This is a genomic window from Kitasatospora sp. NPDC093679 (assembly GCF_040683455.1).
Classification (GTDB): domain Bacteria; phylum Actinomycetota; class Actinomycetes; order Streptomycetales; family Streptomycetaceae; genus Kitasatospora; species Kitasatospora arboriphila.
In genome coordinates, this window is sequence record NZ_JBFBDW010000031.1 from 1 (window position 1) to 87,821 (window position 87,821).

An 87,821-nucleotide genomic window follows, 5' to 3' on the forward strand; every position below is an offset into this window, starting at 1 on the left:
CGCGCCGGGGCACCCGCCCCGGCGCGCCCGCGCCGACCTGCCGGCTCAGCCCTTGGGCTGGGTGAAGCGGAGGCTGTTGCCGAACGGGTCGCGCAGACCGCAGTCGATGCCGTACGGCCGCTCGGTGGGCTCCTCGGTGAACTCGACGCCGCGGCCGAGCAGCGTCTCGTAGGTCTTGCGGCAGTCGTCGGTGCTGAAGATCAGCGAACCGCCCGTGGCGCCCTTGGCGACGAGTTCGCGGACCTGCTGCGCGGTCTCCTCGGACATCGCCGGCGGGCCCGGCTTCTCCAGCAGGACCTGGCGGTCCGGGTGGCCGGGGACGTTGACCGTCAGCCAGCGCATGAAGCCCAGGTCGACGTCGGCCGCGACCTCCAGGCCGAGCTTGCCGACGTAGAAGTCGAGGGCCTCGTCCTGGTCGAGGACGTAGATCTGCGAGTGCGTGATGGAGGTGAACATGGGGACCACGCTAGGGCCGGACCGGACGGAATACTTATCCGAAACTGCGCTCCTCGCCGCGGGGCGCAGCTTTCCGGATCACGTGTGCGGCCGCGTCCACGCCATCGTGAAGCAGGTCGGCACGTCGGCGGCCACCGCGGCCCTGCGGTACTCCCTCGGCGACCGGCCGACGATGTCGCGGAAGGTGCGGCTGAACGTCCCCGTGCTGCCGAACCCGACCTCGTAGCAGATGTCCGTCACGCTGCGGTCCGTCTCCCTGAGCAGGAACATCGCCCGCTCGACCCGGCGGCGCTGCAGGTAGCGGTGCGGCGTCTCGCCGAACACCGTCCGGAAGGTGCGGGCGAAGTGCGCCGGGGACACGTGCGCGATCCGGGCCAGGGCCGGGACGTCCAGCGGCTGCGCGTACCGGCGGTCCATCGTGTCCCGGGCCCGGAGCATGCGGCGGTTGGTGTCTTCGGCGGCGCGGCTCACAGCGCCATCACACCACGTCCCGGGCCCGCGGCGACAGGGCCGCCGGGCAGCGGTCGGCACCGGCCGCGCCCCGGTGCGCGGACGGACCGGGCTGATGCCGCGTCACCCCGATGGACGCCATGTGCACGCCCACGGCCGCCCTCTCCCGGACACCCCTCGCCACCTGCACGGACACCGGCTCCCGGCGTGCGAGGCGCCGTCACGGACGGCCCCGTCGACCGTCCGTCAGGTTGCCGCACCGACGGTCCGGCCACGTGCCCGTCGGAGGACATCCATGCAGATTGCACGCGTCGCCGTCGGTTCCGCCCTGGCACTCGGCGGCGCCGCGGACACCGACGGCAGCCGGATCGCCCTGGGCGGCCTGCTGGTGGCCGGTACCGCGGTCGGCGGTGCGGTCAAGGCGCGCCGCCCCCTGCGCCTCGGCCGGCGCCGCCCCGCCGGCCCCCGCTCCTTCGGCCGCTCCCGCGGCCGTCCCACCGACCGCTCCGCCGGCCACCTCCGCGTCGCCGACCCCGACGACGTCGCCGACCCCGGCCGCGCCGGACGCCGTCCGTGCGCTGCCGCCCTCGGACCCGGTCCGGCTGCGGATCCCCGCCGTCGGGGTGAACGCCCCGATGACCAGGCTGGGACCTGGACGCGGCGGGAGCACTGCAGCCCCCGCCCGCCGACCGGCCGGACCTCGCCGGCTGGTACGGCGGCGGCGCCACCCCGGCTCGTCCGGCACGGCCGTCCTGGCCGGCCACGTGGACACCCGTACCGGCCCCGCCGTCTTCTTCCGGCTCGGCGCCCTCACCAAGGGCAGGACCGTCGAGGTCGAGCGGGCCGACGGCCGCACCGCGGTGTTCACCGTCGACGCCGTCGAGGTCTACGACAAGAAGCCGTTCCCCGACGCGAAGGTCTACGGCAACACCTCCGGCCTGCCCGAGCTCCGGCTGATCACCTGCGGCGGCTTCACCAAGCGCACCGGCTACCTCGGCAACGTCGTCGTCTACGCGACCCTCACCGCCGTCGAGGGGTGACCCGGACCGGCCGGGAAGCGCTCCCCCTTTCGCCTGCTGAGACGGTCGGGCGGAGCGGGGAGCACCTGTGCCAGAGTCGGCGCCGGGCGGCCTGGGCCCGGGGCCAGGTCATGGTTGGGCCACAGGCCGCCCGCATCCTCGGGTGCCTCCGCGGACACGACGTGCCCTGCCCGCCGTCATCCCGCACGGGGCCGGTCGGCCGCGTGGGGGGCGCGGTGCAGCGCCCGGCCGATCCGGCGGCCCGCCACCAGGTGGAGCAGCACCGCGCCCGCGGTGTTGAGCAGCACGTCGTCGATGTCGAAGGCCCGGCCCGGCACCAGCACGGCCTGCGCGCACTCCACCAGCACCATCGTCACCGCCGTCAGCAGCGTGACCCGCAGCAGTCCGCCGACCCGCCGCGACAGCAACGGCAGCAGGATCCCGAACGGCGCCCCGAGCAGCAGGTTCCCGCCGACCTGCTTGACCGCCTCGCGGACGGCGGGCCGGTCGAGGTACAGCTCCAGGGTGGATCCGGGCCTGAGGTTGGCGTGGACGAGGCCGCGCGACCCCGGTTGCGGGACGAGCGTGGCCCGGGCGAGCACCACCGCGAACAGCACGGTCGCCGCCAGGGCGACCAGGAGCACCAGCAGCCGTACCAGCGCGGGCACCACGCCGGGTCGGTGCAGGAACGGCAGCGGCCGCTGCTTCCCGGTACGGCGCGCTGCCGTGCCCTCCGCCCGTAACCGCACCGCCGCCGCGGCGGCCGGGCCGCCGCCCGGGCTCCCGCCCGAACCGGTCGTGCCGCTGTCCGTCACCGTGCGTCTCAAGGCCATCGCCCCGCCCTCCCCGGATCCCGCGCGCCGGTGTCCCGGCCGGTCTGCGTGTAACCCGTGACGGCGATTCGACACCCCGTCGGTGGACGGCCGCGTCGGTGCACGGCACGACCGCGTCAGTGCACGACGACCGCGGCCGTGCCGTGCAGGACCAGCCCCCGCACCCGGGCGGCCTCCAGGCTGCGGCCGAAGGCCTCCGCCTGCTGCATCGGGTCGAGGCCCATCAGTCCGGGCGGCCAGGTGCCGGGCGGGACGACGAGGACCAGCACCCCGGGCGGTTCCGCCGCCGCGGCCAGCCACACCGGGGACGCCTGCACCGGGGGGTGCGGCTCCCAGACCCCGCGGCCGCCGACCATCACCAGCCGTTCGAACCAGCCCTCGCGGACCTCCACCACGCCGGTGGTGGCCGGCGGGTCGCCGGCGGCGAGGACGAACCCGCTGTCCATCGCGTCCGCGACGAGTTCGCCGTACCAGTCCTGCCCGACCTCGACGATCGCCTCCGCCGCCGACCTGCCGTCCGGCCCCTCGCGCACCGCCAGCGCCCACACCATCGGCGCGGCCCGTCGCCCACCACCACTCGGATCATCCGCCACACCCACCCAACGAGCCAGAACCGGAAAGTGCACACCCCGGCCACCGAACGGCCGCACCCCGCCCGGCCCGCCGGGCGGCTCCGGGCCCGTGCGGCGGGCCGTTAGGCTGCGGCCCATGACGCGCAGTGAGAGGAAGCCGCGGCGGATGGTCGTCGGCGAGGAGGTCTTCCTGTGGTCGGTCGGGCACGACCACGCGTCCGACGACGGCGAGGGGGACGGCCGGCGCTGCCGCAACCTGCTGACGGTGCGTCGGGCGGGGGTCAACGGACGGCTGTTGCTGGTGTTCGCCGAGGGGCCGGGCCGGATGGTGTCGGACGGGTTCCTGCCGTCCGGCGCGGTGACGACCGCGGGCGGCCCGGTGCTCAACCTCCACGAACCGGGCACGGCCCGGGCCTTCCTCGACGCGGCGCTGGCCGCGGGGGCCCAGCTGCCGGACCGCACGACCTGTGCGGTGGACGGCTGGGCGTTCTTCGACGCGGTGGCTGACCTGCGCACGGCGGCCGCCGACGGGGTCGGCGCCTGAACCGCCGGTGGCGCCGCGTCAGCTCCCGGTGTCCGGCTTCCAGTCCCGGGCGAGGAGTCCGAGCAGCACCTCGTCCAGGAACTCGCCCATGACCCAGGCCGAGGAGCGCAGCACGCCCTCGCGGACGAAGCCGTTGCGCTCGGCGGAGCCGATCATCGCGAAGTTGTCCGCCAGCGTCTCGATCTGCAGCCGCTGCAGGCCGCGCACCACGAAGCCGTAGTGGCACAGCACCGCGACCACGTCGGTGCCGTAGCCCTTGCCGCGGGCGGTGGGAAGCAGCCCGAGCCCGATGTGCGCGGACCGGTTGTGGGTGTCGATGCCCCACAGCGTCGCGGTGCCGACCAGCGTGCCGCCGTCGAGTTCCACCACGGAGAACGGGACCCGGCTCGGCTCGGTGTCGTCCACCGCGAGCCGCGGGTCCTTCGAGCCGGGCGGGATCGGCCGCCACGGGCTGCCCTCCGCCCGCGAGCCGTTCACCACGTCGTCGTAGAGGCCGGTCCGCAGGACCGGGATGTCGTCCTCGTGCCGGGCCCTCAGCCCGACCTTGCTGCCTGTAAGCATGCGAGCTTCCTATCCGGCCGGGCCGTACGGCGGCAACCGGTTATGCGGTCGGGGCGGCGGCGCCGGCGGACGAGGACGCGCCGGGAGTTTCCGCGCCCTCCCTCCGGCGGGCACGGGAGCCGCGTAGCGTCGGCGGGAGGAGCGGGCGGGCGACGGGGAGGCACGGTGGACGGGACGCTGGGCGGATGGCGCAGGACGGGCCGGGAGGTGCTGCACACCGGGCCGTTCGTCCGGCTGGTGGCGGACACCGTGCAGGGGCCGTACGCGCCGCCGTTCCGCTACGAGCACGTCGAGGTCGCGGACGCGGTGCGGACGGTGGCGCTCGACGGCGACCGGCGGCTGCTGCTGGTCGAGGACGACTTCTACCTGACCGGTCGCCGGATGCCGCACCTGCCCGGCGGAGGCGTGGAGGCGGGCGAGGCGCCGGAGGCCGCGGCCCGGCGCGAGTTGGAGGAGGAGACGGGGCTGCGGGCCGCCGGGTGGCGGCCGCTGGGGGCGATCCACCCGCTGCCGTCGAGCACGTCCGCGGTCACCCATCTCTTCCTGGCGACGGGCCTGTCGGCGGGGACGACGGCGCGGGACTCGACGGAGGCCGGGATGACGGTGCACCGCTGCACGCTGGAGGAGGCGCTCGCCCGGGTGACCTCCGGGGAGATCACCGAGGCGGGCAGTGTGGCGGCGATCCTGCTGGCCGCCCGTTCGGAGGCCGCCGGCGCCTGACCCCCCGGGCGTCAGGGGGCGGGGTGGTGTGCCAGCAGGACGAGTTCGCGGTCGAGGGCGGCGAGGAGGCGCCGGCCGGGCAGCACGGCGAGCCCGGCCGTCCTGCCGGGGAGCCGCAGGTCGGGAGCGGGCGGAGTGCGGGTCGTCGGGTCGGTGAGCCGTACCGTCCCGTCGTCGCCGCCGGAGGCCAGCACGGGCCGGCCGGCCCACTCCCCCGCGGCGAGTGCCCCGAACATGCCGCGGTGCGGGGCGGGAGCGGGGGCGAGTTCCGCACCCGAGCGGACGTCGTGGAGGCGGAGCGTGCCGCGCCAGTCGCCGGTCGCCACGACGGCCCGGCCGTGGACGGCGGTGAGGGCGAGGGCGTTCACCGCCGAGGTGGTGGCGGCCGGGAGGCCTGCCAGCCGGCGGCCGTCCGTCAGGTCGTGGACGAGGACGTCGCGGTTCCAGCTCTGGTCGACGTCCATGCCGCTGGAGGTCGCGGCGAGGGGCCGCCCGTCGACCACGGCCGCCGCGACGGCGTGCACGGCGTGGTCGTGTCCGGTGAGGACGGGGCCGAGCGCGCACTGCCCGGCCAGGTCCCAGAGCCGGGTGCCGCCGTCCTCGTGGCCGGTGACGGCGACCGGGTTGCCGCCCGGGTGGCAGACCGCCACGGAGACGGCGTCGTCCACCGGGAGGTGCCACAGGCAGTCGCCGGTCTCCGGGTCGCGGACGAAGCGCGGGTCGTAGTCGCCCACGGTCAGCACGACCGGTCGTCCGCCGACCACGGTCGTGGCGATGCCGGTGAACCCGCCGGTCCCGAAGGCGCCGAGCAGCCGCCCGTCCGCCACGTCCCACCACCGGACGCTGCCGTCCCGACCCGAACTCGCCGCCACCGCACGGCCGTCGACGACGGCGGTGGCCACGGCGTTCACCGGTCCCCCGTGCCCGCCGCCGACGGCCCGTCGCACCGCGCCGCCGCCACCGGCCCCCACCGGGCCGGTGGCCCACTCCGCCACCCATGCCATCGCGTCCCCTCCCGTCGCGGTCGGTCCATGATCCCCCGACCGGCCGACGGGACGGCGCGCACCGGCCGGTGCCGGCCCTGACCGGCGGCCCGGCCTCCCGATCGCCGCGTACGGGAGCGGTCACCGGCCCGTGCCGGTGACCGCTCCGCGGGTGGTTCGGTACTGCTGTTGCTCAGTACTCCTGCTGTTGCTCAGCACTGCGGACGACGCCCGTGGTTCGCTCCGCGCCGGGCACGTGCCTTCTTCTTGCGACGCCGTTTCGACGACATGACCGCTCCTCTCACAGCCGGCCCCCGTCCCACCGTTCCACACCGGGCCCGGATCGGCCTGCGGGCGGGCACCGGGCGCGGCACGGGTCAGCGGCGCGGGCTCCGCCCGTACAGGAGGTACGCCACCAGCCCGAAGACGTTCCCGAGCAGGCAGATCACCATCCAGGTCTGCGGCGGCCAGCGGCGGGTGTCGGGGTGGCGGGAGATGTCGACCATGCAGGTCACGGCGGGGACGAGGGCCAGCAGCGGGACGAGCGCGGCGATCGTCCCGGGTGACGGGGACAGGGCGGCGGTGACCATGCGGCGGTGCCCCTTCGGGTGCGGACCGGGGCGGCCGGGCGGCCGCTCACCCGAAGCCTTCGACCCGGGCCGCCGCCCGTCAAGACCCGCCGCGGACCCTCAGGCGTCCGGTGCGGCGGTGAGGTCCTCGGCACCGGGCAGCCAGTCGCGGCCGGGCCGGTACTCCAGCCAGCGGCGGCGGCGTCCGGCCGCGGCGAAGGCGTCGAGCAGGGCCGGGACGCCCGGGTGCGGCCGGTCCCGGTGCCAGACCAGCGACCAGGCGTAGAGCGGGGTCGGGTCGGCGAGGGGCACGACCACGGTGCCGGTCCCGTCGCCGAGCGGGAGTTCCGCGGGCAGCAGGGCGAAGCCGTCTCCGCCGGCCCGGACCCGCTCCAGCAGGTGGTCGAGGCCGAGGTTCGGGCCGCCCGGCTCCACCGGGACGGCGAACCGTGCCGCGAAGGCGCCCAGGAAGTCCAGCCGGCCGGCGGCCGCGGGCAGCAGCAGCCGCAGTCCGGCGAGGTCGGCCGGGCGCAGCCGGCCGGCGGCGGCCAGCGGGTGGCCGGCGGGGAGCACCGCGTCGACCGGCTCGAACCGGACCGGGCGGTGGGCGAGGGCCTGCTCCAGGCCGTCGTCGAGCGGGTGGAAGCGGCCGAGGGCGGCGCCGATCTCGCCGCGTAGCAGGGCGGCGGCGACCCCGGGCAGGTCCCGTCCCGGGCCGATCTCGACGGGCGGGCCCGCTCCGTCGTCGAGCACCGCCCGGACGGTCCGCAGCGGCTCGAACAGGTGCCCCCAGAGGTCGACCCGGATCGGGCTCCCGCCGTGCCGGACGGCGTCCACCGCGGCGGCGCCGGCCGCCAGTGCGGCGCGCGCGGGGTCGAGGAAGCGGAGCCCGGCGGGGGTGAGGCCGACCTGGGTGCGGCTGCGGTCGAACAGCCGGGTGCCGAGGGTGTCCTCCAGCCGGGCGATCCGCTTGGACAGGCCCTGCTGGGTGAGCGAGAGCGAGCGGGCCGCGTGTCCGAAGTGCAGGTGGTCGGCGGCGGCGACGAACGCCCGTACCTGCGCCAGGTCGAGATCCACGGTGATCATTCTCGCCGACGGCCGGCGCCCGGTGGACACCGGCTGCGGGTTCCCCGCCGCGACACGCCCTCCGCATGCGACCCACCCGGTCGAGTGACAATCCCGGCTCCCGTACCGGGGTCTGTTGCAGTCTCGGCGGGAACGCCCGTTCCTCGGGCGCCGAGCCGCGGCCGGGCGGCCGCACCACGGAGGACCTCATGGCGAACGTCCCGAACGACCTGAAGTACACCAAGGACCACGAGTGGGTGCGCGAACTCGGCAACGGCCGGGTCCGGGTCGGCATCACCGACCACGCCCAGAAGCAGCTCGGCGACATCGTGTTCGTCGAACTTCCGGTGGTGGGGCGGACCTTGGACACCGGCGATGCCTTCGGCACCGTCGAGTCGGTGAAGTCCGTCTCCGACGTCTTCGCACCGCTGGCGGGCAAGGTCACCGGTAGGAACGAGGAGCTGGACAGCGACCCCGAACTGGTCAACACCGACCCCTACGACGAGGGCTGGTTGATCGAGATCGAACTCGCCAAGGGCACCGACCTCGAGGGTCTGCTGTCCGCCGCCGCCTACGGCGAGTGGATCACCGAGGGCGCCTGATCCGGACGTACCGCAAGGGGCGGGTGGGGCACCTCCCGCCCCTCGCGGTACGTCCGTGTGCCTTTGAAGCCGCGCTCCATGCCGTTGGGCGCCCTATGCCGTCGGGCGGGCGGCGCGGGCGTGCGCCCGCCGGGGCGTTCCGCGGGCCTGCGGATCGGGGAGGTCGCCGCGCTGCTCGGTGTCCGGACGTCCGCCGTGCGCACCTGGGAGGCGGCCGGCCTGCTGGTGCCGGGGCGGGAGCGCGGCACCGGCTACCGCAGTTTCGGCCCGGCCGACGTCCGGGACGCGCAGGTGACCGCGGTGCTGCGGCGGGCGCACCACGGGCTGCCGCAGATCCGGTCGGTCCTCGACGATCTGCGCCGCACCGGCAGTACCGGCGCCCTGCGGGCCGCGGTGGCGCACCGGCACGGCGTCCTCGACGGGCGGGCGGCGGCACTGCTGGAGGCGGCCGTGCACCTGTCCCGCTGTCCGGGCACACGCCGTCCGGGCACCGGCTGTACGGGCACCCGCTGACCTGCGGGAGCCGCGGCGCAGGTCAGTGCTCGGCGGGCCGGGCCGGGACGCAGTACAGGCCGAGGACGGCGGCGGCCAGGTAGGCGGCGGCGCCCACCGCCATGGCGGTGCGCAGGCCCGCGCCGTAGCCGGCCGCGGTGGCGAGCAGCGTGCCGCCGAGGGCGACGCCCGCCGCACTGCCGATCTGACGGGTGGTGTTGAACAGGGCGGAGGCGGTGCCCGCGTATGCGGCGGGGGCGGCGGTCATCGCGGTGGTGGTCGTGCCGGTGAGGGCGAAGGAGGTGCCGAAGCCGGCGGCCATCATCGGCAGGACGAGCACCGGGTACGCCGGTTCGGACCCGGCGGCGGCCCAGCCGGCCAGGCCCGCCGCCGCCAGGAGGAGGCCGGTGACCACCAGCGGGCGGTGGCCCGTCCGGCGGGCCAGCCGGCCGGAGAGGACGGAGGCGAACATGGTCATCGCGACCGCGGGGAAGAGCGCGGCGCCGGTGCGCAGCGCGCTCCAGCCGCGCTGGTGCTGGAAGTCCAGGCTGGCGGTGAACACCATGCCGTAGAACGCGAAGTTGAAGAGCAGACCGATCACCGCGGCGCCGCTCAGGGCGCGCGACCGCAGCAGGCGCAGCGGCAGGACGGGTGCACGGGCCCGGCGTTCGCGGGCCGCGAAGGCGGCCGCGGAGAGCAGCGCCAGGCCGGCCGCGGCCAGCACGGCCGGGTCGGTCCAGCCGCGTCGGCCGGCCTCGTTGAGGGCGGTGGTGAGCAGGGCGACGGTGGCCACGACGGCGCACTGCGCGGGCCAGTCCACCGGGCGGGCGGGGTTGCGCGGCGAGGCGTCGACGTGCCGCAGGGTCAGGGCGAGGCAGGCGGCGCCGACCGGCAGGTTGATCAGGAAGACCCAGCGCCAGCCGACCGAGCTCACCAGGACGCCGCCCAGCAGCGGTCCGGCGGAGGCGGCGATGCCGGCCATGGAGCCCCAGAGTCCGAAGGCGCGGGAGCGGGCGGCGGCCCCGGGGTAGGACTGCTGGAGCAGGGCGAGCGAGCCGGGCACGATGAGCGCGGCACCGAGGCCCTCGACCAGGCGGGCGGTGACCAGGACGGGGGCGTTCCCGGCGAGTGCGCAGCCGGCCGAGGCGGCGGTGAACACCGTGACGCCGGCGCAGAAGACCCGGCGGTTGCCGAGCCGGTCGCCGAGGGCGCCGCCGGTGAGCAGCAGTCCGGCGAAGACGAGGGTGTACCCGTCGGTGATCCACTGGATGCCGGTGAGCGAGGCGCCGAGCTCCCGGCCGATCACCGGGACGGCGACGTTGATGATCGTCACGTCGAGGATCACCATGAAGTACCCGGCGCACACGGCGAGCAGCGGGGCCCACGAGCGCGGCCCGGCCTTGCCGTTCCGCGCGCCGTCCTCCGTGCGCTGCTGCCGCGGCCGGCCGCCGGGCTTCTCCGTACCCGCCACGCATGCCTTCCGGCCGAGGGCTTGTCCGACGTGCCACCCTACGGGAGGTCGGGGCGGGTGTCCGGGAGGCGGCGCCGGGCCCGTCGTGGAGCGGTGCCGTACGGGGCGTCAGTCCTCCTTGTGGGCCTTGAGCTTGCGCCAGACCGTGCCGAGGGCGGCGAGGTCCTGCTGGTCCAGGACGTCGGTGAAGACCGGTGCCAGGCAGGCGCGCCGGGTGGCGTCGGCCTCGGCGAACAGCTCGCGGCCCTGCGCGGTGAGCGCCACCTCGACGGAGCGGGCGTCCCGGGCGGAGGGGGTGCGGGAGACCAGGCCGCGGGCCTGGAGCGCGTCGAGCACCCGGGAGACCTGGCTGCGGCTGAGCATGGTGCTGTTGCCGAGGACGGAGGCGGCGACCGGCTCCTCGCCGTTGGCGAGCCAGAGCATCACCTCGAACCAGGAGACCGGCAGGTCGTGCGCCTTGGTGAGGGCGCGGTCGACGCGCTCGGTCAGTGTGGTGCCGGCCCAGACCAGGCCGTAGAAGGCGTGGTCGGCCTCGGACATCTCCGCCGGGGTGAGCTTCCTGGTCGCCATGGGCGCGATTCTATCGTGCGTGCGTGCACACGCACCTACTTGCGTGTGTGTGCACGCAATGCTTAAGGTGTGTGTGCACACACCGAAGGGGTGCTGCGGCTGCCAGGCCGTCCCCCGCTCCGGAAGGAACCCTCACCATGTCCTCCTCCAAGGTCGTCCTGATCACCGGCACCTCCTCCGGCATCGGTCTCGCCGCCGCGGTCGCCGCCGCGCGGGCCGGCTGGCGGACGGTCGCCACCCTGCGCGACCCCGACCGCGCCGACGCGCTGCGCAAGGCCGCCGCCGAGGCCGGTGTCGAGCTGGACGTCCGCCGGCTCGACGTGGTCGACGAGGCCTCCGTCGCCACCGTGATCGACGGGGTGGTCGCCGACCACGGCCGCCTCGACGCGGTCGTCAACAACGCGGGCGCCGGGCACCTCGGCACCCTGGAGAACGAGTCCGTCGCGGACGTGCGCGCCGTGATGGAGGTCAACTTCTTCGGCGTCCTCAACGTCTCCAAGGCCGCGCTCCCCCACCTGCGGGCCACCGGCGGCCGGCTGATCACCGTCACCAGCGTCGGCGGCGTCATCGGGCAGCCCTTCAACGAGGCGTACTGCGCCGCCAAGTTCGCGGTCGAGGGCTACATGGAGAGCCTCGCCCCGGTCGCCGCCTCGGTCGGCGTGGCCGTGAGCGTCGTCGAGCCGGGCGCCGTCGCCACCGAGTTCGTCAACAACATCGGCCTCGACCTGGAGGCCGAGATCGCCGCGGCCGGCCCCTACGCCCCCGCCCTCGGCGCCTACCTCGACCGCACCGTCGCACAGTTCCTCAACGGCGCGCAGACCCCGGCCGAGGCCGCCGGGACGGTCATCGAGGCGCTGACCGCCGAGCGCCCGCCGTTCCGCCTGCAGACCTCGGACTGGGCCCGCGGCTTCACCGGCACCAAGCTGACCGACCTGGACGGCTCCGCGGTGCTCGGCATGACCGGCAGCTGGGTGGGCTGACCCGCCCGTCCCCGACGCGCCGCAGCGGCGGACCGCCCCGAGGAGGGGTGGCCCGCCGCTGCGGCGCATCCGCGCTCCGGGCCCGCCGCCGGGCCGCTCAGGCCCAGGGCAGCGCGGCCCTCGTCCGCCAGTAGGCCTCCGCCGGCTCGGCGAGCACCGCGAGCCCGGCCAGGTCCAACGGCGCAACGGCGAGCCCGGCGGCCGAGAGGTTGGAGGCCAGCTGCCCGGCGGTGGCAGCGCCGGAGAGCACCAGGTCGGCCCAGGGCTGCGCGGCGGCGGCCGCCAGCGCCAGGGCGTCGCAGGAGGCACCGGTACGGGCTGCGAGCTCCCGCAGCGCGGCGGTGTCGGGGCCGGTCGCGTTCCGGTCGGCGAGACGGCCGTTGGCCATGCCCTCCTTCACCACCACCAGCCAGCCGGCCGCGTGCGCCTCGGCGAGCGCCGGCGCGGCCGAGGTCTCCAGCAGGTTCCAGGTCGACTGGACGGCCGCGAACAGCGGCCGGCCCTCGAACTCCACCGCCAATGCCGCCCGCACCGCCTCCCCCTGGGCCGGCCCGCTGGTGGACAGCCCGACCCGGACGCCCTCCGCGGCGAGCCCCGCCAGGCGCTCGTGCAGCGCCGGGTCGGTCAGCGCCGGGCTGTCGGGCGTCACCGAGTGGACGAGGTACACGTCCGGCAGCCGGCCGAGGGACGCCCGGGTCTCCTCCACCTGCCGGTCGAAGACCGCGACCGCGTGCTCCTTGACCTCGTGGACGGGCACGCCCGAGGCGCGCCAGTCGGCCGTGTAGGTGTAGCCCCACTTGCTGCCCACCACCGATTCGGCCGCCGCCCGCGGCCGGGCGGCCAGCCACCCGCCGAGGAACTCCTCCGCCCGCCCGTAGGAGCGGGCCGTGTCGAAGTACCGGACGCCGGCCGCGAAGGCGGCGTCGAGCAGCGCGTGCGTCCGCTCCCGCAGCGCCTCGACCGTGCGCCCGGCCGGCAGGTCGAGGTCCCGCCCGAGGGTGATGTAGCCGGGGCGGCCGACCGCCGCCGTGCCCAGGCCGAACCGGGCGATCGACGGGCCTGCGGGTCCGGTGGCTGCTGCGGCCGGCATGGCGGGGTCCTCTCGGCGGTGCGGACGGGCGGACCGGTGCGCCTCGCCCGCACCAGCACCCTACCGACCGCTCCCGCTCCCCGGCCCGCCGGGCGGGGCCGCCCGCGGGTGCGCCCGGCCCGGCGCGCAGCCGGGCGAAAAGACCGTCAGATCGCGTGCGACCCCGGCCCGGGTCGAGGCGTCTTGTCAGGGTGACAGCAGATCGGCCGAGCACGGCGCAGCCCGGGGGAACCACATGCACGAGGCACTCGACTTCGACGAGTTCGCGTCCACACGAGCGCGAAGGCTCTTCCAGGTCGCGTACCTGATGTGCGGTGACTTCCACCAGGCGCAGGACCTCGTCCAGGTCACCTTCGCCAAGCTGTACGCCTCCTGGGGACGGCTCGGGCGCACCGTCCCGGACACCGGCCTCGACGCGTACGCCCGCAAGGTGCTGCTGCGGACCTACCTGTCGCAGCGCCGGCTGCGCCGCTCCGGGGAGATACCCACCGGAGCGGTGCCCGACCTGCCGGACGGCCGCGAGGGCGGGCGGACGGCGGAACTGCGGCTGACGCTGCTGACCGCGCTGCGGCAACTGCCGCCGCGCAACCGGGCGGCCGTGGTGCTGCGCTACCTGGAGGACCAGAGCCTCGAATCGGTGGCGGAGACGCTCGGCTGCAGCGTCGGCGCCGTCAAGGGGCTGAACACGCGCGGCCTGGCCAAGCTGCGCGAACTGCTGGGCGATGACCGCGAACTGCTGTTCCGGCACTGAGGAACGACGAGCGCACGAGGAGTGCTGAGATGGGTCTTGAGGACGACCTGAACGGGATGTTCGCCGAGAGCGTCCACGAACTGAGCCCGCCGATCGGCGAGATGGTGGCCGAGGGCAAGCGCGCCGGGCGGAAGCGGCTGCGGATCCGGCGGACGCTGCAGGCGGCCGGTGCCGCGGCGGCGGTGGCGGCCGTGGTGACGGCGGTCGCCGTCGCCGGTCCCCGGCCCGGCGCCGCACAGGCGGAGGGGCCCGCGTCGGCCGACACGGCGTCGCCGTCCGCCGCGAGCGCCTCCGCGACGGGTTCGTCCGCCGCGAGCCCGTCCGCGGGCAAAGGGCCGGCGGGCGCGGAATCCGGCACGGGCACGGTGTCACCGAGCAAGGGCGCGGTGGCCGAGCCGGGGACGGCGGACCTGACCTGGCAGGCGATGACGGAGATCCTGTCGGACCTGCTGCCGCCGGGCGCCCGGCTGGGCAACCTGAACGCGTTCGGCGTGAAGTTCAACACCAAGCCGAACCAGCGCTACATCGAGCTGGAGTACGACGACGGCCACGGGCCCTCCACGGTCATGCTGACGGTGAGCCGGGGCCGGCCGCCGAGCCCGGTCACCTGCGAGACCTGGCAGGGCGGCTCGGACGAGGGCACCCGGAAGAGCGGCTACGAGGCGCCGCTGTGCAGGACCGAGCAGCTGCCGGACGGCGGCCGGCTGCGGATGTTCGTCACCGGCACCGACGTGGCGGGCCTGTACGACGAGATGATGGACCTCACCCGGCCCGACGGCACCACCGTCCAGGTGGTGGCGGCGAACGGCACGCTCGACCAGTACACGGGCCAGAAGGGGGTGCCGATCACGGTGACCCGTGAGCGGCCGCCGCTCGGCCTGGACGGCTGGAAGGCGCTGGTGCAGAGCCCGCGGTGGCAGCTGAAGGTGCCGCAGTCGGTGGTGGACTCCGGCCGTGCCTTCGCCGAGTCCGTCACCCGCTTCCCCTGTCCGGACGGTGCCAAGAAGGGCGACTGCACGATCGACTGACCCCCGGCCGGTCCGCCGCTCCGGCGCCCGCCGCGGACCCCGCCGACGAACGCACCACCGTGGCGCCCCCACTCGACCGCCCCCCGCCCTCCTCCGCGCACGCTCCCCGTGCCAGCGCGGCACGAGGACGGCGACGTGCGACCCGAACGCCATCGCCAGCCGTCCGTCCGGGACGGCGGCGAGCGCCTGCACGGGCTCGGGCAGCACGCGGTCGGCGCCGGCCCCGCGGCCGGTGAGCGGATCGAGGAACCGCACCGCACATCCCTCGCGAACGGCCGCCACGGGCCGTCCCCCTGCTGCCCCGACCAGCACCGCCGTGGCCGCGGACGGCACCGCGGATATCTCCGCACGGCCGATCTCCGCCATCCCCGTCAGGTCCCACAGCCGCAGCGTTCCGTCGCGCGCCGTGCTCGCGGCGAGCGGTGTCCCGTCGAGCACCGCCGCCGACACCGAGGTCACCCGGTCGGTGTGGCCGGTCGGCGGTCCGCCGATCGGACGGCCGGTGGTCAGGTCCCACACCCGCACCGTCCGGTCCCGGCTGCCGGCGACGGCGACGGCCCGTCCGCCGAGCAGGGTGGTGGCCACGGCCGTGACCCGGCCGGTGTGACCGGTGAAGGGCTCGAACACCGGGTCGCCGGTGGTCAGGTCCCGCACGCCGACGGTGCGGTCGCTGCCTGCGGTGACGAGGACGGGGCGGCCGTCGGGCACCGCCGTGGCCGCGGCCGGCACGCGCCCCTGCGCGCTGTCGTAGGGGCGGTGCACCTCCTCGCCGGTGGCCGGGTCGGCGGTGACGGCCACCGGGCGGCCGTCGACCTCGGCGGTGGCGAGGGCGCGGACGGGGACGGTGTGGTGGCCGTCGTCGGCGCCCTGCGGCGGCGGGCCGGCGAGGCCCCAGGTGCGGAGGGTGCCGTCGTCGCCCGCACTGCCGCCCCGCCCCGTGTCGTTCATCACCGGCACCGTAGCCGCCGCCACCCACAACCCGTGCGGGCGGGACGCCCACGGCCCCGCCGCGAGGACGTCAGCCCCGGGCCACCACGTACTCGTGCTCGAACACGGTGCGGCCGGCCCGGCCGAAGGCGGCCGCCATCGGCGTGTTGCCGACGTCGGTGGAGGTCCGGGCGGTGTCGGCGGCGACTTCGGCCGGCACCCGGATGTCCTCGGCGAGGAGTTCCTCGGCCGGACCCCGGCCGCGGTGGGCGGGCAGCACGCGCGGGTGGCGTAGTGCGCGAACTCCTCGTCTTACTGGAATCGCGCCGCCTCACGGGCCGTCATCCGAGCCGGGTCGTCGCGGCCGTGGGCGTCCAGGGTGCCGGTGAGGATCCCGGTGCAGAGGTCGACCACCTCCGCCTCGCCGTCGGCGGGCCGGAAGCGCAGCCGCCCGTTCGGGCCCCGGCAGGGGGGTGCCGGCGCGCCACTCCAGGCGCAGCGCAGGCTCCGCGGCTGCTATCATGTGCGTGCTGCCTTCGGCGCCCGAACTGGGCCTGTCCGGAGGCTTTTTTCATGCCTTCCGACACGCTCGCACCTCCCTCGCCCGCCGCCCCGACCACCTACCGCACGCTGCTGCGCACCGGGCGGTTCGCCGCCCTGTTCACGAGTTTCACGCTGACCGTGGCCGCGAACGCGCTCGCCGGCCTCGCCCTCGGCACCCTCGTCGGCCGGCAGACCGGCTCGCCGTTCCTGACGGCGGTCAGCATGTACGGCGCCACGTTCGCGACCGTCCTCGGCGCGTTGACCCTGATGTCGGTCGCCGACGGGCGCCGCCCGCGCCGGACCCTGCTGGTGCTGCACGGCGTGTCGTTGGCGGGCACGGCCGCGCAGGCGGTGCCCGGCCTGCCGCTGGTGGGCCGGTTCGGCGTACTCGTGGTGCTGGGCTTCGTCCAGTCGCTGGGGACGGCCACCCGGATGGGGCTGCTCGCCGAGGCGGTGCCCGCCGCCGGGTACGCGCCGGCCCGTTCCCTGATGAACATCGCCTCGGGCGGCCTGACCGTGCTCGGCTGCGCCGCGGGCGCCGCGCTGCTGCAGCAGGTGGACCCGCAGCGGGTGCTCGCCGTGGCGGCCGGGTTGAGCGCGCTGTCGCTGCTCGTGGTGGCGGCCGGTGTCCGGGAGCGCCCGATCGGCCCGGTGCGCAGGCCGGGCCTGCGCAGCACCCGGGCGACCAACGCACTGCTCTTCGCCGACCCGGGCCGACGGGCGCTGCTGCTGAACCTGTGGGTGCCGAACGGGCTGGTGGTCGGCTGCGAGGCGCTGTTCGTGCCGTTCGCCCCGGAGCGTGCCGGTGTCCTGCTGGCCGCCGCCTCGGCGGGCATGATGGCCGGCGACCTGGTGGTGGGGCGGCTCGTCCCGGCCGCGGTGCGCCACCGGCTGGCGTTCCGGCTGCGGTTGCTGCTCGCGGTGCCGTTCCTGCCGTTCGCGCTCCGACCGCCGACGGCCGTGCTGGTGGTGGCCGTGTTCGCGGCGGGCGCCGGGTTCGCCGCGACGCTGCCGCTGCAGGAGCGGCTGTTGGCGCTGACGCCGAACCATGTCCGTGGCCAGGTGCAGGGGATGGAGTCGGCCGGCCGGATGACCTGGCAGGGCATCGGCGCCGCGCTCGCCGGCGGGACGGCCCAGGCCCTCGGCACCGGGACGGCGATCACCCTGCTGGCCGCGGTCTCCGTCGCGGTCACGGTGCTCTCCCGGCCGGCCCTCGCCCGGGCGGGACGCGCGGCGGGCGACGGGGGCGTGTCGTAGCGGCCGCGGGGACACGGTCGGCGGCGAGGATGGGCCGGACCGACGAGGGAGGCTGCGGTGCGGGCGAGGAAGCTGCGGAGGTTCGAGGCACGCGCCGCGGACCGGTTGATCTTCTTCTCGGACGCCGTGGTGGCGATCGCCATCACCCTGCTGGCGCTCGAACTGCCGGTGCCGGCGGGGCCGACGGTCGCCGCGTTGCGCTCCGCCGTCCACGAGGACCTCGGCCACTACACGGCCTTCCTGATCAGCTTCGCCGTGATCGCCGCCGCCTGGGGCCAGCACAACCGGGCCTTCCGCTACACCGAGCGCGCCGACGACCGGTTGCGGACCCTCAACGCCTGCTGGCTGCTCACGATCGTGCTCAACCCCTTCGCGACCAAGCTGCTCACCACCGAGGGGGAGGACACCGACACCGTCGGCCTGCGGTTCGGGTTCTACGCCCTGCTGCAGTGCCTGGCGCACGCCTCGGTGATCGCGATGGAGCGCCGGATGACGGCGCAGCAGCTCCGCGACCGTGACGTCCCGCCCGAGCTGGTCGCCGCCGGGGACCCGGTGCTGTACGGGCTGCTGCTGGGCTTCGGCCTGTCCGTTCCGCTGTTCTTCGCGACTCAGTACGCCTGGATCCTCTGGATCGTCGTCCCCGTCGGGGCCGGGCAGCTCTCCCGGTACCGCGCCCGGACGGCCGCCGCCGACTGACCGGGCGCGGCCGCCCGCTTGCAGCGACGTCCCTGCCGGGAAGGTGCCCGGAGTCGGGAAGGGTGCCCGGTGCCGGGACGGTCCGCCGTACGCCGCGAGGTGGAGGCCGCACGGCTCGGGGATTGGTCTCCGGGCGTATGCGGGCGCGACCTGCGAGCGATGCGGCGGCGGGCCCGGCCCGGCCAGCATGGCCGGGTGATCGAGGACATGACGTGGTTTCGGATGACCGTGCCGGAGCTCCTGGCGGTGCTGGGGGCCGTGGCGTTGGTGCTGGCACGGTGGCTGCCGCCGGCGGCCCGGCGGATGGCGGTGGCGGCCGGCGGCGGCGCCCTCCTGGTGGGCGGCGCCGCAGCGGCGCTGACCGGTGGACTCCGCTGGCAGCTGACGCCGGTGTTCGCCACCGCGGTGCTGGTCGCACCGTTCGCCGTCGCCCCGCTGCTGCCGCGGCCGGGCCGCACGCCGCGCCGGGCTCGCCGGTGGCTCGCGGTGCCGGCCTCGGCGGTCTGCCTGCTGCTGGTCGCGGCGGGCCCGGCGGCGGCCTGGGCCTTCCCGGTGCCGGAGTTCCCGCGGCCGACCGGCCCGTACGCGGTGGGCACCCGGGTGGTGGAGTGGACGGACGGGCAGCGTCCCGAGCCGGCCACCGACGACCCCGACGACCGGCGCACCGTGGTCGTCCAGCTCTGGTACCCGGCCGAGCCGGCCGCCGGGGCGGCTCGCGCCCGCTACCTGGGGCGGACGGCGCAGGAGTCCCGGACGGTCACCGACGCCCTGGCCGGGTACGCCGGACTCCCGGGCCTCCTGCTCGACGGGCCTGCGCGCGCCCGGACCCGGGCGGTGCCCGACGCCGCGGTGGCGGCCCGCGGCGGACGGTTCCCCGTGGTGCTGTTCTCGCCCGGCCTGGGCGGCGTGCGCGGCCAGAACACCGCCTGGGCGGAGGAACTGGCCAGTCACGGCTACGTGGTGGCCGGCCTCGACCACCCCTACGACTCCGCCGCCGTGGTGCTGGCCGACGGCCGGACGGTCCGCACCCGGGTGACGGCCACCGGCGACCGGGCCGAGGACGAGCGGCGGGCGGTCGGCTGGAAGGAGGTCCGGGCCGCCGATCTCGGCTTCGTCCTCGGCCGGCTGCAGCGGATCGGGCGCGGACAGGACGCGGATCCGCTGGCCGGCCGCCTCGACACCGAGCGGGTCGCGGCGGCGGGCCACTCGCTCGGCGGGGCCGCCGCGCTGCTGGCCGCCCGCCGGGACGCGGGCTTCGCCGCCGCGATCGACCTGGACGGCGCCCCGCACGACGCCGACCCGCAGCCCCTCCACCGGCCGGTCCTCGCCCTCACCCAGGAGATCGGGCCGCAGACCGATCCGGACTACCTGCCCGCCCTGGAGGAGGTCCTCGATCGCGACACGGCGGTCTCCTACCGGCTCACCGTGCCCGGCAGCGCGCACCTCACCTTCACCGACGCGCCGCTCTACCTGCCGCCGGTGCCGTCCCTGGTCGGCACCCTCGACCGCACCGACGGGCCCCGGCTGACCGCGGCCGCGTGCCTGGCCTTCCTGGACGCCGTCCTGCGCGACCGGCCGGGCGACCCGGCGGCGGCCCTCGCCCCGCTCGGCGAGCTCACCGTCCACCACGGGCAGGGACCGGGCTGACCGGCGGGGCGAGCGGCGCGCGACCGGCGGGCCCGCTGACACCGGCGGTGCGCCGACCCGGAAACGGGGCGACCGGCGCACCGCCGTCCTGGCATCCTGGGCGTGTGGAGAGAACGGAGATCCGGATCGAGTTCGTCCCCGAGCTGCACGTCTTCGTGAACGCGCGCAGGCGGGCCGGCCGGTCGGCGGTGACGACCGACGGCAGTTCGACCCTCGGGCACGTGGTGGAGTCGCTCGGCGTCCCGCTGACCGAGGTGGGCGGCCTCGTCGTGGACGGTGCGGCCGCGGACGCCTCCCACGTGCCCGCGGCGGGCGAGGAGGTGGCCGTGCTCGCCGTCGCCCGGCCGCAGCGGCTCGCCGGGCCGCCGCGCTTCCTGCTCGACGTCCACCTGGGCACCCTGGCCCGGCGGCTGCGGCTGCTCGGGGTGGACGCCGCCTACGAGAGCACCGACATCGGCGACCCGGCGCTGGCGGCCCGCTCGGCCGCCGAGCGGCGCGTGCTGCTCTCCCGGGACCGCGGGCTGCTGCACCGCCGGGAGCTGTGGGCCGGCGCCTACGTGTACAGCCACCGCCCCGCCGACCAACTGCGGGACGTGCTCTCCCGGTTCGCTCCCCCGCTGGCGCCGTGGACGCGCTGCACCGCCTGCAACGGGACGCTGCGCGAGGCCGACAAGACCTCGGTGCGCGAGCACCTGGAGCACGGCACCGAGCGTTCGTACGACGTCTTCGCCCAGTGCACGGCCTGCGACCAGGTGTACTGGCGCGGCGCCCACCACGAGCAGCTGAGCGGCATCGTCACCGAAGCGGTGGCGGAGTTCGGCGACGGACCGGCGGCGCCGGCCGGGCCGCTGCACACCTCGGTGGCCGCGCAGCGCCGCCGCCCGGACGGGGCAGCGGTGAGCGCCGAACCGGTGGGCGCCGGGCCGGCCTGAGCGGGGTCCGACGGGCAGCGCACCCGGTCGCCGTCCGACCGGTCCTCAGGCCGGCGGCAGGCAGGCGTCCCGGAGGCGGTGGAGGGTGGTGCGCATCCCCGCCCGGTTGCGCTCCGCGCGCTGCGCGGCGGGCGTGCCGGAGAAGACCAGCCCGAGGGTCTCCGCCACGACCGCCCCCGCACCGCCGCGCCGCTGGTCGATCCAGTACTCGGTGACCAGCGTGCCGTCGCCGTGCGGTTCCAGGCGGTAGCCCCAGCGGGCCACCGGCAGGCCGAAGGTGGTGACGTCGAAGGCGAACTCGCGCTCCGGCTCGGCGACGGCGATCCGGCAGGTGGTGAACCAGACCCAGCCGGCCCGCCGGTTGAAGCCGACGAAGTTCCGGCCGCGCCGCCAGACACCCACCACCTCGGGGCTGAACTCCTTCATCCGGCGCACGTCGGCGAGCAGCGCGTACACCGCGTCCGGCGGGACGGCGGGAAACTCCAGCGACTCCTCGACGGTCCAGATCCGCGCGGCACCCATCGGCCGGTCTCCTCCCCCTGCGATGCACGCGAGGCGGCCACCGCCCCCCCCCCGCGGGCAGCACGATACGCCCGGGCGCCGGTCAGCGGCATCCCCCCGTGGCCGGGCCCGGCCACGGGGGCGAACGCGCGGACCCGTCAGGCGGGTTCGACACAGAAGAGCGCCCTGCGGGCGGCCCCGGCCGTCAACCCCGGGCAGCCGGTGACACGGACGACGGCCTGCTCCCCCGGCAGCAGGGTCAGCAGCCCGCGGTCGGCCTCGGCGGCCGGGTCGAGCCGGTCCGCCTGGAGCAGCAGGTCGCGGACGAGGGTGCGGGCGGTGACCACCACCTCCGCCGTGTCGCCGCCGCCCTCGACGGACCGCACCGCGACGTCGAAGTCCGGCCGCGGGTAGCCGAACAGCCGGTCGGTGACGGCGAAGTGCACGGCCCGCAGCCCGTCGGCGTCGACGGCCAGGTACTCCTTAGCCGAGCCCTCGGACGGGGCGAGGGCGGGCGGCACGGTCAGCCGGGTGACCGTGCCGGGTGCGACGGTGGCCTCCGCCGCCGTGTCGGCGGTGAGGGTACCGTCCGCGGTAAGGCGGCGCAGGCGCAGCGCGGGCGTCCACGGTTCGGCGGCCTGGTTGACGAGCACGATCTCGAGGGCGCCGTCCGCGGCGGGCTGCACGGTGAGCAGGCGGTCGGCGTAGAGGCGGCGCAGCTCGTACCAGAGCGGCTTGCGCCGGCCGTCGCCGTCGACGGCGGCCCAGGAGGAGACCGGCCAGCAGTCGTTGAGCTGCCAGACGACGGTGCCCGCGCAGCGCGGCCAGTGGGAGCGCCAGTGCTCGATGCCGGTGGCGATCGCGCGGGCCTGGACGAGCTGGGCGAGGTAGTGCCAGCGGTCGAAGTCGGCGGGCGGTTCGAAGTGCCGGGCGATGCCGCGGTCGAGCTTGCCGTTGCCGTCCTCGGCCTTCTGGTGGTGCAGCATGCCGGGCGAGTCGGGGGCGAGCTCCTCGCCGGTCAGGGCGCGCTGCAGGGTGGCGAGGGCAGGGGGCGCCTGCCAGCCGAATTCGGCGACGAACCGGGGGACGCTGTCGCGGTACTCGCTGTAGTCACGGCGGTTCCACACCTCCCAGGAGTGGTGGGTGCCGTGGTCGGGGTCGTTGGGGTGGTGGTCCCAGGAGCCGGACCAGGGGCTGCCGGCGCTGTACGGGCGCGTGGGGTCGAGTTCGGCGACGATGCGGGGCAGCACGCCGAGGTAGTAGCCCTCGCCCCAGGAGTCGCCGGCGAGTTCGGGCTCCCAGCCCCAGTCGCGGAAGCCCCAGAGGTTCTCGTTGTTGCCGTTCCACAGGACGAGCGAGGGGTGGGGCGACAGTCGGGTGACGTTGTCCCGGGCCTCGGCCTCGATCTCGCCGCGCAGCGGCTGCTCCTCGGGGTAGGCGGCGCAGGCGAAGAGGAAGTCCTGCCAGACCATCAGACCGAGTTCGTCGCAGGTGTCGTAGAAGGCCTCGTCCTCGTAGATGCCGCCGCCCCAGACCCGGATCAGGTCGATGTTGGCCTCGGCGGCCTGGGTGAGGCGGGTGCGGTAGCGCTCGGGGGTGACGCGGGTGACGAGGGTGTCGTCGGGGATCCAGTTGGCGCCGCGGACGAAGAGGCGTTCGCCGTTGACGACGAGGGTGAAGCCGGTGCCGTGTTCGTCGGTGCCGCGGTCGAGTTCGACGGTGCGGAAGCCGATCCGCCGCTGCCAGGTGTCCAGTGTCCCGCTGCCGTCGGCGAGGGTGACGTCCAGGTCGTACAGGGGTTGGTCGCCGCGGCCGCGGGGCCACCACAGGGCGGCGTCGGGGACGTCGAGGACGAGGATGCCGGTGTCGCCGTCGAGGGCGGTCTCCGTGGTGTGTCCGGCGGCGGTGGCGCGGACGGTGAGCGGGCGGCCGGCGCCGGTGGCGGTGCGCTCGACGGCGAGGTGGAGCTCGACCCGGCCGGCGCTGCCGTGCACGGTGACCAGCGGGCGCACCTCGGCCAGGCGGGCGGTGGACCAGTGTTCGAGCCGGGCGGGCCGCCAGATGCCGGAGGTCGGCAGGGTGGGGCCCCAGTCCCAGCCGAAGCTGCTGGCCATCTTGCGGATGTACTGGAACGGCTCCGGATAGACGTTGGGGCGGGCGCCGACGGCGGCGCGGACCTCGTCCGCCTCCTGGTAGGGGCTGGTGAACCGGACGGCGAGGTCGCCGGTGAGGCCGGCGGTGTCGAACCGGTACGTGCGGTGCATGTTGCGGGTACGGCCGAGTTCGGTGCCGGCCAGGGTGATCCGGGCGGCGGTGTCCAGCCCCTCGAAGACCAGGTCGGTGCGCTCGTGGCCGCTGCCGTGGTCGAGCCGGGTGGAGTACGTCCAGTCGCGGCGTCCGATCCAGGCGGCGTCCTTCTCGTTGGTGTGGAGGTACGGGTCGGCGAGCAGCCCGGCGTTCAGCAGGTCGGTGTGGACGCAGCCCGGGACCTGGGCGGGGAGGAGTCCGCCGTCGTGGTGCAGGCTCCAGCCCCGGTCGAGCTGGGTGACGTCCTTCATGTGCGGCTCCTGTTCGCTTGGCCGGGCAGGGGGGCGACTGCCGTGGGTGCGGTGCGGCTGTGGTGCGAGCAACCGTAGCCCGGCCGTTCGGTTCTGTCTATAAACCGGTTCAGTTTGTTCATTGCGACGAAATATCCATCGTGAGCTGCCGTATTGCCGAGCTTGCCCCGGCGATCCCCACAGGATTGCGCAACCGTTCGCCATGTGAACTTTACCGGTTCGGTGCGATCGTCCGCCGACCGCTCACCCGGTCGGCACGCGCTGCGCCGCGGCCCACTTCGCGTTGAGCTCGGCGAAGTAGCCGTCGCGGTCGCCGGGTGCTGCGCCGCGCGCGATGTCGATCAGCCTGCGGCGGTAGTCGGGGGTGTCGAGGCCGATGCCGGCGGCCTTGTCGATCCTGCTGACGTCGGCCGTCCGGTCCTGGGTCTGCGCGACGATCCGTACACCGCGCTCGTCGAAGGGCCTCAGGGCGGCCGGCAGCGACGTCCCCTTGACCGTGGAGATCACCTGCTCGTCCCGCGCGCTGCCCGAGCGGGTGAGGAACCAGTCGATCCAGGCCCGCGCCGCGTCCTGGTGCCGGGAGTGCTTGCTGACGGCGAACTTGTAGTCGGGCTCGACGACCGCGCAGTGGTGGCTGTTCTTCTGCAGCGGGAACGGCATGAAGCCGATCTCGGCGGGATCGCGCCCGGCGGCCCGGGCGGCCGCCTGCATCTGCGGCACGGCCCATGACCCCAGCAGCATCGCACCGATCCGCCCACCGCCCATCAGCGCCTTGGAGGTCTCCCAGTCGGTGGCGGCGGGGTCGTCCTCGGAGAGCTTCTGGTGCACCACGTCGTAGAGCAATCCGTCGATCGCGTTCAGGTCCTGGCCGGCGTTCCACGGCCGGGCGGTGTCGGCCAGTCGGTCCTTGGCGGTGTTGCTGCAGCTCGGGGCGCCGATCAGGTCCGTCCACTGGCGCAGCGGCCAGCCGTCCTTGTAGTTGGTGTAGTACGGGACGGCCCCGGTGCGGGTCTTGATCGCCTTGAGATCGGCGAGGAAGTCCGCGGCGCTCCGCGGCCAGTCGGTGATCCCGGCCTGCTCCCAGACCGCCTTGTTGTAGACGAGCCCGGTGGCCATGCCGATGCCGGCGACGCCGTAGACCCGGCCGCCGACATCGGCGTACTCGGTGAAGTCGAAGCTCTGGGCGAGGTCGGTCGCGGAGCCGAGCGGTGCGAAGTAGGCCGGGAACTGGCTCACCGACAGGCTGTTGGGGATCAGCAGCACATCGCCGTACGTCCCCGCCTTCATCCGGAGGGTCGCCTCGCCCTCGTAATCGGTGAGCCCCTCGAACCTCACGGTGACGCCGGGGTACTCCTTGCGGAAGGCATCGGCGTAGCGCTTGAAGGTGCCGTCCTTGATCCGGTCGGTCCGGTTGGTCAGCACGGTGATCTCGCCGGAGACCGCGGCCGGGTCGGACGGCGCGATCGGGGAGGTCGGGCCGACGGCGCCCTGGCCGCCACAGGCCGTCAGCACCGCAGCGGTCGCAGCCCAGACGGCTGTCCATCGTCTTCGCATGTCGGGTGGTTCCTCTGCACGGGTCGTTCGGAGTACGGAGGGGACGGCGCCGCACGGCGGCCGGCGGACCGGGCGCGGCGCCGTCCCGTGAGGGGTGGACGGATCAGATCGCGGGGACCTGGACCCAGAAGCGGGTGTCGTTGCCGAGGTTGGCGGAGTCCGCGTCGAGCTGAGCCTTGATCCAGTACACGGCGGCCTTGTACGCGGCGATGTCGGCCGTGTTCGGGCTGGAGAGGCCGGAGGCGCCGTTGCGGTGGCCCGCGAACCAGGTGTCCAGGCCGTAGTGGCCCTGACTCTGGTGCAGGCAGGAGACGTCCTGGCCGAGGCTGCTGTTGAGCGCGGCGCCGTTGTTGTACTGCCCGGCCCCCTGCCCGCCGAACTGGGCACAGGCGGACCGCAGCATCAGCCAGTTCTGCTTGAACATGCCGAAGTTGGCGGCGTCACCGCTCTTGTTGTCGCCGTAGGGGTAGGCGGTGTCCATCCGTTCGGTCTCCAGCATGGCCACCGCGAGGTCGAGGCTGCTGCCGCCCGCGTTCCGGACCTGCTGCTTGCGGCTGCCGAGGCCGCCGACGTTGTACGAGCCGCAGGTCGCCCCGGACGGGCAGGCCGAACTGCCGGAGCCGGAACCGGAGCCGGTGCGGACCACGCAGGACTGGTTGTTCTCCCAGCCCCAGCCGTCCCCGTCCGGGTCGCTCGCGCTCCCGTTGACGCAGTACGGGTAGCCGTTCGGCGCCGTCTCGGCGGCGGCGGTCGGGGCGAGCGCGAGGGCGAGCGCGGCGAGGATGCCGACGGCACTGCCGAGCAGCGATGCGGTGCGCCTCATGGGGTGTCCTCTCTCCTGTGTGCACGGGTGGTGGGGCTCCGGCCCGCGGCCGCCGCACGCGGCGGACGGCGGCGGGCCGGAGCACGTCGGAGTCAGAAGGTGCTGCAGACCTGGCCGTTGAGCCGAAAGTCCGCCGGTGCGCCGTTGGTGCCCGGGACGGAGGAGGCGCTGAACCCGAAGTTGACGCTCGCGCCCGGTGCGACGACCGTGTTGTAGCCGGAGGGGTTGGTGGCGACGACCTGCTTGCCGCTCTGCGTCCAGCCGGCGTTCCACATCTGGGCGATCCGCTGGTCGCCGGGGAAGGCGAAGGCCAGCTGCCAGCCGTCGACGGCAGTCGTGCCGGTGTTCTTCACCGTCACGTCGCCGTTGAAGCTGGTGCCCCAGTCCGAGAGGCCGTAGTGGACCGAGCACGGGCCGACCGCCGGAGAGCCGGCGGGACTGGGACTCGCGGAACCGGAGGGCGGGACCGAGGCCGACGCGGACGGCGACGGCGACGAGGAGGGCGTTGCGGACGGCACGGTCAGTCCGCTCTTGGCCGCCATCCGATCGGAGTGGGCACGGAAGACCGCGAGCTCGGCCGCCCCGGCCATGACGCCGAACTTCCCGTCGACGTTGTGGTCCTCGTACCACCAGAAGGCACTGCCGTCACCGCCGGCCGCCTCGAAGTCCGCGTAGATCGCACTCCACCAGGCGGAACGGTCGACGTTGTGCACGTTGAACTCGCCCATGAAGAAGGGCTTTCCGACCAGATCGTGCGAGTCGGAGATCCACGACCGGATCAGCGCCTTGGTCTGGTCGATCGTCAGATTCGCCCAGGACTCCGTCGGGTACGGGTGCGCCGAGGTGTAGTCGATGTACGGCGACTGCTGCACCTGCACGAACGGGTTGCCCTCGTCTCCACCGAAGCCGTACGAGGTGCCGTGTCCCTCGATACCGACGCCGACCATGTGGTTGGTGTCGATCCCCTTCACGAAGGCGCCCATCTCGTCGACCCAGGCGCGCAGCGTGGTGCCGAGGACGTTCTCGGCGGCGCTCTGCCCCTCGTAGCGGGGTTCGTTCATCAGGTCCCAGGCGAAGATCGTGGGATCGTCCTTGTACTTCACGCCGCTGTAGTGGTTGGTGCGGTTCAGGGCGTAACCGACGTAGTTCTTGTACGAGGTGGAGCAGCCGGGGCAGCGGCTCCGGTCGAAGAAGGCCGCGCGGCCGGGCTGGCCGCCGGACAGGCCCTCCCAGCGGAGCCTGGTGTCGATGCCGCCGTACGCCTCCCAGTAGTTCTCGAACACCGGGACCAGCCTGAGGTTGTGCGCCTTGGCGGAGACGAGGATGTAGTCGAAGAGCGCGAACTGCTGCTCGTCGTAGACGCCCTTGCTCGTCTCGAAGCCGTGCCAGCTCTCGTGGTTGAACATCCACAGCCGGACGACGTCCACCTTGTCGGCCTGCAGGTTCGCGAAGTGGGCGTCGATCCGGGCCTTGTCCATGAACTGGCTCTCGGTGTCCCCGGACGCGGCGCCGTAGGCGAACATGTCGTAGGTGTTGGTGCCGGCGAAGTAGTACTCCTTGCCGTTCAGGCAGAAGTGGATGCCGCAGCGGGTGGCGAAGGCCTCGGCCGCGCCGGTGCCGCCGTCGGCGGCGGAGGCGGTCGCCCTGAGGCCGGCGAGGCCGGCCAGGGCGAGGACGCCGGCGAGCAGCAGCGCCAGGGGCCGCAGGCGGCCGGCGCCGGGGTGGGGGTGATGGTGCACGCGCTTCCCTTTCGTCCCGGGGTGGGATGGGTGATGGGGCGTGGACCCGGCGGCGCGGCGCGCCCGGAGGACGCGGGAGCTGCCGGGGCGGTGCGGGCCGCACCGTACGGCGCGGGGGCGCCGGGGTGCGGACGGGGCGGCGGTGCGGACGGGTGTTGGGGCGTCCGTCCGCACCGCGTCAGGGGCCGCGCCGGGCGTGCCGCGGCCGGCCGCGAGGTGCCGGAACGGCTCGGTTCGGCACGGCACGGCCGTTCGACGGCACGGAGTGGGTGCGACGGCGCAGGGGCGGGGCGAGACGGTGCGGAGGGACCCGGGCTAGAGGTGGCCGCCCGCGGTCGCACCGTGCTGCACTTAACCGCTTAACTGAGAGCCACCGTATGGTCCGCATCACAGCCGTGTCAACAGCCGGTTAACCGGTTTCTGAACTTGGCCGAACATTCGGCCCGGGGCGGCAGACACCGCCGGTGCCGGCCGTAGTAGCTTGAGGGAGGTACAGCGGCTTCATCGGTTCAGAAGGGTCTCGTGGATCAGGTGTCCCAGCAGCAGAGTCCTCCGGCACGGCGACCCACCATCAGCGACATCGCCCGGATCGTCGGGGTGTCCAAGGTGTCGGTCTCCAACGCGCTGAACGGGCAGCCCGGCGTCTCCGAGGCGACCCGGCAGCGGATCGTCGCCGTCGCCGAGGAGATCGGCTTCGTCCGCAACAGCGCCGCCCGGGCGCTCAGCGGGGCGAAGGCCGCCGCGGTGGGCCTGGCGCTGTGCCGGCCGGCGCGCATGCTCGGCACCGAGCCCTTCTTCATGGAGCTCATCGGCGGGATCGAGAACGTGCTGTCGGACGCGTCCTATTCGCTGGCGCTCCAGGTCGTGTCTGACCACGAGCGCGGCCTCGAGGCCTACCGCCGCTGGTGGGGCGAACGGCACATCGACGGCGCGATCCTGGTCGACCTGCGCGAGGACGACGACCGGGTCCCCGCCCTGGAGCAGATGGGCCTGCCCACGGTGGTGATCGGCCACCCCTCCGGCTCCGGCTCGCTAACCCCCGTCTGGTCCGACGACGCCGCCGCCGTCCGGGAGACGGTGGAGTACCTGGCTGCCCTCGGCCACCGCCGGATCGGCCGGGTGGCGGGCCTGCCGGGCCTGGTGCACACCTCGATCCGCGACCGGGCCTTCGCCGAGGTCTGCACCGAGCTGGGCGTGGAGGCCGTGCCCACCGTGCACACCGACTACACCGGAGAGGACGGCGCCCGCGCGACCCGGCGCCTGCTGCTCTCCCCCGTGCGCCCCACGGCGGTGCTGTACGACAACGACATCACCGCGGTCGCCGGGCTCTCAGTCGCCCAGGAGATGGGCCTTCAGGTCCCCCGTGACCTGTCGATCGTCGCCTGGGACGACTCGCCGCTGGTCCAGGTGGTACGTCCGGCCCTCACCGCGCTCACCCGCGACATCCACGCCTACGGCGCGCATGCGGCGCGCACCCTGCTCGCACTGATCGCCGGGCAGTCGGACGGCGGGTACGAGGACCTCGCCCCGCGGCTCACCCCGCGCGGCAGCACGGCGGCACCGCCGGCCTGACCGGGGCCGGGGGCCGGTGGCCGGTGTCCGCCCGGCTCGGGCCGGCTCAGACCGGGCGGGGCGGCGGCGCGGTGGTGCCGCGCGGCACCAGGACGGGGGCCCCGAAGACCCGGGACGGCGCGTGCCCGCTGTCCAGCAGTTCGAGCAGGCAGCGGGCGACCTCGGCGCCGAAGGCGAACGGGTCGTGGCTGAGCGCGGAGAGCGCGGGCCAGGTGATCCGGCACAGGTCGGAGTCGTCCCATGCGACCAGGGACACGTCCGCCGGCACGCGGAGTCCCATCTCGGCGGCCACCGCGACACCGGCCACCGCCATGATGTCGTTGTCGTAGAGGATCGCCGTCGGCCGGTCGCCGGCAGCGAGCAGTGCCCGCGTCGCCCGGGCCCCGCCGTGCGCGGACAGGTCGGTGTGCACAGCGGGCGCACCCGCCAGGTCCAGCTCCGCCGCGGTGGCCTCGAAGGCCTGCGCCCGCTGGATGCTGCGGCCGAGCGAGGCGGGTCCGCGGACGTGGGCGATCCGGCGGTGGCCGAGGGCGGCCAGGTAGCGGACGGCCTCGGCCGTCGCCGCGGCATCGTCACCGGAGACCGCCGGGAAGGGCCCGCTGAACTCGGGCGGGGCCACCGCCACCACCGGCATGCCCAGGTGGTGCACCGCCTCGATCCGCGGATCGTCCGCCGAAACCCCGATCAGGACCGAGCCGTTGACCCGCCCGGACTGCCACCACTGGCGGTACAGCGCGACCTCCGCCTCCCGGGAGGCGGCGATGTGCAGCAGCAGGGAGCAGGACCGCTCGGTCAGCACGCTCTCGATGCCGCCGATCAGCGCCATGTGCACGGAGTCCAGGCCGGTGCCGACCGTGTCGCGCGCGATCGCCATCCCGATGGTGTGCACCTGCGCACCGCGGGCGAGCGAGCGGGCCGCGAGATTGGGCGACCACCCGAGCTCCTTCGCCGCCTCGACGATCCGGCTGCGGGTCTCCGCCGAGACACCGGGCCGGTCGTTGAGTGCGAGCGAGACCGCCCCCGCCGACACCCCGGCGCGGGCGGCGACGTCCCGGATCGTCACCCGGCGTCCCATGGTGCATCCCTCTCCGCCGACCCGATGGGCGGCCGCGGGCGCGGCTCGCACCGCCCATCCTGTCAGGTCGGCGGCTCCGATCGGGACACGGCGTCCGCCGCCGGGCGCCGAACCGGGACGGGTCGGGGCGACGGGTCAGTCGGAACCGCTCATCGCCCGGGCGTGCGCGGCGAACAGCCGGGCGGTGGTGACGGTCGGGTTGGCGGGGTCGTTGTTCCACATCACGCGGTGGCCGTCGTAGTCGGGGTAGAAGGAGCCGTCGTCGACGCGGGAGGTGAGCAGCCAGAACTGGTCGCCGGCGCCGCCGCCGCTTCGGACGGCATCGGTCCAGGCGGCGTAGGCGCGGTCACGGGCCGCGGTGTCGGGGATGTCGCGTCCGGCGTCGATCTGCAGCCCGAACTCCTCGACGACGACGGGCTTGCCGATGGCGCGGCCGTCCCGGAGGTGGTCCTCGATCCAGCGGGTGCCCCAGGCCGTGGCGTCGGTGCCCGGCTTGGAGCCGCTGGTCTCGCCCCAGTTCTGCGGGTAGACGTGGACGGTGCCGTAGTCGACGGCGGGCAGTGCGGTGAGCTTCCGCCAGTTTGCGCCCTCGTAGTCGGAGTACGGGTAGTCGGCGTGGCCGGCCTCGCCGTAGAAGCCCTCGTCCCCGACGGCCAGCAGTTGGCGGGGCGCGAGCTTCTTGACGTGCTCGCTCATCTCCGCGGCCCAGGCGAGCAGGGTGCGGCCGCTCTTGTCGCTGCGGCAGCGCGGCTCGTTGGCGAGCTCGAAGGCCATGATCGTCGGGTCCTCGCAGTAGCGCAGCCCGGTGTAGGGGTTGCGGTGCCGGACGAGGTGCTCGGCCCACGCGCGGTAGCAGGCCCGGATGCCGGGGTCGGTGTAGAAGCGGTCGTGGTGGGTGCCGTCCCCGTACGAGTCGTCGGGCAGGCCGAGGAACCACTGGACGTACTGCTGCATGCCGCCGTAGTCGGGCCAGTTGTTGACCAGCGGCAGGACGAGGCGCAGGCCGAGCTGTCCGGCCTTGTGGACGGCGTAGTCGAGGGAGTCGAGCGCGGTGTCGTTGTAGGCGTAGGGCTTGGACTGCAGCGGCCGGTACGAGTGGCCGGCGCCGTCGGCGAAGGCCCAGGCGCGGATGACGCCGAGGCCCATGGCGGCTGCGTCGTTCAGCACCGCGTCGATCATGTAGTGGGACTGCTGGTGCAGGTAGTAGCAGTTGGTGCCGGCGAAGCGGAACGGCTTTCCACCGAGGCGGAGTTCGCCGCGCCGGGCGGTGACGAAACCCCGGTCGGCGCGGCGGGCGGCGGTGTCGGCGGCTGCGGCGGGGGCGGCGAGGGCCGCCGCGGAGGTGGCGGCGAGGCCGGCGGCGGCCGCGGCGCCCAGCAGGGTGCGGCGGCTGGGGCGGGTGGTGCCGGACAGGGTCATGGTGGTCCTCGATGGGCGGGGCGCGGGCTGCGCCGGTCGGATCGGGGGTGGTGCCGGCAGTACGCGGTGGAGCGGAGGGTCAGGCGGGCACGCGGGCGCGGTAGAGCGTGGCGTGCCCGTCGAGCCGGACGGCGGTGGCGGCCGGGAGGTAGGCACTGCTGCCCCGGTGGAGAGCGAGCGCGGGGCCGTCCGGCTGGCCGAGGCGGGCGGTGCCGCCGGTGCAGAGCAGGATCTGCGGGCCGTGGTCGCGGAGGTCGGCGGTACCGGCGAGGTCGAGCCGCGAGAGGGCGAACTCGGCGGCGGGGGCCGGGTAGTGGGTCTCGCCGCGGGTGTCGCTGCGGGGTGACAGCACGTCCGGCTCGGTGGGCCGGAAGTCGACGACGGCGGCGAGCGCGTCGGTGTCGACGTGCTTGGGGGTCAGTCCGCAGCGCAGCACGTTGTCGGAGTTGGCCATGATCTCGACGCCGGTGCCGTGCAGGTAGGCGTGCGGGACGCGGGCGTCCAGGTGGATCGCCTGACCCGGCCGCAGGTGGACGTGGTTGAGCAGCAGGGCGGCGACCAGACCGGGGTCGCCGGGGTAGTCGCGGGCGGCGGCCGCGTAGGCGGCGTAGGTGCGGGTGTGCGGGCCGGGCTGCTCGGCGGCACGGGCCAGCGCGGTGGTGAGTTCGGCGGCGGCACCGGTGGCACGGGCCCGGCCGGGGCCGAGTGCCTCGGTGAGGACGGTGCGCAGCGCGGTGGCCGGCTCACCGGCACGCAGCAGGTCCAGCCAGGGTCGGAGTGCGGGGACGTGCAGCGGGGCGAGCAGTTCGGCGGTGGCGGCGGGGTGCCGGAAGCCGCACAGGGCGTCGAAGTCGTCGAGGGCGCACAGCAGTTCGGGCTTGTGGTGGCGGTCCCGGTAGAGCCGGTGCGGGGCGTCGAGCGGGATTCCGGCGGCCTCCTCGGCGGCGTACCCGGCCTCCGCCTGGGCGGCGGTGGGGTGGACCTGGACGGAGAGGGCGTGCTCGGCGGCGAGGACCTTCAGCAGGAAGGGGAGGCGGGCGCCGAAGCGGCCGGCGGTGGCGGCGCCGAGTTCGCGCCCGGGGTCGCGGGCGATGACGTCGGTCAGGTCTTCGGCGCCGGTGCCGCGGTGCAGCCGCGAGGGGGCCTGGGGGTGGGCGCCGAGCCAGAGTTCGGCCTGCGGCTGCCCGGTGGGCGGGGTGCCGAGGAGTGCGGGAACGGCGGTGGTGGAGCCCCAGGCGTAGGGGCGGATCCGGTTGGTGAGCAGGCCGGCGGCAGGGCGGTGCTCGGTCATGGGTGCTCCGATTCGGGTGGTCCGGTCCGCCCCCGCCGTTCCTGACCCTCAACAGGGGGGCGGGGGCGGACCGGGGTCTGGTGGCGGCGGCTCAGGCGGCGCGGGGCGGCGCGCTGCTGCCGCGCGGGACGAGGACGGGGGTCGGTGCGGGGCCCGGGGTGACGGGCCTGCGGTCGATCAGGTCGTAGAGGCTGCGGACGACCTGGGCTCCGAAGCCGTGCACGTCGTGGCTCATGGCGGAGAGCGGCGGGTGGGTGAGGCGGCACAGCTGGGAGTCGTCCCAGGCGATGAGGCTGAGGTCGCCGGGGATGTGCAGGCCGAGTTCGCGGGCGACGGCGGCGCCGGCGACGGCCATGATGTCGTTGTCGTAGATGATCGCGGTGGGCCGGTGCGCGGCGGATGCGAGCAGGTCGCGGGTGGCGCGGGCACCGGCCCGGCCGGAGAAGTCGGTGGGCAGGCTGCGGGCCGGTTCGAGTCCGAGGTCGGCGGCGGTCCTCTCCAGGGCGCGGGTGCGGATGGCGGTGTGGCCGAGGGCGGGATCACCGCCGACCCGGGCGATCCGGCGGTGGCCGAGCAGGGCGAGGTAGCGGACGGCCTCCTCGACGGCGGCGGCGTCGTCCGTCCAGACGGCGGCGGCGCGTCCGTCGGTGAGGCCGGGGTTGCCGGCGGCGACGGCGGGCATGCCGAGGCGGGCGAGGGCGGGGATCCGAGGGTCGTCCTCGGTGAGGTCGACGAGGACGCAGCCGGCGACACGGCGGTCCTTCCACCAGGCGCGGTGGACGGCGGTCTCCTGGTCGCGGTCGTGGACGAGCCGCAGCAGCAGCGAGCCGGACCGCTCGGCGATGACGCCGGCGATGCCGGAGATGAACTCCGTGTAGAAGGGTTCGAGGCCGAGTTGGCGGGCGGGCCGGGCGAGGACCAGGCCGACGGTGCCGTCGGCCGGGGTGGCGCGGGCGAGGCGGTGCGCTGCGGTGTGCGGGGTCCAGCCGAGTTCGACGGCGGCGGCACGGATCCGCTCGCGGGTCGGTGCGGAGAGCCCGGGCCGGTCGTTGAAGGCCAGTGAGACGGCGCCGGCGGAGACGCCGGCCCGGGCGGCGACGTCGCGGATGGTGATGCGCGGGCTCATCGCTCGTCGCTCCTGAATCCGGGGCGCGGCACCGCGGCACAGGTGCGGTGCCGCGCCGGTCACTTGGTCGATCCGGCGGCGAAGCCGCTGTAGATGAACCGTTGGAGGGCGAGGAACACCACCAGGGTGGGGAGGATGACGAGGACGGTGCCGGCGGAGATCGTCTCCCAGTGCGCTCCGAACGGCCCCTTGAAGCGGAAGAGCGACGTGGAGACGGTGCCGAGTTCGGAGTCCGGCATGTAGAGGAAGGGGATGTAGAAGTCGTTGTAGACGGTGATGCCCTTGATGATGACGACCGTGGCGATGGCCGGCTTCAGCATCGGCAGGATGATCCGCCGGTAGACGGTGAAGCTGTTGGCGCCGTCGAGCCGGGCGGCCTCGTCGAGGGAGACCGGGATCGAGCGGATGAACTGCAGGAACACGTAGATGGAGACGATGTCGGTGCCGAGGTAGAGCAGGATCGGCGCCCAGCGGGTGTTGAACGCGCCGAGGTCGTTGACGATCTGGAAGGTGGCGACCTGGGTGGTGACGCCGGGCACGAGCGTGGCCACCAGGAAGAGCCCCATGACGAGCTTCTTCAGCCGGAACTCGAACCGGTCGACGGCGTACGCCGTCATCGAGCCGATGAGCACCGTGCCGGCGGTCGACACCACGAGGATGACCGTGGTGTTGAGGAAGGCCTGGAGCATCCGGCCCTCGTCGAACGCCGTCAGGTAGTTCCCGAGGTTGAGCCAGTTGTCGGGCGGTGTCAGGGGGCCGGTGGTCTGGGCCTCCGTGCTGTCCTTCAGCGAGGTGAAGAGGATGACCACCATCGGCACGAGGACGATCGCACTGGCGATCACCAGCGAGAGGTACTTGGCGGTGATCCGGGGCGTCCGGCGGATCCGGCCGGTCCGGGGCGCAGCGGCGGTGTCGGGAGTGGTCACGAGAGTTCAACCCTCTCCTCCGGCACCAGGCGGCGCTGGATCCAGGTGACGAGCAGGATGACGGCGAGCAGGACGACGGCGCTCGCGGAGGCGAGGCCGACCTTGTCGAACCTGAAGGCGAGCTTGACGGTCTGGATGACGAAGGTCTCGCTGCCGTTGGCGCCGCCGGTCATGATGTACGGGATCTCGAAGACGGCGAGCGAGCCGGAGATCGCGAGGATCGCGCTGAGGCTGATGATCGGTTTGATGCTCGGGGCGATGATGTGCCGGAACTGCTGCCAGCGGTTGGCGCCGTCGAGGGCGGCCGCCTCGTAGAGGTGGCCGGGGATCGACTGGATCGCGCCGAGGAACAGCACCATGTTGAGGCCCGTGTAGCGCCAGACGGAGACGCCGGCGAGCGACTTGTTGACGAGGTCGGGGTCGCCGAGCCACATCTGCCTGCCGTGGTAGCCGAGCAGCTGCAGCACGGAGTCGAGGGTGCCGCCGGGCTGGAAGAAGTACAGGAAGACGAAGCCGATCGCGACGCCGTTCACCAGGTAGGGGAAGAACAGGATCCCCTTGAACAGGTTGCGGAACTTCGTGTTGAAGCTGAGCACGGTGGCGAAGTAGAGCGCGGCCGCGATCTGCACGAAGGACGCCGCGAGGTAGACACCGCTGACCAGGAAGACCTTGAACAGCTCGGGCCGGGTGAAGAGCTGGACGTAGTTGTCCGCGCCGACGTTCTCCTTGGTGGGGCTGAGGCCGTCCCAGTCGGTGAGGCTGTAGCCGAGCATGTCGACGATCGGCAGGTAGGTGAACGTCACCAGGAGAGCAAGCGGGACGAGCAGGTAGAGCCAGGGGGTGAACCACCGGCGCCTGCGGGCGGTTCGCCGGTGCAGCGCCGGCTTCGTCGGTGCAGCGGGCCCGGCCGGGGCGGCCGCGGCCGGCCCCTGCTTCCTGTCCTTCTGCAGTGCAGTCATCATCGTTCCTTCGTTGAGCACGACGCCCGGAGTGCGGCGCGGCGGAGCCCGCCGGCTGGGGAGGTGACGGGCGCTCGCCGCGCCGCCGGTCCGGGGTGGGTCAGCCGGCGACCGTCTTCTGGGCCTCGGACCACTTCTTGTTCAGGTCCGCGAAGTAGCTGTTCTTGTCGCCCTGGGCCGCGCCGCGGGCGATGTCGATCAGCTTCTGCCGGTAGTCCGGGGTGGTCAGGCCGATCTCGGACGCCTTGTCGATCTTGCTGATGGCGGCGGCGTTGTCCTGCTTCTGACCGAGGAGCAGGGTGACGCCCTTGTCCTCGAAGGGCTTCAGCACGGTCGGCATGGCGCTGCCCTTGACGGAGGAGACGGCCTGCTCGGCCGCGGCGCTGCCGGACTTGTCGATGTACCAGTCGATCCAGGCGCGGGCGGCCTCCTTGTTCTTGGAGTGCACGTTGACCGCGTACTTGTAGTCGGGCTGCAGGATCGTGCAGAGCTTTCCGCCGGTCGCCTGCGGGAACGGCAGGAAGCCGATGTCGTCCGGGTTCTGACCGGCCTTCTTGGCGGCCTCCTGCATCTGCGGGATCGCCCAGGAGCCCAGCACCATGCTGCCGACCTTGCCGGTGGCGAGCAGGTTCTTGGAGTTCTCCCAGTTGGTGGTGGTCGGGTCGTCCTCGCTGAGCTTCTCGTGGACGACGTCGTAGAGCAGCCCGTCGATGGCGTTGAGGTCCTGGCCGGCGGCCCACGGCTGGGCGGTCGTGGCCAGCGCGTCCTTGCCCGCCCGGTCGCAGTTCGGCGCACCGATGCTGTCGGTCCACTTCTGGATCGGCCAGGCGTCCTTGTAGTTGGTGTAGTACGGGGTCGCCCCGGTCTTCTCCTTGATCGCCTTCAGGTCGGCGATGAACTCCGCGGAGGTCTTCGGCCAGTCGGCGATGCCGGCCTTCTGCCAGAGCGCCTTGTTGTAGACGAAGCCGGTGGCGGTGCCGTAGTTGGGCAGGCCGTACACCTTGCCCTTGACGGTGGTGTACTCGGTCCAGTTGTACTTCTGCGACAGCTCGGAGGCGTCGCCGAGCGGGGCGAAGAAGTTGACGTACTGGTTGATCGACACGTTGTCCGGGATGAGCAGCACGTCACCGTAGTTCTCGGTGTTCATGCGGATCTTGGTCTCACCCTCGTAGTCGGTGAGGCCCTCGAACTTGACCTTGACGTTCGGGTAGAGCTTGGCGAACTCGGCGGCGTACTTGTCCAGCGAGCCGTCCTTGATCTGGTCCGTGCGGTTGGTCAGGACCGTGATCGCGCCCGAGACCTTGGCCGGGTCCGAACCCGCGGTGGCCGCGGAGGAGGAACTCCCGCCGCCCTCACTGCTACAGGCCGTGAGCACAACCATGGCCGCGGCCGCGGCGGCCACCCATCCTCTTCGCATCTTCGTCCGTCCTTCGCGCTGATCGTCCTGGTGGTCGAGGAGCAGCCGCCGGAGTCGACGCGGCGACCTGTCTCGGCTGCTGGCTGCTTAACGTAGACGTCACTTTCCGGCCTGTCCATAGACCGGTCAAGATTGATATTCAGGGCTTCTATTAACAGGCAGCACCTAATTTACTAAACGATTGCCTAACCGAATGACGATTCAGTCTCGTCCGAGGACCGTCGGGCGGCCGGCCTGGACATCGTTGTCATCGGCGCTCCAGAATCGAGCGGACCGACCCGGCGCAGCCCTGCCCGAGCGCCGGACGCTCCCCCGTCACACCCGCGGAGACGTCACGATGAGTTACAACAAGGCCCTCGCGGTCGACGACCGGCGCACCGTCGCCAAGCCCCTGCTGGCGGCACTGGACATCGGCGGGACCAAGATCGCCGGCGGCCTGGTCGACGCGGACGGCACCCTGCTGCACCACGTCCAGCTGCCCACTCCCGCCAGGGGCAGCGCCCGGGAGATGCGGGAAGCGGTGGAGTCGGTCCTCGACGCCCTCGCGGACCACCCCCTGTGGGCCTGCGTCCGCGCGGTGGGCATCGGCAGCGCCGGCCCCGTCGACACCCGGGCGGGCACCGTCAGCCCCGTCAACATCCCCTCCTGGCGGGCCTTCCCGCTCCATGCGGAGGTCACCGCGCACCGTGCGGTCGACGGTCTGCCGGTCGTCCTCGGCGGTGACGCCATCGCGATGACCGCGGCCGAGCACTGGCGCGGCGCAGCCCGCCCGTACCGCAACGCCCTGTGCCTGGTGGTCTCCACCGGCGTCGGAGCCGGACTCGTCCTCGACGGCCGCCTGCACACCGGCCCGAGCGGCAACGCCGGCCACCTCGGCCACATCAGCGTCGACTTCGCCGGGCGTCCGTGTCCCTGCGGCTCACGCGGCTGCCTGGAAGGCCTCGCCAGCGGCACCGCCATCTCCCGCACCGCCGTCGACAGCGGCTGGCAAGCGCCGGCCGGCGACACCTCGGCCGCCGCCGTCGCGACCGCCGCCCGGCTCGGCGATCCGCTCGCCCTCCGCGCCTACGACCGCGCGGCCCGCGCCCTCGCCGCCGGCATCGCCGCCACCGCCACCCTGGTCGAGATCGACGCCGCCGTCGTCGGCGGCGGCGTCTCCCAGGCCGGCGACATCCTCTTCGAACCGCTCCGCCGCCACCTCGCCGCGTACGCCACCCTCCCCTTCGCCGCCCACGTCGTTCTCGCCCCCGCCGCCCTCGGCACCGACGCCGGCCTGATCGGCGCCGCCGCACTCGCCCTCCCCGCCCTCGCCGCCGCCGTGCACTGATCAGGGCAAACCTCGACACGGGCGCGGGAACTGCGCGGTCCGGGACGGGCCACGGTGACGCAATCGGGCCGAGCCCTGGTTCGCACAGCGAGCCGCATCCTGGGCCGCGCAGTTCCCCGCGCCCCTGGTCGGTTCGGCCGGACCCGTCGCTGAGCCGCAGCGGGCTGCACGGTGCCGGGGGGTGGCACAGACTGAGGATGGATCCCGTCGTAGTGGGGCGGGCGGTCGGGCCGTACGGCACGGCCCTGGCGGGATTGGAGCAACCGTGCTTCTGGGACTCGCCACCGCGCTCGCGGCAGCCGTGTGCTTCGGCTTCGCCTGCGTGTTCCAGGCCCGCGGCGCGCGGGCCGCGCCGACCGCGGACCGGGTGCGGCCGGGTCTGCTCGTCCGGCTCGCCCGTTCGGGCCCGTTCCTGCTGGGCACCGGGCTCGATGTCGCCGGTTTCGCGCTGAGCATCGTCGCCCTGCGCACCATGCCCCTCTTCTTCGTGCAGGCGGTGACCAACGCCGGGCTCGCCGTCACGGCGGGCGCCGCCGTCTGGCTGCTGGGCGCCCGGCTGCACCGGAGCGACCTGGCCGGGATCGCGGCGGTCGTCGCGGGGCTGACGCTGCTGGCCTTCGCGTCCGGCCCGGACGGCCGCAACCACGCCGGTCCGGTCTTCCACGCGGCGCTGCTCGCCGCGACGATCGCGATGCTGCTGCTCACCGTCCTGCTGGCGCGGCGCCGGGGCACCGCGGCGGCGGCCGCGCTGGGTGTGCTGAGCGGTGTCGGTTTCGGCATCACCAGTCTGGCGGTGCGCGTGCTCGACGTGTCGGGCCCGGCCGCGGTGCTCGCGGATCCGGCGACGTACGCGCTGGTCCTCGGCGGGCTCGGCGGTTACCTGGCGTTCGCGCTGGCGCTGCAGCGCGGCAGTGTGACGGCGGCGACCGCCGCTGGCACGGTCGCGGAGACCTTCGGCCCGGCGCTGGTCGGGGTGCTCGCGCTCGGCGACCAGGCCCGGCCGGGGGCCGGCTGGGCCGCGCTGCTCGGCTTCACCGCCGCCGTCGGCGGCACCGTCGTCCTCGCCCGGTTCGGCGACGTCGAGGCGCCGCCCGACGCCCCGGGCCCACCGGCCACCGACCCGCCGACGACGGACGCACCGCCGACGGACCTGCCGGCCACCACCACCCTCCCCCGCACCGCAGACAGGTGACCCAGGTGAGCATCGACGACAGCACCGAGACCTTCTCCGCCCCGGCGGCGTCCGTCGACGGGCGTGCCGCCCGGCCGGTCCGGCCGGTCGCCCTGATCACCGGCGCGTCCTCCGGGATCGGCGCGGCCACGGCCGACCGGCTGCACGCCATGGGGTGGTCGCTGCTGCTCTCCGGGACCGACGCCGGCCGGCTGCACGCGGTCGCGGCGCGGACCGGCGGCCGGGTCCTGGCCGAGGACCTCAACGCCGCCGAGGGGCCCGGCCGGCTCGCCGAACGGGCCCTGGCCACGGCCGGCCGGGTGGACGCCCTGGTGGCCAGCGCCGGGATCGGCTGGCGCGGGCCGTTCTCCGCGATGCCGCCGGAGGTCCTCGCCGAGATGGTGACGGTCGACCTCGCCGCGCCGCTGCAGCTGTCCCGTGCCCTGCTGCCCGGCATGCTGGAACGCGGCCGCGGCCGGATCGTCCTGCTCGGGTCGATGGCCGGGCAGGTCGGCGTGGGCGGCGAGGCCGCGTACGCCGCGGTGAAGGGCGGGCTGTCGCTGTTCGCCGAGAGCCTCTGGTACGAGCTGCGGGGCACCGGGGTCGGGGTACGGATCATCCTGCCCGGCGCGGTCGACACCCCGTTCTTCGCCCGCCGCGGCACCCCGTTCCACCGCGCCCGGCCCCGCCCGCTGCCGCCGGAGTCCATCGCGGACTCCATCGCCCGCACCATCACCGGCAACCGCAGCCGGGTGTTCGCCCCGCACTGGCTGGCACTGCCGGCCCGGCTGCACGGCGCCGCCCCGGGCGTGTTCCGGCGGCTGGCGGACCGGTTCGCGTGAGGGGCCCGGCGCGCATCGCGGCCGCGGCCGGTGCCACGGCCGCCGGTGTCGGGGTGCTGCACCTGGCTCCCGCGGTGACCCGGCTGCCGGCGGTCGGCCGCGTCGCCACCCGGCGCACCGCCGGCCACGGCGCCGCCGGGCACGTCGCGCTGACCTTCGACGACGGACCCGACCCGGCGAGCACGCCGGACTTCCTGGCGGCGCTGGACGCGCTCGGGGTACGGGCGACCTTCTTCGTCCTCGGCAGCATGCTGGAGCGCTCCCCCGACCTCGGCCGCGAGCTCGTCCGGCGCGGCCACGAGGTCGGCGTGCACGGCTGGCACCACCGGCGTCCCCTCTACCCGCGGCCCGGCCGTGACCTCGCCGAACTGCGGGCCGCCGCCGCGGCCGTCACCGAGGTCTGCGGGGTCCGGCCCCGCTGGTACCGGCCGCCGTACGGGGTGCTGAGTTCGGGGCTCGCCGCCGCCGCGCACCGGCTGGGCCTGCGCACCGTGCTGTGGACGGCCTGCGGCCGGGACTGGACCGCCCACGCCTCCCCCGACTCGGTGTACCGCTCGCTCCGGCCCGGTCTGCGCGGCGGGGCGACGGTGCTGCTGCACGACTCGGACTGCACCTCCGCGCCGGGCTCCTGGCGGTCCGCGCTCGGCGCGCTGCCGGCCCTCGCCGACCGCTGCGCCGCCCTGGGCCTGGCCCTCGGTCCGCTGCGCGACCACGGGCTCGCCGCCTGAGCCGGGGCGGCCGGCGGTCAGGCCGCGGTCGCCAGGCCCACCCGGACGAGGGCGGCCTCGAAGGCGGTGCGCCAGGCGTCCGGGGTGGCGCTGGCCGAGGGGGCGGGGGCGGGGCGGCGGAGCGCGGCGATCGCGTTGCGGGCGATCTCGTCGGGGCGGGCGGAGGTGACGTCGGCGTGGCCGAGCTCCAGTTCGTGCTGGAGGTTGTCGCGGCCGTGGCCCTGCACGGTGTCGAGCAGCAGCAGGCGGCGGCCGAGGGCGCGGGCCTCGCTGCAGGTGTCGCCGGAGCTGGTGACGACCAGGTCGGCGGCGGCCATCAGGGCGGGGATGCGGTCCGTCCAGCCGAAGGCGTGCACCCGGGGCTGCCGTTCCTCGGCGGCGCGCAGGCGGCGTTCCAGCGAGGGGTTGCGGCCGGCCACGGCGAGGACGTGCGGCCCGGCGTCGGCGATCGCCGCGGCGGTGCGGGCGAGCGGGCCGAGCCCCCAGGAGCCGGACATCAGCAGCACGCACGGCGCGCCGTCCGGGACGCCGAGCCCGGCGCGCGCCTCGGCGCGGCCGGGCGGCCGGTAGAACGGCTTGCGCAGCGGCGGCGGCACCACGGCGGTCGGTGCGTCGGGGCGGTAGCGGCGGACGGCGCAGGCCGCGACCTCGGAGGTGACGAGGAAGAGGTCGGTGCCGTCCTGGACCCAGAGGCGGTGCGGGGTGACGTCGGTGCAGAACACGAAGTGCCGCATCCCGGGCCGTCCGGCGCGCAGGTCGTTGACGGCGGAGGTGGCGGTGGCGAAGACGGAGACCACCAGGTCGGGCCGGTGCCGGTCGAGGAGCAGCCGGACCTGGCGGGTGAGCCGGGTGCGGGCGGCGGAGTCGGCGAGCAGGGCGAGCCGGCTGCCGGGGCGCAGGGCGGCGAAGTGGAAGGCGTCGTAGAGGCCGGGCAGGTCGTGCATGCGGCGGAAGACGGCTTCGCCGGCTCGGCCGGCGGTGCTGCCGAGGAGTGCCATGGCGTCGACGGTGGTGGTGGTCCAGCCGCGGGCGCGCAGGGTGTCGGCGCACGCCTCGGCCATGACGTCGTGGCCCTGGCCGATCGATCCGGAGATCAGCAGTGCGGTGGGCACGGGCGGCTCCGGCCGGTTCAGCGGGCGGGCCGCGGCGGCGCGGGCGGGGCGGGCGGGTCGTCCTGGGCGCGGTGCCAGTCGACGTACCGGCTGACGCCGTCGGTGAAGCTGGTCTGCGGGGACCAGCCGAGAAGCCGCTTGGCGCGGGCGGCGGAGATCCGGCGAGGGGTGTAGTCGGCGGGCCGGGCCTCGATGTGCTCGATGGCGACGGGGCCGAGCAGGCGGTCGACGGTGTCGGCGATCTGCCGGATCGAGACGGCGGTGGGGCCCTCCAGGGCGAAGGTCTCGTCCTGGGCGTCCGGGGAGAGGGCGTGCACGTGGGCGTCGGCGAGGTCCTCGACGTAGACGAAGTTGCGGGTCTGGCGGCCGTCGCCGGCGATGGTGATGGGGTCGTGCCGCAGGGCGGCCTTGACGAAGCGGGCGACGACGAGTTCGTCGCGCATCCGCGGCCCGTAGGGGATGCCGTAGCGGAGGATGGTGAAGTGCCGGCCGTACAGCTCGCGGTAGCTGTGGACGAGCATCTCGGCGGCGAGCTTGCTGGCGACGTAGAGGTGGCCGCTGCGTTCGAGGTCGACGGGGACGTGTTCGTCGAGTTCGCCGCCGTCGGGTCCGGGTTCGGTCTGGGCGGCGCCGTAGACCCAGACGGTGCTGGCGAGGACGGTGCGGCTGAGTCCGGCGAGGCGGGCGGCCTCCAGGACGGTCGCGGTGCCGTCGATGTTGACCCGGACGGCGCGGACGGGGTCGGCGGCGACCTTCTCGACGTCGGCCATGGCCGCGAGGTGGAAGACCACCTCGGCGCCGTTGAGGGCGGCGGTCAGGGCGGGCAGGTCGAGGACGTCGACCCGGGCGTGCTCGGCGGCGGGGTTGAGGTACTGGTCGGTGGTGTCCAGGACGAGCACGTCGTGGCCGGCGGTGACGAGCCGGTCGACGACGTGGGAGCCGATGAATCCACAGCCCCCGGTGACGGCTACGCGCATGGTGCCTCCTCCTTCATCGGGCCAGTCGGCGGTGGACGGCCGTGACGGCTTCGATCACCCGGGCGGTCTCGTCCTCGGTCATGTCGGAGTGGACGGGCAGGCAGATCTGGCGGGCGCAGACGTCCTCGGCGACCGGCAGCGGCGGGCCCTGGTAGGGGCCGAAGACGGGCTGGCGGTGCAGCGGCAGGTCGTAGACCTCGCCGGCGAGGCGGACGCCGAAGCCGTCGTGGACCTCGCGCTTGAAGCGGGCCCGGTCCGTGCCGGGCGGCAGCAGGGCGATGTACTTGTAGATGTTGCTGCGGCAGCCGGGGGGTTCGGGCAGGGCGTCGAGGCCGGGGACTCCGGCCAGCGCGGCGTCGTAGTGGCGGGCGACCTCGCGGCGGGCCTCGACGAACTCCTTGAGGCGGCGCAGGTGGATCGTGCCGACGGCGGCGTTCAGCTCGCTGAGGCGCCAGGCGTAGCCCTGCCGGACGTGGTGGTTGGTGGTGAAGGAGCCCTTGCCCTGGTCGCGGTAGATCCGGGCCTCGTCGCGGACCTCGGAGGAGCCGGTGAGGATCATGCCGCCCTCGCCGCTGGTGACGACCTTGGTCGGGTAGAAGGAGAAGGCTCCGCCGAGTCCGAAGCCGCCGGCGGCGCGGCCGTCGTAGCTGCTGCCGTGGGCGTGGGCGGCGTCCTCGACCAGGGCGATGCCGCGGGCGTCGCACAGGGCGCGCAGGGCGTCCGCCTCCGGGGTGATCAGGCCGCCGATGTGGACGAGGACGACGGCCGCGGTGTCCGGGGTGAGGGCGGCCTCCAGCGTGGCGGGGCTGAGGGCGAGGGTGGCGGGGTCGACGTCGGCCATCACGGGGTTGCCGCCCGCGTGCAGGACGGCGGCGCCGGTGGCGTAGAAGGTGACGGCGGGGACGACGACGTCGCGGCCGCGGACACCGACGGTGCGCAGCAGCACCTCGAGGGCGGCGGTGCCGCTGGAGACGGCGACCGCGTGGGCGGCGCCGTGCTCGGCCGCGAAGGCCTCCTCGAACCGCTCCGTCCAGGGGCCGAGCGTCAGCGCGCCGGTGGCGAGGATCTCCTCGACCGCCTCGGCGACCGCCGCCCGGTCGGCCTCGTCGAACACGATGCGAGCCGCGGGTACCCCCACGTGACACCTCCAGCAGCCTGACGGGCAGCAGCCTGCCCGTCTTGGTCAGGGCATCTCAGGCTAAATCCGGCACAGCGGACAGGGGCCACCGGAGCGGGCCGGCCGGGCCGCGGCGCACGGCCCGTGCCCGGGCGAACACCGGGACGGCGGACGGCCGGGCCGCCCGCGGCGGAGTGGTCGAGGTGCGGGCCGGCGGTTCGCCCACCCGGGTGGCCGGGGTACCGCAGGGGGGTACCCCGGCGCGCCCGCAAGGGGCTGCGGGGCCTGCGGCGGCCCGGACCGGCGCCCGGGCCGCCGCGTGGCCGCCGGTCAGGCGAGGCAGCGCAGCGGGGCTCCGCCGTTGCAGGTGATCATGTCGCGGAGTACGGGCGGGATCGCCAGGCGCTCGCCGCGGACGCCCCCGGCGAGGTCGTGGTAGGCGCGGTGCAGGTTGGCCACCAGCCGCTCCGACTCGGGCAGGTCGGCGAACTCGCCGAGGTCGGCGTCCTGGGCGACCTGCAGCGGGGTGAGCCCGGCGGCCCGGCCCTCCTGGGCGAGCCGCAGGACGAGGCGCAGGTAGCGGAGGTTGGCGGCGATGACGGAGGCGTCCTGGACGGGGCCGTGGCCGCTGACGACCACGGCGGGGTCGAGCGCGGCGAGTTGCTCCAGGGTCTCGATGCAGCCGGTCACCGAGCCCATCATCACGAAGGGGGTCGTCCCGCTGAAGGTGAGGTCGCCGGCGAACAGCACCCGCGTGTCGGGCAGCCAGACCACGAGGTCGCCGGTGGTGTGGGCGGGGCCGTAGTGGACGAGTTCCACCGGGCGGTCGTCGAGGTGGAGGGTGAGCCGGTCCCGGAAGGTCACGTCGGGCTCCATCGGCCGTACGGCACCCCACTGCACCTCGGGCCAGATCACCGGCAGGTTGAGGCCGTCGAGCAGGTTGGCGGAGCGCGCCTCCTCGTGGGCGATGACGGTGGCCTGCGGCGTGAACAGGCTGGCCCCGTAGTGGTGGTCGCCGTGGTGGTGGGTGATGACGACCCGGGTGACGGGGTGCGGGGTGAGCTCGGCCACCGCTGCCTTGAGGCCGAGGGCGCGGCGCTCGGTCGCGGTGCAGTCGACGAGGGTGGTGGAGCGGCGTCCGGCGAGTACGCCGGCGTTGCTGACGCACCATCCGCTGTGCGACTGGAGGTAGGCGTGGACGCCGTCCTCGATCTCCACGAGGCGTGCGGTGTCCTGGGACAGGTCGTGCGGTGCGTGCGGCATGGGCCCCCCGGCTGGCTGGCCGCCGCTGCCGGTCGGTCGCGGCGGCGATCAAACGTTGACCGGCCATTGTGTCCGCGCCCGCACCGCATCAAGCTATGACCTGCATCACAGCTTGTCGGATCATATGATTCATCGGTCGTCCTCGAAGGGGGCCCCTCCGGCGGCCGGTCCGGCTCAGCCGGAGCCCTCCGCCGCGGCGGCCTCCGCGACCCGGCCACCCACCCAGGCCAGGAAAGCCCGCACATCGGCCGCAGGCAGCGGGCGGGCCTCGGCGCGGGGCCGGTCGAAACTCTCCAGCGCCGCACCGACCAGCGCACGGAAGCCCTCCTCGGCCGCGGCGACCTCCCGCCCGGCCCGGCGCTTGGACAGCCAGTGCCCGGTCCGGCAGAACTCCGCGGCGCGGCAGCCGTTCAGCACCCGGTTGTCCGCCAAGTGACCCTCGCCCTCGGCGTGTTCACGCACCGAGGCGGCGAGCGCGGCGAGCACCTCGGCCCGCGCCGGAGCGGCGATCGCCTCCGCCGCCGGTCGGCCGAACAGCGCCAGGCCCGACCCGTGGGCGACGGCACGGTCGACGGTGTACCAGAACGCCGTCGCCCCGGCGGGGTCGAAGCTCGCCCGGTCGGGCAGCAGCGGGCCGGTGTTGAGGTCCAGCAGGTACCCGGCCCCGCCGGACGGCCGGCGCACGGAGTCCTCGCCGTAGACCACCAGTTCCAGCCCGGCCGCCGGACACGGCAGCCCCGGGTGCGCCAGCACGGCGGCCAGCTCCCGCAGCGCCGCGGCCGGCAGCGCGGGATCCACCACCACGGCGACGTCCACGTCGCTGCGCCCGTGCCGGTAGTCCCCGAGCGCGACCGACCCGACCGCGTACACGCCGATCAGCCGCGGCCCGCACACCGCCCGGGTGCGGCGCACCAGTTCGTCGAGGTAGGGCCGCAGCTCGGCCGGGACGCCCCGGCCGTCGGAAGGATCCGTCATCCGCCCAGTCTCCCCCGCCGGGTGTGCAATCCAGGGGCGCGTGGGGGCACCTGGCGTGACCACCCACGCGCCTTGAAGATGCCTCCTACCGCTCGGCCTCGGCGGCGAGGCGGTCGCCGAGGGCGGCGAGGACTCCGGCGGCCTCCGGCAGTCCGGCGCGTTCGCAGCGGCGGACGCCCTCGGCCAGCCGGGCGCGGGCGGCGTCGGTGCGGCCGAGGCTGCGGCCCTCGATCAGGGCCGCCATCCGCAGGGCCTCGGCGCGCGGCTCCTCGCCGTCCGCGCCGCCGGCCTCGTGGGCGGCGACGGCCGCCTCCGCGGCGGCCAGACCCTCCTCGGCCCGGTCGGTGAAGGCGTAGCAGCGGGCCCGCTCGTAGTGGCCGAGACCGCGCTGGTACCAGGAGGTGACGGGATGGCCGTCGGCCTCGGCGCCCGCGACGACCTCGTCGGCCTCGTCGAGCCGGGCCAGCGCCTCGTCCAGGCCGTCCTCGCCGCGGGCCTGCACGGTGAGCCGGGCCAGCTGTTGCAGCATGCCGCAGACCTGGTCGGCGCGGGGCGCGACCGCGTGCGCGGCGAGGGCGCGGGTGCGGGCGGTGTCGGCGGCCTCCCAGCGGCCGGCCTCGGCGAGGGCGACGGTGGCCTCGCAGGCGACCATGGTGTGGATGTCCTGGCCGTCCTCCCAGCCGGCCGCCTCGTCGGCGAGCAGCAGGTAGTGCTCGGCGGCCTCCCGGTACTCCTCCAGCCCGAGCAGGCCGCGGGCCAGGTCGAGCCGGACCTGCGCCCGGGCCCGCCCGTCGAAGCCGTCCGCGCCGGTCTCCAGCAGCAGCGACTCCAGGACGGCGACCGCGTCGCCGGGCCGGCCGCTGTCACGCAGCACCGAGGCGAGCTGCATCCGGGCGCCCGCCGCGTCCTCCGCCTCGCCGGCGCGGTCGAAGCGGTCGGCGGCCTCGGTGAGCGCGCGGACGGCACCGGCCGCGTCGCCGGTGTGCTCGCAGGCGTGGCCGAGCATCGCGTAGGTCGGGCCGTACGGGAAGGAGGTGTCGTGCCAACGGACGGCCTCGGCGACCGCCCGCTGCAGGACCTCGGCCGCGCGGGCGTGCTCGCCGGTCATCAGCTCGATCTGGCCGAGCAGTCCGAGCGGGCGGGGGGTGCGCCAGGGCAGCCCGTCCCGCTCCAACTGATCGATCGAGGTCTCCAGTCCCTCGCGCGCCTCGGCCATCCGGCCCTGCCGGGCGGCGATGTCGGCGGCGTACTGGCGGGCGGCGGCGATGCGCAGCGGCAGGCCGAGTTCGGTGGCCCCGGTGCGGTAGGCGTCGAGCAGCCGGTCGAAGCGGGCGGCCACCTCGGCGGGCGGTTCCGGCAGGGCGGCGACCAGTTCCTGGTAGGCGGCGAAGGTGAGGCTGTGCACCACGGCCAGCCGGTCCTCGGCGGCGTCCCCGCCCCGTCCCTCGCCGGTCCGCGGGGCCGCGGCGGCGAGTTCGTCGGCGCGGCGCAGCGCCTCGTCGAGCGCGGGCCAGTCGGGGGCGGCGCCGTCCTCCTCGCCGAGGTGGGCGACGGCGGCGCGGGTGCGCATCACCAGGGCGCGGATCGGCAGTCCGGCGCTCTCGTACAGCTCGGCGGCGGTGAGGAGTTCGGTGCGGGCGGTCTGCCAGTCGTCGGCCTCGAAGGCGTTCTGGGCGCGGTGGTCGGCGAGGTTGCCCTGCAGCCGTTCCGCGGGGCCGAGTTCCGGGTGGTCCGGGTGGACGTGGTCGTCGGTGGCGACGACGGTGGTGATCCGGGCCCACAGCGCGTCGGCGTCGGGGTGGTCGGTCCGGTCGAGTTCGCGGGCGCGCAGCACCAGGGCGACGAAGTCCTCGGGGACGGGCTCGGCCGTGGGCCGGACCACCGGGGCGGCGGCCGGCGCGGGCACCCGGCCGGCCGCCCGCACGCCGAGGGCGAGCGGCCGGTCGAGCAGCGGGGTGCGGGCGAGACGGGCCCGGCGGCGGTCGCCGACCGCGGTGGTGCCGTTTCGGGCGTCGAAGCGGGCGGCCGACTGTTCGGCCTCGGCCGCGACGTGGGCGTGCAGCGTGTCGACCGTCCAGTTCCGCCCGGCGGGGCCGGCGGCGGGCAGGTCGCCGTGGCCGAGGGCGGCGAGCCGGGCGGTGAGCACCTCGACGCCGACGAGGAAGCCAAGCCGGGCCAGCGGGTCGCCGTGCCCGTCGAAGAGGCCGCGGTTCTCCGCGAGGATCTCCAGACCGCGCGGTTCGTTGCCCGAGAGCGCGCAGAACTCCAGGTGCAGGCCGATCTGGCTCGCCGTGCTGGACTTGCCGCGGGCACCGCGGTAGCCGACCAGGTGGCTGGAGCGGGCCTCGTCGAGCCGGCCCTCGCGCAGCAGCGGCAGCAGGGCCCAGGCGTGGCTGGTCCACGGCTCCTCGGAGCAGGTGCTCTCGCCGCCGAGCACGGGCTGCCACTCCCGCAGGGCGCGGGCGTCGTCGCCGCGGGCGGCGTGGTGGCGGGCCCGGGCGCGGATCTCGCAGGCGGTGCAGTCGCTCATCTGCGAGCGGGGCCGGGTCGCCCACAGGTCGAAGGCGTCGTCGGCGGCGTCACCGGTGTGCGCGGCGAGGTGGTACCGCTGCGCGTAGTACGGCTGCAGGCCGTGGTCGGCGGCGGTGTAGCGGCTGCGCATCTCGTCGTGCCAGCGCCGGATCGCGTCCAGCGGCACGTCCGGGGTGGAGAGCAGCGCGGAGGCGACCCACTTGAAGCGCCAGAACACCTGGAGGCGGGCCCACTCGTTGAAGTCGTCGGGGTGGGTGTCCCAGAGCTTGAGGATCCGGGCGAAGACGACGGGGGCCTTGCGGGCCTCGCCGTCGTACTCGTAGGCCTCCATCAGGTCCATCAGGGCGAGCACCTGCAGCTCGCGGTGGTCGGGGAACTGCTCGGCGGCCTCGGCGAGTTCCTCGGCGGTGACGGTGCGCGAACGGCCGTAGGGGCGGGCGTCGTTGGCGCGCAGCGCCTCGGTGAGCGCCTCGGGGGTGTCCGTCATCAGGACTCCTTCTGCGGGTCGGCAGCCTCGCGGCCGAGCATGGCGTGGTCGAGCAGTCCGAGGAACGACCGGTTGAGCAGGGCGCTCTCGCCCGCGGTCAGCGGGCGGCGGGTGAGCAGCACGGCCTGCCCGTAGAGGGCCTCGGCGGCGATCACCGCGAGCTCCTTGCCGGTGATGGTGGCGGCGCGGCGCACCAGCGGGTTGAGGTGGTTGAGGACGAGCTGTGCGCGCGGCACCTCGGCGCGCAGCGAGCCGAGGATGTCCGCCCACAGGCCGTCGGCCTCGTCGGCGAGGCGGGCCCGGGTGCGCTCGTGCCGGGCCTCGCGGTTGTCGAGCAGCAGGGCGGGCGCGCTGGCGGGGTGGAAGCTGCGCAGCGCGACGTCGCAGTCGAAGCGGCCGACGACCTCGCGGGCGGTGGCGAGGAAGGCGGCGGCGGCGAGTTCGGCGGACGGGTCGACGGTGTCGAGGTGGGCGGTGACGGTGCCCGGGTCGAGGTCGGCGACGGAGGTGCCGGGCCGGATCTCGGGCAGCCGGTGCACGAGGTCGCTGTCGTAGGTGTAGCCGCCGTTGACGACGCCGAGGCCGGCGGCGCCGGCGATCGGCGCGACCTGGCGGAACTCCTCGACGGTGCGGGCGACCAGGATCACCGGGTGGGCGCGGGCGAACTCGTCGAGGGTGACGTTGCCGTCGGTGGTCTCGAAGGGCAGCCAGGGCAGCAGCATCCGCAGCAGCTCGTCGTCGTAGCGGGCGAGCGCCTTGACGGCCAGGTGGTGGACGCCGATGAACCGGTGCAGCAGCGCCGGGTCGCTGGCGGACAGGCCGGTGAGCCAGTCGCGGATCCGGGCGCCGCAGGCCTCGCGGACGGCGGCGAGCGTCTCGTCGGCGTACAGGCCCTCGCGGGAGGCGGTGGGGCGCAGGCCGTCGGCGTCGACGACGCAGCGGACGAAGAACGCCCAGTCCGGCAGCAGGTCGTCGGCCTGGTCGGAGACCAGCATGCCCTTGAGGTGGACGCGGTGGCCGGCCCGGCGCGAGGGCGGCGCGGCGTCGGGCAGCACGTAGGCGGCGCCGCGCAGGCCGACCAGCGGCAGGTCGAGCTCGATGGTGTCGAGCGGGGTGAAGTCGAAGGTGTCCCGGCAGTAGGCGGTCAGCGCCTCGCGGCGGGCGAGCGGGGAGCCGTGCCGGACGTCCCAGGGTGCGGGGGCGTCGATCCGGGTGGCGGTGCCGCGGGCGTCGGTGACGGTGACCTCGTGGCGCAGCAGGCTGCCGTAGTGGCGGGCGAGTTCGACGACCTGGTCGTGGCGGGTCCACCGGGCGGCGTCGGGGCGCGGGGTGAGGTGCACGGTGGTGCCGGGCTCGGGCTTCGCCGACGCGGGCAGGGTGGTGATGGTGTAGCGGCCGTCGGAGTGGCCGCGCCACTCGACGACGGGGGCGTCGGGGCTCTTGGCGGAGCGGCTGACGACGGTGATCTCGTCGGCGACGACGAAGCAGGCGAGCAGGCCGATGCCGAACTGGCCGATGAAGTCGCTGCGGGCCGCCGCCAGGCCGGAGTTGTCGAGGCCGCCGTCGGCGGTGCGCTTGGAGCTGCGGCCGATGGTGGCGAGGAAGGTGTGCACGTCGGCCTCGGTGAGGCCGATGCCGGTGTCGGTGACGGTCAGGTCGCCGTCGGCCCGGACGGTGATCCGGGCGGGGGCGGACGGGTCGGCGGCGCGGCGGGCGGAGATGGCGTCGACCGCGTTCTGCAGCAGCTCGCGCAGGTACACCCGGGGGCTGGAGTAGAGGTGGTGGGAGAGCAGGTCCACCAGGCCGCGCAGGTCGACCTGAAAGGTGTGCGCGGTCGGCGTGGCGGCGCCGGGGCCGGCGCCGCCGGCGGCGGCGGTCTTCGGGTCGCGGGGGGTGCTGTCGGTTGACACCGGGTCGGGGCTCTTTCGGTTCGGCGGCGGTGGGATCGGGGGCCTGCGGCGGGTGCCGGCGGCGCGGGTCGGCGGCCGGGTCGGCGGCGCGGGTCAGCGGCCGGCGCGGGCGGCGGCCGTCCGGCAGGTCCGGAAGGCCTGGGCGGGGTCGGCGTCGAGGTAGGCCCAGGGGAACTCGGTCACCGTGTCGCCGAGCTCGCCGAACAGCAGGTTCGCCGTCGCCGGCTGCCCCGCCATCGAGAAGGCCATCGCGAAGGTGTTGTGCGCGCTGCGCCAACCGCGCCCGCGGACGTACGCCGGGTGCAGCACGGACCGCTCGGCGGCCTCGTGCAGCTGGTCCCTGACGGCCTGCCGGGTGATGTACGCACGGTCGTCACCGCTGTCGAGGTCGAGCCAGTGCTCGACGTGGGCGAGCGCGACCAGTTCGCCGAGCGGGCTGCCCTCCGGCGCGGCGAGCATCGCCGTCCGGGCGAAGTCGTGCATCTCCTCGTGCGAGCCGCCCCACTTGCGGCAGAGCTGCTGCAGCCGCTGGCGGTGCGAGCCGAGGTGGTCGGGGCGGCGGCGCAGCGCGGCCTCGAAGCGGTGCCGGGCGACGTCCGGGCCGAGGGAGGCGCCGCGGGCGCTGATCTGCAGGAAGTACCAGGGTGCGAGCCAGGTGGGCTCGCGCTCGGCGACGGCGTACAGCAGTTCCTCGGCCTGCTCCAGCCGCTCCCCGAACAGCTGCCACTGCTCGCGGCTGACGTGCTGGGCGCGGGCTGCCGTCCGTGCCTCCCACGCCCAGGAGACCTGGCGGGCGCCGGCGAGCAGCAGCGGCAGGGCCGAGTCCGGCTCGGCGGCGACCGCCTCGGCCAGCCGGCTCTCGCTGCCGGTGGTCTCGGCGAGCTGGGCGATCAGCCACGTCAGGTCCGCCTCGTCCTCGACGGTGCCGAGGCCGGCGCGGACCGCCTGCCAGTCGCCGGCGGCGGCCAGGGCCTGCAAGCCGCGGAGCTCCTCCTCGCCGTAGGCCGGGTCGACCGCGGGCCCGGCTCCCCCGCCGCCGGACCGGCGTCCCAGCAGCCGTCCGAGAATCGACATGGCGGCAGCCCCCTCCGTGCCGCCGGCCCCGTCCGGCCGCGGCACACGTTCGTGTCCACAGGTGCTTCTGCACAGGTGAGTGGGCCGTGTACGACGATCACTCGAACGGAGTACATATCACGTGGGGGCGACAGCACGGCAGTCCATTACCGGCGGCGATCGGACCATGGCCGTCCGCTCGGGTCGGACGGGCCGCTCGGGCCGGGGCCGCCGAGGTCGGACGGCCCGGGCACCGCGGCGCGTGGCCGGACGGCGGCCGACCGGCCCGTGGGACGGCTCGGTGGCGGCCCGTCAGCGGCCGGAGGGGCGGCGGCCCGGGCGGGTGCGGCGCAGCAGGGCCGCGAGCCGACCGGGCCTGCGCCGGGGGCGGCCGGGCTGCGGGCGGAGGGGCCCGGTGCCCGTCCCGGCGTCTCCCCGGGGCGCGCCCGGGAGGGCCACGGGTGCCCGGCGCTCGGCCTGCGCGAGGATCTCGACATGGGTGTCGCGCCCGCTCGGGTGGTACGCCTCCTCGTAGGCCGCGACGGCGGCCCGGACGGCCGCGCCGGCGAGTCCACGGCGGCGGACGAGGACGGCGAGCCCGCCGAAACACCCCATCAGCACGGCCAGCACCACGGCGGTCAGCAGGTACGGAACGAGGGCGGCCACGGGCCCGAGGCTATCGGGGCGGCTGTGCTCCCCGCCGGGCCTCCGAGGGCGACCGCAGCGCCGCCATGGGCTCCCGCAGCGCCTCCGCGCGACGGACGACCTCCTGGAGCCGGTCCGCCGTGAGGTGCCGCACCGCCCACAGCAGCTCGGCCACCCCGGCCGCCGCCGGGTCGGGGGCGGGCCCGTGCCTGGTCCTCGCAGGGCCAGGCTGCGACCGCCGCCGCCCGGCCATAATCGGCGGCATGAGCACTGCGACCGGCCTCAACGAGTTCCTGCGCAGCCGGCGGGCCCGGCTGCGGCCTCAGGACGTCGCCCTGCCCGAGTACGGGGGCGCCCGCCGGGTCGCCGGGCTGCGCCGCGAGGAGATCGCCCTGCTCGCGGGCGTCAGCGTGGACTACTACACGCGGATGGAACAGGGACGGGTGCCCAACCCGTCGGCCTCGGTGCTCGACTCCCTCGCCCGCGCGCTACGGCTGGACGAGGACGAGACCCGGCACCTGCACCAGCTCGCCCGGCCGCGGCGCGGCGGCGCTGCGGCCGGCCACCCGCCGCGGCCGCAGCTCGTCCGGCCGATGCTGCGCCGGATGCTCGACCGGCTCGACGACTTCCCGGCCTTGGTGATGGGCCGGCGGATGGACGTGCTGGCCTGGAACCCGGCCGCAGGCGCCCTGCTCGGGGACTACGGCGCGCTCGACCCGGCCGAGCGGAACATCGCCCGGATCACCTTCCTCGCCCCGTCGTCCCGCGAGCTGTTCGCGGACTGGGCCGACTGCGCCCGCGAGAACGTCGCCTACCTCCACCTGGAGGCGGGACGGCACCCCGACGACCCGGTGCTCGCCCGGCTGATCGGTGAACTGTCCATGCGCAGCCAGGACTTCCGCCGGATGTGGGCCGAACACCCCGTCCGGGACAAGACCGCGGGCACGAAGCGGTTCCGCCATCCGCTGGTGGGCGAGCTCGAACTCGCCTACGAGACGCTGCGCGCGGCCGACGACCCCGACCAGGCGCTCATCACCTACGCCGCCGAACCGGGCTCCGCGTCGGAGGACGCCCTGCGGATGCTGCTCGCCTGGTCCGCCCCGGCACCCCGCGAGGAAGACCCCGGCCCGGCGCGGGCCGCCGGAGCGGACGGACGGGGCGTCAGTGGGGCCCACTAGCCTCTCGATCATGGAGAACCGGACGGAACGGCACGGCAACGGCGGGAACGCGGCGGCGGAGGCCGCGCCGGGCTCGCGGCCCGCGACCGGGCCGCGCTGGAGCGGCTGGTTCGCGCTGACGGCCCCCGGCGTCGGGCACGGGGTGTTCCCCGGGGTCCTGTCGATCTGACGGCCGGCGGAGTCGGCGGACCTGCCGGGCCGCCGCTGCCGGGACGGCGTCGACCGCCGTCCCGAACTCCCGCTCCGGTGGCAGCGGTCCGCGACCGCAGGTCCCGATGACGAGCCGGCCCGGAACGGCGGAGCAGGGCGCTGCTCAGAGGCCGCGGGCGACGGCGGCGAGGACGGTCTCGACCGCGAATCCGGCCTCCTCGGCCGGGAGGTCGCGCAGCGGCCCGTCGACCAGCAGGGCGGAGAGGCCGTGCACGGCGGACCAGGCCGCGTACTCCGCGCCGGGCCGCCGGTCCGGCGGGAGCTCCCCGACCTGGACGAGCTCGTCGAGGCGGGCGGCGAGCAGGGTGTAGGGGTCGGTGCGGCCGGCCTCCGGGTCCGTCAGGGCGTGCTTGGCTCCGTGCGCGGTGGCGCCGGAGAAGGCGGTGCGGAACCAGCCGTGCTCGGTGCGGGCGAAGTCGACGTAGGCCCGGCCGATGGCCGCCAGTCTGGCCCAGGCGCGCGGAACGGGATCGTCGTCGGCGACCTCGGCCGTGCGCCGCACCATCAGCAGGCCCAGCTGCTCCATGCAGCGGACGGCGACGGCGGCCAGCAGGTCCTGGTGGTCGGCGAAGTGCCGGTAGGCGGCGTTGTGGGAGACGCCGGCCTCCCGGCTGACGGCGCGCAGCACCACGGCCGAGGGGCCGCCGGTGCGGGCGAGGGCCACTCCGGCGTCGATCAGCGCCTCGCGCAGATTTCCGTGGTGATATGTCCGATTCTCCAAGGTTTCACCGCTTTCCCAGCTAGATGTTGACATTGTCCACTTCGGGTGGAAACGTGTCAATCACCGCATGTTGTCACTGTCAACATGCATGGCGGATGGAGCCACCGATGCCCGCCCTCACCCCTCGCCGTCGTCTCCTCGTGCTGGCCACGGTCTGTCTCGCGGCGTTCGCGATCAACCTCGACACGACGATCGTGAACGTCGCCCTGCCCGACCTCAGCCGGCAGCTCGACGCCACCACCCGCGACCTGCAGTGGGTGGTGGACGGCTACAACCTCGCCTTCGCCGCGCTGGTGCTCAGCGCCGGCTCGCTCGGCGACCGGTTCGGTCGCCGGCCCGCCCTGTTGCTCGGACTCGCCGGGTTCGCCGCGACCAGCACCGTCGGCAGTGCCGTCGGATCGCCCGGCGCGCTGGTGGCGGTCCGGTTCGCGATGGGCGCCTGTGCCGCGCTCATCTTCCCGACCACCCTGTCGATCATCACCAACACCTTCCCCGACCGCCGCTCCCGGGCCAAGGCGGTCGGCGTGTGGGGTGCCGTCACCGGTCTCGGCGTCGCGGTCGGCCCGGTGGTCGGCGGCGTGCTGCTGGCGCACTTCGGCTGGCCCTCGGTGTTCCTCGCGCTGGTGCCGGTCGCCCTCCTCGCGCTGGTCGCCGCCTGGCTCTGGGTACCGGAGTCCAGCGACCCCGGCTCGGCCCGCCTCGACCTGCCCGGGCTCGCCGCCTCCTCGGCCGCCATCGGCGTCCTGGTCTACACGATCATCGAGGCGCCGGAGCGCGGCTGGGGCGCACCCGCCACCCTGGCCGGGTTCGCCGCCACGGCCGTGCTCACCGCGGCCTTCGTCCGGATCGAACGCGGCCGCGCCCACCCGATGATCGACCTGTCGCTCTTCCGCACCCCGGCCTTCTCGGCCGCCAGCGGCTCGGTCACCCTCGCGTTCTTCGCCCTCTTCGGCTTCATCTTCCTGGTGACCCAGTACTTCCAGTTCATCCGCGGGTACGGCACGCTCTCCACCGGCGTCCGCATCCTGCCGGTGGCCCTGACCATCGCGGTCGGCTCGCTCGGCGGTGTCGCCCTGGTCGCCCGGCTCGGCACCCGCGCCGTGGTCACCACGGGCCTCGTCCTGCTGGGCGTCTCCTTCGCCTGGATCGCCGCCTCGCCGGCCTTCGTGTCGTACGAGCGGATCGTGGGCCAGATGGTGCTGATCGGCCTCGGCCTCGGGCTCACCACCGCACCGGCCACCGAGTCGATCCTGAGCGTGCTGCCGCCGGCCAAGGCCGGTGTCGGCTCCGCCGTCAACGACGCCACCCGCGAGGCGGGCGGCACCCTCGGCGTGGCCGTCCTCGGCTCCGTCTTCACCTCGCTCTACGCGAGCCGGCTCGCCGACACCGCCTTCTCCGGACTTCCGTCCCGGACGGCCGCGGCGGCCGAGGACTCCGTCGCCTCCGCACTCGGCACGGCCTCGGGCCTCGGCCGGGCCGACCTGCTGACCGCCGTGCAGACCTCCTTCATGGACGCCTTCCACCTCGCCTGCCTGGTGGCCGCGGCGATCTGCCTCGTCGGCGCGGTCGGCGCCGGACTGGCGCTGCCCGGTCGGCTCCCCGTCCGGCCCGGCGGGCCGGCCGGCGGGCACGGGACGGCGGACGGCGACCGCACCGGCCCCACGGACCGCGGTGCCACCGCCCCGGCACGGACGGCCCCGGCCGCCCCGGCCGCCCCGCCGCGCCGCACCGCCGCCTGGGCCCGCGGGCGGACCGCCTGAGTACGGCACGCCCGGACCCTCAGCGCGCCGCCCGTGCGCGGAAGGACGGAACCACCCGGAAGCCGTGGTGCCCCTTCCCGCCGGGCGGCCTCAGTGGCAAGATCATGTGGCGTGACCCGAGTTCGCGCGGCCGACCCCGCGGCCTGCCCGGCGTGCTCGTCCCCGGTGGCCGACGACCCGCGCTTCACCTCCTGGTGCCCCTCCTGCGAGTGGAACCTCGACCCCTCCCCCGCGCCCGCCCCGGCCGCCTCCGCCCGCGAACGGCGGCGCACCGACCGCCGCCGGCGCAAGGAGGAGGCAGCCCGCCGCACCGTGCGGGGCCGGGTCGAGCGGGTCTACACGGCGGTCGCCGCCGACCGCCCGGCCGTCCGCGACCCGGCCTGGCTCGGCGCCAACGCCCTCGCCGGCGCCGTCCACCTCACCACCCTCGCCCTGGCCGTCTGTGCCGCCGGCCTGCTGATCGCGGCCCCCACCTGGCCCCTGCGGGTGCTCGGACTGTTCGCCGCCGCGCTCGTCCTCTCGCTCCGCCCGCGACTCGGACGGCTGCCGCGCGACACCGCCCGGCTGTACCGCGGTGACGCCCCCGGGCTGTTCGCCCTGACCGACCGGGTGGCACGGGCCCTCGGCGGCAGACCGGTGGACGTCATACTGGTCACCGAGGACTTCAACGCGGGATTCGGACGGATCGGCCTGCGGCGGCGCCACGTGCTGCGGCTCGGCCTCCCGCTGTGGGCGGTGCTGGACCCCGGGCAGCGGCTGGCCCTGCTCGGCCACGAGCTCGGGCACCAGGTCAACGCCGACAGCCGCCGCGGACTGTGGCTGCGGTCCGCGCTCGCCGCCCTCGACGAGTGGGAGGAGCTGACCCGGCCCGCCCTGTACCGGCAGTCCTTCGGCACCTTCGTGGAGCTGGCGGCCTCGGCGCTCCTGCAACTGCTGCTGCGCCCGGTCAACCTCGTGGCCCGGGCGCTGCTGGACCTGCTCGACCGGCTCACGCTGCGCACCGGCCAGGCCGCCGAGTACCGCGCCGACCGGCTCGCCGCCGACCTCGCCGGCACCGGGGCGAGCCTCGGGCTGCTGCGGACCCTGATGCTCCGGCGGACGGTCGACACCACCCTGCTGCGGATGCGGGCCGACCGGGCCCGACGGGCCCGCCGCGCCGGCACCGACCCGACACCCGCCGCCGGACCGTGGGAGGAGCTCTCGGCCCAGCTCGCCGACGTACCGGCGCTGGAACGCGAACGGCTGCTGAGGCTCTCCGCCCGCGAATTCGGCACCGTCGACCGCTCGCACCCGCCGACCCACCTGAGGCTCGCCATGCTCGAAGCCCGGCCGCCCGCCGCCGGTCGGCTCCGGGCCGATGCGGCGGACTGGCCCGCGATCGACGCCGAACTCGCGCCCGCCGCCCGCAAGGTCGCGGCCGACCTCGAGATCGGCCGCTGACCACCGACCGCGCCGCTGCCGACCCGCCGTCCCTGACCCGCCCACGACCACGCCACCCGGGCCCGGGGCCGCCGACACCTCGGCCGGGAAGGTCCGTCCGTCAGCGGCTCACCGTGCGGGACGCGGGTAGCGGCGGCCGGCGCGCATCGCCGCGCGGACCTCGGCCGCTCGGCGGGCCTGCTCCTCGGGTTCGAGGCGGCGGCCGGCGGGTTCCTCGTCCGGGGCCACGTCGATGACGGTGTTGTTGGGCCGGCACCACGGGCACACCCGGGACTCGTCCGGCAGCCAGCCGTCCTCGCAGCCGAGCGGGCAGGTCGGCGCGGCCACCAGGTCGAGGGCGATGTCGTCGGCCCGCTGCAGCAGTTCCGGCGCGGTCAGCTGCGCGTACCGCTCCCACCAGCGGCGCTCCATGCGGTCCCGCAACCGGGTGGCCGGCGTGCCCTCGGCGAGTTGCCGGGCGATGTCCTGGCGCACGGTGTGCGGCAGGCCGCCCCGCTGGTCGAGGGCTCGCATCAGCGGGCCCGGCACGGCGGCCGCGGCCCACACGGCCGGATCCTGGCCGCGGGCCGGGAAGGCGCTGCTCATGGCTGTCCTCCGGCGTCGGTCGGTTCGGTCCCAGTGAATCCCGCCGGGGCTGCGCAGCGCAACGTCGCCCTCACAGGTGCACCCGGACCGCGCGGAAGCCGCTCCAGGGGGGTGCCGCCGCTGCCGACCACCCCCGAACCGCCACGTCGGCCCACGGAGCACACCGGACGACGGTGCACCGGGGCCGCGGGGTGACGGGGACGCGGCTCCGCCCGGTGTGTGGACGCCGCGCCGCGCCCACCCCGGCGGGAAGGAGCATGCAGGAGTGGACGGGCGGACGAACGGCGCACGACGCCCCGGCCCGCGCCCTCGCCGTGCACCGCGCGCCGCGGCGAGGGCGGTCGAACGGGGACGGGGCACGAACGGAGCCGGGCAGGGGCGGGGACCTGCCGGTCCACCGGGCCGGACGGCGTGCTTGTGCGTAGCGGACGGCGCCCGGTGGGCAGGCTCCGGGCGACAACCGCCGCCGGACCCGCTGGAGAACCCGCCCGTGACCCCGCTCCTCCCCGACCCCGCGCCCGCCGTCCACGCAGAAGCCCTGATCCGCAACGACCGGGGGCAGGTCCTGCTCGTCCGCGCGGGCGACGGCGGCACCTGGGCGCTGCCCGGCGGCCCGGTCGCGGACGAGGAACCCGCGCTCGCGCTCCTGCGCGTCCTCGCGGAGCGGTTCGGCGGATCCGCCGAGACCGGCCGGCTGCTGGCCGTGGACACCGAGTCACCGGCGGCGGGTCGGCGCACCCGTCTGGTGTTCCTCCACGCCGTGCATGCCGTCGACGGCGACGGGTGGGTGCTGCCGAGCACCGCCGCGTTCCGCCCCGAGCACGAGGCCGTGGCCCTGCTCGCGCCACCGGCGGCACGGCGGCTCGCGGCCGCGGTCGACGCCCAGCGCGGGGCGCACACCGCGGTGCTGCGCGACGGCCACCGGACGCCGATAGGGCCGCGCGACCACTACGCCCAGCTGCCGGCGCCGATGGCGGCGGCCACCGCGCTGGTCACCGACACCTCCGGGCGGGTGCTCGTCCTGCACCCCGGCTACAAGGACCACCTGGAGCTCCCGGGCGGGATGGTCGAGGCGCACGAGGACCCGGGGCAGGCCGCCGCACGGGAGCTGATGGAGGAGCTGTCCCTGGACGTGCCCGTCGGACGGCTGCTGGTGGTGGACACCACGCCGGCCTCCGCGACCAGGCACGGCCGGGCACTGGCCTGCTTCGTCTTCGACACCGCGCCGCTGACACCGGAGCAGGCCGAGGGGCTGGTCTTCGCCGACGGGGAGATCAGGGCGGCGAACTGGCTGCCTCCGGAGGAAGCCGTCCGACGGCTGCCGCCGTTCCTCGGGGCCCGGGTGTCCGCCGCCCTGCAGGCGCGCGAGGCCGGCACCGTCGTCCATCTGGAGGCCGGGCGTCCGGCCCGCCGGGCCTGAGCCCGTCCGGCCGGGCCCGGCGGGCCGCAGGTGGTGTGCCGGGTCGGGTCAGCTGCGGGCGGGGGCGAGCGGGAGGCGGGTGCGGAAGACGGTGGTGCCCGGGGCGGGGGCGAGGGTGAGGTCGCCGCCGTGGTGGCGGGCGATGTCGCGGGCTATCGGCAGGCCGAGTCCGGCGCCGCCGTGGTCGCGGCTGCGGGCGTCGTCGAGCCGGGTGAACCGTTCGAAGATCCGCTCGCGGTCCTCGGGTGCGACCTCGGGGCCGTCGTTGGCGACCTCCAGAACGGCGTACCCGGCGCCGTCCTCGCGGTGGACGCGGACGGTGACGTCCCGGTCGGCGTGCCGCTGCGCGTTGTCGAGCAGGTTGGTCAGCAGCCGGCCGAGCCACAGCCTGCTGCCGACCACCGCGACGCCGTCCGGCAGGTCGAGGCCGACGGGGTGCCGGTCACCGGCCCGGGCCCGCACGGTGCCCGCCACCAGTTCGGCGAGGTCGACCGGATCGAGGGGGTCGAAGGAGTCGGCGGCGCGCTCGGGCCCGGCGGAGTCGAGCCGGGCCAGCAGCAGCAGGTCGGTGGCGAGGGCCTGCAGCCGGTCGGTGTCCTCCAGGGCGCCTTCGAGCAGGGTGGTGCGCACCTCGGGATCGGGGTGGGCCAGCGCGACCTCCAGCTGGGTGCGCAGCACGGCCAGCGGGCTGCGCAGCTCGTGCGAGGCGTCCGCGATGAAGCGGCGCTGGCGTGCGCCGGCGGCCTCCAGCCGCGCCAGCATGGCGTTCATGGTGCCCGCCAGCCGGGCGATCTCGTCGTCGGCGGCCGGCACGGGGACCCGGAGGTCCAGGTGCCGGTCGCCGATGGCGGCGACGCCCGCGCGGATCGCCTCCACCGGGGCGAGCGCGCGGCCGGTGGTGCGCCAGGTGAGGACCCCGACGGTGAGCAGCAGCAGCGGGCAGAGGACGAGGAGTGCGCCGGCGGCGACGTGCTGGGCGGTGTCGACGGTGCGCAGCGAGGAGCCGACGTGCACGATGACCGGGCCGGACGGGGTGGTGGCGGTGATGGTGGCGACCCGCTGCCGGTGCTCCTCGCCGAACGGCCGCAGGTCGAAGGTGGTGTGGCCGTCGGGACCGCCGACGGGGGTGACGGCCGGGCGGCCCGCCAGGTTCTGGCTGGCGGCCAGCACCCGGCCGTTCTCGTCGACGACCTGGACGAAGTCGGTGCCGTGGTCGAGCGGGAGCAGCGGGGTGAGCCGGGCGTCCGCGGCCAGCCGGGCGACGGCGACGGCCTGTTCGCGGGCGCCGCTCTCGACGCTGCGTTCGAGGTTGGCGTGCAGCAGGCCGAGGAGTGCGGTGGAGGCCACGAGCAGGGCGGCGCCGACGGTGGTGCAGGCGGCGAGGGTGGTCCGGGCGCGCACCGAACGCGGGGCGAGGCGCGCCACCAGGCGGCCGGCCCGGCCGCGGAGGCGCTTGCGGGGGCGGGGGCGGGTGGGGCAGGCCACCGGTCCGGCGGACTGCGGCACTTGCGTGGGCGGCACCGGGGTGTGCGGCACACGGGACTGCGGCACCGGGGTGTGCGGCACCGGGGGCGTCGGCTCAGCCACCGTCGGCCGCCAGTCGGTAGCCGGCGCCCCGCACGGTCTGCAGGGCGGCCCGCCCGAACGGGGTGTCGATCTTGCGGCGCAGGGCGCTGATGTGGACCTCGACGATGTTCGGGTCGCCGTCCGGTCCGGACTCCCAGACCTCGTCGAGGATCTCCCGTTTGGTCACCACCTCGCCGGCCCGCCGGGCGAGGTGGTCGAGGACGGCGAACTCGCGGGCGGTGAGCCGGACGGGGGTGCCGGCCCGGGTGCAGGTGCGTCCGGCGGCGTCGACCACCAGGTCGCCGAGGACGGTCGCGCGGGGTGCCCGGCTGCCGATGCGCCGGGCGAGGGCCCGCAGCCGGGCGACCAGGACGACGTAGGAGAACGGCTTGGACAGGAAGTCGTCGGCGCCGGTGTCCAGCGCTTCGGCCTCGTCCCACTCGCCGTCCTTGGCGGTCAGCATGAGGATGCCCGCGTCGTGGCCGGCGGCGCGCAGCAGCGAGCAGACCCGGTAGCCGTTGAGGCCGGGCAGCATGATGTCCAGCACGATCACGTCGTAGGGCTGCTCGGCGGCGCGGGCGAGGCCGGTGACGCCGTCGTGGGCGACGTCCACCGTGAAGCCCTCGGCCGTCAGGCCGTGCCGCAGCGCCGCGGCCAGCCGCCGTTCGTCCTCCACCACCAGTACCCGCATGCGCTACAGGGTGACAGGTGGTCCCGGCGGCTCCCTGAAGGGGTCTTCAGGTTCTTCAGCGGCGCTTCAGGAACGGTGCCGCATGCTGGCCGCCGCCGTACCGGCCGGGCGAGGGCCCGCGGGGTGCGGCGACACCGTGCGGAGACGAGCGATGAGGAGAGCGGCCGATGAGCGAGCCTGTGGGCCCGGCGGAGCCGGGTGCGGAGACCGGCAAGGTGCCGGGGGCGGTCGGTCCGGGCGGTCGGCGGACGACCGTCGGGCGGTGGGTGCGCGGGCGGACGGCCCGCTGGGTCGGGGTCGGTGCGGCCGTGGTCGTGCTGGGTGGTGCCGCGGCGGCCGCCGTCCACCATGCGGAGGAGCACCACGGCTCCCGGGTCGCCTTCCGGGACGGCGAGCCCGTCGGGCCCGTCGGTGGCAAGCAGCGGGTCGTCCGTGGTGAGGACGGGCGGCGGATCGTGATCGAGCAGCGGACGGCGGGCCGCCCGGCGGTGGGCGACCCGGCGGAGGCCGGCCCGTCGGACGGCAGGGCGATACCGCACCTCGCCCCCGCACCGCTGCCCGAGCTCGCCGCGGGCGACGCGGTGGCGAAGGCCGCCGCGGCCGTGCCCGGCGGCAAGGTCGAGTCGCTGCGCCCGGCCGACCGGCAGGGCGGCGGCCGCAGCTGGCAGGCGGTGGTGGTCGGCACGGACGGTGTCCGGCACCTGGTCACCGTGGACGGCACAAGCGGCGCCGTGACCGGCAACTCCGTGGTGGACGGGCCGACCGGCTGACCTGCGGTCGCACCGCCCGTCCGGGCCCGGTGCGGCAGCCCCCTCCGGGCGGGCCGCCGTACCGGGCCCGTCGTGTCCGGCCCGTCGTGTCCGGCCCGTCGTTGTACCGGGCCGTCGCCTCGCCGTGCGGTCAGCCGCGGAAGGCCGCCGACCGCTCGGGCGAGGCCTCGGACAGGGCCTTCTCCACCTGCGCCACGCCGCCGCGGAGCCCGTACACCGGGGTGCCGGGCTGCTGGCGCCAGGACTCGTCGATGGTGCCGGCGTCCACGGTGTCGAAGCCGAGCTCGTCGATGAGGGCGCGGACCAGCTCCTTGGCCGCCGGGTCGTCGCCGGCCACCGGCAGGGCGATGCGCTCCGGGTCGCCCTGGGGGCGCGGCGCGTCCAGCAGGTCCTGGGCGTAGGTGCCGTTGAACGCCTTGACGACGGGGTGGCCGAGCTGTCGGCTCGTCCAGCGGCTCTCCGTCAGCCCGTCCTCGATCCCGGCGATCCGGCCGTCCCGCTGCTGCGGGTAGTAGTTGCCGGTGTCGATCACCACGAAGCCGTCGGCGGCGCCGTCGAACAACCCGGCCGGCAGGTCCGGCACGCGCTTCAGCGGGACGGTCACCACGACCACCTGCGCGCCGAGCGCGGCCTCCGTCGCCGCGACGGGAGTCGCCCCCGTCTCCTCGGCGAGCGCCGTCAACGACTGCGGGCCGCGCGAGTTGGCCACCCGCACCTCGTGGCCGAGGGCCGTGAGCCGACGGGTGAGGTTGCCGCCGATGTTCCCGGCCCCGATGATGCCGATCTTCATAACACCCTCCTCGGTACGCCGGCGGCCCTGCGGCCGCCCGTGGTACCCGAACCGGCCGAATCCCCGTGCTATTTCCGGGAACCGCCGCCGGGCCGGGAATTCACCCGGTGGAGTGATGTTCTGATGACCGCTCAGCCATGAGGCCGACCGCCGTCAGCAGGGCAGCGGGGCGAAGCCGCCGGTTTCCCGGTCGTACGCCTCGACCGTGCCGGAGGCGATGTCGTAGACCCAGCCGTGCAGGGTCAGCGCCCGCCGGTCCAGCGCCTCGGCGACGACCGGGTGGGTGCGCAGCCGGTCGAGCTGGGCGACGACGTTGGCCCGCACCACGGCGGCCACCCGGTCCTCGACCGGGGCGTCCGCGGCGCCGGGGTCCGCCTCGGCGGCGACGCCCGCACCGTGCCGCAGCCAGGCGGCGACCGACGGCAGGCGGTCGAGGCCCTCTCCGGTGACGAGCGCGGTCATCGCCCCGCAGCCAAAGTGCCCGCAGACCACGACGTCGCCCACGCCCAGCACGCCGACCGCGTACTCGATGCTGGCGGCGATCCCGTCCGCGCCGGCCGGGTGCGGGGGCACCAGGTTGCCGGCCGTCCGGACGACGAAGAGCTCCCCGGGCTCGCTCTGGGTGATCAGCTCGGGCACCACCCGGCTGTCCGAGCATCCGACGAAGAGCGTGCCGGGCCGGTGCCGGACGGCCAGGTCCGCGAAGAGCGCGGCCCGCGGGGGAAAGGCCTCGCGGCGGAAGCGCCGCAGCCCGTCGGTGATCTGCTGCATGGCGTCGACTCTGCCCGACCAGCGGGTATAGCGTCCAAGACGGAGATTCCATGACTCCCATCGACCACATCTATGATCAGGCCATGGAACTGCGCCACCTGCGCTACCTGCTCGCCGTGGCGGAGCACGGGAGCTTCACCCGGGCCGCCGAGGCCCTGCACCTCTCCCAGCCGACGCTCTCGCACCAGGTCCGGCAGCTCGAACGGTCGCTCGGCGTGGAGCTGCTCGACCGCACCGGCCGGCGGGTGCGGCCCACCGACGCCGGCGAGGCGTACCTGCGGCACGCCCGGCTGGCCTTGCGCGAACTCGCGACCGCCGAGCGCGCGGTGCAGGACGTGCAGGACCTGTCGCGCGGCACGCTGCGGCTGGCCACCACGCCGACCTTCAGCGCCTACCTGACCGGACCGCTGGTCGCGGCCTTCCACGCCGCGCACCCGGGGATCGTCCTGGACGTCCGGGAGGTCCCGCAGGACCGGATCGAGGCCGAGCTCGCCGAGGACGCGCTCGACCTGGGCATCGCCTTCGGCGGCACCCACCGTCCGGGGATCGCCGCGCAGCCGCTCTTCCCGGAGGGCCTGGTGCTGGCCGTCGGCCCGGCCCATCCGCTCGCCGGGCGGCGGGAGCCGCTGCCCGCGGCCGAGCTGGCCGGGCACCCGCTCGCCCTGCTCAGCGGCGGTTTCGCCACCCGGCGCCACCTGGACGCCTACGCCGCCGAGAACGGCCTCGCGCTGGCGGCCGCGGTGGAGGCGGCCTCGATCGCGGTGATCGCCGACCTGGTCGCCGCGGGCGCCCTGGCCAGCGTGCTGCCGGACCGGGCCGTCCGGCAGTACCCGGACCTCTCCGAGGTGCCCACCGATCCGCCGCTGCCCACCCGTACGGTCGTGCTGCTCCACCGCGAGAGCGCCTACCGCAGCGCCGCGCTCCGCGCCTTCACCGCGGCCGCGCTCGCCCACGTCCCGGGCGGCGGCGACCCGGCCGACTGACGCGGCGGGTCCGCGGCACGCATGATCGGGCCGGGCCGGGGCAGCCGGAGCGGTGCACAGTCCGTCACCGTGAGAGGAGAACGCGCATGCTCGCCGTCGTCCTGGTCCTGCTGCTCGCGCTGCTGCTGTTCGGCCTGGGGTTCGCGCTCAAGGCACTGTGGTGGATCGCCGTGATCGTCCTGGCGGTGTGGCTGGTCGGCTTCGTCGCCCGCGGCACCACGACAGGCGGTTCGCGGGCCCGCTGGTACCGCTGGTAGTCCCGGCCGCCCGTGACCCGGGCCGGTCGCCGAGGAGTCGGCGACCGGCCCGGTGCCGTGCGTGCGGCCGGTCACGTGTGCGGGCCGGGACGGCGTCAGCAGACCTGGATGCCGATCAGACAGGTGTCGTCGTCGGTGTCGGCGCTGCTGTGGGTGAGCAGGTGGTCGAGGCGGCGCTCCAGCGACGCCGGGTCCCGGGCGTCCCGGGCCGCGCCGAAGGCCCGCTCGGTGAGCGCGACCAGGCCGTCGAGCGACTCCTGCAGGGTGCGGTCCTTCCGCTCGATCAGACCGTCGGTGTACATCATCAGGGTGTCGCCGGCCTCCAGTTGGAGGGTGCCCTCCTCGTAGTCCGCGTCGGCGAGCGCACCGAGCAGGATGCCGCCGAGCGGCGGGACCGTCTCGGCGCGGCCGCGCCGCAGCAGCACCGGCGGCAGGTGCCCGGCGCGGGCCCAGCTCAGGGTGCGGTCGGCGGGGTCGTAGAGCGCACAGACGGCGGTGGCCGTGACGTGGTCGGTCAGGTGGTGCGTCACGTTGTTCAGCCAGCCCAGCAGTTGGGCCGGACCGGAGCCGGTCGCGGCCAGGCCCCGCAGCGCGTTGCGCAGGGCGACCATGCCGGTGGCGGCCTCGATGCCGTGTCCGGCGACGTCGCCGACGCAGAGCAGGATCCGCTTGCTGGGCAGCGTGACGGCGTCGTACCAGTCGCCGCCGACCATGTGGTCCTTCTCGGCGGGGCGGTAGCGGACGGCGATCCGCAGCCCGGTGAGGTCGAGCGGGCCGCGGCCCACCGGCATGATGGCGTGCTGGAGTTGCAGCGCCAGCCGGTTGCGGGCGGCTGCCTGCTCCTCGGTGTGGGCCAGCTGCTCGCGGGTGGCGGCGAGCGCGACCTCCGTCCAGTGCTGGGCGGAGACGTCCTGGTAGGCGCCGCGGACGGCGGCGAGCCGGGACCACTGGTCCAGCACCGGCTCGGCGACGATCCGGATGTGCCGGACGACGCCGTCGGGCCGGTTGAGCCGGAAGGCGGTGTCGGCCGGCCGGCGGTGGTGCAACAGGGTGCGCACGAAGCGCCCGATAGCGTGCCGGTCGTCGGGGTGGCAGTGGGCGGCGAGTTGGTCGAGGGTCACCGGCGGCGCCGTCGGCGGCAGCCCGTACAGGTCGAAGACGGTCTCGTTCCAGGTGGCCGCGCCCGTCCGCAGGTCCTCCTCGAACCCGCCGATCCGGCCGAGGCGCTGGGCGTGCTGGAGCAGGCTGGCGACACGGCTGGACTCGTCCCGGGTGCGCCACACGCAGACCACGTGGTCGCCGTGGCGGCTGAGCGCGGCCTCGGCGGTGACGGTGAGCGGGACGTCGTCGATCAGCGCGGCCAGGCCGAGGTTCGCCGAGCGGTACGGCTCGCCGGTGGCGTGGACGTGCTCGACGAGCTGGAAGAGGCCGCCGGGCTCCGCGCTCAGCGGGTACGCCTCCAGCAGGGTGGCGCCGGCAACCGCGGCGGCCGGGCGGCCCGCGAAGTCGACGAAGCGGGTGTTCACGTGGCTGATCAGGAAGTCGGCGACGGCGCCGCGGTCGTCGAGCAGCGGCTTGAGCAGCAGACCGGGATCGTGCAGGCCGTCGACCAGGTCGAGCAGTTCCCGCAGGCGGGCGTCGGCGGCCGGGATCAGTGCGCCGGGCGGGATCTCCGGTGCCGACTCCAGGGCGCGGGCGCAGAGCTCCGCCAGCGCCTCGAACTGGCGCAGCACGGCCGGGGGTTGCTCGGCGGTGCGGGCGGCCCAGCAGATCTCCAGGACGCAGGTGAGCCGGCCGCCGATGCCGGCCGGCACGGCGATCCGGGTACCGGTGAGCTGGCGGCGGCCGATGCCGGGCGGGCCGGAGGCGACCGAGTCGAACCGGACGAGGTCGCGGGCGGTGAGCGCGGAGCGCGCCGGGGTGGGGACGCCGGGCGGGACGTAGTGCCAGCGGGCGGCCTCCTCGGCGGTGAACCCGGCCGAGCCGGCGAGCCGGAGCGAACCGTCCGGCTGGGCCTCCCAGATGACCGCGGCACCGGCGTCCAGCGGGGCGAGGGCGTGGTCGAGCACGGAGCGCGCGACCGTGTGGATGTCGTCGGCGGCCATGGCGGCGGCTTCGGCGGTGCGCAGCCGCAGCGCCGGGGAGACCGGCTCGGCGGGCGCGGACCGGTCGCCGCCACGCGGGGCGGGTCCGCCGGCGGCGACGAACTCCCGTGCGGTGTCGGCGATGCCGTCCTGCGCGGCCTGGTTGATGATGTCGGCGGCCAGCTCCAGCACGGTGACGTTCGCCCGCTCGGCGAGCGCGGCGAGCTGGGCCTCGGCCTCGGCCGGACCGCAGGTGAGCCGCCCGATCAGGATGCCCTTGGCCAGCTCGATCAGCGCGCGTCCGTCGGCGGCGGCCTGGGCCTCGCGGACCTCCCGGCGCAGCCGTTCGACGGTGGAGGCGAGCCTGCCGAGGACGCCCGGCACCGGGCCGTCCGTCCGGCGCGGCCCGGGCAGGGGCAACTCGGCGGCCTCGGCGGTCTCGGCGGTCTCCGGTGACACCTCGGCGGTCTCCGCAGGGGCCTCGGCCGGAAGTTCGCCGGACGCGGGGAGGTCGGTGCTCATGCCCGGACCTCCGCGACGCCGCTGCCGAGGCTGCGCCGGATGCAGGCGACCAGGTCGCGGGCGTCGACCGGCTTGGTGACGTAGTCGGTGGCGCCGGAGGCGATGCTCTTCTCCCGGTCGCCCGGCATGGCCTTGGCGGTGACCGCGATGATCGGCAGGTCGGCGTGGGCGGGCATGGCGCGGATCGCCGTGGTGGCGGTGTAGCCGTCCATCTCCGGCATCATCACGTCCATCAGGATGAGGTCGACGCCGGGGTGCCGGGTGAGCGTCTCGATGCCCGCGCGCCCGTTCTCGGCCTGCAGCACCGTCATGCCGTGCAGTTCGAGGATGCCGGTGATGGCGTACAGGTTGCGGTCGTCGTCGTCGACGACGAGCACCGTCCGCCCGGCGAGCGTGCCGTCCACGTCCTGGGCGACGGGGCCGGCGGTCTCCTCGCCGCGGACCAGCGGCAGGACGTCGCCGGGGCGGTCGGCGCTCAGGTGCAGGGCGATGCGTTCGCGGAGTTCGTCCAGGCTGGAGAGCATGTCGACCGGCGGCTGGGCGGACCGGACGGCGAGCGTCTCCTCGTGGCCCCCGGTGCGGCGGCCGCTGTGCGCGAGGACGGGCACGCCGTGCAGGGCGGGGTCGCGGCCCATCGAGTCGAGGAAGGCCGCGGCGGCGCCGTCCGGGAGGTCGAGGTCCAGCACGACGCAGTGGAAGGCCTGGTCGGCGAGCAGGGCTGCGGCCTCCTGGGCGCCGGCGGCCGCGACGATCTCGACCGGCCCGCGCGGGTCGCCGGGGTCGGCGTGCGCGGCCAGGTCGGCGGCGGCGCTCTCGGCGACCATCGAGAGCAGACCGCGCGGCCGCTCCTCGATGACCAGCAGCCGCTTGCGCAGCACGGGCGCCGGGGCGACGGGGGCGGTCCGTTCCTGCGGGCCGGCGGGCTGTGCCTGGTCCGCCGGGCGCGGCTCGGCGGCGTCGGGGTGCTCGGTGGGGAGGTACAGGGTGAAGGTGCTGCCGCGGCCCTGGGTGCTCTCGGCGGTGATGGCGCCGCCGAGCAGGTAGGCGATCTCGCGGCTGATGGAGAGTCCGAGGCCGGTGCCGCCGTACTTGCGGCTGGTGGTGCCGTCGGCCTGCTGGAAGGCGCCGAAGACGCTGTCGAGGTGCTGCGGGGCGATGCCGATGCCGGTGTCGATGACGTGGAAGGCCACCACCGGGCCGCCGTGCCGGGCCAGGCCGGGGACGGCCTCCGCGGCGGCGGGTTCGATCCGCAGCTCGATGCCGCCGCGCTCGGTGAACTTGACGGCGTTGGAGAGCAGGTTGCGCAGCACCTGGCGCAGCCGGTAGTCGTCGGTGAGCAGGGCGGCGGGCACGCCGGCCGCGGTGGTGATCCGGAAGTCCAGGCTCTTCTGGCCGGTGAGCGGCCGGAAGGTGGCCTCCACGTACTCCAGCAGCTTGGCGAGCGGGATCCGCTCGGGGCTGATGTCCATCTTGCCGGCCTCGACCTTGGAGAGGTCGAGGATGTCGTTGATGAGCTGGAGCAGGTCGGAGCCGGCCGAGTGGATGATGCCCGCGTACTCGACCTGCTTGGCCGTCAGGTTCCGGGTGGGGTTCTGGGCGAGCAACTGGGCGAGGATGAGCAGGCTGTTGAGCGGGGTGCGCAGCTCGTGGCTCATGTTGGCGAGGAACTCGGACTTGTACTTGGAGGCCAGCGAGAGCTGGTGGGCGCGGTCCTCCAGCTCCTGGCGGGCCTGCTCGATCTCCAGGTTCTTGGTCTCGATGTCGCGGTTCTGCGCGGCCAGCAGGGCGGCCTTCTCCTCGAGTTCGGCGTTGGAGGACTGCAACTCCTCCTGCCGGGACTGGAGTTCGCGGGAGCGGGTCTGGAGTTCGGCGGTCAGCCGCTGGGACTCGCCGAGCAGTTCGTCGGTGCGGGCGTTGGCGAGGATGGTGTTGACGTTGACGCCGATGGTCTCCATCAGCTGGTCGAGCAGGCCGCGGTGGACGGCGGTGAAGCCGTGCACGGTGGCGAGCTCGATGGCACCGAGCACCTGGTCCTCGGCCAGGATCGGGAAGACCACGAGCTCCAGCGGGGTGGTGCTGCCGAGGCCCGAGGAGACGGTGACGTAGTCGCCGGGCAGCCGGTCGACCACGATCATGCGCTTGCTGCGGGCGGCCTGGCCGACGAAGGACTCGCCGAGGCGGAAGCGGGCGGGGGCCTGTCCGGGCCGGTGCGCGTAGGAGCCGACCAGGGCCAGTTCGGTGCCCTCGGGGGTGTCCTCGGCGAGGTAGAACGCGCCGTACTGGGCGCCGACCAGCGGGGTGAGCTCGTCCATCACGACCTCGGCGACCACCTCGAGGTCGCGGCGGCCCTGCATCAGGCCGGAGATGCGGGCCAGGTTGGTCTTCAGCCAGTCCTGTTCCTCGTTGGCCCGGGTGGTCTCGCGCAGCGACTCCACCATGAAGTTGATGTTGTCCTTGAGGTCGGCGACCTCGCCGGAGGCGTCGACGGTGATCGAGCGGGTCAGGTCGCCGGCCGCCACCGCGCTGGCCACCTCGGCGATCGCCCGGACCTGCCGGGTGAGGTTCCCGGCGAGGCCGTTGACGTTCTCGGTGAGGCGCTTCCAGGTGCCGGAGACGCCCTCGACCTCGGCCTGGCCGCCGAGGGTGCCCTCGGTGCCCACCTCCCGGGCCACCCGGGTGACTTCGGCGGCGAACGCGGAGAGCTGGTCGACCATGGTGTTGATGGTGGTCTTGAGCTCCAGGATCTCGCCGCGGGCGTCGACGTCGATCTTGCGCGTCAGGTCGCCCTTCGCCACCGCGGTGGTGACCTGGGCGATGTTGCGGACCTGGCTGGTCAGGTTGTGCGCCATGAAGTTGACGTTGTCGGTGAGGTCCTTCCAGGTGCCGGCGACGTTCGGCACCCGGGCCTGCCCGCCGAGGGTGCCCTCGGTGCCGACCTCGCGCGCCACCCGGGTCACCTCGTCCGCGAACGCCGAGAGCGTGTCCACCATGGTGTTGATCACGCCGGCCAGGGCGGCGACCTCACCCTTCGCCTCGACGGTGATCTTCTGGCTGAGGTCGCCGCGGGCGACGGCGGTCGCGACCTGGGCGATCGAACGGACCTGCCCGGTCAGGTTGGACGCCATCACGTTGACGTTGTCCGTGAGGTCCTTCCAGGTGCCGGAGGCACCGCGGACGGTGGCCTGGCCGCCGAGGTTGCCCTCGGTACCGACCTCGCGCGCCACCCGGGTCACCTCGTCCGCGAACGCCGAGAGCTGGTCGACCATCGTGTTGATGGTCTCCTTCAGCTCCAGGATCTCGCCGCGCGCGTCGACCCGGATCTTCTGGCTCAGGTCGCCGCGCGCGACCGCCGTCGTCACCTCGGCGATCGACCGCACCTGCGCGGTCAGGTTGTCCGCCATGACGTTGACCGACTCGGTGAGGTCCCGCCAGGTGCCCGACACGTCCCGGACGTCCGCCTGACCGCCGAGCCGGCCCTCCGTCCCGACCTCGCGGGCCACCCGGGTCACCTCCCCGGCGAAGGAGGAGAGCTGGTCGACCATCGTGTTGATGGTCTCCTTCAACTCCAGGATCTCGCCGCGGGCCGTCACGTTGATCTTCTGCGAGAGGTCGCCCTTCGCCACCGCCGTCGCCACCTGCGCGATGGAGCGGACCTGGTCGGTCAGGTTGCCCGCCATGGAGTTCACCGAGACGGTCAGGTCGCGCCAGGTGCCGGCGACGCCGGGCACCTGCGCCTGGCCGCCGAGGATGCCCTCGGTACCGACCTCGCGCGCCACCCGGGTCACCTCGTCCGCGAACGCCGAGAGCTGGTCGACCATCGTGTTGACGGTGTTCTTGAGCTCCAGGATCTCGCCGCGCGCATCGACGGTGATCTTCTGCGAGAGGTCGCCCTTCGCCACGGCCGTGGTCACCTGGGCGATGTTGCGGACCTGGTCGGTCAGGTTGCCGGCCATGAAGTTGACCGAATCCGTCAGGTCGCGCCAGGTGCCGGCGACGCCCGGCACCTGCGCCTGCCCGCCGAGCCGTCCCTCGCTGCCGACCTCTCGCGCCACCCGGGTCACCTCGTCGGCGAAGGAGGAGAGCTGGTCGACCATCGTGTTGACGGTGTTCTTGAGCTCCAGGATCTCGCCGCGGGCGGCGACGTCGATCTTCTGCGAGAGGTCGCCCTTCGCCACCGCCGTCGCCACCTGCGCGATGTCGCGGACCTGGGTGGTCAGGTTGCCGGCCATGGCGTTGACCGAGTCCGTCAGGTCCTTCCACGTCCCCGACACCCCGGGCACCTCGGCCTGGCCGCCGAGCCGCCCGTCGGTGCCGACCTCGCGCGCCACCCGGGTCACTTCCGAGGTGAACAGCGACAGTTGGTCGACCATGCCGTTGAACACGCCGGCGATCTCGCCGAGCAGTCCGTCGGCGTCGTCGGGCAGCCGGGTGCCGAAGTCGCCGTCGCGGACGGCCGTCAGACCGGCCAGCAGATTGCGCAGGTCCGGCTCACCCACCGTACCCGGCGGGTTGGGCCCCGCGGGAAGGACGCCGTTCGCGATCCGGCCCGGCTGCGTCTCCGTCACGGCCACGTTCCCCTCGTCACGGCCGAGTTGCCCCGGTGGTGATGGAGCCGCGCACGGTCCCGGGCGCGACCGCCGGCCGCGCGGGCGGCCTGGCCGCAGGCGACACTACCCTACGCCGCGTACACACAAGCCCTGCTCGGCGGCCCGATCGACGGGCGGACGGACGGAAGTCGCCGGTGCGCGCGGAAGACCGGAAGGGGAATCGGCGGGCGGACGTGTGGTACGAATCCATGCGGGTGATACGCATCCCCACGGAAGGTGATGGACGGCACGGCGGCCCCGCGCAGGGCCGCGGCGGGAGGGCAGCGCAATGGGCACCGGCGACACCGACCAGGCGACCGGAACGGCGACGGACGCCGGCGTCCGCACCGTCGTGGCAGCGGCATTCGACGGTGCGGTCGTCTGCGCCGTCGAGGGCGACCTGGACCTGGACGGCGCGAACGCCGCCCGCCCGGACCTGGAGGCGGCCCTCGCCGCGGCGGCCACCACGCTGTGCCTGGACCTCGCCGGTGTCGGCTTCTGCGACTCCTCGGGACTCAACCTGCTGCTCCGGCTGCGCACCCGGGCCCAGGAGCGGGACGTCCGGCTGGTGCTCTGCGCACTGCCGCCGCAGATGCGGCGCCTGCTCGCGATGACCGGCGCCGACACCGTCTTCGCCGTGCTCGGCTCCACCGCGGAGTTCCGGGGCAGCGGACGGCAGCCGTGACAGCCGCCGCCGACAGCAGTCGCCGCGAGGGGACGGGGGACGTCCCTGCGGCGGTCGCCGCCCGCGCTACGATCGCCTTCGACGGCGGCGGACGGGCCCGCGCCGGACGGCGGTTCGCCGAGGCGGTGCTCGCCTCCTGGGGCGTGGACCCGGCCGGCCCGGCCGCCGACTGCATCCGCCTGGTCGTGGCGGAGCTGCTCACCAACGCCGCCCAGCACGCCGACGGGCCGCTCGAACTGGCGCTCTCCCCGGCCCACGCGGCCGTCCGGATCGAGGTGGTCGACGCCGGACCGGCCCGCCCCCTGCCGCGGCGCCCGCACGACGCCGCCCGGCCGAGCGGCCACGGCCTCTTCATCGTCGAGCGGCTGAGCTCGTCCTGGGGCGTGGCCGAGCACCCCGCGGGCAAGACCGTCTGGGCCGTCCTCCCCCTTGCGGGGACCGGCCCGGGCATCCGGTAGGGCCGGTCGTCCGAGGCGCACGGGGTGAACCACCAGGGGTGCGTGGGGGCACCCCCAGCCTTCGGCCCGGGGTGCCCCCACGCACCCCTACGGGATGGCCCGATCAGGCGGTCGCCGTCAGGTCGCCCGGGTGTGGGGCTCGGCGTTCGAGGCCGTGGGCGGTGTCGGGTGCCTCGTCGGTGTCCGGGTCGTCCGGGCGGGCGTGTCCGTGGCCGAGGGCGGCGAGGTCGTCGAGCAGTGCCCCGAGGGCGCCGAGCACGGCGCGGTCGCGCCGCGGCGTCTCGGGCCCGTCCTCGGGCGCACGGTGGGGGTGGTGCGGGAACGCCATCGCTCCTCCTCGGGCAGGGCTCGGCCGGAGGTCGGCCGGGGCTCGGCCGCGGCCCGGACGGGGTGTCCGCCGATCCGCGGGCCGTCAGTGTGAGGGATGCGGCCGCCCGCCGCCCTCCGGTCCCTCCGTCCGGGTGACGTCGGCCGAGGCGTCGTGGGCGGCCGGCTCGTCGCCGGCCAGGCCGAGCACCTCCAGCAGCAGCCGCCGGTCCTCCCCGTCGCGGGCGTGTTCGGCCACCACCGCGCGGACCCGGTCGAGGGTCTCGGGTCTCAGTGCACCGGCGGGTTCGACGTTCTCGCCGAGCATGGCGAGGTCGCGATCGGCATGGGCCACGGCAGGCTCCCTTCGCCGTGCGGGACGCAGAACCCTCCAGGCTACTGCGCCCCGGACCGGGACGGGCCGTACGGTCCGCCTCCTGCTCCGTCCGCGGAACAGGAGTGTCCGCCTGCCCGGCCCGACCGCACGCAAACCCCGCGGCGGACGGCCCGCTCACGCGCCCGGTGCGCCTGCCCGGCGGGTGTGTCACCGCCTGCCGCCGGTGCTCAGTGGGCCAATGCTCGGTGAGCCGGTGCTCAGTAGGGCAGCGGCCGACCCGACGGGGTCCGCAGATCGAGCGGAGGCCTCGGCTTGCCCCGGACGGGGCGTGACACCACCTTGATCCTGATCATCACCGTCACCTCCTCGGTCACCGGCACGGGCGGACCTCTGCCCACCTGCGCCGTTCCCCACGCGTACCGGATCTCTGCCCCGTCCGGGGCCCGGTCAACCACGGTCCGCGGGGCAGGTCGTCCGGTTCCGGTCAAGAGGCCGGAAAGCCCACCGCGGCGCTCCTCGGGCACACCTGACGGGGCGCCACGAACACCCGACGCCGGCGGGGCGCGCCACGGGCGGCGCCGCCGGCGTCCGGACGGAGGGTCAGTGCGACGGTGTCGGCAGCGGGGGCTTGGCCGCGGTGTGGAGCCAGGCCTCGAAGAGCGGGCCGAGGTCGCGGTGCGAGATCTTCTCGGCGAGCCGCAGCAGGTCACCGGTGTCCACCGTGCCGTAGCGGTGGGTACTCGCCCAGGTGCGGAGCAGGTCGAAGAAGTCGCGGTCGCCGATGGTGGTGCGCAGGGCGTGCAGGGTCATCGCGCCGCGGATGTAGACCGCGTCGTAGTTGAACATCTCGTCGCGGCCGGGATCGCCGGTCTCCAGGGTCCAGAACCGGTCGCCGGCGGGCGTCTCGTAGTAGGTGTCGAAGACCTGCTGCACGGTGGGGCCGCCGTGGTCCTCCTGCCACAGCCATTCGGTGTAGGTGGCGAAGCCCTCGTTCAGCCAGATGTCGCGCCAGGTGGAGGGGGTGACGCTGTCGCCGTACCACTGGTGGGCGATCTCGTGGACGACGGTGAGCTCGTCGGTGCCCCCGTCGTAGACCGGGCGGCTCTGGGTCTCCAGGGCGTAGCCGACGCCGATCCGGTCGATGATGCCGCCGGTCGAGTCGAAGGGGTACGCGCCGAAGCGCTCCCGCTCCCAGGCGACCGCCTGGGCGGTGGCCGGATGCAGCAGGCCGTCGCCCCTGCCGGTCGGGTCGTAGGCGGTGATGTTGGGCAGGCCGCCGTCGGTGCTGCGGGTGACCCGGAAGTCGCCGATCGCGACCATCGACAGGTAGCCGGCCATCGGCTTGCGCATCTGCCAGGTGACGGTGGTGCGGCCGTCGCGGGTCTGCGGCGGGCCGGCCGGTTCACCGTTGGCGAGGGCGGTGACCCCGGTCGGGGTGGTGATCCGGAAGGTGTAGGTGGCCTTGTCCCGCAGGTCGTCGTTGAGGGGGTACCAGGTGCGGGCTCCGTCGGGCTCGTTGAGGGCGACGGCACCGTCCGGGGTGTTGATCCAGCCGTAGTCGCCGAGGGCCGGGTCGGAGATCCGCTCGGGGGTGCCCCGGTAGCGGACCACGACGCCGAACACCGCTCCGGGGCGGATCGGGCGGGCGGGGGTGACGGTCAGCTTCTGGCCGTCCCGCCGGTACGCGGCGGTCCTGCCGTCGACCATGACCTCCTGGACGGCCGGGCCCGAGTAGTCCAGGCGGAAGGAGGCGAGCGGGCGGTCGGCGGTCGCGGTAATGGTCGCCCGGGCGTCCAGCAGGTGGCTCGCCGGGGTGAAGTCGAGGTCGAGGTCGTAGTGGCGGACGTCGTAGCCCTGGTTGCCGCTGAGCGGGAAGTACGGGTCCGGCGGGGTGAGCGCCGCGCCGGCGGGTGCGGCGGCACCTGCGGGCGCACCGGCGAGGAGCAGCAGAACGGCTGCGGCGGAGACCGCCGCCGTCGCCCGGGTTCGTCTCATCATTCGCCACATGCTCCGACAGCCTCCCCGGCGGGCGCCGCCGCCGCGCCGGGGCGGCCGGCCGGGTCCTCCGGACGGCGGGCGCGGGGTGCTGCGCACCGGGGCGGCGCGCTCACGGGAGTCCGGGCTCAGCCTGCCCGCTGACGCAGGTGCTGCTCGGCCTCGTCGAGCCAGTCGAGGTACCAGCGGGCGAAGGTGACGGGCCGGCCGTCGGGGTCGAGCAGCGGGGCGAGGTCGAGGTCGTCGATGCGGTTGTCGGACCAGATCCGGCCGCGCTCGGGGCCGCTGACGATCAGCCACTCGCGCTGGCCGCAGCCCAGGTGGCACAGGACGATCGCGCCGACGGTGCGGTCCGCGGCCCACAGCAGGTCGCCCATGCGGTCGTCCCACTCCTCCATGGCGGTGTCGTACTCGTCCTCGTCCTCGAAGGACTCCTCGTCGGGGCGCTGCGCGACCAGCACTGCGAGCGCCTCGGGGCCCGTGGCGGGGAAGGGCTCGGCGATCCGGTCCAGGTCGGCCAGGTCGGCGCCGTCGCCGGACCAGGCCCAGCCGCTCCCGGTGCGGTGGACCGGGTACACCCCGTGGCAGGGGCCGGCGCCACCGGCGCCGACCTGCAGCAGGAAGCTGCGGTACTCGTCGGGGAGCGTCGTGCCGAGCCGGGTCTCCAGGGCCTCGACCTCGGCCGGTGCGAGGACCGGGTCGAGCCGGAAGCCGTGCGTCGCAGCGCCGAAGAAGCCGACCGTGCCGCCCAGTGCCCCGACCCGCTCCCGGACGCCCGCCCACATCTCATCGACCATGCCCGGCAGGTTAGCGCCTCACGGTGACGGGTGTGCGCCCGCCGGTTCGGTGATCCAGCCGCAGGCCAGGGCCAGGCCGGTCGGCCGGTGCACGGCGAGGAAGGCGAACGGCCGGTCGATGCGGACCCGGGCGACGGTGACCCGGTGCAGCACGGACGGGCGTGCGGCCGTGCCTCGGGTCATGCCGACGGCGGTGACGGCGGCGGCTTCGAAGCCGCGGGCGCCGAAGACGGCGGTGGCCTGCTGCCTGGCCTGGGAGACCTGCAGCGGCGGGGTGCGGCAGATCCCCGGGAAGGAGTCCCGTTCGCTCGCCGTGCGCAGGCCGAACAGCTCCGCCCGTTCGAGCAGGTCGTGCGTGGTGTCGACGGTGAAGGCCGCGGTGGTCAGGTCCAGCCGGTCCCCGGGGGTGGCGCTGTCCAGGGTTTCGGTCGTCAGGCCCGGCCACGGCCCGCCGGTCGGCAGCTCGGCCGCCGGGATGCGCCGGGCGCGGCCGTCCAGCAGTGCGAGGCCCGCCGCGAGGACCGGGCCGAGCGGGGCGTCCTCGGTGCCGAGCAGCAGGTGGACGTCGGTCTCGGCGGTGCCGGGCAGGCGCACTTCGGTGACCGGGCCGGCGGCGGTCTCGGCGACCGCGAGGTGGTCGAACAGCTCGGTGCCGTCGAGCCGCAGTGCGGCGATCGGCCGGCCGACCCACGGACCGGAGTCGGCGTGCTGCCAGCTCTCCTGGAAGGCGTACCGCCAGCGGGTGCGGACGGCCACGGCGCTGGCCAGCACCAGCAGCAGGTCGCGGTCGACCTCCAGGGGCATGGACCGGACGAGGCCGCCGGTGTGCTTCCGGGCCCACCGGTCGAGGACGAGCCGGTCGAGCGCGGGCACGCCCTTGAGGGTGCCGCGGGTGTGCCGTCCGACCTCGGCCAGCCAGCCCGGATCCGGTCGGACGCCGCCCGCGGTCCACAGGCCGACGGCGGCACCGGCACCGGGCACGTCGCGCAGCAGGACGAGGAGCTCCCGTCCGCGCCGGGCCGCCTCCTCGGCGGGCAGGCCGAGCGCCTCCTCCAGTTCCTTGCGGGCGGCGCCGTCCGCCCCGGCGGCCAGGAGACCGAGCAGCGGCCAGACGCCGACGGCCGTGAGGACCGTGCCGCCGCTCCCGGTGCCGCCGAGTTCGGCCGCCCAGCGCTCCGCGAGCGCGTTGACGATCCGTGCCGTGTCCGCCGCAGTCTCCAAGGCCGCCCCCTGCCCGCCGAACCGATCGGTCAGCCGATGCTAGGGGCACACGGCGCCGGGCGGTGACTTTTCCTTCCGTCCGGTCCGACATGTGACGTTCGGTCAGCCCCAGACGGTGCCGAGGATGCCGCGGCCCTCGGCGCCGGCCGGGTCGAGGAAGTGCGGCACGCCGCCCGTACCGATCCGCACCGGCACGGCCCGGACGCTCTTCAGGATCCGCCCCCAGTGGACGAGTTCGACGACCACGGCCTGCTGGACCTGTTCGGAGAAGGTCATGTCGAAGACGAAGTTGCCCAGGCCGTGCACGATCGGGCGGCCGCGGTAGATCTCGATGGGCTGCACCCAGTGCTGGTGCATGCCGACCACCGCGTCGGCCCCGGCGTCGATCAGCCGGTGGCCGACGGTGTACTGCTCGGCGACCGGGCGGTGCGAGTACTCGCGGCCCCAGTGCGGGACGACCACCAGCACGTCGGCGGTCGGGCGGGCGGCGCGCACGGACGCTTCCAGCGCCGCGAGGTCGCCCTCGGCGAGCGGGCCGGTGATCGGCGGCATCCGCTGCCACACCACACCCGGCGCGGCCGGGCCCGCCTCCGGGGACTCGCCGACGGCGCAGAACGCGAGCACGGCGAAGCGCAGCCCGCCGGCCGTCGCCAGGGCCGGCTCGCGGGCGGCGGCGATGTCCGCACCGGCGCCGGTGGTGGCGAAGCCCTCCCCGCGGGCGATCGCCACCGTCCGCACCAGGGCGTCGGGCCCGTAGTCGCCCAGGTGGTTGTTGCCGAGGGTGAGGATGTCGTAGCCGGCCCGGCGAGGGCCCGCGAGCGCCCTCGGGTCCGCGCCGAAGGAGTCGCCGCCGTGGGTGGCCCGGCCCTCCTTGGAGAGGGTGCACTCCAGGTTCCCCACGGTCAGTCCGGCGGCGGCCAGCCGGCCCGCGGTCTGCGAGAACGGGAGTTCCCAGTCGCCGACGGCCGCCATCCCGGCGCCGACCCGGCGGCCGAGCATCACGTCGCCGGTCCACATGCTGGTGACCACCGGATCGGGGGCGGTCACGGCGTCGACCGCGGCGGTGACGGGGTAGTCGGCCGGTGCGGTCAGCGGGTCCCGGCCGTCCACCGGCACGACGGCGGTGCCGGGTACCACGGCGTCCGCCGTCACCACGGCGACGGCGTCCCCGGCGGCGGCCACCTCCGCCACCGCGCCCGGCCCGCGCACCACCCGGAGTCCCTGCCAGGTGTCCGCCCCGCCGGAGTGCACGGCCTCCAGTTCGGCCCGGGTCGCGGTGCGGCCGATCGCCGTCACCGGGTGGACGGCCAGCACCACGGGCAGTCGGACGCCGCCGTCCGACCGCAGGGCCTCGGCGGCGGTCGCGGCGCCCCGGTGGGGCCGGCGCTCCGGCGTGCCGCTGCTGCACGCGGCGAGCAGTCCGCCGGCGGCACCCAGCAGCACCGCGCGGCGGGAGACGAGCGGCGTCACCGGGCACCCCGGAGTGCGCCGCTGCGCTGACGGACCACCCTCACCACGCTACGCCCCACCGCGCGCCCCGCACGGCGGCCGGTTCGCCCGGCACGGCCCGAAAGCACGGGCCTCGGCGCGGCTGACGACGCCGGCGGCCGTTCCGGAGTTGGCCGAACATGCCGGGGCGGGCACCGCGCCGCGGTATGCCGCCGAAATCCGTCCTGACCAGCGGACATCCTCTGATGGTCCGTCATGACGGTGGTCCGGCTGGCCTGGTGGTACGTTTGCGGAGCGACCTGCTCTTCCCTCGAACACCCCGTGCTGTTCGCCCGTTGGCCGCCTGAACGTGCGCTGCGCTCGCTTGGCTTGCCCCCGACATCGGGCGGACCACGGGAGGGGCGCGGGTATGGCAGGGCGGATCGGCCGGCGGAGCACGGCGGGCACACGGGCGGGGCGGGCCGGGCGGTTGGCGGCGGCCGCGGCACTGCTCCCGGCGCTGCTCGACCTCACCGGGTGCGCGGGCGGCGCGGGTGCCGCCGAGAACGCCGCGGTGACCGTGCTGACCATGGCCCCGTCCGGCTCCGGCTCCGCGGACCGGTCGGGGAGCACCGCGCTGGCCGAGGCGATCGGACGGTCCGTCAGCGCCAAGGGCGGGTTCGGCGGGCACCGGCTGCACGTGCTGACCTGCAACGAGCAGGACACCGCGGAGGGGGCGGCGGCCTGCGCCCGGCAGGCGGTGGACGCCCACGCGGTGGCGGTGATCGGCTCGTACAGCCGGCACGCCGAGGACTTCATGCCGGCCCTGGAGGCGGCGGGCATCCCCTACCTGGGCGGTTACGGGCTGTCCGGGCCGGAGTTCTCCAGTCCGCTGTCCTACCCGGTGGCGGGCGGCACGCCGGCGCTGATCGCCGGCAGCGGGCGCCAACTGGTCGCGGCGGGCTGCAAGTCGATCGCGCTGGTGCGGCCCGACAACCGCACCGGCGACACCCTCACCCGCTACCTGTCCGGCGCGCTGCGGCCGGCCGGGGTGCCGCTCACCGACGTGAAGGCCGCGGAGAAGGGCCCGGACTTCACCGCGCTCGCCCGGGCGGCGGTCGGCGGGGACCGCAAGGACGGTTGCGTGACGACGGCGCTCGGCGTCGAGCAGACCCGGGCCCTGCTGGACGCCTACCGGAAGCTCGCCCCGGCCCGGACCCGGCTCGGCGCGGTGCTCGGCGGCGTCCAGCAGTCGGTGGTCGACGCCACCGGCGGCAAGGCGGGTCCGCTGGAGGGCGCCCTGGTGACCGGCTGGTACCCGCCCGAGTCCTCCGCGGTCTGGGACGAGCTGCGCCACACCCTGGAGGGCCGGCCCGCGGACTCCCCGGTGGACGTCTCCGACCTGGGCGTGCAGACCACCTGGGTCGCCTACCAGGTCTTCTTCCAGGCGGCCGACCGACTGGCCTCGGCCGGCCTGCCGCTGACCGCGAAGACGCTGCGCAACCAGCTGGACAGCGGGGACTCGCTGGACACCGGCGGTGTCACCCCGCCGCTGGACTGGGGCATGGCGAGCATGCTGCCGAGCGCCGAGTCGCCGCGGCTGACCAACACCTGGGTGACGTTCCAGCAGGTGGAGAACGGCCGGCTGGCCCAGCAGCAGAGCGGGTTCGTGGACGTCCGCTGGGTGCTCACCGGCAAGCGCGCCCCGCAGTAGCGGCCGGGACTGCGTTCCGTCACGCCTGCGACGGCCTGTCGCAACATGGCTGTGGTGCCGCAACCGTGCCAGCCCTTCACATCTGCGATGGCCTGTCACCGAGACGAACGGCCGCGCGCCCGGTGTCCTCTCACCACAGGGCGCGCGGCGGCTCGGGTGCCGGGACGGCGCGGCCGACGCCGCGCCGTCCCGGCCCGCCGTCACCGGCGGTGCGGCAGCCGGAAGGAGTTGAAGAAGTCCTTGCCGGGGGTGCCCACGCCGGTGGCGGTGTCGTAGCCCTTGGCCGCGGACAGGCCGTAGTCGGCCGCGATCTTGTAGAGCCGGACCTTCAGCGCGCCGCCGACCAGGCCGAGGTCGACCACGTTGCCGAACTTGTTGTGCACGGCGGAGTCGTTGACGTCGTGGAAGGCGCCGCCGCCGGCCCGGTCGTAGATCGCCGGGTTGGCGAAGCCGACCGCCCGGCCGCCGCGGGCCTGCACGGCGTCGGCGAGCATGGCCGCGTACTCCGGGGCGGAGACCGAGGTGCCGCCGTAGCCGCCCTCGCTGTAGGTGCCGCCGTCGGTGTAGCCGACCAGGGTGGCGGCGACCAGGTCGCCGCTCATCGCGACGTCCGGGGTGGCGCGCAGCGGGGTCGCGGACTTGGTGCCGTCGGCCGCGGTCTTGGCGATCCGGTCCGGCACGACGCCCTGCTGGTACCACGGCTGGGCGAAGTCCTTGGAGACGCCGCCACCACCGCCGAAGTAGAACTTGCCGGGGAAGGGCGTCCAGGACTTCTGGTCGTCGGAGAGGACGGACCGCTGGTCGCCCATCGACACCTCGCGGCCGTAGTGGCCGGCCTTGTCGGCGAGTTCGAGCGCCGTGCCGCCGACCGAGGTGACCCACGGCGAGGAGGACGGCCAGTCGGTCTGCGCCTGGGTGGTGTCGGTCTGGCAGTTGACGCCGGTGGCCGCGGCGCCCGGCGAGCTGTCGCCGCAGTCGCCGGAGGAGAAGGTGAAGCCGATGCCGGTGACCGCGGCGCGCTGGAACAGCTGGTTGTCGGCGGCGACCACCGCGGGGTCGAGGTCCCCGCCGGTGCCGTGCATGATCTCGCCCCAGGAGTTGGAGACCACGTCGGCCAGGTGCTCGTCGACGACCTTCGCCATGGCGTCGTAGAGGTCCTGGTCGTAGCAGGAGTTGCCGCCGACGTAGACCACCTGGGCGTCCGGCGCGAGGCCGTGCGCCATCTCGACGTCCAGCGCCTCCTCGCCGGCCCATCCGGCCGCGCCGCCGCACTCGTCCTGGTGGGTCCACTTGTCCGGGGTGACGTACTCGCGGTACTGCCCGGCCGCGAACGGCTTGTCGCCGTGCAGCGTGGAGAAGTGGTTGGCGTCCTGCTCCATGCTGGCGAGGCCGTACGCGTCGATGATCGCGATCCGGGCGCCCTTGCCGGACACCTTGGCGTCGGTCACGCCGTACGCCTTGCGCAGCTGGCTCGGGACGTAGGAGCAGGGGGCGAACGGCTCGTTCTTCTCGTAGCCGTCCGGCGCGCCCTTGGCTGTCTTCGAGCCGTAGCCGTCCTCGGAGCAGGTCGGCACGGTCGGCAGGGTCGCCGGCGCCTTCCCGGCCGGGGCGGCCAGCCGGGCGGACTCGGCGCCGGCCTGCGCACGGGCCTCGGCCTCGCGGACGGAGACGGCGTGCGAGGTGTTCTTGTGCAGGGTGTCGCTCAGGCCGCTGACGGCGAGCACCGCGCCGGCCGCCGAGGCCGGGACGACGGCGTCCTTCGCGGCGGCCCGGTGCAGGCCGTCCTCGGTGCGGTAGGTGCGGAAGCCGGTGCCGAACGCCTTGGCGAGGGCACCGGTGCTGCCGGAGACCTGCACGTAGTGCGCCGTGGTGGCGTCGACCTTGAGGCCGGCGCCGGTCACCCAGTCGGTGACCGCCTTAACCTGCGCGGCGGAGGCGCCGAACCGGGCCTCGGCCTGGCCGTCAGGGAGGAACGCCCCGTAGGCCGGCGAGTTCGGGTCGGAGACCGCCTTGGCGAGGGCGGCGAGACCGGCCTGGTCCTGGCCCGCCAGGTAGATCCGGGCGGAGGCCGGGGCGGAGTCGGGCACGGCGCCGGCGTCGGCCTGCGCGGTGGCCCACTCCGGGTGGGTGCCGGGGAGCGGCTTGGCGGTCTGCTCGCCGGTCGGCGTGGCAGCGCCGGCCGGGGCGGCCGCCCCGAGGGTTCCCAGGATCAGTGCGGCGGTGGCCGGTACGGCGATCCTGGAGATCCGGTTGCGTGCTATGGGCACGTCTGTCCCCCACTTCGGGAAAGAATGGTGGAGCGTCGGTGTCGCTCAACGAGGGCGCGGCAGGGCGGGCCGGCGGAGGAAGTCCCCGGCCTGCGTCGATGGTTGACTGCCGTGAGCCATCTATTCCGATGATCACGTGGATCTCAAGGGACGGCGGAAAAGATTTACCGGTGCATGACCAGTCCCGGGGGAACCCATAGCCTGATCACCCACGACCGTACGGGCCGTCAGCTCTCGCCCACCGATCGACGCATGACGTCCGCTCACGTCGGAGCGGATACCGGGGGTACCGCGCCCGGCGGTCCGCCGGCACGTCTGACCAGGCGGCTCCCTCCCGGCGAGCGGCCGCACCTGCCGGGTCCGGCGCCGATTCGCGTGTATTGTCCGGGCCGACCCGTAGTCCCATCCGTGAGGACGCCGAAGCCGTGCCAGCCGACACCCACCGCGCCGGGCAGCCGGCAGCCGCCGCCGGGCGGCGGCAGGGGTGCGCCCGGTGACCGGCGCGGCGCTGGCGGCACTGACCGCGGACTCGGGCACCGCCGAGTCGGTGGGCTTCCCGGCCCTGTTCCTGCTGGTGGCGCTCGGATCCGTCGTCCCGGTCTTCCCCACCAGCATCCTGGTCAGCGCGACGGCCGCGGCGGCCGTGCACTCCTCGGCGGTACCCCGCGACGTGGCGCTGGTGGTCGCCTGCGCGGGCCTCGGCGCATGGTGCGGGGACGTCATCCTCTACCGCCTCGCCGGGCAGGCGGGCGGACGGTTGGAGACGCGGATCCGGCCGAAGTTCGACCATCCGCGGGTCCAGGAGGCCGAACGCAGGCTCGACGAGCACGGCCGGGCCGTCCTGGTGCCGTCCCGGCTCGTCCCCGGCGGGCGGATCTTCATGATCGCGGCCTGTCTGCTCTCCGGCTGGCCCGTCCGCCGCTTCGCCGTCGGCGAGGCTCCGGCCGCCCTGCTGTGGGCCGCCGCCTACACCCTGATCGGCGCCCTCGGCGGCGCCCTCTTCGACCAGACCTGGATGAGCGTCCTCGCCGCCGTCGGCCTCGTCCTGCTGGTGGGCGGCGCGGCCGTGCTCTGGCGCCGACGGCGCCGGGCCCGCACCGGATCCCCGACCGCGCCGAGCCCCGGCGGGACGGGCCCCGCGAGCGGGACGGGCGGCACGGACGCGGCGGACGGCACGAGCGGTACGGACGCAACGGACGGCGCGGACGGCGACCGGTGACGTTCCGGCGACCGGAGGGCCGGGACCACCGGACGCCCGGACGCCCTGACGGCCGCTCAACCGGCAACGGTTGCCAGGCGGTGCGTGTGCGTGGCAAGGTGTGAGCCGCGCTCCGCACGGGAGCGCGCACTCACCCCCAAGGGAATGAAGTCCATGGTCCCGGCGTCCCTCAGCGGCCGCCGTCGGTACTGAGCGCCTGCCTGCTGCGCAGCCTCACGTACCACGCCCGTCTCACGGCGGCCCCACGCGCGGTGCCCCGCACCGCCTGCCATCGCCCTCCGCTGCGGTGGCGCCGGCTCGTACCGGCCCGACATCCAGTGCTGCCCGCCACCGGTGCGGGTGTGCACCCACCCTTGTCTTGACGTGAGGTCATCATCACCGTGGACACCCCTGTCCAGAGCTTCGCCGTTGCCAACCTTCGCCGCCGTCCCCTGGTCGTCGAGACCGGCGGGTTCGTGGCGGGCTTCGACCCCGACACCACCAGCCCCTACATCAACTACGCGACCCCGCTGGCCGGCGCCGAGCCGACCGCGGCGGACGTCGCCGGCCTGGTCGCGGCCTTCCGCGACCGCGGCCTCAAGCCGCGGCTGGAGTTCGCGCCCGACTCCGCTCCCCTCGTGGAGCGGGCGCTGCTCGCGGCCGGCTTCACCGTGGAGGCCGTGCACGCGTACCTGGTCTGCACCCCCGCCACCCTGACCCCGCCCCGGTACGGCGACGCGCCCGTGCCGACGGTCGAGGCACCCGGCGGGGACACGGACTACGCGGCGATCGACGCGGCCCTGTCCGAGGCGTTCGCCGGCGAGTTCACCTCCTCCCCGGAGGGGGCGGCCCGCCTGCGCCGGACCGAGGACGGCGGCGGCGCCGTCCGCTTCGTCCGCTCCCCCGACGGCGGCTGCGCCGGCGGGGCGATCTGCTCGGCCCCGGCCGTCGGCACCTCGGAACTGGCCGGCGTCGGCACCCGGCCCGACTACCGCGGTCGCGGCATCGCGGCGGCGGTCACCGCCGAGCTGGCCGCGACGATGTTCGGCCGCGGCGCCTCGTCCGTCTGGCTGGAGTACTCCGGCGAGGGCTCCCGCCGCGTGTACGAACGGGTCGGCTTCCGCCCCCAGGGCCGCCGCCTCTACATCGCCCTGGAGGACTGACCCGGCGACGCCGCGGTGGGGGGGGGCCCGCGCGGCGGGGGGCGCCGCCCGCCCCCCCCCC

Annotated in this window: 77 protein-coding genes and 2 pseudogenes; 30 read left to right on the forward strand and 49 right to left on the reverse strand. The window is 75.1% G+C overall.

Annotated elements, in window-relative coordinates:
- Nucleotides 1-45 precede the first annotated feature (45 nt).
- Both AB0O09_RS23995 and AB0O09_RS24000 read right to left on the reverse strand, forming a co-directional pair.
- Nucleotides 46-456: a VOC family protein gene (locus AB0O09_RS23995; RefSeq protein ID WP_363544267.1), complete on the reverse strand. Its 411-nt coding sequence runs from the start codon at nt 454-456 to the stop codon at nt 46-48.
- A 78-nt stretch (nt 457-534) separates the two neighbouring features.
- Nucleotides 535-927 carry an AraC family transcriptional regulator gene (locus AB0O09_RS24000; protein ID WP_344627329.1) on the reverse strand — a complete coding sequence of 131 codons (393 nt, stop codon included), beginning with the start codon at nt 925-927 and terminating at the stop codon, nt 535-537.
- Between the two features lie 119 nt (nt 928-1,046).
- On the opposite strand from AB0O09_RS24000, the gene AB0O09_RS24005 reads away from it, so the two are divergent.
- Nucleotides 1,047-1,946, forward strand: coding sequence for a class F sortase (locus AB0O09_RS24005; protein ID WP_363544269.1), 900 nt, complete (start codon nt 1,047-1,049; stop codon nt 1,944-1,946).
- 176 nt (nt 1,947-2,122) lie between these two features.
- Here AB0O09_RS24005 and AB0O09_RS24010 read toward each other — a convergent pair whose 3' ends face one another.
- The gene (locus AB0O09_RS24010) at nt 2,123-2,758 is read right to left on the reverse strand and encodes a VanZ family protein (protein ID WP_363544271.1); all 636 of its coding nucleotides are present in this window, start codon (nt 2,756-2,758) and stop codon (nt 2,123-2,125) included.
- A 116-nt stretch (nt 2,759-2,874) separates the two neighbouring features.
- Nucleotides 2,875-3,309, reverse strand: a complete 435-nt coding sequence (locus tag AB0O09_RS24015; RefSeq protein ID WP_363544272.1) for a hypothetical protein — start codon at nt 3,307-3,309, stop codon at nt 2,875-2,877.
- 157 nt (nt 3,310-3,466) lie between these two features.
- Between AB0O09_RS24015 and AB0O09_RS24020 the strand changes: the two genes are divergently transcribed.
- Complete coding sequence (locus AB0O09_RS24020) at nt 3,467-3,874, forward strand: hypothetical protein (RefSeq protein ID WP_363544274.1); 408 nt, start codon at nt 3,467-3,469, stop codon at nt 3,872-3,874.
- An 18-nt stretch (nt 3,875-3,892) separates the two neighbouring features.
- Here AB0O09_RS24020 and AB0O09_RS24025 read toward each other — a convergent pair whose 3' ends face one another.
- Entirely contained in the window at nt 3,893-4,435 is a 543-nt protein-coding gene (locus tag AB0O09_RS24025; RefSeq protein WP_363544276.1) for a GNAT family protein, read from the reverse strand.
- A 165-nt stretch (nt 4,436-4,600) separates the two neighbouring features.
- Here AB0O09_RS24025 and AB0O09_RS24030 point away from each other — a divergent pair, with 165 nt between their 5' ends.
- Nucleotides 4,601-5,155 (forward strand): NUDIX hydrolase, encoded by a 555-nt coding sequence (locus tag AB0O09_RS24030; RefSeq protein ID WP_363544278.1) that lies wholly within the window; start codon nt 4,601-4,603, stop codon nt 5,153-5,155.
- An 11-nt stretch (nt 5,156-5,166) separates the two neighbouring features.
- Here the strand turns inward: AB0O09_RS24030 and AB0O09_RS24035 are convergent, their stop codons facing one another.
- From AB0O09_RS24035 to AB0O09_RS24045, 3 genes are all read right to left on the reverse strand, one after another.
- The gene (locus AB0O09_RS24035) at nt 5,167-6,159 is read right to left on the reverse strand and encodes a hypothetical protein (RefSeq protein ID WP_363544280.1); all 993 of its coding nucleotides are present in this window, start codon (nt 6,157-6,159) and stop codon (nt 5,167-5,169) included.
- Nucleotides 6,160-6,515: 356 nt separating this feature from the next.
- Nucleotides 6,516-6,728 carry a PLDc N-terminal domain-containing protein gene (locus tag AB0O09_RS24040; protein ID WP_363544282.1) on the reverse strand — a complete coding sequence of 71 codons (213 nt, stop codon included), beginning with the start codon at nt 6,726-6,728 and terminating at the stop codon, nt 6,516-6,518.
- A 99-nt stretch (nt 6,729-6,827) separates the two neighbouring features.
- A complete protein-coding gene (locus AB0O09_RS24045; RefSeq protein ID WP_363544283.1) occupies nt 6,828-7,793 on the reverse strand; it encodes a LysR family transcriptional regulator in 966 nt (321 codons plus the stop codon).
- Between the two features lie 188 nt (nt 7,794-7,981).
- Here AB0O09_RS24045 and gcvH point away from each other — a divergent pair, with 188 nt between their 5' ends.
- Both gcvH and AB0O09_RS24055 read left to right on the forward strand, forming a co-directional pair.
- On the forward strand, nt 7,982-8,374 hold the full coding sequence (gene gcvH, locus AB0O09_RS24050) for a glycine cleavage system protein GcvH (RefSeq protein ID WP_363544285.1): 393 nt from the start codon (nt 7,982-7,984) through the stop codon (nt 8,372-8,374).
- A gap of 144 nt (nt 8,375-8,518) precedes the next feature.
- Nucleotides 8,519-8,887: pseudogene (locus AB0O09_RS24055) on the forward strand (MerR family transcriptional regulator); the annotation flags it as partial.
- Between the two features lie 22 nt (nt 8,888-8,909).
- Here the strand turns inward: AB0O09_RS24055 and AB0O09_RS24060 are convergent.
- Together AB0O09_RS24060 and AB0O09_RS24065 are read right to left on the reverse strand one after the other, a co-directional pair.
- Nucleotides 8,910-10,214: an MFS transporter gene (locus AB0O09_RS24060; RefSeq protein WP_363544379.1), complete on the reverse strand. Its 1,305-nt coding sequence runs from the start codon at nt 10,212-10,214 to the stop codon at nt 8,910-8,912.
- Nucleotides 10,215-10,445: 231 nt separating this feature from the next.
- A complete protein-coding gene (locus AB0O09_RS24065) occupies nt 10,446-10,907 on the reverse strand; it encodes a MarR family transcriptional regulator (protein ID WP_363544286.1) in 462 nt (153 codons plus the stop codon).
- Between the two features lie 137 nt (nt 10,908-11,044).
- On the opposite strand from AB0O09_RS24065, the gene AB0O09_RS24070 reads away from it, so the two are divergent.
- Nucleotides 11,045-11,887 (forward strand): SDR family NAD(P)-dependent oxidoreductase, encoded by an 843-nt coding sequence (locus tag AB0O09_RS24070; protein ID WP_363544287.1) that lies wholly within the window; start codon nt 11,045-11,047, stop codon nt 11,885-11,887.
- Between the two features lie 97 nt (nt 11,888-11,984).
- Here the strand turns inward: AB0O09_RS24070 and AB0O09_RS24075 are convergent, their stop codons facing one another.
- On the reverse strand, nt 11,985-12,977 hold the full coding sequence (locus AB0O09_RS24075) for an aldo/keto reductase (RefSeq protein WP_363544288.1): 993 nt from the start codon (nt 12,975-12,977) through the stop codon (nt 11,985-11,987).
- 235 nt (nt 12,978-13,212) lie between these two features.
- Here AB0O09_RS24075 and AB0O09_RS24080 point away from each other — a divergent pair, with 235 nt between their 5' ends.
- Nucleotides 13,213-13,728 carry a SigE family RNA polymerase sigma factor gene (locus AB0O09_RS24080; RefSeq protein WP_363544290.1) on the forward strand — a complete coding sequence of 172 codons (516 nt, stop codon included), beginning with the start codon at nt 13,213-13,215 and terminating at the stop codon, nt 13,726-13,728.
- 29 nt (nt 13,729-13,757) lie between these two features.
- On the forward strand, nt 13,758-14,756 hold the full coding sequence (locus AB0O09_RS24085; protein WP_363544388.1) for a hypothetical protein: 999 nt from the start codon (nt 13,758-13,760) through the stop codon (nt 14,754-14,756).
- 387 nt (nt 14,757-15,143) lie between these two features.
- Here the strand turns inward: AB0O09_RS24085 and AB0O09_RS24090 are convergent.
- Together AB0O09_RS24090 and AB0O09_RS24095 are read right to left on the reverse strand one after the other, a co-directional pair.
- Nucleotides 15,144-15,704, reverse strand: a pseudogene (locus AB0O09_RS24090) (hypothetical protein); the annotation flags it as partial.
- Nucleotides 15,705-15,774: 70 nt separating this feature from the next.
- Nucleotides 15,775-15,963: a hypothetical protein gene (locus AB0O09_RS24095; RefSeq protein WP_363544292.1), complete on the reverse strand. Its 189-nt coding sequence runs from the start codon at nt 15,961-15,963 to the stop codon at nt 15,775-15,777.
- Nucleotides 15,964-16,256: 293 nt separating this feature from the next.
- On the opposite strand from AB0O09_RS24095, the gene AB0O09_RS24100 reads away from it, so the two are divergent.
- The 4 genes from AB0O09_RS24100 (at nt 16,257) to AB0O09_RS24115 (ending at nt 20,758) form a co-directional block, all read left to right on the forward strand.
- Nucleotides 16,257-17,483 (forward strand): hypothetical protein, encoded by a 1,227-nt coding sequence (locus tag AB0O09_RS24100; RefSeq protein ID WP_363544293.1) that lies wholly within the window; start codon nt 16,257-16,259, stop codon nt 17,481-17,483.
- A gap of 57 nt (nt 17,484-17,540) precedes the next feature.
- Complete coding sequence (locus tag AB0O09_RS24105; protein WP_363544295.1) at nt 17,541-18,179, forward strand: TMEM175 family protein; 639 nt, start codon at nt 17,541-17,543, stop codon at nt 18,177-18,179.
- 207 nt (nt 18,180-18,386) lie between these two features.
- Nucleotides 18,387-19,826, forward strand: a complete 1,440-nt coding sequence (locus AB0O09_RS24110; RefSeq protein ID WP_363544381.1) for a hypothetical protein — start codon at nt 18,387-18,389, stop codon at nt 19,824-19,826.
- Nucleotides 19,827-19,930: 104 nt separating this feature from the next.
- The gene (locus AB0O09_RS24115) at nt 19,931-20,758 is read left to right on the forward strand and encodes a Mut7-C RNAse domain-containing protein (RefSeq protein WP_363544297.1); all 828 of its coding nucleotides are present in this window, start codon (nt 19,931-19,933) and stop codon (nt 20,756-20,758) included.
- 45 nt (nt 20,759-20,803) lie between these two features.
- On the opposite strand, the gene AB0O09_RS24120 is transcribed toward AB0O09_RS24115, so the two are convergent.
- The 5 genes from AB0O09_RS24120 to AB0O09_RS24140 all read right to left on the reverse strand — a co-directional run bounded on the left by AB0O09_RS24120 (nt 20,804) and on the right by AB0O09_RS24140 (nt 27,933).
- Complete coding sequence (locus AB0O09_RS24120) at nt 20,804-21,280, reverse strand: SRPBCC family protein (protein WP_363544299.1); 477 nt, start codon at nt 21,278-21,280, stop codon at nt 20,804-20,806.
- 137 nt (nt 21,281-21,417) lie between these two features.
- A complete protein-coding gene (locus AB0O09_RS24125) occupies nt 21,418-23,817 on the reverse strand; it encodes a glycoside hydrolase family 2 protein (RefSeq protein ID WP_363544300.1) in 2,400 nt (799 codons plus the stop codon).
- Nucleotides 23,818-24,060: 243 nt separating this feature from the next.
- Nucleotides 24,061-25,371, reverse strand: coding sequence for an extracellular solute-binding protein (locus AB0O09_RS24130; RefSeq protein WP_363544302.1), 1,311 nt, complete (start codon nt 25,369-25,371; stop codon nt 24,061-24,063).
- Nucleotides 25,372-25,474: 103 nt separating this feature from the next.
- On the reverse strand, nt 25,475-26,194 hold the full coding sequence (locus AB0O09_RS24135; protein WP_363544304.1) for a carbohydrate-binding domain-containing protein: 720 nt from the start codon (nt 26,192-26,194) through the stop codon (nt 25,475-25,477).
- Nucleotides 26,195-26,286: 92 nt separating this feature from the next.
- The gene (locus AB0O09_RS24140) at nt 26,287-27,933 is read right to left on the reverse strand and encodes a cellulose binding domain-containing protein (protein WP_363544305.1); all 1,647 of its coding nucleotides are present in this window, start codon (nt 27,931-27,933) and stop codon (nt 26,287-26,289) included.
- Nucleotides 27,934-28,464: 531 nt separating this feature from the next.
- Between AB0O09_RS24140 and AB0O09_RS24145 the strand changes: the two genes are divergently transcribed.
- Nucleotides 28,465-29,505 carry a LacI family DNA-binding transcriptional regulator gene (locus tag AB0O09_RS24145; RefSeq protein WP_363544306.1) on the forward strand — a complete coding sequence of 347 codons (1,041 nt, stop codon included), beginning with the start codon at nt 28,465-28,467 and terminating at the stop codon, nt 29,503-29,505.
- Nucleotides 29,506-29,551: 46 nt separating this feature from the next.
- On the opposite strand, the gene AB0O09_RS24150 is transcribed toward AB0O09_RS24145, so the two are convergent.
- From AB0O09_RS24150 to AB0O09_RS24180, 7 genes are all read right to left on the reverse strand, one after another.
- Entirely contained in the window at nt 29,552-30,580 is a 1,029-nt protein-coding gene (locus AB0O09_RS24150) for a LacI family DNA-binding transcriptional regulator (RefSeq protein ID WP_363544308.1), read from the reverse strand.
- 135 nt (nt 30,581-30,715) lie between these two features.
- Nucleotides 30,716-31,999, reverse strand: coding sequence for a cellulase family glycosylhydrolase (locus AB0O09_RS24155; protein WP_363544309.1), 1,284 nt, complete (start codon nt 31,997-31,999; stop codon nt 30,716-30,718).
- A 79-nt stretch (nt 32,000-32,078) separates the two neighbouring features.
- Nucleotides 32,079-33,290 carry a mannose-6-phosphate isomerase, class I gene (manA, locus tag AB0O09_RS24160; protein ID WP_363544311.1) on the reverse strand — a complete coding sequence of 404 codons (1,212 nt, stop codon included), beginning with the start codon at nt 33,288-33,290 and terminating at the stop codon, nt 32,079-32,081.
- Nucleotides 33,291-33,381: 91 nt separating this feature from the next.
- A complete protein-coding gene (locus AB0O09_RS24165; protein ID WP_363544312.1) occupies nt 33,382-34,416 on the reverse strand; it encodes a LacI family DNA-binding transcriptional regulator in 1,035 nt (344 codons plus the stop codon).
- 59 nt (nt 34,417-34,475) lie between these two features.
- Nucleotides 34,476-35,300 (reverse strand): carbohydrate ABC transporter permease, encoded by an 825-nt coding sequence (locus AB0O09_RS24170; protein ID WP_363544383.1) that lies wholly within the window; start codon nt 35,298-35,300, stop codon nt 34,476-34,478.
- A 38-nt stretch (nt 35,301-35,338) separates the two neighbouring features.
- Entirely contained in the window at nt 35,339-36,301 is a 963-nt protein-coding gene (locus tag AB0O09_RS24175; protein WP_363544313.1) for a sugar ABC transporter permease, read from the reverse strand.
- A gap of 100 nt (nt 36,302-36,401) precedes the next feature.
- Complete coding sequence (locus AB0O09_RS24180; protein ID WP_363544315.1) at nt 36,402-37,718, reverse strand: extracellular solute-binding protein; 1,317 nt, start codon at nt 37,716-37,718, stop codon at nt 36,402-36,404.
- Nucleotides 37,719-38,055: 337 nt separating this feature from the next.
- On the opposite strand from AB0O09_RS24180, the gene AB0O09_RS24185 reads away from it, so the two are divergent.
- The 4 genes from AB0O09_RS24185 (at nt 38,056) to AB0O09_RS24200 (ending at nt 41,786) form a co-directional block, all read left to right on the forward strand.
- Nucleotides 38,056-39,045, forward strand: coding sequence for an ROK family protein (locus tag AB0O09_RS24185; RefSeq protein ID WP_363544317.1), 990 nt, complete (start codon nt 38,056-38,058; stop codon nt 39,043-39,045).
- Between the two features lie 265 nt (nt 39,046-39,310).
- Complete coding sequence (locus AB0O09_RS24190; RefSeq protein WP_363544319.1) at nt 39,311-40,237, forward strand: hypothetical protein; 927 nt, start codon at nt 39,311-39,313, stop codon at nt 40,235-40,237.
- 5 nt (nt 40,238-40,242) lie between these two features.
- On the forward strand, nt 40,243-41,058 hold the full coding sequence (locus AB0O09_RS24195; protein ID WP_363544321.1) for an SDR family NAD(P)-dependent oxidoreductase: 816 nt from the start codon (nt 40,243-40,245) through the stop codon (nt 41,056-41,058).
- Nucleotides 41,059-41,141: 83 nt separating this feature from the next.
- On the forward strand, nt 41,142-41,786 hold the full coding sequence (locus AB0O09_RS24200; protein WP_363544385.1) for a polysaccharide deacetylase family protein: 645 nt from the start codon (nt 41,142-41,144) through the stop codon (nt 41,784-41,786).
- A gap of 17 nt (nt 41,787-41,803) precedes the next feature.
- Here the strand turns inward: AB0O09_RS24200 and AB0O09_RS24205 are convergent, their stop codons facing one another.
- The 9 genes from AB0O09_RS24205 to AB0O09_RS24245 all read right to left on the reverse strand — a co-directional run bounded on the left by AB0O09_RS24205 (nt 41,804) and on the right by AB0O09_RS24245 (nt 53,878).
- The gene (locus AB0O09_RS24205; RefSeq protein ID WP_363544323.1) at nt 41,804-42,898 is read right to left on the reverse strand and encodes a hypothetical protein; all 1,095 of its coding nucleotides are present in this window, start codon (nt 42,896-42,898) and stop codon (nt 41,804-41,806) included.
- Between the two features lie 17 nt (nt 42,899-42,915).
- On the reverse strand, nt 42,916-43,875 hold the full coding sequence (locus AB0O09_RS24210; protein WP_363544325.1) for an NAD-dependent epimerase/dehydratase family protein: 960 nt from the start codon (nt 43,873-43,875) through the stop codon (nt 42,916-42,918).
- A gap of 13 nt (nt 43,876-43,888) precedes the next feature.
- Nucleotides 43,889-45,013: a DegT/DnrJ/EryC1/StrS family aminotransferase gene (locus AB0O09_RS24215; RefSeq protein WP_363544326.1), complete on the reverse strand. Its 1,125-nt coding sequence runs from the start codon at nt 45,011-45,013 to the stop codon at nt 43,889-43,891.
- A 309-nt stretch (nt 45,014-45,322) separates the two neighbouring features.
- A complete protein-coding gene (locus AB0O09_RS24220) occupies nt 45,323-46,255 on the reverse strand; it encodes an MBL fold metallo-hydrolase (protein ID WP_363544328.1) in 933 nt (310 codons plus the stop codon).
- Between the two features lie 174 nt (nt 46,256-46,429).
- Nucleotides 46,430-47,230, reverse strand: a complete 801-nt coding sequence (locus AB0O09_RS24225; RefSeq protein WP_363544329.1) for a nucleotidyltransferase domain-containing protein — start codon at nt 47,228-47,230, stop codon at nt 46,430-46,432.
- A gap of 85 nt (nt 47,231-47,315) precedes the next feature.
- Entirely contained in the window at nt 47,316-50,249 is a 2,934-nt protein-coding gene (locus AB0O09_RS24230; protein ID WP_363544331.1) for a hypothetical protein, read from the reverse strand.
- On the reverse strand, nt 50,249-52,159 hold the full coding sequence (locus tag AB0O09_RS24235) for an HSP90 family protein (protein ID WP_363544333.1): 1,911 nt from the start codon (nt 52,157-52,159) through the stop codon (nt 50,249-50,251). Before AB0O09_RS24235 ends, AB0O09_RS24230 begins: the two co-directional genes overlap by 1 nt.
- Nucleotides 52,160-52,252: 93 nt before the next feature.
- Nucleotides 52,253-53,233, reverse strand: coding sequence for a hypothetical protein (locus AB0O09_RS24240; RefSeq protein WP_363544334.1), 981 nt, complete (start codon nt 53,231-53,233; stop codon nt 52,253-52,255).
- A 291-nt stretch (nt 53,234-53,524) separates the two neighbouring features.
- On the reverse strand, nt 53,525-53,878 hold the full coding sequence (locus AB0O09_RS24245) for a hypothetical protein (protein WP_363544335.1): 354 nt from the start codon (nt 53,876-53,878) through the stop codon (nt 53,525-53,527).
- Between the two features lie 242 nt (nt 53,879-54,120).
- On the opposite strand from AB0O09_RS24245, the gene AB0O09_RS24250 reads away from it, so the two are divergent.
- Together AB0O09_RS24250 and AB0O09_RS24255 are read left to right on the forward strand one after the other, a co-directional pair.
- The gene (locus AB0O09_RS24250) at nt 54,121-55,035 is read left to right on the forward strand and encodes a helix-turn-helix transcriptional regulator (protein ID WP_363544337.1); all 915 of its coding nucleotides are present in this window, start codon (nt 54,121-54,123) and stop codon (nt 55,033-55,035) included.
- Between the two features lie 10 nt (nt 55,036-55,045).
- On the forward strand, nt 55,046-55,204 hold the full coding sequence (locus AB0O09_RS24255; RefSeq protein ID WP_363544339.1) for a hypothetical protein: 159 nt from the start codon (nt 55,046-55,048) through the stop codon (nt 55,202-55,204).
- Nucleotides 55,205-55,348: 144 nt separating this feature from the next.
- Here the strand turns inward: AB0O09_RS24255 and AB0O09_RS24260 are convergent, their stop codons facing one another.
- Nucleotides 55,349-55,966 carry a TetR/AcrR family transcriptional regulator gene (locus tag AB0O09_RS24260; protein ID WP_363544340.1) on the reverse strand — a complete coding sequence of 206 codons (618 nt, stop codon included), beginning with the start codon at nt 55,964-55,966 and terminating at the stop codon, nt 55,349-55,351.
- 107 nt (nt 55,967-56,073) lie between these two features.
- Here AB0O09_RS24260 and AB0O09_RS24265 point away from each other — a divergent pair, with 107 nt between their 5' ends.
- Both AB0O09_RS24265 and AB0O09_RS24270 read left to right on the forward strand, forming a co-directional pair.
- A complete protein-coding gene (locus AB0O09_RS24265) occupies nt 56,074-57,726 on the forward strand; it encodes an MFS transporter (protein ID WP_363544342.1) in 1,653 nt (550 codons plus the stop codon).
- A gap of 111 nt (nt 57,727-57,837) precedes the next feature.
- On the forward strand, nt 57,838-59,166 hold the full coding sequence (locus AB0O09_RS24270; RefSeq protein WP_363544343.1) for a M48 family metallopeptidase: 1,329 nt from the start codon (nt 57,838-57,840) through the stop codon (nt 59,164-59,166).
- Nucleotides 59,167-59,274: 108 nt separating this feature from the next.
- Here AB0O09_RS24270 and AB0O09_RS24275 read toward each other — a convergent pair whose 3' ends face one another.
- Complete coding sequence (locus AB0O09_RS24275; RefSeq protein WP_344622411.1) at nt 59,275-59,751, reverse strand: hypothetical protein; 477 nt, start codon at nt 59,749-59,751, stop codon at nt 59,275-59,277.
- Nucleotides 59,752-60,241: 490 nt separating this feature from the next.
- Here AB0O09_RS24275 and AB0O09_RS24280 point away from each other — a divergent pair, with 490 nt between their 5' ends.
- Nucleotides 60,242-61,171: an NUDIX domain-containing protein gene (locus tag AB0O09_RS24280; protein WP_363544345.1), complete on the forward strand. Its 930-nt coding sequence runs from the start codon at nt 60,242-60,244 to the stop codon at nt 61,169-61,171.
- Nucleotides 61,172-61,219: 48 nt separating this feature from the next.
- Here AB0O09_RS24280 and AB0O09_RS24285 read toward each other — a convergent pair whose 3' ends face one another.
- Both AB0O09_RS24285 and AB0O09_RS24290 read right to left on the reverse strand, forming a co-directional pair.
- A complete protein-coding gene (locus tag AB0O09_RS24285; RefSeq protein WP_363544347.1) occupies nt 61,220-62,692 on the reverse strand; it encodes a HAMP domain-containing sensor histidine kinase in 1,473 nt (490 codons plus the stop codon).
- Nucleotides 62,693-62,750: 58 nt separating this feature from the next.
- Nucleotides 62,751-63,428 (reverse strand): response regulator transcription factor, encoded by a 678-nt coding sequence (locus AB0O09_RS24290; protein WP_363544349.1) that lies wholly within the window; start codon nt 63,426-63,428, stop codon nt 62,751-62,753.
- A 167-nt stretch (nt 63,429-63,595) separates the two neighbouring features.
- Between AB0O09_RS24290 and AB0O09_RS24295 the strand changes: the two genes are divergently transcribed.
- The gene (locus AB0O09_RS24295; protein ID WP_363544351.1) at nt 63,596-64,198 is read left to right on the forward strand and encodes a hypothetical protein; all 603 of its coding nucleotides are present in this window, start codon (nt 63,596-63,598) and stop codon (nt 64,196-64,198) included.
- Between the two features lie 130 nt (nt 64,199-64,328).
- Here the strand turns inward: AB0O09_RS24295 and AB0O09_RS24300 are convergent, their stop codons facing one another.
- Together AB0O09_RS24300 and AB0O09_RS24305 are read right to left on the reverse strand one after the other, a co-directional pair.
- A complete protein-coding gene (locus AB0O09_RS24300; protein ID WP_363544386.1) occupies nt 64,329-65,123 on the reverse strand; it encodes an NAD(P)-binding domain-containing protein in 795 nt (264 codons plus the stop codon).
- Between the two features lie 18 nt (nt 65,124-65,141).
- Complete coding sequence (locus tag AB0O09_RS24305; protein ID WP_363544353.1) at nt 65,142-65,759, reverse strand: carbonic anhydrase; 618 nt, start codon at nt 65,757-65,759, stop codon at nt 65,142-65,144.
- 50 nt (nt 65,760-65,809) lie between these two features.
- On the opposite strand from AB0O09_RS24305, the gene cynR reads away from it, so the two are divergent.
- Nucleotides 65,810-66,742, forward strand: coding sequence for a transcriptional regulator CynR (gene cynR / locus AB0O09_RS24310; protein ID WP_363544354.1), 933 nt, complete (start codon nt 65,810-65,812; stop codon nt 66,740-66,742).
- An 86-nt stretch (nt 66,743-66,828) separates the two neighbouring features.
- Nucleotides 66,829-66,999, forward strand: coding sequence for a hydrophobic protein (locus AB0O09_RS24315; RefSeq protein WP_344622404.1), 171 nt, complete (start codon nt 66,829-66,831; stop codon nt 66,997-66,999).
- 95 nt (nt 67,000-67,094) lie between these two features.
- On the opposite strand, the gene AB0O09_RS24320 is transcribed toward AB0O09_RS24315, so the two are convergent.
- Together AB0O09_RS24320 and AB0O09_RS24325 are read right to left on the reverse strand one after the other, a co-directional pair.
- Nucleotides 67,095-69,605 carry a SpoIIE family protein phosphatase gene (locus AB0O09_RS24320; RefSeq protein ID WP_363544356.1) on the reverse strand — a complete coding sequence of 837 codons (2,511 nt, stop codon included), beginning with the start codon at nt 69,603-69,605 and terminating at the stop codon, nt 67,095-67,097.
- Complete coding sequence (locus AB0O09_RS24325) at nt 69,602-74,170, reverse strand: HAMP domain-containing protein (RefSeq protein WP_363544358.1); 4,569 nt, start codon at nt 74,168-74,170, stop codon at nt 69,602-69,604. The genes AB0O09_RS24320 and AB0O09_RS24325 overlap by 4 nt, the downstream gene beginning before the upstream one ends.
- A 310-nt stretch (nt 74,171-74,480) precedes the next feature.
- On the opposite strand from AB0O09_RS24325, the gene AB0O09_RS24330 reads away from it, so the two are divergent.
- Together AB0O09_RS24330 and AB0O09_RS24335 are read left to right on the forward strand one after the other, a co-directional pair.
- Complete coding sequence (locus AB0O09_RS24330) at nt 74,481-74,876, forward strand: STAS domain-containing protein (protein WP_363544360.1); 396 nt, start codon at nt 74,481-74,483, stop codon at nt 74,874-74,876.
- Nucleotides 74,873-75,334, forward strand: coding sequence for an ATP-binding protein (locus tag AB0O09_RS24335; RefSeq protein ID WP_363544362.1), 462 nt, complete (start codon nt 74,873-74,875; stop codon nt 75,332-75,334). Before AB0O09_RS24330 ends, AB0O09_RS24335 begins: the two co-directional genes overlap by 4 nt.
- Nucleotides 75,335-75,437: 103 nt before the next feature.
- Here AB0O09_RS24335 and AB0O09_RS24340 read toward each other — a convergent pair whose 3' ends face one another.
- The 6 genes from AB0O09_RS24340 to AB0O09_RS24365 form a co-directional block, all read right to left on the reverse strand.
- Nucleotides 75,438-75,662 carry a hypothetical protein gene (locus AB0O09_RS24340; RefSeq protein WP_363544364.1) on the reverse strand — a complete coding sequence of 75 codons (225 nt, stop codon included), beginning with the start codon at nt 75,660-75,662 and terminating at the stop codon, nt 75,438-75,440.
- 84 nt (nt 75,663-75,746) lie between these two features.
- A complete protein-coding gene (locus AB0O09_RS24345) occupies nt 75,747-75,995 on the reverse strand; it encodes a hypothetical protein (RefSeq protein ID WP_363544365.1) in 249 nt (82 codons plus the stop codon).
- Between the two features lie 582 nt (nt 75,996-76,577).
- Nucleotides 76,578-77,975, reverse strand: coding sequence for a M1 family metallopeptidase (locus AB0O09_RS24350; RefSeq protein WP_363544367.1), 1,398 nt, complete (start codon nt 77,973-77,975; stop codon nt 76,578-76,580).
- A gap of 125 nt (nt 77,976-78,100) precedes the next feature.
- A complete protein-coding gene (locus AB0O09_RS24355) occupies nt 78,101-78,769 on the reverse strand; it encodes an SMI1/KNR4 family protein (RefSeq protein WP_363544368.1) in 669 nt (222 codons plus the stop codon).
- A gap of 18 nt (nt 78,770-78,787) precedes the next feature.
- Nucleotides 78,788-79,990, reverse strand: coding sequence for a serpin family protein (locus AB0O09_RS24360; RefSeq protein ID WP_363544370.1), 1,203 nt, complete (start codon nt 79,988-79,990; stop codon nt 78,788-78,790).
- A gap of 102 nt (nt 79,991-80,092) precedes the next feature.
- Nucleotides 80,093-81,460 carry a CapA family protein gene (locus AB0O09_RS24365; RefSeq protein ID WP_363544371.1) on the reverse strand — a complete coding sequence of 456 codons (1,368 nt, stop codon included), beginning with the start codon at nt 81,458-81,460 and terminating at the stop codon, nt 80,093-80,095.
- 388 nt (nt 81,461-81,848) lie between these two features.
- On the opposite strand from AB0O09_RS24365, the gene AB0O09_RS24370 reads away from it, so the two are divergent.
- On the forward strand, nt 81,849-83,132 hold the full coding sequence (locus tag AB0O09_RS24370) for an ABC transporter substrate-binding protein (protein ID WP_363544372.1): 1,284 nt from the start codon (nt 81,849-81,851) through the stop codon (nt 83,130-83,132).
- A 200-nt stretch (nt 83,133-83,332) separates the two neighbouring features.
- On the opposite strand, the gene AB0O09_RS24375 is transcribed toward AB0O09_RS24370, so the two are convergent.
- Nucleotides 83,333-85,399 (reverse strand): S53 family peptidase, encoded by a 2,067-nt coding sequence (locus AB0O09_RS24375; RefSeq protein ID WP_363544374.1) that lies wholly within the window; start codon nt 85,397-85,399, stop codon nt 83,333-83,335.
- Between the two features lie 493 nt (nt 85,400-85,892).
- Here AB0O09_RS24375 and AB0O09_RS24380 point away from each other — a divergent pair, with 493 nt between their 5' ends.
- Both AB0O09_RS24380 and AB0O09_RS24385 read left to right on the forward strand, forming a co-directional pair.
- On the forward strand, nt 85,893-86,618 hold the full coding sequence (locus tag AB0O09_RS24380) for a VTT domain-containing protein (RefSeq protein ID WP_363544376.1): 726 nt from the start codon (nt 85,893-85,895) through the stop codon (nt 86,616-86,618).
- A gap of 380 nt (nt 86,619-86,998) precedes the next feature.
- Complete coding sequence (locus AB0O09_RS24385) at nt 86,999-87,760, forward strand: GNAT family N-acetyltransferase (RefSeq protein ID WP_363544377.1); 762 nt, start codon at nt 86,999-87,001, stop codon at nt 87,758-87,760.
- Nucleotides 87,761-87,821 lie beyond the last annotated feature (61 nt).

Bases quoted from the DNA above. Each gene is read 5' to 3' on its own strand.
- AB0O09_RS24305 (WP_363544353.1), bottom strand. From the start codon at position 65,759: ATGCAGCAGATCACCGACGGGCTGCGGCGCTTCCGCCGCGAGGCCTTT.
- AB0O09_RS24240 (WP_363544334.1), bottom strand. From the start codon at position 53,233: ATGTCGATTCTCGGACGGCTGCTGGGACGCCGGTCCGGCGGCGGGGGA.
- AB0O09_RS24295 (WP_363544351.1), top strand. From the start codon at position 63,596: ATGAGCGAGCCTGTGGGCCCGGCGGAGCCGGGTGCGGAGACCGGCAAG.
- AB0O09_RS24100 (WP_363544293.1), top strand. From the start codon at position 16,257: ATGCCTTCCGACACGCTCGCACCTCCCTCGCCCGCCGCCCCGACCACC.
- AB0O09_RS24355 (WP_363544368.1), bottom strand. From the start codon at position 78,769: ATGGTCGATGAGATGTGGGCGGGCGTCCGGGAGCGGGTCGGGGCACTG.
- AB0O09_RS24120 (WP_363544299.1), bottom strand. From the start codon at position 21,280: ATGGGTGCCGCGCGGATCTGGACCGTCGAGGAGTCGCTGGAGTTTCCC.
- AB0O09_RS24290 (WP_363544349.1), bottom strand. From the start codon at position 63,428: ATGCGGGTACTGGTGGTGGAGGACGAACGGCGGCTGGCCGCGGCGCTG.
- AB0O09_RS24155 (WP_363544309.1), bottom strand. From the start codon at position 31,999: ATGACCCTGTCCGGCACCACCCGCCCCAGCCGCCGCACCCTGCTGGGC.
- cynR (WP_363544354.1), top strand. From the start codon at position 65,810: ATGACTCCCATCGACCACATCTATGATCAGGCCATGGAACTGCGCCAC.
- AB0O09_RS24045 (WP_363544283.1), bottom strand. From the start codon at position 7,793: ATGATCACCGTGGATCTCGACCTGGCGCAGGTACGGGCGTTCGTCGCC.
- AB0O09_RS24135 (WP_363544304.1), bottom strand. From the start codon at position 26,194: ATGAGGCGCACCGCATCGCTGCTCGGCAGTGCCGTCGGCATCCTCGCC.
- AB0O09_RS24005 (WP_363544269.1), top strand. From the start codon at position 1,047: ATGTGCACGCCCACGGCCGCCCTCTCCCGGACACCCCTCGCCACCTGC.
- AB0O09_RS24085 (WP_363544388.1), top strand. From the start codon at position 13,758: ATGGGTCTTGAGGACGACCTGAACGGGATGTTCGCCGAGAGCGTCCAC.
- AB0O09_RS24255 (WP_363544339.1), top strand. From the start codon at position 55,046: ATGGAGAACCGGACGGAACGGCACGGCAACGGCGGGAACGCGGCGGCG.
- AB0O09_RS24315 (WP_344622404.1), top strand. From the start codon at position 66,829: ATGCTCGCCGTCGTCCTGGTCCTGCTGCTCGCGCTGCTGCTGTTCGGC.
- AB0O09_RS24225 (WP_363544329.1), bottom strand. From the start codon at position 47,230: ATGACGGATCCTTCCGACGGCCGGGGCGTCCCGGCCGAGCTGCGGCCC.
- AB0O09_RS24275 (WP_344622411.1), bottom strand. From the start codon at position 59,751: ATGAGCAGCGCCTTCCCGGCCCGCGGCCAGGATCCGGCCGTGTGGGCC.
- gcvH (WP_363544285.1), top strand. From the start codon at position 7,982: ATGGCGAACGTCCCGAACGACCTGAAGTACACCAAGGACCACGAGTGG.
- AB0O09_RS24130 (WP_363544302.1), bottom strand. From the start codon at position 25,371: ATGCGAAGACGATGGACAGCCGTCTGGGCTGCGACCGCTGCGGTGCTG.
- AB0O09_RS24010 (WP_363544271.1), bottom strand. From the start codon at position 2,758: ATGGCCTTGAGACGCACGGTGACGGACAGCGGCACGACCGGTTCGGGC.
- AB0O09_RS24150 (WP_363544308.1), bottom strand. From the start codon at position 30,580: ATGGGACGCCGGGTGACGATCCGGGACGTCGCCGCCCGCGCCGGGGTG.
- AB0O09_RS23995 (WP_363544267.1), bottom strand. From the start codon at position 456: ATGTTCACCTCCATCACGCACTCGCAGATCTACGTCCTCGACCAGGAC.
- AB0O09_RS24230 (WP_363544331.1), bottom strand. From the start codon at position 50,249: ATGACGGACACCCCCGAGGCGCTCACCGAGGCGCTGCGCGCCAACGAC.
- AB0O09_RS24065 (WP_363544286.1), bottom strand. From the start codon at position 10,907: ATGGCGACCAGGAAGCTCACCCCGGCGGAGATGTCCGAGGCCGACCAC.
- AB0O09_RS24165 (WP_363544312.1), bottom strand. From the start codon at position 34,416: ATGAGCCCGCGCATCACCATCCGCGACGTCGCCGCCCGGGCCGGCGTC.
- AB0O09_RS24350 (WP_363544367.1), bottom strand. From the start codon at position 77,975: ATGATGAGACGAACCCGGGCGACGGCGGCGGTCTCCGCCGCAGCCGTT.
- AB0O09_RS24330 (WP_363544360.1), top strand. From the start codon at position 74,481: ATGGGCACCGGCGACACCGACCAGGCGACCGGAACGGCGACGGACGCC.
- AB0O09_RS24320 (WP_363544356.1), bottom strand. From the start codon at position 69,605: ATGAGCACCGACCTCCCCGCGTCCGGCGAACTTCCGGCCGAGGCCCCT.
- AB0O09_RS24040 (WP_363544282.1), bottom strand. From the start codon at position 6,728: ATGGTCACCGCCGCCCTGTCCCCGTCACCCGGGACGATCGCCGCGCTC.
- AB0O09_RS24080 (WP_363544290.1), top strand. From the start codon at position 13,213: ATGCACGAGGCACTCGACTTCGACGAGTTCGCGTCCACACGAGCGCGA.
- AB0O09_RS24340 (WP_363544364.1), bottom strand. From the start codon at position 75,662: ATGGCGTTCCCGCACCACCCCCACCGTGCGCCCGAGGACGGGCCCGAG.
- AB0O09_RS24125 (WP_363544300.1), bottom strand. From the start codon at position 23,817: ATGAAGGACGTCACCCAGCTCGACCGGGGCTGGAGCCTGCACCACGAC.
- AB0O09_RS24175 (WP_363544313.1), bottom strand. From the start codon at position 36,301: ATGACTGCACTGCAGAAGGACAGGAAGCAGGGGCCGGCCGCGGCCGCC.
- AB0O09_RS24265 (WP_363544342.1), top strand. From the start codon at position 56,074: ATGCCCGCCCTCACCCCTCGCCGTCGTCTCCTCGTGCTGGCCACGGTC.
- AB0O09_RS24220 (WP_363544328.1), bottom strand. From the start codon at position 46,255: ATGCCGCACGCACCGCACGACCTGTCCCAGGACACCGCACGCCTCGTG.
- AB0O09_RS24370 (WP_363544372.1), top strand. From the start codon at position 81,849: ATGGCAGGGCGGATCGGCCGGCGGAGCACGGCGGGCACACGGGCGGGG.
- AB0O09_RS24015 (WP_363544272.1), bottom strand. From the start codon at position 3,309: ATGGTGTGGGCGCTGGCGGTGCGCGAGGGGCCGGACGGCAGGTCGGCG.
- manA (WP_363544311.1), bottom strand. From the start codon at position 33,290: ATGACCGAGCACCGCCCTGCCGCCGGCCTGCTCACCAACCGGATCCGC.
- AB0O09_RS24060 (WP_363544379.1), bottom strand. From the start codon at position 10,214: ATGGTGATCCTCGACGTGACGATCATCAACGTCGCCGTCCCGGTGATC.
- AB0O09_RS24110 (WP_363544381.1), top strand. From the start codon at position 18,387: ATGACGTGGTTTCGGATGACCGTGCCGGAGCTCCTGGCGGTGCTGGGG.
- AB0O09_RS24070 (WP_363544287.1), top strand. From the start codon at position 11,045: ATGTCCTCCTCCAAGGTCGTCCTGATCACCGGCACCTCCTCCGGCATC.
- AB0O09_RS24210 (WP_363544325.1), bottom strand. From the start codon at position 43,875: ATGCGCGTAGCCGTCACCGGGGGCTGTGGATTCATCGGCTCCCACGTC.
- AB0O09_RS24180 (WP_363544315.1), bottom strand. From the start codon at position 37,718: ATGCGAAGAGGATGGGTGGCCGCCGCGGCCGCGGCCATGGTTGTGCTC.
- AB0O09_RS24075 (WP_363544288.1), bottom strand. From the start codon at position 12,977: ATGCCGGCCGCAGCAGCCACCGGACCCGCAGGCCCGTCGATCGCCCGG.
- AB0O09_RS24025 (WP_363544276.1), bottom strand. From the start codon at position 4,435: ATGCTTACAGGCAGCAAGGTCGGGCTGAGGGCCCGGCACGAGGACGAC.
- AB0O09_RS24035 (WP_363544280.1), bottom strand. From the start codon at position 6,159: ATGGCATGGGTGGCGGAGTGGGCCACCGGCCCGGTGGGGGCCGGTGGC.
- AB0O09_RS24250 (WP_363544337.1), top strand. From the start codon at position 54,121: ATGAGCACTGCGACCGGCCTCAACGAGTTCCTGCGCAGCCGGCGGGCC.
- AB0O09_RS24185 (WP_363544317.1), top strand. From the start codon at position 38,056: ATGAGTTACAACAAGGCCCTCGCGGTCGACGACCGGCGCACCGTCGCC.
- AB0O09_RS24020 (WP_363544274.1), top strand. From the start codon at position 3,467: ATGACGCGCAGTGAGAGGAAGCCGCGGCGGATGGTCGTCGGCGAGGAG.